Source organism: Microcoleus sp. A006_D1 (assembly GCF_036702805.1).
In the GTDB taxonomy this organism is placed as follows: Bacteria; Cyanobacteriota; Cyanobacteriia; order Cyanobacteriales; family Microcoleaceae; genus Microcoleus.
This window is the reverse complement of sequence record NZ_JAUBVZ010000006.1, coordinates 114,322-229,664: the sequence shown is the minus strand read 5'-3', so window position 1 is coordinate 229,664 and position 115,343 is coordinate 114,322. Positions and strand designations below refer to the sequence as shown.

Sequence of the window (115,343 nt, the reverse complement as noted above, 5' to 3'; positions counted from 1 at the left end):
AGGCTGTGATTGCTCAATTTTATCCTCATTCTCCCCCGCCGAGCCGCCGTTAAATCCCGAAGTAAGATTTTCCTTGACTGCCGCTTCTACGGTCAAATTAACCTCTGCCACTCCCGGTACTGCTTCGGAAATTTCGCGATCGAATATTTCAGCTTTAAGAGCAGATAACTGTCTGGTCAATTCCCGCAGCCAGTTGTTGTAAACTTGCAGCACTACTGGCAAAACAGTCCGCGTTTCTATCTTTTTTTGTTTGAGCGCCGGTACTAATCCCCCGGTGACAATTGAACTTTTCCCAACTCCAGACTGACCGTAAATTACTGTCAGTTTGTCTGGGGTATTATTCATCCTATATATTAAGCGATTGAGGTCTGCTTCTCTCCCGGAAGCTGTAATTTCGTCAGCAATAGTAGCAGCAGTGACAACAGTTTCGGCGGCGGGATTAATCGCTTCTCTGTGCGGCTGCAATTTTCCGGCTCCAATAAAAGCTCGGAACCGATACGTATGTTCTACCGCTCGATAATCTTGCTTGATTTGAAATGCTTTGAGATATTCTCCCCGCTGAAAATAGACTCCTCGCAGCATTTCTAAAACCCGCAAATACAGTTGTGGGTTGTAGCAAGGTTCGGTTTCTGAGCGAGCTAGCTCTAAATGTGCGATCGCCTCCTCTATCTCGCCCAACTCGCTCTGGGCCTCTGCTAAAATTAACAGATACAAGCCTTGATGCTGCGACTTTACAGGCGTTCCCTGTCCCGTCGCTTCAAAATTTGAGTTGAGAACGTCTAGAGCGACTAAAGCCCATTCTTTCGCCCCTTGCCAATTTTTTTGCTCTAAGGCTACTCTAGCCAAAAAGCCGTAATCTTGAGCCAAATTAACTGCTGAATTTTTCATATTTTCATGTAACCTCCGAGCTTTGATAGCTAAATTCCAGAGTGCATCCCAATCTTCTAAATGCTGCAATACTTCGCCGAGTTGATTGATAAAGATACCGACGGCATTCGACTGTCCCGCGCCTTCTAAAACCTCAATACATTGCTGAAAATAATTCTTAGCTTCCGTCCAATAAGGACGGTTGCCGCTGCGGTGCTGTTCTGCTTGGAAGCGGTAGCAAAGACCGATGTGAAATAGGAGAATCCCCTCTAATAGCGGTGCAGGGTGAACGGTAAATAACAAATCGCTAAATTCTGTTTTTTGGCCGAAAAAGGCTACTTGATATTTCCAAAAATTGAGGCTCTTCTGATACAATTCAAGAGCGGCAGAGATGCGGTGACAAGCATATTCGTTTCGGGCGCGAATAAAGTGCAAACTGGCTTCAATAGCTGGTTCTAACCTGATGTTGCAAGTTTGCAAGTCTTGCCTCGCCGACTCTAATTCAGTCAAAGAATTGGCTCCGAGAATGGCAGAATTACTTAAACGCCAATTGCCGCTTTCTAAAATCTTGGTAAAAATGCGATCGGTACTTTTGCCCAAAAAATTTACCAACTCGTCGGGGCCGAGTACAAATTCAACAGTTGTCGTCCAAGTCTCGATATCTGTGACTAACCGAATCAGTTTTTTTAAGATTTTGTCTGTCACCCACAGCACCACGGGGAAGGGAAAATTATTGCGAAATTCTTCCCTGACGTAGTTGGTAGATGTCAGCACGCGATCGATCGCACTTACCGATTCCAATCCAAACACCATTAAAGCTTGGGGCTGGCTGCCATCAAGTTCGGTTTCTATCGTCGTGTAAAGAGTTTTAACAGATGCGGGGAGGACAATTTCTCTAATCTCGATCCCAGACTCCTCGCGCAATTGCCGTACAGTTTCCTCTCGCATCGCACTGTAATTGCACCTGAGCAAAATCAGCGAGAATTGCCCCTGAGACATTCTCAAAGTCCGGGAAAGTGTGTGCAGCGAACTTTTGTTTTGCTCTGCTGCGGTGTCTTGTTTGCAGTGCGAATCAATCATAATATTTAAAATTTGTGATGGAATAGATGCTGTAGAAAGAAGTTCGGCAACGGATTTTGAAACGGATGTAACGGATAGTTATTGTAGGTGCGATTCGGGCTGAATGTGGCGACCACCTGCTCGATAAGTTTCCCCCGCTCCCCACTTTACGGGCGTGTTTGTGACCTCAGAAACCCGGTTTCTTCCTATATTTATCGTTGCTAAATCTAAAACTCGTAGAAACCTGGTTTCAACACTACGATATGTAAGCCCTGAAACTGTCCGATTATTTGAGCCGATCGCGCTTAAAGCATACCCGAAAAAATACATACTCTGTTATTATCATAATCTCAGGAAAACCCACCGGATTTTACAGATTTTTTTTTACCCTCGGCCCCTCAAATTCTACCGAGAAAAAAAGTCGCTCGCCAAACATCCCGGACATCCGATACAGTTATTCGCAGATTGCTGAAATCTTGCATTCCCTGCTTTGCTGGCCCCTCGCCGCACTGAGATAAACTACTGGCGGCGGTTCCTCAATTACAGCTTGAAAATTTGCGGTCATATATTTATCAATCTCCATATCTAAATTAGTAGCTGAAAAATCAGGTCGATCCCAATCCTCGCTTTCTTCAATGGTGATTGTGGTAGTTGGTGTCGCCATATCAAAATCAAGCCCGTCGCCCAAATCCGAAACTTTCTGATTTGGCTCTATTTTCGGAGCGGTATCGGCGGCCAAAGCTTGAGTTGTATTTGCCATTAGTACGATCGGCAATGCTACCATTGCACTTATCGTTTGTCGCGCCGTGATTTTCCGCATGATCTCCTCCTGGTATCAACTAAATTGTGATGCTGCTATAACTTCAAACATCCGCCGCTACTTGGCTGCGGTGCTATTAATTAATCCTCGCTTGTTTTCCGACAAAATATCAGCCGAGCTGTGACACTTCGGGGCAAATTTGCCTGACTGAGGGTATCGGGTTAACTCTTCCCGTTGATCTTTACTACGTGAAAACTCTGAAACCGTCAGGTTTTCCAGTTAGGTAATTCCCGAGCTCGATCCCGAATGTCAATCGCAGACTCAAAGTGGCGAAAAGTTCGATCGCAGCCCCGCGCTACCAGCAAGCCGACGATCTGAGTTACCCGATCCACCAGATATCTGTCAATACTTAGAGCTTAACAGTTCTAATTTTTTGCAGAATGCTCGTTACCAGGCTCGGACTGGTAACGCAGAGCGGCGAGCCAGAGCCGCCAGCAAAGTCTAGACGGTTTCTACTTAGTCAAGCCGTGTTCGAGCGCGTAGCGAACCAACTCAGTACGGCTGTTAGTACCCGTCTTGCTAAACAAACGGCTGACGTACTTTTCCACATTGCGCACGCTAGTTTCCAAGCGGCGGGCAATTTCCTTATTCATCAAACCTTGAGCAACCAAATCCAAAACACTTTGCTCTCGCGGAGTCAAATCAATTTTAATCGACGAAGCACTTTGGACGATCGAACTTCGGCCGCTCAGCAAAGACTCAATTCTCGCCATTTGGCTAGCCAAAGCAGCAATATCAGGACTTTCAGTATTGCCGCTCGTCTCCTTAGCAGCCGCGCGGCGGGCCAGCAAATTCGTGACAATTGCGACTAATTCGTCGGGATCGAAGGGCTTAGAAAGATAAGCATCGCAGCCTGCTTGATAGCCTTGAATGCGATCGCCCGTCATCCCCTTAGCCGTCAAAAACACCACCGGCAAAGCCTTATAGCGAGGATCTTCGCGCACTTGCTTCAGAAACTGATAACCGTCCACCTGCGGCATCATAATATCTGAAATCACCAAATCTGGATTGATCTGCTGCAAGATTTCCCAGCCATCCCGAGCATTACTGGCAACCTCAACCGAAAAATCGCTATCTTCCAAATAAGCTTGTACCGCTTCCCGCAAGCCCGGTTCATCATCTACCAATAATAATCGTGCTAACATATCCGTTACCCTTACGTTTTATCACTATTATCTTTGAATTTAGCCGAATTCAACTATTTTTTTCCTCCATCTATAGAAGCAACTCAAAAAAATGTAGTTAAACTCCTATACGGTTCAGTTAAACCTGATCCCCCCTAGCCCCCCTTAAAAAGGGGGGGACAAGAAATTGCTCAAAGTCCCCCTTTTTAAGGGGGATTTAGGGGATCTCCGGGGAATAAACATCATTAACTAAACCGTATTGTGGTTAAACTCAAGAGGTTTAAGTTTTGTTTTGATCCAATGATTAAAAACTGATTAATTCAAAACTCAAAACCGCGCAGCGTTGTTCGCGCGAGCGCGGCAATCGCACAATTATTCTTGAACCATTTCCACTTAAACTTTTGAACGATCGGTCAAAATTTCATAACCTGTTTCCGTCACCAATACAGTATGCTCGAACTGAGCCGACATAGCATTGTCAACCGTTACAGCAGTCCACTTGTCAGCCAGGGTGCGAGTGTACTTAGAACCCGCATTCAGAATCGGTTCGATCGCCAATGTCATACCCGATCGCAATTTCACATTCGGCATTTCCCGAGTGCGGAAATTAAAAACCGACGGTTCCTCGTGCAAATTGCGCCCGACACCGTGGCCTGTAAACTCCTCAACGATGCTAAAACCGTTGCTTTTGACATGATCCTCGATCGCACCAGCGAGATCGAGCAAATAAGCTCCGGCCTTCACTTGTTCGATACCTTTATAGAGAGCTTCTTCGGCAACTCTAATTAATTTTGCCGATTCCGGTGTCACTTCCACAACTGCGATCGTGATGCAAGAATCGCCATGAAAACCTTGGTAATATGCTCCCGTATCTACTTTAAGAACATCTCCGGCACGAATTACTTTTTTGCGGCTGGGGATGCCGTGAACAACTTCGTTATTAATGCTAGAGCAAATCGATCCCGTGAAACCGTGATAGCCTTTAAAACTGGGAGTTGCACCCATTTCTCGGATACGTTTTTCGGCATAAACATCCAAATCAGCAGTAGTCATTCCCGGTTTGACAAGTTGGGAAATTTCTTTCAGTACCGTGGCGACAATTTTTGCGGCTTGTCGCATAATTTCGATTTCACGTTCCGACTTAATTTCAATGCCTCGACGCTGTTTTGTGACTTGGGGTGGTTTAGTTGGGCTAGAAAGCAGACTGCTAAAAATATTCATGTATTGATTGTCAGGTAATTTTGTAGTTTGACGGCAGGTAGAAGTAAAAAACGGCAGATATCCGGCTTTTTGGGAAAAAATGGGTGTCTTGTTCCGAACTGTCGATCGCTTGTCCTTTTAGCTAGCTTAATATTTTTCTCACTAATCGGCACGGGATTGGGGGGTCAAAAAAGCGGTTTCAACCGCCGAGTCTGTCGGTTCAGGATTTCCGAGCTTTCCTGTGAGGTTAGCAATTCCGGCAATTAACTTAGTTATGTCAACTGGTTTAGATAAGTGCATCTGGAAACCAGCTTCCAGCGCTTGCTTGCGCTCTTCCTCTCTCGCGTAGGCTGTCAGGGCGATCGCAGGCATCTTTCCACCCCTGAGCACTTCCATTTCTCTCACCCGCGCGATCAACTGATAGCCGTCTGCTTCCGGCATTCCAATGTCGCTCAGCAGCACATCCGGCCAAGAACTCTCCAGTGCAGCTAAAGCCCCGGCCACCGATGCCGCCGATCGCACCACAGCACCTTCCTGTTCCAGTAAAGCAATCATAAACTTCCGCGTGTCATCGTCATCATCCACCACCAGCAATTGCAAATTAGCAAGAGTTGGGAGAGCCTCTGTCGCGTCATTGAGTTCAGAGCCATCATCAAGAGCACCTTGCCCGTTCTCCTCAGCAACTGGCAGAGAAACCGTAAATTTCGCACCCTCGCCCGTATTATTCTCTGCGCACACCTTACCACCGTGCTGTTCCACCAAGTGACGGACGATCGCCAATCCCAGTCCCAAACCCCCGTAAGACCTAGTTGTGCTGCTATCAGCTTGGCGGAAGCGATCGAAAACATAAGGCAAAAAATCAGGAGCGATACCAATGCCGTTATCAATTATCTGAATTTGAGCTTCATCGCCAACTGACTCCAACCGCACCTCTACTTTACCCTCTTGCGGAGTAAACTTAATCGCATTTGACAGCAAATTCCACACAATTTGCTGCAAGCGATCGGAATCGCCGATAACTTCACCTACATTTGGACTGCTGGTTAATTCTAGGACTATTGATTTTTCCTCAGCCAGCGGTTGCAAAGAATCAATTGCCAGGTTGATCACAGATTCCAACCGAATCGGATGCTGATTTAAATTTAGTTTCCCCCGCAGAATCCGCGAAACATCTAAAATATCTTCTATAAGTTGAGATTGAGATTTAGCATTACGCTCAATTGTTTCTAGAGCTTTATCAATAGTGTCTTCGTCAAATTTTTTCACCCGAAGCAGCCTGGACCAGCCGAGAATTGCATTTAAAGGAGTGCGGAGCTCGTGAGAAAGAATGGCGATAAATTCATCCTTCATCTGGTTAGCTCTCTCAGCTTCCTGCCGCGCCACTTGTTCGCGGATTAGTCGGCCGCGTTCTTCCTCTGCTTGCTTGCGGTCTGTGACATCTCTAACCGTGCCCACGTGACCGATCAGTTTTCCAAAATCCGAAAACATTGGCGATGACTGCACGTGAATCCAACGCACAGTTTCGTTAGAAGCTAATCGAAACTCGCTAGAATATTCCTGACCTTCTTTAATCCAAACTAACAAATCTGCTACTAGGCGATCGCGATCTTCTGGATGAACTTCCCGCTGCCAAACCTCTGCCAAACTTTCCTCCAATGTTAACCCGCAAATCGCTTGACAACGGGGATTAATGTATGTACAGCGGCCTTCAACGTCAGCTAAGTAAATTCCTAGCGGCGAACAAGCACACAAAGTGCGAAACCGCTCTTCACTTTTACTTAGTTCACTATTAACAGCAGCTAACTGTGTTGCTTGCTGTTTCACCTCGACTGTTTTTTGGAACAATTCCACAAATACCCCCACCTTCGATGTCAATATTTCCGGTTCCAAGGGTTTGAACAGGTAATCCACCGCACCCAGAGAATAACCTTTAAACACGTGGGTGTCATTACTGCTGAATGCTGTGATAAAAATAATCGGAGTCGATCGCGATCGATCTCTAGAGCGAATCAATGTTGCCGTCTCAAATCCATCCATTCCCGGCATCTGCACATCAAGCAAAATTACCGCAAAATCTTCATTAAGCAGACATCTCAGAGCCTCAGCGCCCGAATTAGCTTGTACTAGATGATAATAGGGGCTGTTGAGGATAGCTTCTAGAGCTACCAAATTTTCTGGGCGATCGTCAACTAAAAGGACATTTACTCGATCGGCGCGCTGCACATCCATAAATTTTTTAATTTTTAATTGTTAGCAAGTTGACTAAACAGGGAGCGATTTGAGAGAGGGGTAAAATCCAGTCTACTTCAACATTTGCGATCGCGGACGCCGGCATTGTCCGGCATAGAGCACTAGCCGGTTCCTCCACAAATGTCAATCCTCCCTCAGCTTTAATTTTTGCCAGCCCTTCACTGCCATCAGAACTAGCTCCCGTTAAAATTATGCCGATAACTTTCTCCCCAAAGGCATCAGCAGCAGACTCAAACAGCACATCGATAGAGGGCCGCGCGTAGCACACAGGAGCCTCAGTTGATAGTGCAAATTTAGGAGTTCCGCGATTGGGGATTAGGGATTTTGAATTATGGATTGACTCCACTGCCACGCTCCCCCATTCTGTAAAGTCGTTTTCATACAGGCTAAACTCCTCGTCAGAGGGCGATTCTATTAGCAAGTGATAGTCAGCAGGAGCCAAGTAAACCCGTCCCGGTGCGATCTCTTCTTTGTCTTGGGCCTCTGTGATTTGGAGAGAGCTTTGCTGTTGTAAAACATCAGTAAGCCTATCCTGAGAACTCTTATGGCGGTGTTGGACAATAACTACAGGCAAAGGAAAGCTTTGTGGCAAATCTGCCAGCATGACTGTTAAAGCCTGTAGCCCTCCCAAAGACGTGCCAACAACCACTATTTCAAAATTGTTTTTATTTAACTCGGCGGTAGAGTTTATCGCTACTTTCAATTGGTTCATAGTATTTTTCATAAGGTGTAAAAATCAGAGACTCCTGATGTCCCAGCCCTAAAACTCCAAACATTCCCAGGCTCTCATAAAAAAGCTTGTGTACCCGCTCTTGGAGGTGTGAATTGAAATAAATCATCACATTCCGGCACAAGATTACATTAAATTCATTAAAAGAAGTATCCGTTGCTAAGTTGTGGTGAGCAAAGACAATATTATCTTTAAGTGAAGAGCGAAAAATAGCATTTTCATAGGCAGCAGTGTAATACTCAGAAAACGCTTTCTTGCCCCCCGCTTGGTGGTATAGTTGCGTATATTCTTGCATTTGTTTCAGCGGGAATATACCCAGTTTGGCTGTTTTCAAAACTAATTCATTCATGTCCGTAGCGTAAATCCGACAACGGTCATACAGTCCTTCTTCTTGCAGCAAGATTGCCATAGAATAGACTTCTTCTCCCGTTGAACATCCAGCGTGCCAAATCCGAATAAAAGGATAAGTACGCAGCAGCGGCACCACTTTATTTCTGAAACTAATGTAAAAGCTGGGATCGCGAAACATCGCCGTTACATTGACAGAAATGTCCAGCAGTAAACGATCTAGGTAAGCAGGATTGTGAAGTACCTTTTCCTGAAGTGCAGAGACAGTGGTGAGCTGTTCCGAGCGAATAGTGTTCCAAATACGGCGCTTGAGAGAGGCAAGAGCATAATTACGAAAATCAAATCCGTAATAGCGAAACATTCCCTCTAGTAAGAGTTGAATTTCGATTGTTTCCAGTTCATGGCTTTCGGGCATTTTAAATTACTAATTGGTTATTGTTAGCTGTTGTTATTTGTGAGTCAATACGCTTTGGTTAAGACTGCTTATGCCCCGGAGATCCCCCTAAATCCCCCTTAAGAAGGGGGACTTTGAGTATTCTCTTGTTCCCCCCTTTTTAAGGGGGGCTAGGGGGGATCGGGCTTAACTGAACCTTACTGAGTTATAAGTAGTTTGTTGTTTCATAATTACTCCTTCTTCCGACTTCCATCGGACTTCCATCCTTTACATCCGTTACATCCGTTACATCCGTTACATCCGTTACATCCGCTACAAAATCCGCTGCCGAACTTCCTTCTTTCCATTATCGATAAAGCCAAACGCGCAGCAGCGAGAGCAACTGTTCCGTATCAACAGGTTTGGTAATGTAGTCAGAAGCCCCAGCTTCGATACATTTTTCCCGATCGCCCTTCATCGCTTTAGCAGTAAGAGCAATCATTGGCAGCGAAGCGAATTGAGGCATATTACGAATTGCTTGCATTGTTTCGTAACCGTCCATCTCTGGCATCATCACGTCCATCAACACAATATTTATGCCAGGCGTATCTTGCAATGTAGTAATGCCCTGTCTGCCGTTTTCAGCAAACACAATTTGCATTTTATGGCGCTCCAGCAGACTCGTCAGCGCGAAAATATTCCGCATATCGTCGTCAACAATCAAGACTTTTTTGCCCGCGAGCGTCGCATCTGTTTGATACAATTGCTCTAGCATTTGGCGCTTCGGTTCCGGCAAATCTGCTTGGACTCGGTGCAGGAACAAAGCTGTTTCATCTAACAAACGTTCAGGCGATCGCACATCTTTAACAATGATGGTTTCCGCCATCCGCTTCAGTTGAGTTTCTTCGGCTCTCGTCAACTCTTTGCCCGTATAAACAATAATCGGCAGACTTTTTAAAGCTGCATCTTGCTTGATCTGCTCGATCAGTTCAAAGCCAGTCATATCTGGCAGTCCCAAATCGAGTACAACGCAGTCAAAACGCCCTGACCTCAAAGTTGCTAGCGCCTCTGCACCACTCCCCACAGCCGTGGTAGAAACATCGTGATTACCGATTAAATCCACAATGCTGAGACGTTGTGTTTCGTCGTCTTCTACAACCAGCAAATTCTTCACTTGCCGCTCCACAAACCCCTTAATATCAGTCAAAGCTTTGCTCAAAGCTTCGCTGCTAACAGGTTTTTGCAAATAGGCGATCGCCCCTAACTGCAAACTGCGCTGCCGCCCTTCTTCAACTGATACAATGTGAACCGGAATGTGGCGCGTACTTGGGTCGTGCTTCAAGCGATCCAGCACTGTCCAGCCATCCATCACAGGCAAATTTAGATCCAGCATAATCGCAGTTGGCTTGAACTCTCGCGCCATCGCCAAACCAATATCGCTCCGCAAAGCCACCAAACCTTTAAAACCCTGATCCCGCGCCATATCCAACAGAATCCGAGCAAAATTGACATCATCCTCAACAATCAACAGGATGCGATCGCCGGGATCGACAGTTTCCCGGTCATCAGCGACAATAGGTGATGGATAAGGGGCGATCGGCAAGTGAAAATTCGGCGAAGGAACTGAGGAAGAAATAGCAGCCGGCAATTGAGCCGTTTGCTTGCCCATTCCCGGTTCATTATCATCCATTATTCGCGATTCTTGGTAAGTTTGCGGCAGATAAAGCGTGAACTTACTACCCTCTCCCGGGCGGCTTGTCAATTTAATTTCTCCGCCTAACATATTAGCGATTTCTCTACTAATAGACAAACCTAAACCCGTGCCCCCGTATTTGCGGCTAGTGCTACCATCAGCTTGTTGGAAAGCCTCAAAAATAACCCTGTGTTTTTCAGCAGAAATCCCAATCCCCGTATCGCTAACTGAGAGAGCCAAAACAGTAGGGGAACTCGTTAAACTTTCTATCTCTAAACTCCACCCTTCCCGCGCTACTTCGACACACAATTTCACCTCACCTCGCTCTGTAAACTTAAACGCATTCGAGAGGAGATTCTTCAAAACTTGTTGCAGCCGTTTAGCATCAGTATAGAGACCTTTTGGCAACCCACCCTCAAGCTCTATTTGAAAACTCAACTTCTTATCCTGGGCGATTTGGCGGAAAGTTCGATCCAAATGATCTCGCAATTCCGCAAACAACACTTGCTCAATTTCCACTGACATCGTGCCAGATTCAATCTTAGCAAGATCCAAGATATCATTAATCAGCCCTAACAAATCATTTCCCGCCGAGTAAATAGTGCGCGTGTATTCAACTTGCTTAGAAGTCAAATTGCCTTCAGGATTGTCAGAAAGCAATCGAGCCAGAATCAACAGCGAATTTAGCGGAGTTCGCAACTCGTGAGACATATTTGCCAGAAACTCCGACTTATACTTAGAAGTGAGAGCCAACTGTTCGGCTCTTTCTTCCAACAACCCCCTCGCCTGTTCGATATCTCGGTTTTTCCGCTCAACTTCCTTATTTTGCAGCGCTAGCAATTCAGCTTGTTCTTCTAGTTCTTCATTCGTTTGTTGCAACTCTTCCTGCTGCTTCTTCAGCAGTTCCTCATTCGTCTGCTGCACCTGCGCTTGCTGTTCGAGACGCTTGTTAGTATCCGTTAGTTCCTTTTGCTGAGTTTGCAACTCTTCTGCCAAAGATTGCGCCTGTTTCAGCAACTCTTCCGTCCGCATACTCGCCGCAATTGTATTTAAAACAATGGCGATACTTTCTGTAAGTTGGTCGAGAAATGTCAAGTGTATTTCGCTGAAGCGGCGGAACGAAGCTAGCTCAATTACCGCTGTCACCTGCCCTTCAAACAGTACAGGTAAAACCACGACATTCAGCGGCGTAGATTCTCCCAGACCAGAGCTAATTTTAACGTAATTGTCCGGTACTTCTGTCAACAGTATTCGTTCCTTTTCCAGGGCGCACTGTCCTACCAAACCTTCGCCTAAATGGAATCTATTTCCTAAGCTTTTACGTTCCCGGTAGGCGTAGGTACTTAACAGTTTGAGGAAGGGGTCGTGTTCGACAGTTTCCATCATAAAGAAGACGCCATGCTGAGCAGAAACCAGTGGCGTTAATTCTGATAAAATTAATTTAGAAACAGTTTCTAAATCCCGCTGACCTTGTAGCATTCGAGTGAACTTAGCAAGATTTGTTTTCAGCCAATCTTGCTCAGTATTCTTCTGCGTCGTCTCCCGGAGATTGGCGATCATCTGGTTAATGTTGTCCTTAACAATGGCAACTTCTCCTTCAGTGGCGACGGAAATTGACCTCGTTAAATCGCCTCTGGTAACAGCAATTGCCACTTCGGCGATCGCCCGCAGTTGAGTAGTCAAATTCGCCGCCAATTCATTCACATTATCCGTCAAATCTCGCCACGTCCCCGCCGCCCCGGGAACCTTCGCCTGACCGCCTAACTTCCCTTCAATTCCCACCTCCCGCGCCACCGTACTAACTTGATCGGCAAACGTCGCCAGCGTATCAATCATCTCGTTAATCGTATCGGCCAGAGTCGCAATTTCTCCCTTAGCTTCCAGCATTAATTTCCGCTTCAAATCGCCATTCGCCACCGCCGTCACAACTTTAGCAATACCCCGCACTTGCGCTGTCAAATTCCCCGCCATCGAGTTTACATTGTCGGTTAAATCCTTCCAAGTTCCCGCAACTCCTTTCACCTCAGCTTGACCGCCCAATTTACCCTCAGTTCCCACCTCCCGCGCCACCCGCGTTACCTCAGAAGCGAAGGAATTAAGCTGATCTACCATCACGTTAATAGTATCTTTCAACTCCAGAATTTCGCCTTTAACATCAACGGTGATTTTCTTAGACAAATCGCCATTTGCTACCGCTTTCGTCACTTCCGCAATATTCCGCACCTGCGCCGTCAAATTCCCCGCCATCAAGTTAACATTATCGGTTAAATCTTTCCAAGTTCCCCCTACACCCCGCACGTAAGCTTGCACGCCTAATTTACCTTCCGTTCCCACTTCCCTCGCCACTCTAGTTACTTCAGATGCGAAGGAACTCAACTGATCCACCATGATATTAATCGTGTTTTTCAGTTCGAGAATTTCCCCTTTCACATCTACAGTAATTTTCTTAGATAAATCCCCATTTGCCACCGCCGTCGTCACTTCCGCAATGTTCCGCACTTGGGCCGTAAGATTACCCGCCATCGAGTTAACTGAATCCGTTAAATCTTTCCAGGTTCCGGCAACTCCTTTAACTTCAGCTTGCACGCCTAATTTCCCTTCGGTTCCCACTTCCCGCGCCACCCTGGTTACTTCAGATGCGAAGGAATTTAACTGATCCACCATCGTGTTAACAGTGTTCTTCAGTTCGAGAATTTCACCTTTAACATCTACTGTAATTTTCTTAGATAAATCCCCGTTAGCCACAGCCGTCGTCACCGCCGCAATATTTCGCACTTGTTCCGTCAAACTACCCGCCATGAAGTTAACGCTATCCGTTAAATCCTTCCAAGTGCCTGCTACGCCTCGAACATCCGCTTGCCCGCCGAGTTTACCTTCGGAACCCACTTCCCTCGCCACCCGCGTGACTTCAGAAGCGAAGGAATTAAGCTGATCCACCATCACGTTAATGGTGTTTTTCAGTTCCAGAATTTCGCCTTTCACCTGTACCGTAATTTTTTTAGATAAGTCACCGTTAGCAACAGCAGTCGTCACCTCAGCAATGTTCCGCACTTGTGCTGTTAAATTCCCGGCCATTGAGTTAACTGAATCCGTTAAATCTTTCCAGGTTCCTGCTACTTCCTGCACTTCAGCTTGTACGCCTAATTTCCCTTCCGTTCCCACTTCCCTAGCAACCCTGGTTACTTCAGATGCGAAGGAATTTAACTGGTCAACCATCGTGTTGACGGTGTTTTTCAACTCCAGAATTTCGCCTTTCACATCGACAGTAATTTTCTTAGATAAATCGCCCTTTGCCACAGCGGTTGTCACTTCAGCAATGTTCCGCACTTGTGCTGTCAAACTGCCTGCCATGAAGTTAACGCTATCAGTTAAATCCTTCCAAGTTCCTGCAACTCCCTTAACTTCTGCTTGACCGCCGAGTTTGCCTTCGGAACCTACTTCTCTCGCCACCCGTGTTACTTCAGATGCGAAGGAGTTTAACTGATCCACCATGATGTTAATAGTGTTTTTCAGTTCCAGAATTTCGCCTTTAACATCGACAGTAATTTTTTTAGATAAGTCACCATTTGCCACAGCAGTCGTCACCTCGGCAATGTTCCGTACTTGTGCGGTAAGATTACCGGCCATCGAGTTAACTGAATCCGTTAAATCTTTCCAGGTTCCTGCCACTCCTCTGACTTCAGCTTGTACGCCTAATTTGCCTTCCGTTCCTACTTCCCTAGCAACTCTGGTTACTTCCGACGCGAAGGAACTCAACTGATCCACCATGATGTTAATAGTGTTTTTCAGTTCGAGAATTTCGCCTTTAACATCGACAGTAATTTTCTTAGATAAGTCACCATTTGCCACAGCGGTTGTCACGTCGGCAATGTTCCGCACTTGTGCTGTTAAATTCCCGGCCATCGAGTTAACTGAATCCGTTAAATCTTTCCAGGTTCCTGCAACTCCCCGCACTTCAGCTTGCACGCCTAATTTCCCTTCGGTTCCCACTTCCCTAGCCACTCGCGTTACTTCCGACGCAAAGGAGCTCAACTGGTCTACCATTGTGTTGACAATTTGGGCTGTTTGGAGGAATTCTCCTTTGAGGGGTCTGTCTTCTATTTCTAAGGCGATGGTTTGCGATAAATCTCCTTTTGCTACGGCCCTAATTACTCTGGCGGTTTCAGAGGTTGGTTGTACTAAATCTGTAATTAGGGTATTGACAGAATTTACGCTAGCTGACCATGCTCCCTCGGCGCTGCCGATGGTGGCCCGCTGGGCGATTTTGCCTTCTTTACCGACAACTGTGCCGATGCGATCGAGTTCGGCGGCCATTCTCTGATTGAGCTCGATAATGTCGTTAAGTTCGTCTGCAATTTTCCCCGCTAGACCGGTCTGGTCTATGGGCATCCGAACTGAAAAGTCCCCTTTTTTGACAGCTACTAAGGTTCTGAGTAACTGTTTGGCATAAAGATTATTGGGATTGGCTGTGAGCTGTGCAGTTGACATGACCGTTATCTGTGGGAGAGTAGGAAGGGGGAGGGGGAATAGTTTTGAGTTTTGAGATTATTTCTATTATCTGACTAAAGTAGTCGCTGATTGCTTCTGTCTAAAGATAGATGACAAATTGCTCGTTATATCAATTCCGGCTGCACCGGAATGATATAGAGGACACTGCACGTGCCGTGTCCCTACAATTGATCGTGGTAGGGAAACGGCACGTGCAGTGTCCTCCGTTTATATCATTCCCATGCTAGATGACAAATTACTCGTTATATCAATTCCGGCTGCACCGGAATGATATAGAGGACACGGCAGTGCCGTGTCCCTACAATTGATCGTGGTAGGGAAACGGCACGTGCAGTGTCCTCCGTTTATATCATTCCCATGCTAACGGAATTGATATTATTTGTTATAGGTTAGTGGTGATTGGTTATTTGTTACCGGCAGTTTATAGGTAAGGTGGAACCTAAGCACCCAGCCCTGTCTGGTGTGTTAAATCTGAACCTAAGCACCTACAGATTACCAACCAATAACAAATAACCAATAACAAATAACCAATAACCACTAAGATTATTTCCAATTTTGCCAAGAACTATTGAAAATAGAAGTACCCGGAAATGCGATCGGATTCTTATTTTGCTGCAACCGCAACTGCAACACTTCCAAGTTTGGCTCGCGGGACGGCAATTCGTCCACCAATTCATAGGGTAAAATCCCATTTTCTAGGGAAAAAGCAGCCGTAACTCCCGCCGCAGCACCGGCTGACCATTCAAAAGAATGTACTCGATAAGCAGCCGCCGCCGTATGACTAACAGCAATACTTTTACCCGCCACCAACATATTGTCAATCCTCTGAGGAATCATCGCCCGCAGCGGAATTTGGAACGGATAAGCTGATCCTTGACCTTTGCGAGTACCTTCGCGTTCGGTGTTTCCCGGCGCTTCCGGCGGGCTGTTGGTCATGCAGGGGTGAAAGTCGATCGCATAATGACCGATACCAACACTGTCAGGATATATCGTAGCGCGCGATCGCGATTTTGTATCCTCAACAGACTGACTTCCCACAGCCAAAGCCGGCGCATTCAAACCACCCACAGCCAGCCACAAATTCCGATACTCTTGTTCCGACAAATTCTGGCGGTAAAAATCCGTCTTAAAATCATTGCGAGACATATCAACTTCCCACACGGTAAAACCTTCAGGTTGAGCCAAAGTCGGACGCCCAATAATCCGCCGCCCCTCCCGCATATAAGGATACTTAGAAAGTCCGTGCACCGTCCCCATCGGCGAATCTAACCCGCTCAAAAAGCGATTATTTGGATAAGGCTTCTTCACTCCATTACCCAGTTGCGAGTCAGTCGTTCCTGCTACCAACCAGTAAAAATATCCTTTGGCATTTTCTTCACCTCGACGCAAAGTTTCCGTTCGCAAACCGCCCATCCAGCCGCCCGGTTGCAGTTGACCTGCTGCTTCCAATTGCGATCGAGAATAAATTAAATTATCCTGAGCAGAACCCGGACGGTAGTCATTCCCCCAAGTCCAGTTTTGCATGGAAATATCCCCAGGATAAATCGGGAATTGCTTCGGATCGGCAGGGCGCGGCTCATCCGGTTTCATGCTCCTAATTTGGCGGTAGCTGAAAACTAGCGGAAAGCTCGCCAATCTCGCCAATTCGTAACTGTAGTAAGGAGCGTATTGTTGATAGAAAGACGGTACTTGATGCTGTTGCGGTTCCTTCGTTGCCTCCATCGCAAAGGTGTAGGTAAAACCTTGAGTGCAGTAAGCATCGCCGGTTGGGCTGGCGGAGGAAGGTTCGAGAGGTGAACGCGGGTCAATTCCGAGGCGGTAGGGAACATCGGCAAGTCCGATTAATTCGCCTGTTTCAGTCGCATCTACCACGAACCAATCTGCACCTCTTTGTTTTGATTTTGACTGGTTGGGTGGTTTGGAAGTAAACCGAATAATAGTTTTGTTAAATCGCGCCGAGTTTTCGTAGCGATAGGCATCTTCGATGGTTTGAGACAGGGTTTCGGTGTTGATTGGCGCGGTGTTGGCGGCTGGTTTGTGCTGAATGGCGATCGCACTTTTAATTTGTTGACCCCCCACCGCATTCCCCGCCACCGCCGGAGTAACTGCTAACTCTTTAATCACCGTATTCGGAAACCATTTCAGCTTCCCTTTGCCTGTTTGAGCCGCATCTTGCAAAATGTCAGATAGAATTTTGTGGCCATTGTAGGGCATGAAACACGAATAGCTAACCCAACAGCCGCCCGGATTTAGCCTCCCGTAATGTTCCTTGATGCGCCGCCGCAATTCTAGGTAGCCGCGGGGGTAAAATAAGAGCGATCGCTGAGTGTCTCTTTCGTCTAGTGCGGAAGTTCCCTGAGAGGAAATTTGACCGCCTACCCAGTCAGTAATTTCGGTGATGCAAACTGTGCGCCCCGCCAGCAAACCTTCGTAGGCGGTAGCAGCACCTGCGAGCCCGCCGCCTGCTACTAGAATGTCGCAAGTTTCCTCTGTGTCTGGATTGCGCGCAGGTGCGGCAAAGGCTGGGGTAATAGCCGAGAGGGAGGCAATTAGGCTGAGGGTGAAGGTGACGAGCGATCGACCTTTGAGCGAAAATAGATACCGTCGCAGTTTCATCGGAGACTGTGGAATTAATTTAGACATCAGCAAAAAACACTCATCGCATTTAAATGTTTATTTTGCACTATACTGGTATTTCGCGGTGCAGTCAGGGCAAACTTTTTTATATAAGAGGCATTAATAGCAGTAACAACTATTGAATAGCCGAATCAACTTTATGCTAAAAATCGTCAAATTTTTTAGGTCATTGATTCCTTTTGAGAGTTTAACAATTACGACAAGTTTAACTTTTTCGGAAGTTTTGCGCAGGTTGGACGAAGTTGTCACTCCTCCCAAACTTTTTAGAATAACTCTACCCTTCGGCCCGCCACCTGCCAAACCTTATGAAGGAACAATTTCTGGCAATAGCTTCAAAATCAGTCGCATCATCACCGGCCGCAATTCATTTTTGCCAATTATCGAAGGATATATCCATTCTCAACCGTTTGGGTGTTCCATCAAAATTAGGATGAGTTTACATAAAATAGTCCTAGCATTTATGATGCTTTGGCTGTGGACAACGGGCAGTATTGGAATGTTTGCTTTATTTGCTTGGTTCGTAGAACCCTCCGTGGGGCCAATATTTTTACCTATCCTAGGAATGTTTCTTTTTGCCTGGTTTTTGTGCTTGATTCCCTTTAAAATAGAAGCTAAATCAGCTATAAAATTTTTATCTATCCTGTTAACCTAAAAATCGGACGTACGGTTGAAACCGCGTCTATAAAAACAAAACCTGCCTCCGCAGGTTGAAGAGTATAAAATTAAAAATAATCCGCGTTAATCCGCGTTCATCTGCGGTTAAAAACTCCAAATTTATGCGTCAAAACCAACTAAAACAAAAAATTAAACAAGGCGAAACAGTCCTCGGTTTATTTATGAACTGCGCCTATCCCGCATTTATCGAAATCTGCGGTCACGCTGGCTTTGATTTCGCCGTTATCGACATGGAACACGGGCCTTTGCACCCGCTTGCTGCTGAAGATTTGTGTCGCGCGGCCGACTGCACCGGCATTGCACCCATCGTCCGCGTCCGCAAAAACGACGGGCCCCAAATTCAACGAGCTCTCGACATCGGTAGCGCAGGCGTTCAAGTACCTCAAATCGAAAGCAAAATCGATGCCGAAATCGCTGTCAAAAGCTCTAAATACAGTCCTCTGGGCACGCGGGGCCTTTCCTTCGCTACGCGGGCTGGACGTTACACTGCTGCGGGCGTTGATATCACGGACAAACTCAATGAAGAATCCTTGGTTGTGATTCACATCGAAGGTAAAGGCGGCATCGATAACTTAGCAGAAATTGTGACTGTGCCTCATATTGATGTGATTTTTCTGGGGCCTTACGATCTGTCACAGTCGATCGGCATTCCCGGCCAAGTCCGCGATCCCCGAGTCATCGACATGATGCAGGAGGCAGTGCAAACCATCCGCAAAGCAGGCAAAGCCGCAGGTACTTTTGCCGAAAACCCCGAAATCGCCCAGCAGTGGATTGATGCTGGTGTTCAGTACGTCGCACTTGGGGCGGATGTTGCCGTCTTCCTGCGCGCCTGTCAGTCCCTGGTGAAAGCGGTGCGCAGTTAAGTTGGTAAGTAAATCCACCTAATTAAACGTCAAATACCGATCGCTAAAAAACTGGCTGGCTATGTCTTGTCTTCTTCCCTCTTCCCTCTTCCTTCTTCCTTCTTCCTTCTTTACGATATCTTTGCAAATTTTGTAGTATTTTTTACGACACCTACAAAAAACCTGAGCTAGACTAGAAGCATACACCTCCTTAAGGCAAAAATTAAGAGGGGAGCAAGGCTTCATGGGGAACAATCTATGAAAACGGTATTAGAATCCATTCACTTGGACTATGCTTTCATGTTTACTTTCAAAAAAGTAAACTCGATCAAGCTCGAAGGTTTCAAGCCATTTTTTAACGATATGCCTGTCGATCCTTATATTAAAGGCAAATATCGTTCCCGAAGATTGTCGCGGTTTGTAGTGAACGGAAATGAGTTAGTTAAGTTACCTCACGGCTACTTGTTTCAAAGTAAAGCATACAATCCGGTGGTGGGGGACATCCGACGGGAATATGACGAATTGGACGATCGGCTAATTGCCCTCGATAACTTCAAACAACTGATTTTTGCCTTCTTCGATTCCTGCAAAATTCACCCAGAAGCAGAAATCGGAGTGCATCAAATTAGGACGAGTTGTTCGCCGCACAATTTTGGCAACCCCGCACCGGAAGGAATTCACCAAGACGGTACTGATTTTATCGCGATTTTCTCGGTTGACCGCACTAATATTGTCGGCGGGGAAACGCATTTGTATTTGGCGAAAAAAGAGAAGCCTGTTTTTAATAAAATTCTGCATCCGGGAGAATTGCTGTTAGTCAACGATCACGAGTTTTTCCACTTTACTACGCCGATAAAACCGGAATCGGAAGGAGTGGGAACCAGGGATGTCTTTGTGATCACTTCTCCGAGTTTGCTTACCGATTGAGAAGACGCTCGCGGTTGAAACCGCGTCTACACGAACAAAACCCGGATGGTGCGCAGGTTGAAGACCGGGCGGTTTCAACCGTACCTCCTATCTATCGAAACTTCCGTTCAGACTCTTGAATTGGAACATCATTAATGCTGGCTTCACGTCTTCGCATTAACCCATTTTCTGCAAATTCCCACTGTTCGTTACCGTAGGCGCGATACCAGTAGCCAGAATCATCGTGCCACTCATACTCGAAGCGAACAGAAATCCGATTTTCTGTAAAACTCCAGAGTTCTTTTTTTAAACGGTAATTTAATTCTTTTGCCCATTTTCGTGTTAAGAAAGCTTTGATTTGTTCGCGTCCGCTGAAGAATTCCGCGCGGTTTCGCCACTGAGAATCTTCTGTATAAGCTAAGGCTACTCGTTCGGGATCGCGGGTATTCCAGGCATCTTCGGCAGCTTGAACTTTGGCTTTAGCTGTTTCTAACGTAAAGGGCGGTAGAGGTGGTTTAGTTTCCATAAGACTTTGTTATTTGTGACTCATCTACTATACAGGTCTGAAACTTTTTTGTAGGGCGGGAACTCTTGCTACCGCCCTACAAAAATCGCAGTCTGGCTATTAAACTCAGATTTTGATATCAATCGTCAGCATCGGGATCGATGCCCATTGCTCGCAGGCGATCGGCTAACTGGGCAACTTTCCGCTCTGCTTGTTCCGCCCTTCGGCGTTCTTGCTCGGTTCTTTGCCGTTCTTGCTCGTTTATTTGCCGTTATTGTTCGACCATAGCCCGCTCAATTTCAACTTGTTCGGAGCCAATTAACAGCAAATTACCTTGCGAATCCCACCACCGCAGCCAAAGCATTTCTTGATTTTGATAACTTCCCTGCCAAAGTCCCAATTCTACGTGCTATTAGCTAAACCAAGCCAACCACAGCGGAAGCATCAACAGCAAACCGACGGAAGTGATCGCAATGCCGCTAGCTAACAAATCGCGATCGAGCTCATAAATTTCTGCTAAAATCAGCACCGAAAGAGCTGTGGGCGTTCCCGACATTAACACCAAAACCAACCTCGGATCGCCGCTCAATCCGAAAAAACTAGCACCCAATCCGATCAGCATCGGCACAATTACCACTTTTAATAGCGACGGGATTAACGCTAATTCAAAACTTTGCCATGTTTTAATAGACCTCAGCCGGATACCAACCAGCAGCAAAGCACTAGCAATTACCCCCAAGATTGCAGTCTGCAATCCAGATTCTACCGTCTCAGGAAGGGAGATACTTCTAGAAAAAAAACCAATTAAAAATGCCCACAAAGCGGGAACTGTCAGCACGTCCTTGAGCTGAATCCACCAGTGATTTTTTTGATCAGAACGCCCGAAATAGCTAGCAATAAATACACCGAATCCGTAGGTTCCAATCACGTTGTTGGTGACACTGTACAAGACAGCCCAGTTGTTGTTATCGGTGCTGATCAGAGCCGGGGTCATTGCTAATCCGACAAAGCCGGTATTGCCTAACATCGCAGCTAGGATAAAACTGCCTTGGCTCGATCGCTTCAGGGAATTTACATTTAATAAAAATAAATTAACTAGAGAATTTTTGCCCTGAAAATATTGCTTTTTGACGTGCAGCGCACTCAACCACCGCAATAATAGCCAAGTCAACCAAGCTAAACTCGTACTCACAAATAACACGAATATGGCGATCGCCGGTGTGAATCCCACAGCACCAGAAAAATCGCTTTGACGGGCTAAAACTAGAATTTGCAGCGGTATCCCAATCCAGTAAAGAAAGCGGCTCAGCAGCTTAGGAAAATCAACTGGGATGTACCGAAATAGTAGAAGTCCCAAGCCTGTCCAGATAACGAGAGGCGTATAAGCGTGAAATAATGTCTCAATCATAAAAACTTAACTTGACAATCTGAAATGCCTCTATTGATTAATATTAAGGCTAAAACCCGTTTGAGAAATGCGAATTTGTCGTTAACAGAGTCCGCCGTCGTAAGGGCGGGATCTGCTAACGACTTATCTTGCATTTTCCGAACAAATGTGCTGTGTTTTCCTAGACTCGAAACACGACGATACTAAATCTGCTGATTAACTTGCGCTGATCAATTCAATTTCAAAGCATTAACAGGCACATCATCCCAAGAAGCAACAGTCCGCAACGTAGCAACCCAGCCCTGCTGTTTTTGCTCTGCCGTCAAATTCTGCTCAAAAGATTGGTGGCATTCCTGCGCTTGAGTCTCATTGCAACAAGCAATGCAGGAATAAAGAATGCCCGACGGATCGATTTGCTCGTTTACCCAAATAATCACGATCTACTCTCTCAATCAAAATCTACTGTCACTTAAATTTTCCTATATTTTTGCCAATTATTTACTTGATTTCTTAGTCCGCGGAGGCGGACTTCGTTTGTGTAGTCGCGATTTCAATCGCCGAGTCTTATTTCGAGGCCAAACTCGCCAAAGACTCGCCCGCAACCCTGCAAATCCGCCAGTCGGGCATCACATCAGCACCGATACCCTGATAAAATCCGATCGCCAATTCATTCCAGTCAAGCACACTCCACTCCAAACGCCCGCAGCCCCTTTCGACTGTCAACCGCGCCAAATAAACAATCAAAGACTTGCCAATACCCTGCCCTCGAAACTCAGGAAGCACAAATAAATCCTCCAAATAAATCCCCGGCTGAGTCAAAAAAGTAGAATAATTGTAAAAAAATAGCGCCCAGCCTACGATCCGATCTTCGCATTCTGCTAGAATTGCTTCAGCAAAAGGTCTCGCGCCAAACAAATGATTCTCCAAATCAACCGCATTACCAGTAACGGCGTGAGATAACTTTTCGTACTCAGCTAAAGCCTTAATCAAATCAAACAGCACCGGCACATCGGCGCGGGTAGCTGGACGCAAAATCACCTCATCAGACATAAATTAATAAGTAGTAAGCGACAATCAACAATTAAAAATATCACATAAGTCATTAGTCATTAGTCAGTAGTCATTAGTCATATTCTTTTACTCGTTACCAGGCAGGAGCCTGGTAACGTAGATTCAGAGGCTCTGCCTCGTTTGGGACAATGGAGGCAGAGCCTCTAGATATCGATTCCCAGGCATGAGCCTGGGAACCAGTTATTTAATCTGCACGTTATGGGTGGGGAGCCGCCCACCCATAATAACTTTAAGACTTTTTAAAATGCAAATTCAGTGTTATTTCGCTCATTTCAACCAACCCTTCAATCGTTCCGTCACTTGAGGGCGGCGCAGCTTCCGCATTGCCTTATTTTGAATTTGACGGACTCGTTCGCGGGACAAATTGAACAAACTGCTAACCTCTTCTAAAGTGTAAGGTTCGCCAGTTATCAAACCGTAACGCATAGCAACAATCTCTTTTTCCCGCTCAGTCAAAATATTATCTAACACCTCCAAAATATCTTGGCGCATCATCATCTCATTCATCTGAGCTTCTGGAGATTGCGTTGCGCTATCTTCAATCACATCCAAAAGTTCGGAACTTTCTTCCGAGCCGATGCGGTGGTTGAGAGATAAAGATTGCCGGCGTACTTGCTGAAGGTAGCGAAGCTGTTCGGCAGTAACTTCCATTTCTTTAGCAAGTTCAGTTTCAGTGGGATTGCGTTGAAGAGAACGCCTCAAATCCCGATAAACTCTTTTGAGTTTATTTAACTGTTCGACAATGTGAACCGGCAAGCGAATCGTCCGCCCTTGATTGGCAATTGTGCGGGTAATTCCTTGGCGAATCCACCAATACGCATAAGTAGAAAACTTGTAACCCTTCTCCGGATCAAACTTTTCGGCGGCTCGATTCAAACCTAAAGCTCCTTCCTGAATTAAATCAAGAAAAGGCACGCCCCGATTGAGATAGCGTTTGGCAATTGAAACCACCAAGCGCAAATTCGAGCTGATCATTTTCCGTTTCGCCGACTGACACTGGTGGCGAAGCTGTTGCAGTTGAGCTTCGCTCACCCCCAAAGCCGCCGCCAGTTCAGCTTTTGTTGGCATTCTGTCCAATTCCTGCTGCAAACGCTGTTCTAGTTCCAGAAGCGCTACCAATTCTTGAACGCGGCGCGCCAACTCCACCTCTTCGGTGGCACTCAGTAGAGGATAGCGAGCCATTTCTTTGAACAAAGCTCCCACGGGATCGTCGGCAGACCAGTTGTTGTATGCTGACGATCTAGTTACCGTCGGACGATCGATCTCGGTGTCCTCATCCTCTGCGATTGCGAGTGAGGCTTCGGGGGCCACCGCAAAACTGCCTAGGTCAGATTTTGCCATATAGTGCTGGGTGTCCGTGGGATGATTTGAAAAGTATCCCTTCACTTTAACCAATTTAATCAGAAATTTCCGAAATCCATCTAGAAGCCCGTAGCTGATATCAGATTGCCCCAATTTTATACGTTTTTATTGAGTTCGAGCAAGTTTTGGAGCTGCCTGCAATAATTGCTGAGTATAAGGGTGCTGCGGATTAGTAAAAATATCCCTAGTCTTGCCGATTTCAACAATTTTTCCAGCATTCATTACCGCAATGCGATCGCAAAAAAATCTCGCCACCCACAAATCGTGCGTAATAAACAGATAAGTTAAATTAAATTCCTGCTTCAACTCCAACATCAGTTCTAATACTTGAGTCTGCACGCTAGCATCCAGCATACTCACCGGTTCGTCGCAAATAATCAGTTGCGGCCGAGTAATCAAAGCCCGGGCGATGGAAACCCGCTGCTGTTGTCCCCCCGACAATTCTCCCGGATAGCGGCCAAAGAAATCCTCCCCGGGGGTCAAACCCACCCGCTCTAACATTTGGATTACTTGTTTTTTAGCTTCATCTCCCTTAGCTAATTTGTGAATCAACAAAGGGTCAGCAATACTTTGCCCGACAGTCATCATTGGATTCAGGCAAGCGTGGGGGTCTTGAAATACCATTTGCATTTGGCGACGGTATTTCCTGACAGCATCGGGACTGAGGGCCGTGATATCTACTCCTTGAAATTCCACTTTGCCACCAGTCGGGGGAATTAGCTGCAAAATCGATCGCGATAACGTACTTTTGCCGCAGCCGGACTCCCCTACCAGCCCGAGGATTTCTCCCCGTTCTAGCTCTAAGCTAACCCCATCTACGGCTTTAATTACCTGGCGATTCCTCGAAAATAATTGGTCTAATAAATTGCTTTCTAAACTGTAGTGTTGCTGCAAATTCGTCACAGTCAAAAGAGGCGAATTTGACTCGGACTTAAGCCGATAATTTGCCTTCTCCCCTCTATCCGTTACATCCGTTACATCCGTTACAGAATCCGCTGCCGAACTTCCTTCTTCCTTCTGAATGTGCAAAGCTGCTTTGAGGAGCGATCGAGTATATTCATGCTGCGGCCGTTCAAACACGTCTTGCACCGGCCCAGTTTCCACGACTTTGCCACCGTACATCACCGCAATGCGATCGCAATACTCAGCCACCATCGCCAAATCATGAGAAATCAACAAAATAGCCGTTCCCCTTGAAGCGCAAAGTCTCGTCAATTCCTGCATGATCTGGGCGGCCACAGTTACATCCAAACTCGTCGTCGGTTCATCCGCCACAATTAATTTCGGATCGAGCAAAAGAGCCAAAGCAATCGCCACTCTTTGGCGCATTCCGCCGCTAAATTCGTGGGGAAATTGCGACCAGCGAGACGCCGGAATTTTCACAGCATCCAAAATGTCGATCGCCCGTTGCTTAGCTTGCTTGCGATTTAAATCCCGTCTGTGAGCTTGCAAAGTCTCAATACAGTGTTCCCCAACAGTCATCAAAGGATCGAGACGAGTCATCGGATCTTGAAAAATCAACGCCACAGCTTCGCCCCGAAACCGTCTCAGCCGCGAAGCATTCATCTCAAACACCGACTCACCCGCAAAACCAACCCGCCCCTCAATCAGCGTCGAATCCGGCAGCAACCGCATCGCCGCCCTTCCCAAAGTTGACTTACCGCAGCCAGACTCCCCAACCAATCCCAGCTTTTCCCCCGGTTCCAGCGTCAGGGAAACCCCGTCAACGGCCCAACCAGATTGGCCCCGCCGCTGAGGATAAGCTACTCGCAGATTTTCAACGGAAAACAAAGAACAGTCATTAGTCATTAATCATTAGTCCTTAGTTATTAGTTGTTGGTTATTAGTTATTAGTTGTTGGTTATTGGTTATTAGTTATTAGTTATTAGTTATTAGTTGTATCATGTCAGTCATATAATCTTCAATCGTTAATCGTTTGTAGTGAGAACACAGAGTCATCTATCGGGGTGTTTTTATTTGTCAGTTGTTATTTGTTAGATGTTATTTGTTACTTATTAGTCAGTATCCAATGACTGCTGACAACTGACAACTGTCAACTGTCAACTGTCAACTGTCAACTGTCAACTGACTAAATTTCCCTTCGCTTCAACTCAGCTCTCCGCAGTATGTAAGTAGCCGCACAATCTGCGTGGGGATGGTCAGCTAAAACTTCCGCAAGTTCCAACACATATCCGGCTATATCCGGGCCCAGCTTCTCAGTCAGCACTTGACGCTCACGAGAGGCGAGCTCTTTGACGCGGGCCTTTGCTTGCCAATTGGGAGAAAACATCTTGTCAATCTCGGTATGGAATCCCAGACTTTCGAGAATGTCCCACTCGCCGTTATCGCACCAAATTCCCCCGCACAGCATACAGCGCTCTATGTAAAAGGGCACTCTGCTGAAGGGAACTTTCGCCCGCGACAAATAGTGACCGTCTTCGGGACACAGCGCTGCTTTGCTGTCGTAGGGAGACGGTGTGAATTCTATACCGAGAGTCCCTGTCGCCTGTGGCTTCTCGGATTTGTTGTACCATTGGCTCTGCTCTTTCTGCCAAGCTTCGTATTCTCTGCCTGGAATCCAGATACCGTAACAGTTGGGACACCACTGCACCGACATACTGCCGGCTAAGGTGCCTCCTTCTAAGTTTGGATGTTTACATTTTGGACATTCCACCGCTTTATTTCTCCTTGCCGTATCAATTCGCTGTTAATTCAGTTGTTAATCCTGCATCTGGGCTGGCCCGCTCAGAAGCAGAATTTTTGTGCAGCAGCGCACCGCAGTAGCCAATTAGCGTGTTAAGTCGTTCCGCAGTCGCAGTTTGCCTCGCGGATGCTGTCGCTGGCTGCTTCGCGGCTTGCAAAAACGTGACATCTGTCCCCAATAACCGCAGTTGCTTGTGAATTTCCGTCAAATACGACTGCTCTGGGGGTGTTTCTGAGGCGTCTAACTCGCCGCTGGGGGCTCTCATAATTTGGTTTCCGAAAAATTGTTGCACTTTTTTGTATTCGATCGCCAGCGCTGCCCGATCGAGATTATCCTGTGCAACAGTTCTTTGTAGAAGTTCGAGTGCTTGCTGTAATTCTTCGTAGCACTGGCGGCGGTCTTCGGACAATATCATGTTTCGTGAATAAATTTGTCTTTATAATCAAAGTAGATTCTTGCTTAAGCTTTGCTCATATTAAGCCAAGACCTGGGTTTTTGCAGCAATTCCCTGTTGATTGAGAAAATTCGACGGCTGGCAGGCTTGACTCGACTCTTCTGGCTGCTGCTTTGAGTTTAGCGTTGCCTGTGAATGCCGATCGCCCGCTACCTCCACTGCTACCGCCAAAATATCCTTATTTTACCCGATCGAGCCACCGCAGCGACAGCCGTGGAGTCACTATATTTTCCTACCTGCGAGGGGGGGCGGCTCGCAATTAGATAGGTATAGTTAACAAAAAAATCGACTATTTTTTGGAATTGCAAATTGTGGCATTCAATTAGTTTAGTATAACTAAACACATAATTTCGGCAATTCAACCAAAACCCAGCTTTTAACCATTTGTATTTCTAAGTTTTAAAGGTGTACCCCATGAACGCTAACATTCTGACTCCCTCTCCCTCGATCGATCCTTGCATAGTTCCCGACTGGCTGCAAGAATGCCTGAATTCTCGATCGCAGCCCGATGCGAGCCCTAATCCCAATTCCTCAACAGACAACAGCTTAATTTGTCGGGCATTTGAATTTGCCCGCGACTTGCACGAAGGACAGTACCGCAAATCCGGAGAACCTTACATTTGCCATCCGGTAGCTGTCGCTGGAATACTCCGGTATATGGGCGGCAACAGCGTCATGATTGCCGCCGGTTTCCTCCACGACATTGTAGAAGATACAGATATTACTCTCGAAGAAATAGAACAGCGATTCGGCGCGGAAGTACGACAGTTAGTCGAAGGTGTTACCAAACTTTCTAAGTTTAATTTTTCCAGCAAAACAGAGCGCCTTGCTGAAAATTTTCGCCGAATGTTCCTAGCAATGGCTAAAGATATTCGCGTCATTGTTGTCAAACTCGCAGACAGGCTGCACAACATGAGAACTTTGGAGCACTTGTCCGAAGAAAAGCAGCGCAGTATTGCCCTAGAAACCCGAGAGATTTTTGCTCCCCTGGCGAACCGTTTGGGTATCGGGCGCTTTAAGTGGGAATTGGAAGATTTAGCGTTTAAATACCTGGAACCGGAAGCTTACCGCGAAATTCAAGACTTGGTGGCAGTCAAGCGGGGCGATCGAGAAACTCAACTTGCAGAAGTCACAGATAGTTTGCGAGAAAGACTTGACAATTTAGGCATTAAATGCTATGAAGTCAGCGGCCGTCCCAAACATTTGTACGGGATTTATGGGAAGATGCACCGCCGACAAAAAGGGTTCAACCAAGTGTACGACATGGCTGCGGTGCGGATCATCGTAGAAACTAATGATGACTGTTATCGGGCTTTGGCGATCGTCCACGATTCATTCCGTCCAATTCCCGGCCGCTTCAAAGATTATATCGGTTTACCAAAAGCCAACCGCTATCAATCTTTGCACACCGGAGTAATCGGCACCAGCGGCCGCCCCATCGAAGTACAAATTCGCACCGTAGCAATGCACCACATTGCGGAATACGGCATTGCCGCGCACTGGAAATACAAAGAAACTGGCGGTTCTAACACAAAAGTCACCGGCGATGACGAAAAATTTACTTGGCTGCGACAACTGCTAGAATGGCAAACCGATCTCAAAGACGATCGCGAATATTTACAAAGCATTAAAGACAACTTATTCGACGAAGATATCTATGTTTTCACTCCTAACGGAGACGTGATTGCACTCAACAGCGGATCAACACCCGTAGATTTTGCTTACCGCATTCACACAGAAATTGGCAATCGCTGCACCGGCGCCAGAGTCAACGGGCGAATGGTGACACTAGACAAGGTTTTAAAGAATGGCGACATTGTAGAAATCTTGAACCAAAAAAACGGCCATCCGAGCTCCGACTGGCTGAATTTTGTCAAGACAAACGGAGCAAAAAACCGAATTCGGCAGTGGTTGAAGCGATCGCACCGAGATGAAAACCTCGCTCGCGGGCGGGAATTGCTCGAAAAAGAATTAGGCAAAAATGGCCTAGAATCCTTGCTAAAATCAGGGCCCATGCAATCGGTAGCTCAGCGGTGCAACTACCACAGCGTCGAAGATTTAATCGCAGGTTTGGGCTACGGCGAAGTCACGCTAAACCTCGTAGTAAATCGACTGCGAGATTTAGTAAAAGTGCAGCAAAAAATAGAAGCTGCACCGGGCCAAAGCCAGGAATTACCCATCCAAATACCTGCATCGACGGCACCAAAACCCGTACCGAGTTCGTCTCCGAGCAAATCGCCGATCGCAGGTGTAGAAGGATTGCTCTACCATATAGCAGGCTGTTGCTGTCCAATTCCCGGAGAAGCAATTATTGGAGTTGTGACTCGCCTGCGCGGAATTTCGATTCACCGCCAAGGCTGTTCAAATGTTGAGAATGTGCCTGGAGATAAGTTAGTTCCCGTGAGTTGGAATTCCAGCAACCGCAATGAATCTCGCCCCAATACTTATCCGGTTAACATTCAAGTTGAAGCCCTCGATAGAGTGGGAGTTCTCAATGATGTATTATCGCATTTGAAGGACAACAAAGTGAACGTCCGCAGCGCTCAAGTCAAAACATATCCTGGATTGCCGGCATTAATTGACTTGTGCATGGATATCCAGGATAAAGAACAGTTCGAGCGGACTTGTATGCAGATTAAAAAGATGAGCGATATTTTGAATTTGCGGCGGCTGAGCGAAGGAACCTAAGAGGAAAGTCTAACTATAGGGTTTGTAGTGAGGACTTTAGTCCGCATCCAAATCAGAGGACTAAAGCTGTAGGGTGCGTCGCCATTGAAAATCCCTCAATAAAAATCGACAATCTCATAGCGACGCACCTGACAAACAGGGTTGAGGGAATGACTAATTGTAGGGTGCGGAGTGCGCACAGAGAGGCCTATGTTCCCAATCTAAAATCTAAAATCTAAAATGGTATAATCCGCCATGAAATTTGAACTGTTTTCACAGGTAGCATTGCGCGAAGACATCCCCAAGTACAATCTAAAAAAAGGTGCTATAGCAACTATTGTTGAGCATTACCCGATGCCGGAAGGTGAAGAAGATGGTTATAGCTTAGAGGGTTTCAATGTCGAAGCAATTACAGTTGAAGTTGCCGAGTCGCTGATAGAAGATAAGACGGCGGTTGAAACCGCGCCTACAAAAACGAAGTCCGCCTCCGCGGACTGAAGAAAATAAGGTAATTTTAACCGTTCGTTCTTCAACCCCTCTCAGCTCGGGTTTTGCTTGTATAGACGCGGTTTCAACCGCCCGGTATTCCTTTATTTCGCCGGAGTTACCGGCTTAGACTCGCCCAACTTTTGCAGCAAAAACTCCCGCGCTACTTGAGCGGTGTCCTGCTGTTTCCCGTCAACTTGATAGTTGAGGTTCCGCATATCTTCCTCCGAGATTTTGCCGCCCAACTCTGCGAGCACTGGACGCAATTCTGGGTATTTATCCAAAATTTGCGATCGCACAACCGGAACAGCTTCGTAGGGCGGGAAATAGTTCTTATCATCTTTCAGGACTACTAAACCCAAACTTTGAATCAAACCATCCGTCGTATTACCAGCAATCACATCTACTTGTTTTTGTTGCAGCGCTTGATAAAGCAATCCTAACAGCAACTCCTTCGGTTCTTCCGCAAATTTAATCCCGTAAGTTTTAGCTAATCCGGGAAAGCCATCTTCTCTGTCTTTAAATTCCGGGCCGAAACCAGCGCGCAATTTTGGTGCAGCCTTGCTTAGTTGGGAGAGAGTTTGCAAGTTAAGTTTTTTGGCATCGTCTCCCCGCACAATAATCGCAAAACCGTTGTTAAATCCCAGCGCTTGGGTCCATTCTGCTTTAAACTGTTTGGGATATTCTTGTTTGAGGTAAGCGAGGACTTTCTTGGGGTCAGAAATCGGCTTTTGTTTGAGAAGATTGGTAAAAGCTGTACCCGTATATTCGACGTACAAGTCGATTTTACCTGTTGCTAGGGATTGATGGCAAAGCGAGCCTCCGAGGTTGAGTTCGCGTTCTACTTTAATATCTGTTTTGGCTTCGATGTGCTGTGCTAAAATTTCTGCTAGGATGACTTGCTCGCTAAAGTCTTTAGAGCAAATAACAACTTGTTTTTGAGAACTAGAATTGCAGCTTGTGACTGCAAACAAGCAAAGGAATGATATGCAGGAAAATAAAAAATGGCTTTTTGATATTTTCATTTTTTTATTGTAACATTTATGTAGATAGATAGAGGACAAAATATGGTATTCAGTGTTAGCGATATTATCCGCCAGCAGCGACAATTTTTTGCTACTGGGAAAACTAAAGATGTGGATTTCCGCATCGAACAACTCAAGCATCTCAAAAGTGCGATCGTCTCCAATCAATCACGGATTGTCGATGCTGTCAAGGCTGATTTGAACAGGCCGGAGTATGAGGCTTATTTTGAAATTGCTGCGATCGCAGAAGTTAATTATGCCATCAAAAACGTTAAATCGTGGGCAAAGCCGAAAAAAGTGCCGACATCGATCGATCAATTCCCCGCATCAGCCCGCATTTACCCCGAACCTTTGGGCGTCGTTTTAATCATCGGGCCTTGGAATTACCCGTTTCAGCTCATGATATCACCTTTGGTCGGGGCGATCGCCGCCGGCAACTGCGCCATCCTCAAACCCTCGGAAATTGCCTCGCACACCTCGGAAGTTGTCACCGACATGATTGCGAAAACCTTCGATCCCGCCTACATCTGCGCCATCGAAGGAGGAGTCGAAACCAGCCAACAATTATTAGCCGAAAAATTCGACCACATCTTCTTTACCGGAGGCACAAAAATCGGTAAAATAGTCATGGAAGCCGCCGCCAAACACCTCACACCTGTAACATTAGAATTGGGAGGCAAAAGTCCTTGCATTGTAGACTCAGATATTCAAGTTGAATACACTGCTAGACGCATTGCATGGGGGAAGTTTATTAATGCTGGTCAAACTTGTATCGCCCCCGACTACCTGTTAGTTGATAAAAAAGTTAAACCAGCTTTGATGCAAGCAATGAAAGCATCAATTCACGAATTTTATGGCGACGATCCACAGAAAAGTCCCGACTATTCCCGAATTATCAATCAGCATCATTTAGGACGTTTGGCCGAGTTTATCAAAGATGGTGAAATTGTCGTGGGTGGCCAAACTAACGCCGAAGACAAATATATTGCGCCGACGGTAATCGACAACGTTTCCTGGGATTCGCCGGTGATGCAGGATGAGATTTTTGGCCCGATTTTGCCAGTTTTGGAATATGAAGAGCTCGGAGATGCGATCGCCCAAATCAACGCCCGCCCCAAACCCCTAGCTTTGTATTTGTTCTCGAAAGATCAGGAGAAACAAGAGCGAGTTTTGCGTGAAACTTCTTCCGGCGGAGTTTGCATAAACGACACGGTTATGCAAGTCGGAGTCACAACTTTACCTTTTGGAGGAGTTGGCGACAGCGGTATTGGCAGCTATCACGGTAAAGCCAGTTTTGATACTTTTTCTCATCAAAAAAGCGTGCTGCAAAAGTCATTCTTATTTGACTTAAAATGGCGCTATGCTCCATATTTAGGTAAGTTGGATTTGATTAAGAAAATTATCGGTTGAGCGATCGCACTTGTAGGGCGGCTTTACTAACGTTTACAATATAAGCGAGAGCGGCTTTTGTGCATTTAAATTGTATAGGGGCGGGCTAGAACCCCACCCCACAATAGTTGATTTTTTTTAGATGCAATTAAAAGCTGATTAGCTTAGCCAAATAAACCCGCCCGTTTCCCAATATTATCGGTTGAGTTATTGCCCTATGAACGAGAATTTGCCGGAGGTTTTAGCAGAAATACGCCACTACTTTAATGATTTGTATGGGGACAGACTTGTGCAGTTAATTCTCTACGGTTCCCAAGCTAGAGGAGACGCGAAACCAGATTCTGATATTGATATTTTGGTTGTTTTGAACGAGCCTGTTAGTGCTGGCAAAGAAATCGCTCGCACCAGTGAATTTGTTGCCGCTTTGTGCTTAGATCGTACTGTAGTAATTTCCCGGGCTTTCGCCTCCGCAGCAGGTTTTCAGCAAGAAAAAAGTCCTTTCTTTCTAAATGTTCGCAGAGAAGGAGTACCGATTTGATACCAGAACAAATTGCTCTTTTAACAAAAGCAAAAGGTTTGTAGTGAAGACTAAAGTCCGCACTACAAACCTTTTGAAATTAACGAAATCAGATGCTTGGAAATCAGCCACCTGCTTAAGGTTGATTGAGTTAAAATAATGTTAGTTATTACCCCAACTTCTTATGTTTCCTAAATATCCCGTGCCTCAAACAGAACCGCCCCGATCGCCCAAAGAAACACTCCCCACGATGTATGATCTACCTAGCGAAAATGCGGAGGAACCTGGTTTGCCCGACGAATTCCACGGCTTGCAGCCGCAGTTGCTCAGCTATACCTTCCGCCCTTCCAGATATTCGGCTTCCCAAATATTTACCGGGAGCGACATGAATCTTTACTACGACTCGCGTCACCCGCTTTGGTACAAGCGCCCGGATTGGTTTGGAGTTGTTGGAGTTTCCCGATTGTACGATGAAGTCGATATGCGGCTGAGTTATGTTGTTTGGCAAGAGGGTGTTAATCCTTTTGTGATTGTAGAATTGCTCTCGCCGGGAACAGAAAAGGAAGATTTGGGAGCAAATGATGGAGAAAATCTACCGTCTGCGCCTGAACTAATCGCAGGTAACGGTAACATCAACCGCGAACATAACTTGGAAAAACCGCTCAGAAAATGGGAGGTTTACGAGCAAGTTTTGCGGATTCCTTATTATGTTGTTTTCAGCCGTTACACTAATCGATTGAGAGCTTTTAAATTGGATGGAGCTCGCTATGAAGAATTAGAACTGTCTGACTCGCGTCTGTGGATGCCTGAGATTGATTTAGGCTTGGGTTTGTGGCAAGGAGATTATCTGGGAGTCGATCGACTGTGGTTACGCTGGTACGATAGTGAGGGCAATTGGATTCCTACTCCCGAAGAGCGAGCCGAGCAAGCGCAAGAGCTTGCACAACAAGAGGGAGAGCGCGCGGATCAGGAACAACAGCGTGCAGAGACTGCCGAAGCTCGCTTAGCATCTTTGATGCAAAGACTGCGGGAATCTGGCATCGATCCCGATCGATTCCTGAACGGTTAATGCTGAATTGGGCGGGAAAAGAGATAAAGTACGTGCGATCGCTCTTTAATTAACTATAAGTAAAAACGGGCGATCGCTAATTTCACTTGACAACAAAAATATCGCCGTAGTAAAATGATTTATCAAAATCGCATTTGAGTATCTCAAGTGAAAAAACTTTTATCACTTCTTGCCGTTCCAGCGATCGTCTCTGCGATGAATGCAAGTTACGTTCCACCCAGCTACGTGCTGCGAGTAGAAACTGTAAAAATGGGAACTTTGCGCCTCACAAATACTTCAAATCAGCCCATTTATGTCAAAAGCTTTCTCCTGCGGAACCACAAAGTCAACGAACTTGGCAAGCGAACTGGAGAAATTCAAAAAATCTCAGTGGGCGTAAATGCAGCGATCGCTCCAGGGCAAAGTGTACTAGAATCAATTGACGATAGTCCATATCGGACAACCGCCAATACTGAGCTGGTGCAGTGGAATGAGAGACGCAAAGTTCACCGACAGGGATTGCTGATCTGTTTTATTAACGACTTCAATCACAATGTCTTCGTAACTCCTAACGGACAGATGCCCTGTCCAAAATAAGTCACATCACAAGTGTCATACTATCTTTTAGCATCTTCTCGCCAAATAGCAATTTATGGAACCTTTAACAAAAGAACGTTGTGCCGCCTGCCTCCCAAACTCTCCCCGCGTCACAGCTTACGAAATTGTCCAACTTAAGCCTCAAATTCCCGACTGGAATTTGATTGAAAAAAATGGCATTCCTCAGTTAGAACGCACCTACAAATTCCCGGATTTCCAAAGTGCGATCGCCTTTACTAACAGCGTCGGCGAAGCAGCAGAAACTGAAGGGCATCACCCCGCACTGTTAACCGAGTGGGGAAAAGTTACCGTTACTTGGTGGACTCACGCGATTTCTGGACTGCACCGCAATGATTTTATTATGGCGGCGAAAACAGATGCGATCGCGCATCAATTCCCAACCTAAAATCAGACTTATCGGCTGATAACAGTCTAAGAAAGCACAGCTCCAGGCACCTGTGAATGCGGTTGATTGGCATTATTCAACAATTCGAGGTTTAGCCGGTAGCCGACATTCCGCACAGTTTGAATCAGGCTCGGCTGTCGCGGGTCAATTTCGATTTTTTTACGCAGAGAGAGTACGTGAGTGTCGATCGTGCGCGGGTTGTCAATTGCATCGGGCCAGGCGCGACGCAGCAAATCCGATCGCGACAGCGGCACTCCTCCAGCTTGAGCCAGCACGTACAGCAGGCTGAATTCCTGAGGAGTCAGCTCGATGTGTGCCTCGTACAATCTGACTCGGCGCTGCACCAAATCAATTTTCAGCAGCCCGCACTCCAGCGTCGCCGGCGGTATCATCGTGCGGTTGCGGCGCATCAGAGCCTCCACCCTGGCCATAAATTCTTGCATCCCAAAGGGTTTAGTCAGGTAATCGTCGGCGCCCGACTTCAAACCTTCGACAATATCCGCTTCCGAATTCCGCGCCGACAGCATCAAAATCAGCGATTGCTGCTGCTGCCCGAGCCAGCGGCAAAATTCTAAACCGTCCCCATCCGGCAATTGGGCATCCAGAATGACTAGGGTTGGCTGGCGGCTGAAAAATATTTCCCTAGCGTGACTGATATCCGCTGACTGGTGCACCCAGTGACCGACTTGCTGTAAATGCCAGCCCAAAAGCGATCGCAGGTGCGGATTCCCTTCAACAATTGAAATACTTGCAGATCCCACAACGGCGAGCTTCCCTTATCACTAATGGCTACCAGGTTAACAGAGCTTTTGTCAAGGTTTTGTAACCATCGCTACTCAAGCATGAGCTCTATTTAAAGCCGCCAACAAACTGAGGGTACTAATTTTAAAGATTTGGTCAAATTGCGATCGTTAGTCCGCAGAAAGGTTAAATCATTCTGGCGGTGATATTACAATGAAAATAAGACTGTGTAAAGCCGATCGACCCTATGACCCAACCGCCCGCCAAAACAGAACCCCCCGACCCAGCCCCCAGTCCCAGGAGGTTGACAAATTGCACAACTGAAACTAGAATTCCTCCAACCGTTCGCTCGGTAGCCGGAAGACTCACTCAGTTCGATCGTAAAATTCAGCAACATCCCGACTCAATTAAACGCACGGCGAATTATCTAGGTGCGCGCGAAAGAGTCGAGCCACTGCATTGCAGGGAGTGAAATTTTTTCTGGAGGGTAGCCTGTTGAGCAGGGTAAAAACTTTTATTTAGCAATCGCCTCTCTTCTGAGTTTGCTCAGCATCAATCTAGGCCATTCCTAAATCCCGCCGTCATTATACACACCACAAAGGATTTCAAACTCACACCATGCTACAAGACACCCAAACAATCCGGCATTACCAAAAACTCACCGACGCCCTCGTCGAAATGTGGCATCGAGGTTATCGCTTCGATGACCTGCGGCTTTACTTAGACGGCTACCTAGCAGCCCTGCGACATTGTAATGGCCTGGAGCCTTATCTGATTCACAGATTAGAGGAAGAAGCAGCGCGTTACATTCACGACCCATCGAATTTTGAAATGCCACAGACACAGACACAAACTGAAGCAGACTACTATTAATGCCAAATTAGGTTTGATCGACCCGCTGATTATTGGGTAATTGGTAATTGGTAATTGGTAATTGGTAATTGGTAATTGCCTTTTCTGATACCAACACTTATTACCAGAATGATTGAAGGGGTCAGACAATCCGGTTTTGATAGCAGAGTCAGGAACTTGCAAGCTGTAGCTGCAAAATAGACATTGAGTAGGGCGGGGCTGTGTCCGCCCTACTGTTGTTAAAATTAGAAGTTTGGAAACGTTTTGAGTTCCGAACTAAGAATTATTTAAGTCTTTAACTCACAATTTCAAACTCAGAACTCAAAACTTTCTTTCTCCTTTCCCTTGACTTTTATTTAGGAAGCCAAAGCGACTTCTACAACTTCTTGCAATTCGCCCTTTTGATACATCTCGATCAGAATATCCGAGCCGCCAAGAAACTCGCCATTGACATAAACTTGGGGAATTGTCGGCCAATTGGAATACTCTTTAACGCCTTGACGAATTTCCTGGTCTGCCAAAACATCAACAGTTTGGTAAGGGACTCCCAAAGTATTCAGAATTTGCACCACAGTATTAGAAAAACCGCACTGGGGCATTAACTTATTGCCCTTCATAAACACCATGATTTTGTTTTGCTTAACCAATTCGTCGATTCTTTCATGTGCTGTAGTCATGGTAGCTCCTAATAATGTTTGAAAAATTTTAAACGTTGACTGACGCAGAAACCGGGTTTTTCGCGAATATCTCTCGTTACAGTCATAGATTCCGGCGAAAAACCCAGTTTCTTTGCTTTCCCCTTGTTTCTCAAGCAACTATTGACACAAGCACAAACTTGTGATTCTGGCATTGCCAGCGAACAATTAAGCAACTGGACTTTTCGCTGCCCATTCTGCTGGAGTTAAGGTTTCCAAGGCCAAAGCGTGGATAGCTTCACTAGCCATTGCCTGTTTGAGAGCGCCGTAAACCAGTTGGTGCTGCTGTACTCGGCTTTTGCCTTCAAAGGCAGCAGAGACTACTCTCACTTGATAGTGGTCGCCGCCACCGTTCAAATCGTCAATTTTTAGCTTAGCGTCTGGCAATCCAGTCTGAATCATTTCTGCAACTTGAGACGGTGTGACCATTAGTTTCTGTGATAGACGGCTGTAATTTAAATTTTAGTGGAACTACTTGTTAGACGATCGCGGTTGAGTTGCAGCAGGCCGGGGATAGGGCGCATCCACAAAACCCAATTCCAGTAACTGCTGGTAAGCTTTTTTACCCAAGTCGCGAGTTGGCTGCTGCGATCGAATAATCTGAATCAGTAGGGGGACAGCCAGTTCCGGCTTATTTTGAGCCCGGTGTACCAACGCCAGCCGGTAGGTAGCTTCATCGCGCATTTGAGCTGTTTCCACAGCTTTGGTGCGGTTGCTGTCGGCCAAGCGGATGTCAATTCCGGCAAAACTGCTGCCCAGTTGCTGGTAGAAATTGGAGAGTTGATTAAAAATTTGGCGGGATTCTTGGAGCTTTTGAGCGGCAAGTGTGTAATTTTGATTGGAAATAGCACCGCTGGCTTCTGTCATCAAACGCTGGCCTCCGACAATGCTCAGCACGCTGCTGTCTTGCGTCACAGGGCGGAGATTGTTGGGGTCTGTGGGGTCGTCGGCGGGATCGACTTGCGGTTGGCTATCTGGTCGAGAAGGTTGTTGTGCTTGGGCTTGGAGCGGTTGCAACAGAGTCAAAACTGCGATCGCCCCGATCGTCATCCGGGCAGTGAAGCGAAGCCAGCAAACAGTTCCAGAGTATACCATGAAATTACTTTGCGCCTCGGCGCTTTAAAAAAATATTTAGCTTGAGCCGATCTTACCATTGGCGATCGCAACCGGCTAAGTGTAAACCAATTTTGTGCAAATGTCAAAGGGCGCGATCGGGCAAAAGCCTGTTTTGGAAAAATTAGAGTATAGACTTGACAGGCAGTTCTCGGTATGAGAACATAGAAGTGTCGTTTAAAAAACGGTAACGGTACTCGAATGAGACTAATTTCCAAGAAAAATCTGGAGAGTGCGATCGAATCCTACCCCGACGATGCCAAGGCTGCGATCGCAGTCTGGCGCAAGGCTATCAAAGACAACAATTGGGAATCACTAGAAGAGATTCGACAGGGGTATTCCAAATCGGTCGATCAAGTCTGTGGATATACCATATTTAATATTAAAGGCAATCAGTATAGATTAATCGTAAAAATCAATTATACAACCAAAATTATCTATTTCAAAAAATTTCTAACCCATGCCGAATATGAGAAAATCAAGTGGAATGATGAAGATGAAGTAAAACAAAAAATAGGTTAATATCCCACTCAATACATCAGGAAATTATTACAGATTTCCTGATGTATTCAATAAATCCAAAACATTTACTCCAAACGTCAAAATCATGATACCGAGAAACAAACACCCACCTTCTACTTGAGAACCATGTCTAAGTAAGCAAGCAAAGGAATGAGCAATGAACATCACAATTGAAAAAATAGCTTACGGTCAACTGCTGGCGAAATCTCAGCCTAAGCCAATCCTGAACGAAGAAGATTACGATCTTGCCCTCGCAGAAGTAGATTTTCTGATGTCTAAGGAAGAATTAACAGTAGAAGAAGAAACTTTACTGAGTCTCTGGGGGCTGTTGATCGAAGAATACGAATCAAAATATTACCCAGATCCAGAAGTAACTCCCCGGGATGTTCTATTGCATTTCATCGAAGTTCGCGAACTCAAACAAGCCGATTTAGTAGGCGTGATTGGTTCCAAAGGAGTAGTATCTGAGGTGGTTAATGGGAAACGGGCGATTAGCAAAGCCCAAGCTAAGGCGCTGGGAGAATTCTTTAACATTAATCCTAGCGTGTTTATTTGAGAGAAGAGATAAGACAGAGATAAGATAAGACGGCGGTTGAAACCGCGTCTACACGCACAAAACCCGCCTCCGCGGGTTGAAGAGATCGGGCGGTTGAAACCGCCCGTTATTCTGCATCAAAATGAAACAGGAATATTTCTGATGGTACAATCAAGCAAACCCACCTCCGACACTCTCCAAACTTATCAAGGTATCGGAGTTCCTGAAGCAAGTCTGGCAGTGATTTTGCAGCGCGGCGGCGATGAATTGCTGCTGTCAAAAGTTCCTAACCGCTTTACAGTCCGCCCCTCAACGACAGCATCAGCCTCAAACAATTGGGCTGCAACAAATCAGGCAAAACTTAACCGTCGCGTCGGACAAAGTAATCTCGAAGAATATTTGGTTGCGCCCGAAAACTTAGATGCGGCAATGCAAGCAGCCCGCGCCAGCGATGCTGTAGCTTTTGCTAGCCATGTTTATTGTCCCGCGAACAATCCGAGTACATTCTTTTATTTAACCGACCAAATTACTATTCAATTTGGGGAACAAGTAGACGAACAATCGCGAAAGTCGATCGCCAATGCAGCAAATTTAACCATAGTCCGGCCAGTCGAAGGAATTCCCAACACCTTTATCTGCTTCGTCAGCAAACAAGCAGCAGAAAACCCGATTAAAATTGCCAACCGCCTGACAAGATATCCAGAAGTTCTGATCGCGGAACCCAACATTATACTAGAAACTCAGCAGCATTATACACCCCGCGATCCGCTTTATCCCAAACAGTGGTATCTCAATAACAAAGGTGGCAACGAACTTGTCGGTGGTGCTCAGATTTATGCAGAACCAGCTTGGGATATTACTCGCGGCGTGCGATCGATCGTAATTGCGATCGCCGACGATTCAGTTGACTTGACACACCCCGATTTTCAAGGCCAAGGCAAAATCGTCTCACCCGTCGATTTCAAAGACGGCGACACTTCGCCGATGCCAGTTGCTGAATCGGACAACCACGGGACAAGTTGCGCCGGTGTCGCCGCGGCTGAAGAAAACGGCAAAGGCATTGTCGGAGTTGCCCCCGGATGCGCCCTGATGCCCATCCGTACTAGCGGTTTTCTTGATGACGAGTCTGTCGAAAAAATATTTAATTGGGCAGTGGAAAAAGGGGCCGCCGTCATTTCTTGCAGTTGGGGGCCTGGGGCAGTTTACTATCCGCTTTCCCTGCGACAAAGTGCCGTCATCACCAAAGCAGCAACCCAAGGGCGGGGCGGCAGAGGCTGCGTGATTCTGTTCGCTGCGGGCAATGCCAACCGCCCAGTTAACGGCGCTGTTGACGAGAAAGGCTGGCCCAACAACCTTTTGGCCGATCGAACTAATTGGCTGGCAGGATTTGCGGTTCACCCGGATGTAATTGCCGTTGCCGCTTCCACTTCTCTAAACAAAAAAGCAGCTTACAGCAATTGGGGCACTAGCATCTCGGTGTGCGCCCCCAGCAACAACGCACCGCCGGGAACTTGGTTGCCAGAAACCGGATTTATTGCGACTGGGCCGGAGGTGGCGCAGTATTTGCCCGGTTTGGGGGTGTTTACTGCCGATCGCGTCGGGGCTCCCGGCTACGACTCGGGGGACTACACAAATACCTTTGGCGGCACTTCTAGCGCCACTCCAGTAGTCGCTGGAGTGGCAGCTTTGGTGCTGTCGGCTAACCCGCGTTTGACGGCGCGGGAAGTGCGGGGAATTCTCGAACAAACTGCCGACAAAATTGTCGATTCCGAGCCCGATCCGCAGTTAGAGAATCGCCTGGGAAATTACGATCCAAACAGCCGCCGCAGCGATTGGTTTGGTTACGGAAAAGTGAATGCTTTGAAAGCTGTGCAAGCTGCGGTGAGAAAGGGCGGCGGCAATCCGAATATCGGCGGTGCGGTGTTCAGCGATATTTCTGGACATTGGGCAGAAAAGTTTATTGAAGCTTTGGCTGCGGCGAATATAATTAGCGGTTTTCCTGACGGTTCTTTCGCGCCTGACAACAGTTTAAATCGCGCTCAATATGCGGCGCTGTTGGTGAGTGCATTTAGTCCGATTCCGAAGGCGCCGGCGACCAATTTTATTGATGTTTCTGCGAGTTTTTGGGCGAGAAGTGCGATCGAACGGGCGAATCGGGCGGGGTTTTTGTCGGGGTTTCCGGGCTTGAAGTTTGGCCCGAATCAGAATTTGACTAAGACTGAGGCGATCGTATCTTTGGTTAACGGTTTGGAACTTAAGGGCGGCAATCCTGATGTTTTAAAAGTTTACAGCGATCGATCGCAAATTCCTAATTTTGCTTTGAGTGCCGTAGCAACAGCAACTGCTTTGAAGATTGTGGTAAACTATCCGGCGCGCGATCGGCTTTCACCGCAGCGGGACATTACCCGCGCTGAGATTTCGGCTTTGATTTACCAGACGTTGGTGGCAATTAATCGCGCAAAGGCGATCGATTCTACTTACATTGTCTAGCCAATAGACAAGATTCCCAAAATAATTCGGACGGGCTAGAAGCCCATCCCACATTTTTTTCTTGTGGGATGGGCTTCTAGCCCGTCCGAAAATTTGATTAAAAGAACTTTTGCAATTCAAGTCTAATAAATTAACCAAAATTATTGTAGGAGCGGGTTTACTAACCATCTATAATATCAGCGATAGAATCCGTAAACCCGCGCCGCTAACCTCGAAAATCCCCCAAAGCCCTCAATGCAAACTGTGGCAAAGCCAACATTCTACGCCAGCGCCAAGGTTCTTGATAAAGCCGATACAACCATTCTAAATGATTGTCACAAAACCAAGCCGGCGCGCGGTCTTTTGTTCCCGCCCAAATATCGAAACTGCCGCCTACTCCCACCCAAATAGACTGAGGGCAAAGGTGTCGGTTCTTGGCAATCCAAAACTCTTGGCGAGGCACTCCCAAGCCCACAAAAATTAGTTTTGGCTGCATTTTTTTGAGGCTGTCACGGAAGTCTTTTTCTTCCTCGGCAGAAAGATAGCCGTGTTGAGCAGAAATCGACAATCCGTTAACTTTTTGCTGCCAAGTTTCAGCAGCCGCCGCCGTCACTCCGGGGGAACCTCCAAAGAAAAATATCGGTTCCGAATCCGGCAATTTTCCAGCCTGTTGCAGCAGCGATTCTGCTAATTCAATCCCCGGATACCGCTGCGCCGGTTTGCCGCGCATCCGCAAGTACAGCACTACTCCCGAACCGTCGGGTATCACGAGCTCCGCACAGCGAATTACATCGGCTAAAGCCTGATTTTTCTCGGCTTGCATTGCCATTTCAGCATTCAGCGTCACAACGTGACTTCCTAACCCTTGATGCAGGCGCTCTATCAGCCAACCTGCATAATCGTCTAATATGTGAACTGGTAGTCCCAGCACTGAAAATTGCGGGCGCGATCGATCCATATTTCTTTTTTTGAGATTCCTACACACCTAGTTGTTTAAATTAGCTTAGTTTGGCGATCGATGCTAGGCCAGTCCCGGACGCCAAAAACCCGGTTTCTGCCACCAATAGTCTGTTAAGTCATCATTCTGTGGCCCAGAAACCGGATTTTTGGTACGCAACGCGCTAGTCTATCAGAGTGTTGGTCTAAAGTACGCGCGAGCGAAGCTATCCCGAGCGTGAATCGCCCATTAGCGTTCAATTTTCTTGACAGAGCCGTCAGCGTACCATTCCATCGGTACTAGCTCGATTTTACCATTAATCTTCACTGTAGAGTAGACAATTTTTACGAAAGGAACGCTGTTGTTATTGTTGTTGCGGCTAGACATGGCAATTACCTTGTTTTGTTTGCAGAACTTGAGAAACGATCTAATATCTGATATATTTAAAAGTCTATTCACCGCAATTCTGCTCGCATCAGGAAAACTAAGGAAAACGAAATGGCGATCGCAACAACCCAGCGGCAAACCAAGTTAGATTATTACTACCAGCAAATCAAAAACGTCATCCTCAAGCGCCAGAACCCAATTACCGGTTTGCTGCCGGCGAGTACGGCTGTTACTGCTCACGGCGACTACACCGATGCCTGGGTGCGCGATAACGTGTACAGCATTCTCGCAGTTTGGGGTTTGGGTTTAGCTTACCGCAAAATTGACGGCGATCGCGGCAGAACATTTGAACTCGAACACAGCACAGTTAAACTGATGCGCGGCTTGATGTTTGCGATGATGCAGCAATCAAGCAAAGTAGAAAGCTTTAAAAATACTCAGTTGCCGCTAGATGCCTTGCACGCTAAATACAATACTCAAACTGGCAGTATTGTTGTCGGCGATGACGAGTGGGGACACTTGCAGTTAGATGCTACATCTATATTCTTGTTAATTCTTGCTCAAATGACGGCTTCTGGACTGCACATAATTTTTACAATTGATGAAGTCAACTTCGTACAAAATTTAGTTTACTACATCGGTAGAGCCTACCGGACGCCAGATTACGGAATTTGGGAAAGAGGTCATAAAATTAATCGCGGCAATGCCGAATTGAATGCCAGTTCCGTTGGCATGGCAAAAGCAGCGCTGGAAGCAATGAATGGATTGGATTTGTTCGGAGTTAACGGTTCTCAAGCATCGGTAATTCACGTTTTGCCGGATGAAATTGCCAGAAGCCGCGTAACTTTGGAATCGCTTTTGCCTCGCGAATCTAGTTCCAAAGAAGTAGATGCGGCTTTATTGAGCATCATTAGTTTTCCCGCTTTTGCTGTTGAAGACCGAGAATTAATAGAACGGACTCGAAATAAGATTATTGACAAATTGCAGGGACAGTACGGCTGCAAGCGGTTTTTGCGGGATGGACACCAAACAGTTTTGGAAGATGCCGATCGCCTACACTACGAACCCACAGAATTAAAGCAGTTCGAGCATATAGAATGCGAGTGGCCGCTATTTTTCACTTATCTACTCTTGGACGGCATATTTGAGGGAAATCAAGCCCAAGTCGAAGAGTACCAGCAGCGTTTGGCATCTCTAGCAGTCGATCGCTCTGGTTTGCCATTACTACCCGAATTGTACTACGTCCCCGCCGAAAATATAGAAGCAGAAAAGTTAAATCCCCGCAGCCAGCAGCGCTTACCCAATGAAAATATTCCCCTAGTTTGGGCGCAAAGTTTGTATTTTCTCGGTCAATTGCTGAACGAAGGATTAATCGCAGTTGGCGATATTGACCCGCTGGGAAGGCATTTGTCAGTCGGCGGGCACAGAGCACCCTTAGTGCAAATTGCCCTGTTAGCAGAAGACGAAGATTTGCAAGCAGAATTGGCTGCTAACGGCATTGCTGCCCAAACTGCCAAGCAAGTAGCACCAATTCAAGTCCGTCAGCCTAAGGAATTATCCGCTATTTACGCGGAGATTGGACGCAACGATCCACTAGGCTTAACTGGCCGCCCCGTGCGCCGGCTGCGGAGTCTGACAACTTCCCGGGTGTTCAAAATTCGCGGAGAGGCGATCGTATTTCTGCCATCTTTTTTGGACAGACAAGAGTTTTACCTAACTCTAGACTACCATTTCCTAGTAGCTAAAATCCAGAGCGAAATAGCTCACATTCACCGCCACTGGTATCAGTTGGGACGCCCCACGGTAACGCTGATGTTAACTCATGCGATGCTGGAGACTGGCCGCGAAGCGCTGCTGGAATTAATGAAGGAACTCCGCGACGGACACTCGGAAAATACGCCTGTTAAACTCGGGAATCTCAACCAGTTAATGCTGACCGCTGGCACCGAGAGAATTGATTTCATGCACCATTTTGAATTCACCGAATCTCCGGTGACAGGTGCAGTAGAAACCCGCAGCTATCTGAATTACAATCCTGAAAAAACTGGGGCTTTGGGTCACACGCAAGAATTCAAATTAGAGTGCGAAACTAATACTCAATTACTGCTCGCCAGCCTGCGGGAATCCGAGAACTTGTACGAACAAATAGAGTTGCTGCACACGCTAGTTCGCCTCAAAGGGTTGAATTTTGATACAGGGTTTGGAGGTGCAGAAGCAACAGTTAAAGTTGTGGATTTGCTCAACGAAGTTTATACAAAAACCGGAGAAAGTTCGCAATCAAAAATCCAATGGGCAGTCATCCGCCATGCCGCAGGTTTGCTGGACAAGGTTGATATCAGCTTGTCGGATTCGGTAACAGACATTTTGGTGCGGCAAAAACAGATTGCTGTGGGGAAAGCTTACAGCGAAGATTCGGTGATTTCGCGACCGGGTTCATACATGGAAGTGATGGACAAAATTCGCCAATTCTGCGGAGAAGACGTTCGCGATCGAGTTCTCACTCAAGAAATTCTCATCTACCTAGGCTTGCTAATTAAAGCAGAACCGCAGTTATTTAAAGGTCTGCTGACGCTGAGAGTTAGCTATTTTATTCTGCTGTTAACTAGCGAATTAGCCCGCGAATTGGGAGTTACGCAAAATGAAGCTTACGAACAGTTAATGCAGCTAAGTCCCTTTGAAATCAAAAATCGCCTGCGCCAAGTGTTGACAGAATACGAGGAAATGAATCAAATCCTCAAAGAGCAAGAATCCCTGCGCGTCAAACAGCAGGAAAAAGATATTGAATGGGTAGTCGCGCCAGTGTTTGAGGAACCAAAAATGCCCGCGGGGGGATGGCGTCGCAAGCGGCAAATGGAAGGTGCAGTCAACCGCGTACCGAAGGATTTTTATCCGAATGTCTGGGGACTTTTGGGACACTGCAAAGGCTTGATTATTGGGGACAAATTAGAGCGACGCAATCGGTTGGACAGCGATGTTATTTTATCGGAAATGACCCCGGGTGAAAAGAATTTCGCGCTGCAAATCGAGCATTTGCTGAATAAAATTGTCGCGCCCGAGTACCGACAAGTCAATATTGAGGCGCTGATGGAGTTGGCCGCAATTGCCCAGCGCAACCCAGAATTGAAAGTAGAAGAATACATTGTTTTAGATGTATTGGTCGGTCACGCGGTGCGGCTGAATTGGCAGGGAAAACACCCGGAAAGAGCGGATAAATACGATGAAGATAAGGCGGCGGCTTGGCAAGGTTTTTACAATACTTCGCCTTACGTTTGTGCGAGTCACGTGCTCCAGGCTTTCCGATTCTTGACGAAGTTTGGATAGACGGTAAGGTGTTGTGCCTTTGAATTGTATATTCGGGGTGATGCTCAAAGCCCACCCCACAATAATTTGATTAATTATTGACATAAAATTTAAACGCACAACAGCTTATATTCTCTCTCTTTTCTTCCTCTGCGCCCTCTGCGCCCTCTGCGGTTCATTAAAAAAAATTATCATTCACAAATCAGTCAACTGAATATTTTCAGTAAAATAATGTCAGCTATTAGTTCAATTACACGGGCAATTATCAAAGCATACTTGGAAGTTTTTATCGAAAATCTTGTCAATGAATACAGAGGAAGGCTAATACCAAAACTTGATATTCCAGCAGCATATTTATCATGCAAGTCCTCCAAAGGTCAATTGAAACCGTTTCAGGCTGCTATTATGCCGTCAGAGTTGCTGCGAATTAACGAATTTGAAAGAGGTTTTAGCAGCGGCTTGGGTACCACCTATGAAGAATGTGCAAAACTCATTGCCTTGGAACATCACCGAGAAGCACACAGAAGCTATGAAATTACTGGCGAAGTTAGCATCGAAGCTATTAATGAAATTGAGCGTCAGATAGCGCTATTTGAGCAATCAGCAGACAAGAATGCCAATAAACCTAGTTTTGACGAAATGATCGAAGCTGTTCTTGATGCTCAAAAAAACAATCATTTAGTTAGGCGATCGGTCAAAGCAGATTTGTACGTGCTTGCCCGTGACGGGAGCAAGTTTTTCTTTGAAATTAAAGGATCGAAACCGAATAAAGGACAATGCTTGGAGGTGATTCAACGGCTTTTGAGATTTCATTTACTATGCGGAGAGTCTCGCCCCGATTCTCAATCTTATTATGCTATGGCTTACAATCCTTATGGCCCAAATCGTTCTGATTATAAATGGTCAGTGGCAAGGAAGTACACGCCTTTTGATCAAGCTATAATTATGGGACAGGAGTTTTGGAAGATCATAGGAGGAGAGACTGCCTATGAAGAACTTTTGGATATATATCAAGAAGTTGGACGGGAGAAGAGTAAGTATATGCTTGATGCTCTTGCTTTTGGATTTTAGTAGAGTACAATTTTCAGGCCAGCAATACCTAGTTTTGAGGCTAAAAGCAGATTACGAATGCGGTTCCTGTATTATTTGGAAGGGCGATCGGTGAATATTTTTACCAGATCATTAAAGGCGATCGAGTACAAGGACGAAAAATAATTGAGCAACTTTCCCTCTTCCCATAACCAAAATTTTAATTTAACTTTAGGATAAATAAAAGTGTCAGATCAACTTCATGAATTATTAACATTTGCCTTAGAAAACGAAGTAGAAGTGCCTGCCATAAAGTCTCAATCTTTCGCCGGTCACTTTGCGGATTTAGAATAATTCCTGAGTTTGACAGCAGAAACACTTAGAAACGGTATCAGCAGTATTTCTGGCAAAATAGCTCTTAAATTCACTCCCGATGAGATTGAACGCATTTTAGCATTTACATCTTCAGGTAAGCTTTCGTTGCAACTTACTATAGCTGAAAATTTTCTAGCTAGTATCTGTCGGGACTTTACAAGGCGACAGCTAGCTATGGTTGACAATCTGACTTTAGAAAAAATTCATCCCAACCCATTTTTAATTAGGGCGTTAAATCTCGACACTCCAGCAGAAGTTGTCAGACTTAATGTTTATATGGCTGCCACTAGGTCTATTGTTACTTCAATGGGGTTTTTTATTGAAAAACTATTGATATCTTGTTCTGAAAGTGCAGAAAGTCCACCCGGTAAGTCAGGATGGGACGCTATCAAAACTACCAGTGATGGCGATCGCTGTTGGATACAGGTCAAAAGCGGCCCGAATGATATGGATAAAGACCAGATAGTATATTGGGCTGACAAAATTCAGGAAAAAATTAATGCTGGCGATCGCGCTTATATTGGTATAGCTTACGGCAAGAGAACTAATAAGACTGTAACTTTTGGTCTGCTGAAGCAACTTCTGCCCAATTCGGAAATGAGCACTTTAATCGGTCGAGAACTGTGGGATTTTGTCAGTGAAGATACTGATTTCACTGTCAATTTGTTTGAGGTTTTGCGTCAATCTGCTAGTCAAGTTTTAGCACAAAGTTCTATTGCTGATGCGATCGAAAGATGTAGCGATCGACTAATTGATGAATTTATCGGCAAGTATGGCGAGGGAAGTCAAGGTGTTTTTAACTATATAGCAGATATATTTTAGATCCAGCGGTTTTGATTTGCATCAGAGGATAATTCGTAGTAGCGCCTCAGTGGTAAGCTGTTCTGCCAATAAACATTGCATATTAGGGGCGGGCTAGAAGCCCACCCCACAAGAGTTTGATTGTTTTTTGGGACGCAGTTACTACCCCTAAACTACAAAACCCCTTTAGAACTCGGAATCCGACTGGCGCGCCGAGGATCGATCGCCACCGCCATCCGCAGAGCCCGCGCAAATGCCTTAAACGCAGCTTCCACAATGTGATGAGAATTCCCGCCCTGCAACTGTCTAACGTGCAGTGTCATCTGAGTGTGGTTCACTACCGCCGAAAAAAACTCTCTCACTAACTCGGTGTCGTAAGTGCCGATTCGTTGGGTGGGAATTTCCAAGTTGTAACTTAAGTGAGGCCGTCCCGAAAAATCTAGCACTACTTCAATTAATGCTTCATCCAGTGGGGCGATGAAGTGTCCGAAGCGAGAAATGCCCGATCGATCTCCGACAGCTTTTGCTAGGGTTTGGCCTAACGTAATGCCCACATCCTCGTTCGTGTGGTGGTCATCAATCGCCAAATCGCCGATCGCCTGCACGTCCAAATCGATCAATCCGTGAGAAGCAATTTGATGCAACATATGGTCTAAAAACGGAATCCCCGTAGACGCTTTGCAAGTTCCCACACCGTCGAGATTCAGGCTGACAGTGACATCCGTTTCCAGTGTCGTGCGTTTCACCAAAGCCGCCCTAGCGACTGTGTTAACCGAACTTGCAGGAGGTACTGGAGGGCGATCGATTATTTCCATAATTCGCAATTGGTCATTCATTAGTTATTGATAATTAGTAATTTGGGATTAACACTTTTGTAGCGGACAACGGACAGTTATTGACAGTTGACTGTTTGCAAATCTTGCTGTCAACTGTCAACTGTCAACTGTCAACTGTCAACTGCTACATTCCCATGATTTCGTAACCGGCATCGACATACAAAACTTGACCCGTAATCCCGCTAGAGAGATTGCTGCACAGAAAAGCCGCAGCATTTCCCACTTCCTGCTGAGTCACCGTCCGCCGCAGCGGGGCCACTTCCTCAACGTGGTGGATCATGTCCAGAATGCCGCCAACTGCTGACGAAGCCAGAGTCCGAATCGGACCCGAAGAAATCGCATTTACCCGAATATTTAACGGGCCGAGTTCCGCCGCCAGATAGCGAACATTCATTTCCAAAGCTGCCTTAGCAATGCCCATCACATTGTAATTAGGAATTACCCGCACGCCGCCCAAATAAGTCAGCGTGATAATACTACCGCCCTCAGCCATCAGCGGTTTAGCCGCAGCACAAAGCCGGATCAGCGAGTAAGCGCTAATATCCAAAGCGTTGGAGAAACCTTGGCGCGAGGTGTTGGTGAAATCTCCCGAAAGTTCGTCCTTGCCGGCAAAGGCCAGACAGTGAACTAGGACATCTAACTTGCCCCATTTGTCGGCGATGGTTTTAAAAGTAGACTCGATTTCGCTCTCGTCTTGGACATTGCAGGGCAAATACAGACTGGGATTGAGCGGTTCCACGAGTTCAGCGACTTTGCGCTCGTGCTTGCCTTTCTCGTCCTTCAAATAAGTTATGCCGAGATTAGCCCCAGCTTTGTGGAGCTGCTGAGCGATGCCCCAGGCGATCGAGCGATTGTTGGCAATGCCCGTAACAAGAGCATTTTTTCCGGTCAAATCTATCATCTGTATTTCTTTCTAGAAGCAACTTGCACCGTTCTCGTTGGCTGTATGCGACAACCCCGCCAGTTTAGACACAACTGATTCAGATTTAACTGATTCAGACACAATTGAGACACAATTGAGACACAATTGATATTAATTTTGCTGTGGAGCTAGATGGGGCACAATTGCAAAAGTTAAGAGAAGGGCTAGATTTAATCATACAGCGTGTGTTTACCTTAACATTAGATGGAAGTAACAGAATCCCTGGACATTGGAGGTTGGGCAGTATATTTACTCAATAAGCTTAATCGAGAAGTTACAAACTATTGGTTAGTACAAAGGATCTCGTCGTGACACATGATAGACCGCTAGCAGCCGTGTTCCGCCAAATCAGCGGCGGGGCGTTTCCACCCATTGTGGAAAACTTTGAACGGGGCAAGACAATTTTTTTCCCTGGAGACCCGGCTGAGCGCGTCTACGTTCTCATTAAAGGTGCTGTGAAGCTCTCCAGGGTGTACGAAGCAGGGGAAGAAATTACAGTCGCCCTGCTGCGCGAAAACAGCGTATTTGGGGTGCTGTCTCTGATTACGGGACACCGATCGGACAGGTTTTACCACGCGGTAGCCTTTACGCCGGTGGAATTGATCTCGCTGCCGATCGAACAAGTCGAGAAAGCGCTCAAGGAAGACCCGGAACTGTCGATGGTGATGCTGCGGGGACTGTCGTCTCGGATTTTGCAAACCGAGATGATGATCGAAACGCTCGCGCACCGAGATATGGGTTCGAGACTCGTCAGCTTTTTGCTGATTCTGTGCCGGGATTTTGGCGTGCCAGGTACGGAAGGGATTACGATTGATTTGAAGCTGTCCCATCAGGCGATCGCCGAGGCGATCGGCTCGACGCGGGTAACGGTGACTCGTTTGCTGGGGGATCTGAGACAAGAAACCATGATCTCGATTCACAAGAAAAAGATCACAGTCCACAACCCGGTGGCCTTAAGCCAGCAATTCACTTGATGCCGAGAAAGTATGGGATTTTGGATTTTGGATTCTAGATTCAATCCAAAATCCACAACCCAAAATCTAAAATCGGAATGACTGCTGGATACATCCTGGTATTTGTAATTTTAGTGTTGGGGGGTGTGATCGCCACTGTCAGCGATCGCCTTGGGACGAAAGTCGGCAAGGCAAGGTTGAGTTTGTTCAAACTTCGCCCCCGCGATACTGCTGTTGTTGTGACAGTGATGGCCGGCAGCATCCTGTCAGCACTGACTCTGGGCATTTTGTTTGCTACTAGCAAGCCGCTGCGAACCGGAGTTTTTAGAATAGACGAAATTCAAAAAAGGCTCAACAACGCCCGCAGAGAAATCAACCAAGCCACTCAAGAAAAAAATCAAGTTGAAACTGAATTAGGTCAAGCCAGAGCCGCTCAAGCACAAGCTAGAGCCAATTTAGAGCAAATTAATCAATCCCTCCAAGCAGCTAATGCCGAGCAAGCCCGGACGCAAACAAAATTAAATTTGCTGCGGGCCCAGCTCAATAGCGTGCAAGCAGCTAAGTCTAAAACTGAACAGCAGTTAAGTCAGGTAGAAGCGGCGAAATCCCAGACAGAAGAACAGCTTGCGACTGTGGAAGCGGCTAAATCTCGCACCGAATCACAATTGAAATTGGTGGAAACGGCCCGATCGACTACAAGAGCTCAGCTCGATCGCACTGAAAGCCAATTGAAAACAGTTTCAGCTCAAAAAACAAGTTTGGGATCGGAAATCGCCCAACTGCAAGCGGAACGCCAACAGTTGATCGAGCAGCGAGAGCAGGTAAAAACTCAAATAGCCCAGCGCGATCGAGAAATTGCCAAGCGAAATGCAGAAATTGCCCAGCGAGAGGGAGAAATTGCCCAGCGCGATGCAGCAATTGTCGATCGCAACGAACTAATTGCCGAGCGGGACAAGGAAATTGCCCAGCGTGCGGAAAATCTCGCCTCGCGCGATCGCACAATTGTCGATCGGGACAAAGTAATTGCCGAGAGGGAAGCACTCTTAGAAACCCTCGCACAGCAACAAGCCCAACTCGAACAGCAGCAAACTGTCTTGCAGCAGCAAGTGCAAATTTTGGAACGCGACTTTCAGGCAATCCGCGAGGGTACAGTTGCCATCAGGCGCGGTCAAATTTTGGCTGCTGGCGTGGTTCGTATTACCGAGTCCGGTACGGCAAGTCGCGCGATCGATCGACTTTTGCAAGAAGCCAATAAAACCACCGTCGAACTGATGCGGCCGGAAAATACTAAGGTTAAAGAGCAGGTTATTCAAATTACTAAGGCAGAAATCGATCAATTAATTAGTCAAATTAAGGACGGTCAAGATTACGTGGTGCGAATTGTCGCCGGCGCTAATTACCTGCGGGAAGAAAAGCTAATTAAGGTATTTGCAGAAGCAGAAATCAATCGAGTTGTGTTCCGCGCTGGAGATGTGATTGCAGGGGTTGCTGTCGATCCAGTAGCTTTGCCCGACGAACAGGTGCGGCAGCAGTTGCAGCAATTGATCGAAGCTTGTCAATTTCGCGCTCGCTTAATCGGCGTTGTCGGCGGTAGAGTCCAAGTTGCGGACAATCGGATTGAAACTTTGGCTGGTTTTATCGATCGACTACAGCAGTACGAGAAACCGCTGGACGTTCGGGCGATCGCGGCAGATGTCACATACATCGCCGGGCCGCTTAAAATAGATTTAGTTGCTCTGTCAAACGGAGTCGTTGTTTTCCGCACCGGACAACAACCACCAAGCGCAGGAGATGTGAAAGTTAAGTAATAAGTGCGATCGATCTATCGAATTTTAGCCAAAATTTTGGGCGATAAAATTACAATTTTGCTTGACATTTTCGCGCCCTTGACATATCATTAAATAATGGGAATCCGTGCCGCCATATATATAGCAATCGTAGGGTGCGTCGCCACCAAAAATCTGGAAGCACCACCAACAATCTTACAGCGACGCACCGCACCCAATTAGTAGGGTGCGTCGCTACCTAAAATCTGCAAACAATAGCGACAATCTCACAGCGACGCACCATACCCAATTAGTAGGGTGCGTCGCTACCTAAAATCTGCAAACAATAGCGACAATCTCGGAGCGACGCACCGCACCGCTAAGAGTGCAAAGATAGAAACTAATACCATGAGAGCAAAATTCGTGCTACACAAGAATTGTTAGGTTTGTTTCCTCCACTTCTGGTGTAAGGTGCGTCGCCATGAGATTTGCGATTGAATGCGAGAGATTGAAAATGGCGACACACCCTACGAATACTGTTGCATACATTTGGAAAAATGGTATAAGAATCGAGCCCTGAGATATTGACATCACAGAACAAAATTTTGCTCAATTAAAATGCAGGAGCGTGCGGTGTAATGTCACAAAATCAAAATGAACCCAGAGAATACGATGCCGTCCGTGGCGGACAAAATTTAATTCCTGTCAATCCTGCGGTACTCGGAGGCATACCCGGCGTTAAAAGCCGATTAGCCTCACCCATTGTCGAAGTGAGAATCGCCGCACTCTCCGAAGCACTCAAATATGGAGAAGCAGGTTTAGATTTGATAATGCAAGCATTGCAGAATGAATCAATGCAGGTGAAATTTGCTGCCTCTTCACTGCTGAAATATCCATATGACTTAAAGATTAAACTGCCGTCACTCCACAATTTTCCGGTCTTTGAATTTGATGTCATCACAGTCGATGCTGAAGGAAAAGAAAACAGTCGCAGAAAGTCTTTTGCTCATTACTTCCCTGAAGACTTAGGTAATGGAGTTACACTCGACATGGTTTACATTCCCGGCGGCATATTTATGATGGGTTCGCCAGCAACAGAATCAGGTAGGTACAATAACGAAAGTCCGCAGCATCAAGTAACAGTATCGGCTTTTTATGCAGGAAAATACCCCATCACCCAAGCACAGTACGAAGCAGTGATGGAAAATAATCCATCGTACTTTAGGGGTGAAAAACTTCCTGTAGATAGAGTAAGCTGGAATCAGGCTGTAGAATTCTGCCGGAAACTTTCTGAAAAAACCGGCAAGATTTATCGCTTACTTTCGGAAGCTGAATGGGAATACGCTTGTCGCGCCGGAACTACAACACCTTTCTATTTGGGCGAGACAATTACCACGGATTTAGTTAATTATAATGGGCAATATCCCTACGCTAGGGCGCCGCGGGGACTTTATCGCGAACAAACAATTGATGCGGGGAGTTTTCCCCCCAATCCCTTTGGACTTTATGATATGCACGGTCAGGTTTGGGAATGGTGCAGCGATGAGGGGCACTATAACTATGACGGCGCACCGACTGACGGAAGTTCTTGGGAAACTGGAACAAGTAATTTCCGAGTGCGGCGTGGAGGTTCGTGGAACCGCGATGCGGTCCATTGCCGTGCTGCCATCCGCTTCTATTTCTATGCGCGCCTCTCGCTCAGCCTCGGGGGTTTTCGTGTAGCGGTAGCTTTGGCTGTCCCTTCCTCCCTGTCTTCTCTGTGAGAACTCTTTTCTACTCTTTAGCCCTTTAGCTTTTTTCCCTGTTTCCTCTTTACCCAACCCAGTTTCTGATTTGTGCGCGGGGGCCAAAGAAACCGGGTTTTTTCGATAAATTAAAACGGGGAAGCAAATATTGTGGCAAAAACCCGGTTTCTGATTTGTGCGCGGGGGTCAAAGAAACCGGGTTTTTTCGATAAATCAAAACTGGGAAGTAAAGATTGTGGCAAAAACCCGGTTTCTGATTTGTGCGCGGGGGTGAAAGAAACCGGGTTTTTTCGATAAATTAAAACGGGGAAGCAAAGATTGTGACAAAAACCCGGTTTCTGATTTTAGACATTATATGGCCGCACGGATTCCCATGATGATATAATATGTCAATCCCACAAAAAAGTCAAGCAAAATAAGTGCGATCGCCCAAAAAGATTTTGAGACATTCAAGAATGCAAGTGTCAGATTAGATATAGGTTGGCGATTGGGTTTCCTCGACTACAACAGCGCAACTACAAACTTATTAACTCAGAACTAATAAATATGATTTTAGGTTTCGATCCGGGTAAAGACAAATGCGGCATCGCCGTGATGGGTAGAGACAGAAGCGTCTGCTACCATCAAGTTGTACAGTCAGAATCAGCCATATCTACGATTCAATCTCTGTGCGAACAGTTTGCGATCGAGTTATTGGTGCTCGGAGATCAAACCACTTCCAAAAGCTGGAAACAAAAACTGACGCAGAGTTTGTCGCCGGAGATCGAAATTATTCGGGTTGACGAGAGATTCAGCAGTTTAGAAGCGAAGGATCGTTACTGGGAAATGTACCCTCCGACGGGACTTTCTCGCTTTATTCCGCAGGGAATGCGGACTCCGCCGCGGCCTGTAGATGATATAGTGGCGATCGTCCTAATTGAAAGATATTTAAACAAAAGTTAGCAAGTTCGACTGCTAAGTCTGTTGAACCATCCACACCAAGAATCCTAAAATGGTTTCCACAGGAAGCAGCGGATAATCAGTAAGGTCGATCGCCACTGTGGTTCCTGAAAGCTTGAGAAAACGCCATTGAGTGCCGCTGCTGATACAACCGTAAATAGTTGCGATCGGGTGTTCTGCTGCTTCATTAAAGCGCTGTGCTGCTACCATTTCAGCAAGACATTGACCGATCCCTTCGTTCAAATCGGCTTTTTTTGCTTCCACAACTACGATCGCGGGTGCTTCTACCGTAAGCTGTTCGGGCGATCGGCTAATTAAGAAATCTACGTATCCGTTGAGATCGCAACTGGGATCGACATTGAATTCCCGTCCCGAAAATAAACTGATTTGGCGGTTCATCAAGCGCCGGACTTCTTGCAAAACTGGGTAGACAATGGCTTCCGATCGGGCTTTTTCTGAATTAACTGCGATCGTCCAAGGCAAATCTTCTAATTCGCTAGTCAATCTTGGACTGGGATTAATTGATTCTACCTCTGGAAAAAACCGAGTTCCCTCTACAATAGTTAAATGAAAGTCTTTTTTAGCTCTAGTAATTGTGAATTGACTGTAAGGCATAATCTGATAGCTCTTTTGGTAATACAGACTTTTATTCTTCTAATTATGCCTAAACTTGAAAGAATATGCAATTTGTTTTAGTTCAGCTAATAAAATACACCCGAAATTTATCTGATTTATCATTGAATAACAGTTAGTCTTACTTAATGACAGCTTCGGTCAAAATTACCTTACCATTCTGCCGGACTTGCAGGCGATCGGGGTTAATCGAATAGATGATATTGCCGTTAGTCGCTTCATAAGTTCCGTCGTCACTTGTAGTTACTTGCATCACATTGATTTGGCTGCCATTTCTTTTGCTGAGGCCTCGGTAAAAAATAGCGCCTTCCTGGGTTTTGCAAATGTATACCGAAAAGTTTGCTGTTGCGAAAGATTGCACCATTTCGGCCTTCGGACATCCCTCAACTTGAGCAATTTGCAGCGGTTGAGAATTGCCAATCGGTTGATTTAGTGCAGTTGCTTCTGCTGAAGCGGTCAAAAAGCCGATCGCACTAATGCCAGCCATAACTAGACCTAATCTTTTAATTACTTGAACTCGCTCTTTACCAAACATCTCGTCACTCCTGGTTTTAACTATATAATTACATCTTAAGCGATACTTGCTCCATCTGCGATTTTTAAGAGACTTTTTGTTTTGCTTGATAGGTTTGTAGTGATGACTTTAGTCAGCATCCATCTGAGGACTCGCATTCCCAACAATAGAACCCTTTTTATTCTGGGGCCTTAATAAATCGACCGCAGATTTAAGGCAGATTAACACAGATAATTTTAAGATGGTTTTCTACTCGGGAAATTTGTCATAATATTGATGATTGCGTGCAATAATTTTTGATATTTTAATTGTTCAATAAAAAGGGAAACAGACGAGCCATTTTTCGTCTTATTTCCCTTTTGATTAAGAAGGACTGAAGTCCTTTCTACGAACTTTAATTGACTCCTGCTAACTGTTTGTCTTTGATTTCAACGGGCGCAGTCAAAGCCTCTTCCAAATCGGCGCAACCGAGTTTTTCCTCCAAAATAGCCATCACTTCGCGGCCGAAATCATTAGAATTTCGCTGCCAAGCTTCCAAACAAATTTGTCCGAAAAACGAACCCAAAGGCTCAGGATTCCACAGCAATTTCCGTGCTGTCCAAGGCATCAAACTCATCGGATCGTAACCAGGTTTCAGGATGTCCTTTTTAAAGGCGTATTCTTCTAAAATTGTGTGTGGCTGCAACCCGATAAAGAAAATCGCTGGTTCTACTTTATCGACTCCGAAAATTCGCTCTAATTCTCGGTGATAGGCAATAGTTTGCCGGATGGTTTCAAAGGTTTCGTCAATGACGTTAAATGAGTAATTTACAGAAACCACATCGTTGTAACCGGCGGCTTTTAAATCGCGGCAATTTTCCAAAACTACTCGCAAGTTGTAGCCCATCCGCATTTTGCGAACCAGTTCCTGGGAACCGCTGGTGATGCCGATTTCAAAGTAATTCATCCCAGTTTTTACCATCAAATCGCACAATTCGGGTGTGAGATTGTCCGCACGGATGTAAGCAGCCCAGTGGATGTCTGTCATCCCGGAGGCGATGATTTTTTGCAATAATTCGATCGCATCGTCGATGAATTTGCGCGCCGGGATAAATTGCGCGTCGGTAAACCAGAAGTTGCGGATACCTCGATCGTACAATTGCCGAATCTCCGCCACCACCTCATCCGCTGGATTGATCCGCACTTGTTTGCCTTCAATCACCGTATAAATACAGTAACAGCAATTATGAGGACAGCCGCGCTTGGTTTGGACTCCTACGTAGAAGTCCATATCCTGTAGATAATAGGAAAATTCCGGCCAAATGGTTTCGATGTAGTCATAATTGCAAGCAGTTTTCTCGATGTTGGCTGGCTTTTCGTGAATTAGCCGATCGCGCGGCACAGTTTCTCCTACTACATAACACCTTTCCTGAGCCAAATCTTCGCCCTTAATCAACTTCTCCAGCAAAGCTTCGCCTTCCCCCACCGAAACCACAGTTCCGGCCGGCAAACTGCGACCCAACTGCTCGTAAAACACGCTCACAGCACCGCCACCGACCACTGCACGGGCTTCCGGGCGGTATTTCCGGGCCCGCTTCAATCCGCGCTTAAGTAGTCCCAGATTGCGCGAGAGTTCGGTGTAGTAGGACGTGGCCAAACGCAGTCCTCCGAGCGCTCCCCGGAACTTAGTCAGCAGATTTTTGGCGTAGTAAAACTCGAAGGCATTTTGTAGCGGATTGCCACCTCTGCCGCCCACGGGGGCGTAAATTTGAATGTCCCGCCAAGAGAAAACCAGCAGCGTCGGCTGAAATTCATCGATGATGGCATCCAAACCCTTAGCGTAATCCAGGGGCGGCACTGCGCCTAAATCGAAAATCCGCTGTTGGACATCGGGAAACAGCTTGTGCACGTGATCGGAAAGGTACACAACTCCGATCGGGAAAATGGGATTGCAAGGGAGGCGAACGTACAGGACTCGGTTTTCTCGGTTTTCCATGATTGCCATATCCTAATGTGGAACTTTTTTAACTATGTTTATATTCTTTTAATATAACTTTACACTCTCTCTAATTTTCGCAATTTAACATTAAATATTCTTAAATTTTTAGAGCGGGCTAAAAGCTGAGTTTGTTGGTGGGGATCGGCGAAATCAGCATAAAAAAGCTAATTTTTCGGGAAATACAGCGTATTTTGACCGAAAATCGCAGATAGAAGTCAAAAATCGGATATTTATCTGGCTAAGTTTAAATTTAAGTGCGATCGGTCAGGCGGTATATTTTTGATCCCATTTCAAACAAATAATACAACTAGAGGCAAGCTCCAAATCCTTATCCAGTAAGTGATCTAAAATCTAAAATCTAAAATCTAAAATCTAAAATAGTATGGGTTGGTAGTCGGCTTTACAGTAGGCCGGGATCGCAAGATGTTAGCCTGAGAAGATAACTAAAACTTTTAGGCAAGGCTCCCTTAGCAATTATGGCTCAAATTCTTGACCCAGTACCCTCAAACGCCGACAGCAGAATTCTCTGCTGCTACGTCAACGCCACCAGTCAAATTCAGATTGCTCGCATCTGCAACATTCCTAACTGGTATTTTGAACGAGTGGTATTTCCCGGACAGCGTTTAGTGTTTGAAGCGATGCGGGCCGCAGCATTGGAAATTCACACCGGGATGATGGCCAGCGCAATTTTGTCGGATAAAATTCCTTGCGATCGCTTGCAGATTAACGAAAACCCCTATTCTAACGTCAATGCTAGCAGATCCGGAGGGGAAGTTAAGGGCGATCGCACAATAATTGCTGGCCGCCCCAAATCCCGCGAAATCTCAGAACCTTTGACTGTACCGGCGCTCACAGCCGTAGATTGAGGGAAGTTGTGAGTTTTGAGTTATAAATTGTCACTTAATTGATAACTCCGCGCTCAAGATTCCAACTTCTGCAAAGCGGTTAAAACTCAACAGTTAAGAATCAAAGTTTCTGAATTGAATTTTAGATCGAAACTCAAAATCGCAAATACTGTGACGTTTTTCATATTTGCCTGATTTTGGTTCACGGGCCCGAAAGCTGTGCAAAAATATCATTAAACAGCTTCTCGATTTTCAGTTATGTCAGCAGAACCGATCGCACTTTCCCCATCTTCCCCCCCAGTATTTGAGCCGGCAGTATTCCGGCTTTCTCCCCTGATTAGAATCACGCTGTTGAGCTTGTACCTAGCCCTGACAATTCCCTTGCCGTTTTTGTCGGAAGTCACGAAAGCACCGGTTTCCCCGATCGCACTCTGGGCGGCAATTGCGATCGGCGCAGCGGGCCTCTACGGCGTGCTCAGCGAACGGGTAATTCTCAGCGAGGAAGGGATTCAAGTTACCTATCCCAACTGGTTTCCGCGCGTGTTTCGCAGGGGTTGGTCGCTTCCTTGGACTGAGGTGAAGGCTCTCAAACCTCGATCGACCGGTCAAGGAGGCTTGGTTTACTATTTTCTCAGTCATGCGGGTGAAGGTTATCTGTTACCGATGCGGGTGGCTGGATTTGGTAAATTAGTCGGTTTGGTGGAAGCGAAAACGGGTATTGATACTAGAGATGTTCGCCCTTTGTCGCAGCCTTGGATGTATCTGATTTTGCTCTTCTGTACGCTGTTGCTGCTGTTGGTGGATGCGTGGACGATTGTAACTGCGATCGGGCTTCAAGGTAATCTGTAAGGTGCGCCGAAGAATACCCTACGAATTGTATGTCCGATATAACAATTACAATAAATTGGGTTCGTAGTGAGGACTTTAGTCCTTCTTTTCCAGAGGACTTTAGTCCTCACTACGAACCCAATATTATTTATTGTGTTGAAGATAATATTAAGTTTCAAACAAGCACAAAAATGAAAAACCCGGTTTCTGAAAGAAACCGGGTTTTTGCTGGCATATTCTCTTATTTATTGAAGTTACTTAACTTCAGCCGATTTCCGAGTGTTACGCGATTCGTAGTAAACTCCAGAACCTGTATCGGAAACAAAGTGACAATCCCAGTAAGAGCGAATAAAGCTCTTCCAAATTGGATCGGTTGACTTGCGATAATAATCTCCCAACACTGGCTTGATGGCTTCAGTTGCTTCCTTCAAGTTATAGTGCGGGATGCTCAAGAAAATGTGGTGGGCTACGTGAGTACCGATGTCGTGATGGATGGAATTGATGATTCCATAATCGCGATCGATCGTAGACAATGCACCTTTGAGGAAATTCCAATCATCTCCGCGATACCACGGAATATCGGATTCTGTGTGGTGCAGGAATGTTACCAAATCCAGCCACATCACGAATACAACGTAGGGAACTAAGTAGAATTTCAGCAAAAACAGCCAACCGAATTGATAGGTTAGGACACCTAAAAAGGCTACCATTGCGACTAAGGATGCGGAACTCGTTAACACGTCCGCTTTTTCGGAAGGACGGAAAATCGGGCTACCGGGCATGAAGTGAGAACCTTGCCGATCGGGCGATCGCTGAAACAGATAAATTGGGTAGGCAAATAACAGCAGATAAAAACGTCCTAGCTTCTCGTACCAGGTCATTTCATTGTATTTGCTCTCTGACACGGGATACCAGCTTTCATCGTTATCCAAGCTGCCTGTATTCGCGTGGTGGGTTCTGTGGCTGATCCGCCAACCGTGGAAGGGTACGAGAATGGGTGCGTGGGAGAGGTGTCCGATCAGGTTGTTGAGCCATTTGCTCTTAGAAAATGAACCGTGCCCGCAGTCGTGCCCGACTACAAACAATGCCCAAAACATGGTTCCCTGCATCAACCAGAAGATTGGGTAAAATAACCAGGAATCGAGGCTGTAGGCGATCGCATATAAACCTGCGATAATTCCCAGATCCAAAAAGAAATAAGCTAGAGATTTCCAGGCTGAGGGTTCAAAACAGTGGGCTGGAATGGCGGCTTTGACATCTTGAAGAGTAAAAGGTAACTCTTTTGTACGAGAGGATGAGCCTTGATTGCTTGGCTGATTGAGAACAGTATTTGATTGCACGAAGTTTCCGATTTAAGCTGACTTGAGAAACCGCATTCCGCCTTTTAACAGTCACTTTCAGCCCGCAAGGAGCCATATTTTTTACTCTGCAAGGGTTTCTAAAGTTGTTTAGTTCGCATGAATAGCCCGCCCGCGATTCTCAAGCAATTTGGCTTGTAGAATACTTCTGTGGGAAAATTAGCGCGATCGACCCTGTTATCTAAAAAAAATTCATGTGTCCGTTTTTGGTGCGAAATGCGACTTCAATACTGAGATCGCACTTCTGGAGGCACTACCTCCAGTCCGCAGGTGGCATATAGCGCTTAGAGTAGGATTTGTGAACGAGAGTGTCGGCTTGGTCTGTGGAACGAAACCTCACAGCATCGGAGTGTTTGGTTTCGCACAAGTTCTACCCAACCGATCGCTCGCTACAGTTCACAAATTCTGCAATAATTGCTACAGCTAAGTTTAATGTAACATTTCTACACACATTCTGGCAACGAGTTACCAGAAAAATTAGAAAATCCATAAATCGCAGCAAGTAACTGCGATCGCTTTTCACTTTGGAATTTTCTAGGTGGTAGCCTTTTCTAATATGAGCTTCGCCCGTTTTACCATTGTCGGAATCTCGATCGGATAATCGCCGGTGAAACACGCCGAACAAAAACTTTTCGTGTCTTCATTAGTAGCACTCAGCATTCCTTCCCTGCTCAAGAAAGCCAAGGAATCCACCCCAATTTGAGCGCCGATTTCAGCGACGGACTTGGTAGCAGCAATTAACTGATCTTGATTGTCGGTGTCGATGCCGTAGAAACAAGGATGAGTCACTGGCGGCGAGGAAATTCTCATGTGTACTGCGGTGGCACCCGCATCCCGTAAAGCTTTGACAATTTTACGGCTGGTAGTCCCACGCACGATCGAATCGTCGATAATAATTACCCGCTTTCCTTCCAACACATCTCTGAGAGGGTTGAGTTTCATGCGAATTCCTGACTCCCGCATTGTCTGAGTCGGTTGAATAAAAGTGCGTCCGACGTAGCGATTTTTAATCAATCCTTCGGCGTAAGGAATGCCGGAAGCTTGAGAAAAGCCGATCGCCGCTGGGATGCCAGAATCGGGAACCCCGATGACTATATCAGCATCAGTCGGAGATTCTGCTGCCAACAAACGCCCTAGCCGCAGGCGATAGGTATATAAATTTTCACCTTCCATAATGCTATCCGGTCGAGCAAAATAGATCATTTCAAAGATACAAAGTTTGCGCTTCTGCTGCTGACTCCAGTGGAAGGAAGCCATACCTTCCTCTGTAATCCAGACTAATTCCCCCGGTTCTACGTCCCGCAAAAATTCTGCACCGATAATATCCAATCCGCAAGTTTCCGATGCTAAAACGTAGCGTACCGGAGTTGTGGGGAGGGTGCCAATGACCAGCGGGCGGACACCGTAGGGGTCGCGGACTCCCATCACACCTTTCGGGGTGGCGATCGTCAAACTAAAGGCTCCTTGGCACATAGCAAAGGCACTGATCGCTGCTTCCAGCCAGTCTTTACCCTGGTCTACCTCCCAACCGATCGCCACTGCGATCGCCTCTGAATCCGTCGTGCTGACAAACTCGCAGTTGCGAGACAGCAACTCGTCCCGCAATTCTTTAGTATTGACAAGATTTCCGTTATGTGCTAGGGCGAGACTTCCCAAACGGGTTTTGACAACCACAGGTTGAGCGTTGATCACCCGCGACGAGCCGGTAGTAGAGTAGCGAGTGTGCCCTACGGCTAAGTTACCGGGCAAGTGACCTAAACTCGATTCGTTGAAGACTTGGGAAACCAATCCCATATCTTTATGCAGGTGGACTGTTTCACCCTCAAAGGTAGCAATTCCTGCTGATTCCTGACCCCGATGCTGCAAGGCATACAAACCGAAGTAGGTCAACTTGGCGACATCTTCACCCGGCGCGTAGATACCGAAAACGCCGCAAGCTTCCTCTGGCTTGTCAGGTTTGCTAGAATGCTCGTCAGCCGCGAAGGAATGGTTGGGAATCATAGATGAGTTGGCTCGTAATGGGGACGGTATGTTGGCGGGACAAGTTCACCGGTGCGTTCTGTTCGGGAAGATGTCGCATAACTTAACACTTTCTTAATGTTGCCACGGATGTGTCGTTAATTCCAAATTGTGTAGCATTCAGACAGAAGCTATGCGGCGTTCAATGGCATTGTAGTATCGATCGCCCATATCTGCGATATTAACCTCAATTAACGGCTCCTTATCGGTAGTAAAAACCCGCAAAGATGATTCGGTACTACCAACTAAGCCGATTTTCTGCCACTTGGCGGCTAAATTCTCCTGCAAGTAAGATGTCCAAGCAGCCTCGTTGGCTGGACTCACCGACACTAAAATGCAGTTACCCATTTCGCCAAACAATAATTCATCCCAACGCTGAGACTGTGACGAGTTGGGGTACAGATGGATTTCTGCGCCCAGTTTAGCAGAAATACAGCATTCCGCTAGGGCGATCGCGATTCCTCCCTCCGCACAATCGTGGGCAGAGCGTACCCAGCCGCTGCGAATGCCGTCGCGACAAGCTTTTTGCACTTGCCTTTCTAAATCAAAATCGATAATTGGAGGCTTACCCGCGATCGTACCGTGAACTGCGGCCAAATATTCCGAACCGCCCAAAGTCGGGGAAGTTTTCACGTCTGAGTTTTCAGATGATTCGCCAATTCCCAGGAGATAAATTAAATCTCCCTCTTTTTGCCAAGCTTGGCCGCAAATCTTCGTCAAATCAGGAATCAAACCCACCATTCCGATTACCGGAGTCGGATAAATTGGTTGAGGATTCCCCTCAGCATCAACCGTTTCATTGTAAAGAGAAACATTACCACCTGTTACCGGAGTTCCCAACTCCCGACAAGCATCAGCAATTCCCCGACAAGCTGACGCTAACTGCCAATATCCCACAGGCTTTTCAGGACTACCAAAATTGAGATTATCGGTAACAGCCAAAGGTTCAGCACCAACACAGCTCAAATTTCTCGCCGCTTCCGCAACTACCGCTTTTGCACCTTCATAGGGGTCAAGATAAACATAGCGAGAATTGCAGTCAACCGTTGCAGCAACTGCCGGAATAACCTTGTTCTGTGCGCCATTGTTCGGGGAAGCTTCTACCGGCCGCAATCTGACCACAGCAGCATCCGCACCTCCAGGTAAAAGCACAGTATTGTTTTGAACTTGATGGTCGTATTGGCGATAAACCCAGCGTTTAGAAGCGATGGTGGGAGTATCCAAAAGCGTCAGCAAAATCTGATTCCAAGTTTGGAAATTACCCTGAACTTCGATACCAAGTGCGGTGCATTCCGGCAACTTATCCGCCGTCCATTCCCATGCTTTTCTAGCATATTCTGGCGGTTCTGTCAACAATTCTCGGTGATAAATTGGCGTGTTATCTGCCAAAGCAGTGGCGGTAATTTCGGCAGCGATTTCGCCTTTAAAGAGAATTCGGACGATCGGCTCTGCGATCACTGTGCCCGCGACTACCGCGTGCAATCCCCATCTGTGGAAAATATCGATTAATTCCTGTTCCCGTCCTTTCTCTGCCACAAACAACATCCGTTCTTGGGATTCCGAAAGTAGGTATTCGTAGGGAACCATACCGCTTTCTCGAACCGGAACTTTATCTAAATCGAATTCAATGCCGACACCACCTTTGGCTGCCATTTCCGATGTCGAACAAGTAATTCCGGCCGCGCCCATATCTTGGGCGGCGACGACTGCACCAGTTTTGAATGCTTCTAAACAAGCTTCAATTAAGGATTTCTCTAAAAACGGATCTCCTACTTGGACGGCGGGGCGATCATCCATTGATTTATCAGTCAATTCTGCGCTAGCAAAACTTGCTCCTCCCATGCCATCTCTGCCAGTAGTTGAACCGACGTAAAGCACGGGATTCCCGATTCCCGATGCGCCAGATTTAACGATTTCTTGAGTTTCCATTAAACCCAATGCCATGACGTTAACTAGCGGGTTTTCAGAATAAGCCGCATCGAAGTAAACTTCGCCGCCAACGGTGGGTACGCCGATACAGTTTCCGTAGTGACTGATTCCTGATACTACGCCTTTGAATAATCTCTGGGTTTTGCTATCATCTAAGTTGCCGAAACGCAGGGAATTCAAAAGTGCGATCGGGCGAGCACCCATTGTGAAGATATCGCGGAGAATGCCACCGACTCCTGTTGCTGCGCCTTGGAAGGGTTCGACTGCTGACGGGTGGTTGTGGGATTCAATTTTGAAAGCAAGTTGCAAGCCCTCTCCCAAGTCTATGACTCCGGCATTTTCTCCAGGCCCGACAAGAATGCGATCGCCCTCTGTGGGAAACTGTTTTAATAGCGGTCGCGAATTTTTGTAGCAGCAGTGTTCGCTCCACATAACGCCGAACATTCCCAATTCAGCTTTGTTGGGATGGCGGCCAAGACGCTGAACGATTTCTTCATATTCTTCGGGTTTGAGTCTTTCGGCGGCAATTTGTTCGGGAGAAAATGGGAGGTTTGGCATAGTAGTTGCGATCGTTTTGTAGATTTTACATCCCGATTAGGGATTTTTTTAATGCTTCCGTTTGATCGAGGGATGTGCGGGGAATCGAGACTGAACTAGAAGCGAGATTTGTCAAGATTTTAGATTTAAGTTGACACGCTTTGAGGTGGCTGGCTGTCGGTACGCGATCGATTATACAGGGAAATTGAGAAGTTACCAAATATCGGATCATAATTGACATATATCTTGTTTTCTGCTATCAATTTATCTGCGATCGCCATGACTCAACCTCGAAATCTCAATTTTGCCAACCAAAACTTGCGGAACCGTTCATTTAAAGGACTGGACTTATCAGGCGCGAACTTCAGCGGTTGCGACATTCGAGGCTGCAATTTCACCGGGGCGATTTTGAGGGGGGCAAATTTTCAGGGTGTCAGAACCGGACAAAGCCGCCGGCGGGTAAAAAAATTGATTGCTAGGGCTGGGGTGACTGCGGTGACTGTGACGACGGCTGGGGCCTTGATTGGACTGATTGGCGGGGCGGATGCGGGGGCTGTGGCGGTGGCTGGGACTGCTGCGACAGCCATTGCTGCGACTCGGGGTGAGGCGGGAATTGTGGCTGGGGCTGTGGCTGGGGCTGCTGCTGCGATCGGGGCTAACGGTATTGTGACATTTTTGGGCGGGGATACTCTCAGGGGAATTGGTTTATTTTTGGTTTCTGGGGTAATGTTGGGGTTAACTGCGATCGGCTTTTTTATCGCTGTTGAAGAAATCGAAAAGTTGTCGGTAACGTCGTTTAGAAAAGCTGATTTGACTGGTGCTGTATTCGATCCGGGGGCGGTTCTCGATGCAGATTTTTCCGATGCGCGAGGCTTGCCGTGGTAGCAATCAGGACACGGCAGTGCCGTTTCCCTACATTAGAATTTTTGTATCAATATTTGAGCGATATGTCAACCGCAGATGTCGGCAGATGAACGTAGATGAACGCAGATGTAATTCCAGATATTTTGCGATTTTTGCAATCTTGGCCAGTGCGATCGATTTTTTTGGGTAGGGAAACGGCATTGCCGTGTCCTCTTAGAAATGTCATTGCGAGGGACGAAGCAATCGCCAAGACTAAGATTGTAAATAAACTCGCGACCTCAGAAACCCGGTTTCTGCGGAGATTTCTCGTCACTCAAGGCAAAAATCGTAGAAACCGGGTTTCTAGCCACATCTCGGTCAGCCATGAAACTGTCCGAAGTATTGCCTGGTAAAATAGCATTGGATCGCAAAACATTGACTTTATGACTAAGTTTCCCCACGATCAGTTTGCCAAAGAATACCTTCAAGAGTTATTATCGCCTCTCGGACAAGTAGAAACGAGCAAAGATGTCACCGCTGAAGTCAGAGAAATTGATGTCTGGTTTCAACCAACTTCTTTTGAGGGCGAATACGTCCAAAGTTTGGGTTTATTGGGTAAGATGGCTGCTACTGTAGCTGTGATTGAGCCGTTTCGCAATCCGGTTAATACTGAGGGAATCTTCAGTTGTGTGGTAAAACTATTAAATAGTAGGGCTAAACTGGGGCGGCAGACTAATCGAGAAGACCAGCGTTTAGAAGAAAGACAATTGCCGAGGTTGTGGATTTTAACTCCCACTGCTTCGGAACTTTTACTGGACAGTTTTGGTTTTCGGGTTCCCCAAGAGTCAGAGGGCTGGGGGAAAGGAGTTTATTTTTTAACTGAGGTCTGGAGAGTTGGATTAATCGCCATTCACCAGCTACCGAGAGGCCCAGAGACTATGTGGTTGCGGATGTTGGGCCGCGGACGGGTACAGGAACAGGCGATCGCCGAATTGAGTGCATTGTCTGTCGATAATCCACTCCGAACTAACGCGCTACAATTATTGTACGTCTTGCAGGCAAATTTGCAAGCGAATACACCACCTATTCCCGCAGGGGATGATGAAGATCAGGAGTTAGTTATGGCGATCGCACCTCTTTTTCAACAACATTTGGAAGCTGCACAACAAAAAGGCCGGGAACAAGGCCGGGAACAAGGACAGCGGATGATTTTGGAGAGCTTCTTGCAGGTCAGATTTGGAGAATCAGACCCGCTAACTCTGGCATTCATCCCGTTGATATCGGCTTTGCCTGTTGCCGAATTTACAGTGTTGCTAGTGCAGTTATCTACTCTGCCTGCGGGACAGAATGAACACCAAAAAGTGCAAAACTTGCTGGCACAAACGGTTTTGGAAAAATCCTTCAGTCAATCGGGACAATTAGAACAACTCCCGGTGAATCTCATCTCTAATCTGCTGGCTTTATCTCCAGAAAATTTATCAGCGCTGTTGGCAGACTTGCCTCAATTGTCGATGGAAGAACTGACTGCTAGATTGGCACAATCATTGACTTAGAAAAAATCAACTGACGGGCGATCACCTGTCAATATTGGGGCGGTTTCTCACAGACACCGCCCCTAAATTTTGGAGATGTCAATAGCTGCGGTGATGCGCTACTGTAGTCAATAATAGACTGTGCTCGTTAGTCCTGGTTGTTATGAAGTTGCGATCGTTCTTTTCTTTCCTTATTGCTGGCGTCTTAGCACTCCTAGGCTTGAGTGCAGGCGGTTTTTACTGGCTGACAACTCAAACTCCCCTCAATTTGCTGGCCGGCGGGCCGACAACTACTCCGGCTGCGGCGGTGTTTGTCTCGAAACAAGCGCCTTTGTTAGCTTCAATGCTGGTAAATCCCGATCGCCTCGAAGCATTGCGACAAATCTTTGCCTCTCCCGAAGAAAGAAGCCGATCGCACGCTGAATTCGAGCAAATCAAAAAAAGCCTCCTCGCCAATACAAATCTGGATTACAGTCGAGACATCCAACCTTGGATAGGTGACGAAATTACCCTCGCCATCACAACCCCAGATTTCGACGATCGCGAACTCAGCAACGGCCAACAAACCGGGTTTTTGCTGGCGGTTTCCTCCCAAAATGCCGATCGCAGCCAACAATTTCTCGCCTCCTACTGGCAAAAACAATCTCGTCAGGAGAAAACTGTGCAGTCGGAAGTATATAAAGGTGTCAAAATATATTATAAAGAGTCACCAATAACTAACCCCAAAAAAAATTCGTTTTCGCCTTTCAACTCGCTTTCTCTGCCGAATTCAGCTTTGCCCCCCAGCTTCGCAACTGCGGCAATCGACGGCAGTTCAGCTTCAGGAAATAACCAGAGTTTTGTTTTATTTGCCAACAGTCCGAACGTGCTGCGAGATGCAATTAATAACGTTGAATCAGCCAATCTCAATCTCAATAATAGTCCTAACTATCAAAAAGCTGTGCAGCATCTAACTCAAGGCAGAATAGCGTTAGCATTTGTCAATCTCCCGCAGCCAGCAACCGACAAAAATCCCCAAATTTCCCCCAATTCCCTCGCAGTTGCTGTCGGAGTCAACCGACGCGGATTGCTGGCCCAAACTGCTTTAGTGACATCGCGAGAAAAAACAGTTTCTCCAACACTCTCCGCACCGGTGCAAGCCTTGCAGTACATTCCCTCAGTCAGTCCTTTCGCGGTCGCCAGCACCGATTTAAGGAATTTTTGGGCTGGTTTGTCATCGGCGGTGTCAGCTAACGCAGAAGCCTCAAAATTAGTCGATCGCGCGATCGCAGATATTCAGCAAAATTGGGGCGTCAATTTGCAGCAGGATATATTTAACTGGGTACAAGGAGAATACGCTTTAGCAGTGGTTCCGAGTTCGTCAAACACTCCCGACTGGATTTTTGCCGCTGAAACATCTGCTGATTCCGCTCAGGCGATCGACAAACTCGATGAAATTGCCCGCAGCAAAGAATACAGCATCGGCAGCTTTACTCTCAGAAACCAGAAAATTACCGCTTGGACGCAGTTGACAACGAGCCAGAATTATGGTAAAACAAATAATCGAAAAAGTGCGATCGAAACTGAGGCAAAAGGAGTTAGAGCCACTGTTGGTAAATACGAAATTTTCACCACCTCAGTAGAAGCAATGGACGCAGCGCTCAAAGCAGCCGAAACAGGCTCTTTGGTGGCAAATCAAGACTTTCAAACCAGCATCGAAGCGCTACCGCCAGCTAATGATGGCTATTTTTATTTAGACTGGCCCTCCAGCAGAGCAATTTGGGAAAAACAAATCCCGCTGTTGAGGTTAATTGAACTTTCGGCGAGACCACTTTTCGACCACTTGCGATCGCTCACCGTCACCAGTACGGGAGAAATCACAGGAATTAGCAAAGCCACCATATTTATGCGGCTGAATTAGCGAACGTTGCAATTCCGTTTGTTCGCAATTTATAAAGGTTCGTAGTGAGGACTTTAGTCGGTAGAGTCGATAGGGGCATTGCTACCCCTACCTCTCCTTCAGAACCGTGCATGAGACTTTCACCTCACACGGCTCCTTGATAAAACCACCCTTATTATGGGTACGATTCAAAACGGATTGTCGTCATAGTTCTTAGTTAGAGAACCATCAGATGCCGTTTTTGTGTCGTGGCAGTGTCTATGCAGAAGTTGAAGGTTTTTGTATTCATCCTTTCCACCTAATGATTTAGGTGTTATGTGGTCAACTTCTACAATGTCTGCACTCGTAAAGTACAGACCACAGTGAGAACAAATACCCTTTTGTTTCTTGATAAGTGATGACACCCTGGTAGGTGTTTCTGGGTATTTACCTCTTCGCTTACTCCAATAAATCCAGTCACCGTTATAAGGACTAGCTTCTCCCTTTACTTTGACGTGCCTAATGATAGGTGTCGTCGCATGGTTCATTAGTTCTAATCCACCTTCGGTGCTGAAACACCAATTTCGGTTGTCTACTGTTCTCCAGTATTTGTCCTTATTGATGCTACCTTTTCCCCTTCTTTTTGCCCAAGCTCTTAGTTTGTCGTAAGTCAAATAGTCGCATTTTGAGAATGTTTCTTTACTTACTACTGTAGAGTAATAGTTTGACCAACCCCTAATAATTGGATTTAGCTTGCTAATTAAAGCAGCTTGAGGGGCTGTTTTATGGGTATCTATTACCTCAGCTATCTTGGTCATGTGAGCTTTGATTTTTGGCCTTGAAGGGGTGATTATTGTTTTCAAACCTAGCGGTATTCCTTGTGAACTTTTCGCACAGCGATAGTTTCCTGTTTTGTGCTGTTGAATATGGAACCCTAGAAACTCAAACCCAACATTTCCTTTATATTCGTTAAGGCTGTGGGTGAATTTTGTCTTACTTGGTTTTAACTCTAGTCCTATGTCACTTAACCAGTCGGCTATTATCTTTTGACAGACAAGGATTACGTTAATGTCTTCGTGGATTATTACAAAGTCATCGGCGTATCGAATTAAACTTAGGGATTCGCGGTTATCTCGTTTAGTCCCTTTTAACGTTTCCGTAAATTGTTTAACCCGTTTCTCCATACCATGTAGGGCAATATTTGCAAGTAGGGGTGAAATTACCCCGCCCTGTGGTGTACCTTCATTGGTATTGGAGAACGTACTGTTTTCTAACACCCCTGCCTTAAGCCAGCTTCTTAGCTGTCTTCTTAAGGTTGGGTATGTTTTTACCTTATCCAAAAGTGCTTTATGGTCTATACGGTCAAAGCATTTGGCTAGATCAGCGTCTAGCACATATTTGGCTTTTTGTCTGATCTTATCAAATATTGCTCCAATCGCATCGTGACATGAACGCCCTGGTCTAAAACCATAACTGTTTGGCTCAAATTTAGCCTCCCATTCTGGTTCTAGCGTTAGCTTTACTAGCGCTTGCAAAGCACGGTCAGATATTGTGGGTATTCCTAATGGTCGGGTTTCGGTTGTTCCAGGTTTGGGAATATCAACCCTACGAGTGGGTTTTGCCTTGCCCGTTAACCTTAAATTCCCTACCAATTTAATACGTTGCTTTGGGGTTAAACTTTTTTGTCCATCCACACCAGCAGTATTTTTCCCTTGGTTATCTTGTGTTACCCTTCTGACTGCGATACATTTTGCAGACCAAGACCTAATCAAGGTCTTTTGGAGTTTGCGATCTGCTTTAACATCACCACGTTCACTCGCTTGATAGATTCGTTTTTGCAACTTGAACGTCAATCTTTCGGCTTTACGCCAATTGATTTGGTTCCATTCCACCGTCAGATTGTTCTGCGTTTTAGACCTATATATTGCTACTTGGACTCCATCTTTGGAATTACCGTGTATCTGTCAGCATATCCTTCATATTACTGAGGGCATTCGCTTTTGATACAATCCCTCTCTCTTGAATCATTCGTTAGCTACTTACTGGATATCGACCTTCCCAGAGATTTAAGAGAGTTACTTCGTTCCGATTACACACATTTGAATCTTTAGCGTGATGCTGTCCACCGGGTTTCTGGGTAATGCTTATAGGTCAGAGAAAAAACCGCCTATACCCTATCCTTGCCCTTTTGGCTTGGTGTTAACCAGCCTTTACCGTGTTTCTCAACGGGTTTATTCTTGGTTTAGCCGTTACACCATTCTTTCATAACGATGGTTCATGTACATCTTCGCTTTCGCTACGCATGGATTCCTGCTTGACAGTTACCGGGTTCGGCTCCTAGTAGTTCTGCTTTTTTAACCCCGCTTTAGCCTGTTGATTGCTACTCAACGAACTAGGGGTTATGCTTTCACCGCTGCATCTGCGGGGCAGGTTTTGCACCTACTTGTGTAACCAGTTATCACTAACTGCCTGAGCAGCTAGGCTAACCGTCTCATAAGCTTTTCAGCTTGTTTTGGGTTAAACGAATCGCACCTTCCTCTTGAAATTCAGAGGACTAAAGTCCTTACTACAAACCTAACTACAAACCTAGGATTACTGAGGATTGACAGGCTGTTTCACTTTCCCAAAATAAGTTTGAAACACCTCTTTGGCGATCGGGGCCGCAGCAACAGAACCAAAACCGCCATTTTCCACAACCACGGCGATCGCAATTTCCGGCTTGTCAGCAGGGCCGAAAGCCACATACAAAGAGTGATCCTGCTGTCCGATAATCTCCGAAGTCCCTGTTTTGCCCGCCGTCAGCGGAATCGAACCGTCATTGAGTCCCCGCCCCGTACCCTCGGCAACCACCGCGATCAATCCTTCCTTAATCACCTTAATTGTTGAAGGTTTCATCCCCGTATGCACCCGTTGAGTTTCCACTGTGCCCGTCATCGCAGTCAAAAGATGGGGCTTCACCCGATAGCCGCCATTGGCGATCGAACTCACCATCACCGCCGCCTCCAAAGGAGTCACCAACACCAACCCCTGACCGATCGACATCGTTACCGTATCACCAGCATACCAAGGTTCTTTATAGATTTTCTCCTTCTCGGCCGGTGTCGGCATTTGACCGTGATCGCCCCCGCTAAGCCCTAAAAGCTTCAAATCCGTATCCTTGCCAATTCCCAAGAGGTGTCCCCACTTAGCAATTTCCTCGGGCCCGGTACTTATCCCCACTTGATAAAAAAACGTATTGCTGCTGAAAGCCAAAGCCTCACGAAAGCCGATGTCGCCGTAACTGCCGCTGTGTTCGTTAAAATCAATTCCCCCCACAGTAATGTAAGACGAAGTACCAAGAATTGAGTCTGGCGAAAACTTGCCCGATTCCATCCCAGCGACGGAAGTCACAATTTTAAAAGTGCTACCGGGGGGATAGCCTTGCATTGCCCGATTCAAAAATGGATTTTCCAAGTCTTGAAGAGTTGCCCACTCATCCTTAGTAATTTTTCGCGTAAACAGATTGGGGTCAAAAGTGGGATGGCTGGCGAGAACTAATACCGCGCCAGTTTTGACATCCATCGCCACTACTGCTCCCCGGCGATTCCCCAGCGCTTTTTCGGCGGTTTTTTGCATGGACAAGTCTATGGTTAGCTGCACCGCTTCGCCCGGTTTGGGCGGTGTCTGTCCGATCAGCCGCAATTCTTGATTTTGGGCATTTACCTCGATCAGCCGATCGCCCCAAACACCCGCAATCTCCTTATTAGAACTCGCTTCTATGCCCATCTGACCGACAATCATCCCCATCGGATATTCCGGGTGAGCTTTCAAGTCTTCTCCGGTAGCTTCGCCAATATATCCGAGAACGTGAGCCGCCACAGTGCCTTCGGGATAGTAGCGGCTCGCTTCTGGCCGCACTTCCACTCCCGGCATTTGTCCCACCTGTTCTGCTAGCGGCACAAATACCTCTGGGGGCATCCCTTGCTTGAGCCGCACCGGTCTGTAGGATAGAGGATTGACCTGTTTTATTTTTTGTAAAATTTCTTTAGCGGGGATTTTCACCAGCGGACTCAATTTGTCTGCTGTCACTTTCCACTCTTCCGGCGTTTGTTCTTTCGGCCACAAATATACCGATCGAGCTAAATTGTTGGCTGCTAGCAGCTTGCCTTTGCGATCGACAATGTGCCCGCGATTCGCCGGCATTGGCACTAGGCGAACGCGATTGTTTTCGGCTCGTTCTCGATTTTGCTTGCCTTGTACCAGTTGCAATTCCACCAGCCGAGTCGCGTGCAGGCTCAGCAAACCAGTTGCCACCAGCATTAACACGATCGCCCGGTGTATCGGACGCGACTGTTTCTTAGGAGTTTCCCCCAGGGTTTTGTCAGAAGAGCGAAATCCTGAGAGCGCAGAAAGTTCTCGTTGCATCATTCTATAGGTAGATGTCAAATCCTAGATTTTAGATTTCTGATTGTCCATTGTGCAGTATATACCATGAGACCGGGGGCGATCCTCTTCGTTGATGAGCCTCCCGTAGGGGCGGGCTTTCATATAGATCGCGAAAGCTAACGCGCTCCGGGCATTGCCCTTTGGGGGAAGCGGAATGATTGATAATTGGCTTTTTACTAATAACTAATAACTCATGACTGCTGACTGCTGACTAATCCCCCAAGCACCAAGAAATAGCCAGCAAAATCAAGGTCAGGCTCAGCCAAACCGGGAAGTGGAGCCAGCCGGATAGACCCATCGGTAACAATACCAAAACCTGTGTCAATAGGGAAGCGATCGCCAATACACAGGCGAGCAGTATCAAATTAATCATCTTGACACAGTACAATTGCGGATGTGAGCCGATCGCGTGTGGCAGAACTCGGAGTGGCACGAGCCAGGGCGATCGTACAGGTATTGTCCTGATAGAAATAAGGAACAGAAGCCTGAAGGTTTTGAACTAATTTAAAAAAAATTATTCTTCCTCCAAAAATGTGATGCTTGGGGCTGCGATGGGTAAATTCTGAGTTGGGCTTTTAAGTTGTGACGGAGAATTATTGCCATGTTGTTTAATCCGCGATCCCATTTCAAAAACGGTGTACTCTTGGCTGCGATCGGCGCGATCGCCACCCTACCAGTTTTAGCAGAAACCGTAAATTTCGGCACATTAAGTTTAGCGCCCGGTTTTGGCTCTCCAACAGCAGTTATGAGAGGTTCCACAGGCGGATCGTACTCTTTATCTGCCATTGCCAACGCCGATCGCCACAAAAACAAATGTTTGGGTTTTGCTACTCCCACTCCCGACCACATCATAGTCTTGCAGCAAAACTTTTCAAAACTCACCATCCAAGTCAACAGCGGAGGCAAGGACACAACCTTACTCGTACAAGGCCCCGGTAACGCCGTGCGCTGCGGAGACGATACAGGTCAGAATAAAGATGCGGGCATTGTAGATTCAGACTGGCAAGCAGGCTCTTACAAGATTTGGGTCGGCACACTCGAACCCGGAGTCAAGTCTAACTATACAATCTCAGTACGAGAATAGAACGCAGCGGCGCTGTGGGATGGGGACGCTAAAATATCCTCAAATTCTCCCCCAATCTCCCCATCTCCCACTCCCCCAATCTCCAACTCGCCCAATCGGGCGATCGGCAGCTAACTTACCCCGTCCAGTAAAATGTAAGATCGAAAGTGGCGTGTTTAACCAAAATTGGTAACTCCGAAAGTGCTTCATACCCTTAGAGCTGACTTCAGTATAATTTTCGATCGCGACCCTGCCGCTCGCAACTGGCTGGAAGTTTTGTTTTGTTACCCAGGTCTTCAAGCCCTAGTGCTGCACCGCCTCGCACACTGGCTGTACGTGCTGGGACTTCCCTTCATCCCCCGCTTGATTTCCCACATTGCTCGCTTTTTGACCGGAATTGAAATTCACCCGGGGGCGACGATCGGCAAAAGCGTGTTCATCGACCACGGTATGGGGGTTGTAATCGGCGAAACAGCAATTATCGGCGATTTTGCCCTAATTTACCAAGGCGTCACCCTCGGCGGCACAGGCAAAGAAAGTGGCAAACGTCACCCTACCGTCGGCGAAAATGTAGTTGTCGGTGCTGGCGCCAAGGTACTCGGAAATCTGCTAATTGGCAACAACGTTCGCATCGGCGCCGGTTCCGTCGTCCTCCGCGACGTACCATCTGACTGTACGGTGGTAGGGATTCCCGGCCGCATCGTTTATCGATCGGGAGTGCGAGTCAATCCCCTAGAACACGGGAGTTTGCCGGATTCCGAAGCTGCGGTAATTCGCTCTTTAGTCGATCGCATCGAGTCCCTGGAACAGCAACTAAAAACTTTGCAGAGTCAACCTTCTGCCTCCTTAACTTCTGTTCCCAATCTCCATTCAGCATTCCCAACTTTCAATCAAACCAACAATGTAGCTGTAGCTGAAAAACCCCAATTAGCTGTTCCTACCAGTTGTCAGTTAAAAGATAAAGCAATTCAAGAATTTTTCGACGGCACCGGCATCTGAGATTTGAATTGGGCAAACAGGGCTATGGGCTATGGGCATTGGGCATTGGGCAAACAGGGCTATGGGCTATGGGCATTGGAACTGACAACAAATAACCAATAACCAATAACCAATAACTAATAACCAATAACTAATAACCAATGACTACTGACTACTGACTACTGACTAATGACTTCTTTTTCACGGATTGACCGATCGCACAAACCAATTTCCCTCCCCGTCGCGCCCGTAGAGCGATCGGTTCTGCGGTTCCCCCCGCAACTCCAACAAATCCACCGTTTCCGGTTCCAACAGCAGCAAGCAAAAATTCGGCAGCGGCTCGATCGCATCTGGGGAAGCACAATCAAAAGCACTAGCATCCGCTTTATCTGCCCCCGGATCAGGCCAAGCAAACTGCGATCGAGCCCCCTCAGAAAGCTCCTGCCAAGCTGTGCGGCGCGACAAACACAACTCTGCATCTGGATATTCTGCCACTACCAAAACAAGCTTTCCAGCAATCCGAAATTGTTCGCGAGTTTTCGGAAAATACCAGCAAATCTCCCCCCAAGGATAGAGGTTTATTTCCTCAGCCTTTTGACTGCGAATATCTGTAATAAACTTTAACTGATTGGTATTTTCCAAAAAGCCTCGAAACACCACAGTGCGGTTAGCAGGACGCCCGTCAGCACGAACCGTTGCTAATTGCAAGTAGCGGGCATAAGCAAGACTGCGGTTGCGGTGGAGGGCTCGCGCCAAGGGCGATCGCCAAAGTGCTAAAGACATAATTAATATCCTATTATATTGGTAATGGGTAAGTAGTAATAGCGCTCTCTTCAACCCTTGGCAATGCGCGTGAGAGTTTGTGTAGACGCGGTTGAAACCGCCCGGTCTTCTAATGACCAATGACTAATGACTAATGACTCTTCTTTCTACTATTGGTAATTTTATGTCAAATTCATACTCAAAACTCAAAACTATTCAAACTCCCCACAGCGGCTACCACTGGGACAACAGTTCCCGGCGCTTTTTTGAAGGCTGGTACTACCGAATAACATTACCAATTCACGGACAATCCTTTGCCTTCATGTATTCCATCGAAGACCCCAGAGGCTGTCAACCTTACAGCGGCGGTGTAGCTCAAATCCTCGGCCCCAAAGATAGCTATTTGTGCCGCACCTTCCCCGATGTAAATAAGTTTTGGGCGCACCGAGACAGCTTGGGTTTCGGACATTGGGGAAAAACAGATTTACAAATTAAACCCGAATATTTAGCTCCGCAAGTATTCGACAGCCGCGTCGAAGAAGGCTATCAAGCTACTGCTACTTTAAATCAAGGTTATCTGCACGATCCGGGAAGCGGCAATCACTGTTTTTGGGAGTACGAAATTAAGCCTGTTTACGGCTGGGGAAACTCTGATGAACTTCAGAAATCCACCGCAGGAATGCTATCTTTTCTGCCCGTATTTGAGCCTGGATGGCAAATTTTAATGGCTCACGGTTTAGCCACGGGCTGGATTGATTGGAACGGCCAACGCTATGAATTTAAAGATGCTCCCGCTTACAGCGAAAAAAACTGGGGCGGTGCTTTTCCGCACAAGTGGTTTTGGATTAATTGCAATTGTTTTGAAGGCGAAAGCGATTTAGCTTTAACTGCTGGTGGCGGCAAGCGTGGCGTGCTGTGGTGGATGGAATCGGTGGCAATGATTTGTCTGCATTACCGAGGCAAACTCTACGAATTTGTGCCTTGGAATTCGCAAGTTAGTTGGCATATTGAACCTTGGGGAAGCTGGAAAATGCAGGCTAGAAACAGTCAGTTTGAAGTTGAGTTAATTGGCACTGCAAGCTCTCCGGGTACGTATGTGCGAACTCCTACAGAAAAAGGCATGGCTTTTTGCTGCCGGGATACGACGCACGGCGAATTGCGATTGCAATTGCGAGAGTTGTTGGGGGGAAATGTTGAAAAAAATGGCAAGCCGCGTTCTAAAATTATCTTAGATGCTCACAGTTCTTTGTCGGGTTTGGAAGTTGGGGGCGGGCCTTGGGATGATGTTTGGCGATCGAGTTAAGTCAGTAGTCAGTAGTCAGTAGTCAGTAGTCATCAGTCAGTAGTCAGTTAACAGTGAAAATCATATTCCTGGGCGCAGGGGTAGTCAGAAACCGGGTTTTTTTACGAAAATCCTTGGTTGTAGCCGACAAATTAGGTAAAAAACCCGGTTTCTTTAGCATGAGTGCATCCAGGACTACATTACTTAGAACAGCAATGATAAATTTACTCGGTTTGCAATTAGGCAAATTATACCGCAGCCAGCGGTTACAACAAACTCTCAAGGTGATTTTGGGACTAATTCTATGTTTCGGCACAATCTTGATGCCGGCGACAATTGCCAATGCTGGCGATTTGTCTCGCCAACCAATTACCGAAGTTGCTGTTAGTTTGGGTAACGAAGCTGGAGAACTAAAATTTTTTCCAAATCAGCTAGAATTTGAGTCGGGGAAACGCTATAAATTAGTGCTGAAAAATCCCAGTTCGCAGAAACATTATTTTACTGCTAAAAACTTTGCCGATGCGAGTTGGACTCAAAAAGTTGAAGCTGGTAATGTGGAAATTAAAGGAGGCATTCATGAATTGGAACTTAAACCGGGCGCTGTGGCAGAATGGGTGTTCGTGCCGGTGAAATCGGGAACCTACAACCTGCGCTGTACCGTAGCTGGACATACAGAAGCGGGGATGGTTGGCAAAATTGCGTTAGCGAAGCCCTCGAAGATGATCGCCAGTATGAATAGCCGTTAAGTAGACTCTAGCGGAGCCATTGTCAGTCCAGCACGGCTCAATTGCATATGATAAAGTTCTGCTTGCTCTTGCGGCCCAACCCAGACGGTGGCCTGGCCTTCGTTGTGGATTTGGTGGGCGAGTTTCCAAGCTTGATCGCTCGTCATGCCTGGAATGTATTTCGTCAGACATTCCACAACGTGCTGAAACGTGTTGAAATCGTCGTTGAGGACTATTACCCGATAGTTGGGATAAGGTTTGCGGGTAACTTGACTCGATCGAACGGGTGCTATGGTTGGTGAAGAGGTCATCGCGCGAACAGCCACTGATACTACAAAATTCGTAAAATAGTTAGCGCCCCTACTGTAACACAATTTCAGAATTTTTTTAACCGCTACTTGGGAGTGCGATCGGCTTTGCCGTCTCTCAAGAAGGACTAAAGTCCGAACGATCGAACCTGTCTCTCAAGAAGGACTAAAGTCCTCACTACGAACCTATGGAAGTTGGTAGTGAGGACTTCAGTCCTCAGAATTCTATGCTACTAAGCCGCTGCCAAATTGGCTGCTGCGAAATCCCAGTTAGCCAAATTATCCAAGAAATTAGCAATGTAATCGGGACGGCGATTTTGGAAATCCAAATAATAAGCGTGTTCCCACACATCCAAAGTCAGCAACGGAGTTTGGCCGTGTGCTACCGGGGTGTCGGCGTTCGCAGTTTTGGTAACTTTCAAAGTGCCGTTTTCCAAAACCAGCCAAGCCCAGCCGCTGCCGAACTGAGTTGTCGCAGCAGCCTTAAATTCTTCTTTGAATTTGTCAAAGCTGCCGAAGTCCGCATTGATTTTATCAGCTAAAGCTCCTGTTGGAGCGCCGCCGCCACCTTGTTTGAGCGAATTCCAGAAGAAATTGTGGTTCCAAACTTGACCTGCATTGTTGAAAATGCCTGCTTTGGATGGGTCTTTTGCAGATGCCATCACGATTTCTTCCAGAGATTTGCTGGCTAGTTCGGTACCTTCAATCAGTTTGTTGAGATTGGTCACGTAAGCAGCGTGGTGCTTGTCGTGGTGGAAGGAAAACGTGTTTGCCGACATATGACCTGACTCTAGGGCGTCAGCGGCGAAGGGTAACGGTGCAAGTGTAAATGCCATTGTGTTCAATCCTCTCTTGGTGGCTTTTTTGGTTGACTTTCCGGCTTTTCTATGATTTGAGCCTAGAGTCCCTAGCTTAAGTTTATCAAGCTATTGTAAATAATTCTTTACATTTATCATATTTTATCTCAGTTGCAGCATTTTAGGATTTTGCATTCTGGTTTTCACCAATTTTACTAATCTCAGGTTTCACATAGCACAAACCTTTGCAAAAAGTCAACCCGCTTGCGCGATAAATAAAAGTTTATGGAAAATTGCCACCAGACGAAAGTTTGATGATGGTTATAAATAAATTAAACCTATTTTTGTCAAAAATAAACTCAATTTAACTTAAGCTGTAAGCAAATCCAACAGATTGCAGGAGCTGTCTATGCAAAATCATTCAAATAACCAGACCAATAACCCCCCGCAATGGTTGAATCTGAAACTAATAGTCAGCGCTCTGGAAACAGTTCAAGACTTAATTGTAATTTCTTTGTGTATCGGTTTGTTCTGTTTCATGGTCATAGAACTGCGAGAAATGTTTTTTTCGCTGCTGCCTCCTTTGGATTTCCAGCAAGTGACGGCAGACATTCTATTTTTATTGGTTTTGGTGGAATTATTTCGGCTGCTAATTATTTACTTGCAAGAGCAGCGCGTTTCGATTGGTGTGGCTGTGGAAGTTTGTATTGTATCAGTTTTGCGAGAAATTATCGTGCGGGGTGTGCTGGAAACTCCCTGGGTTCAAATATTATCAACAGGCGCATTTTTGCTGGTTTTGGGAGTGTTGTTGGTCATCCGAGTCTGGTTGCCGCCAACTTTTGAGGGGATTGATCCGGAACGCCGCATTGCTAGCAGAAATAGAAAACTTTCAGATGCTGAATCTTCTTCTGAGCCTGTTGCAGTCAATAGCAAGTTTAATGCTCATTGAGTCTGGCTAACAGTCGATTTAAGATTTGAGACTGACTTTACAGATTGTCTCGTTACCAGATGTCATATGCCGTAAAATAACTATTATAAGGTTCGTAGTGAAGACTAAAGTCCTCAGAAAATCCTGAACAAGGACTAAATTCCTCACTACGAACCTATTTGATTGCGGTTATTCGACGATGTGACACAATATTAGCCGTTAGCCTGCAATTCCCCCAAACGAGCCAACACTTCTTTCGAGTGAATCGCCGGATTGACCTTAACAAAAGTTTCCCGCAAAACGCCCTCAGGGTCAATAATAAAACTGTGCCGCGCTGAGATGAAACTCATCCAAGAACCGTAAGCCTTGCTGACTGTGCCGTCGGTATCAGCTAACAGCGGAAATTTCAAACCTTCAGCATCGCAAAATTCCGCGTGGGAGTTGACATCATCGGCGCTGATGCCGATAATTTCAGTGTTTTTTGCCAAGTATTTCGGCAAGTCTTGCTGGAATCGACGCGCTTCGATCGTACAACCCGATGTAAAATCTTTGGGATAGAAGTAGACTACCAGCCACTTACCGCGATAATCGGACAGTGAGACTTGTCCGCCGCCGCTGTTTGTCGGCAAACTAAAATCCGGTGCAGCTTGATTCACCGCCGGCAGCGTGCCGCCAAGCGCCAAGGCTGGAGGGGCAAAATTGAAACTCAGAAAGGCTAGACAAATTGCCAATAAAGTGCTAAAAAACTTGCGGCGGGAAATCATAAATTTAGAACTAGAACTGTACTTAACACAAGTTTACAGTTTTCTGATTAAATGGGTAGGGGCAATTCGCGGATTGCTTCTCAAACCCAAAAATAACTTACTCAAATAGCAATTACTTATGAGCGCTGCACTCCCGTTAACAGGCAAAGTTACAGTAGTCCAGGTAATTAATGGTCAACCGGTGACGATCGAAGTAGACGGCACTAATGCCCCGATTACTGGGGGCAATTTTGTGGATTTAGTTGAACGCGGGACTTACGACGGGGTGATGTTTCACCGAGTTGTGCGCCAGCCCGATCCGTTTGTGGTGCAAGGGGGCGATCCGCGCAGCAAAGATACTAGCATTCCTGCAAGTCAATTGGGAACGGGTAATTTTATTGACCCGGATACTAATCAGGCGCGTTTTATTCCTTTGGAAATTAAGCCGCAAGGGGCGGCGCAACCTGTTTACAACCAAGTTGTCACCCAGACGCCGCAGTTGCCGCACACTCGCGGGGCTGTGGCAATGGCTCGTTCTACTGCTTTGAATTCTGCTTCTTCGCAGTTCTATTTTACTTTGGATGCTTTGCCGTTTTTAGACGGGAATTATGCTGTTTTTGGCAATGTAACTCAAGGTTTTGAAACGGTTAATGCGGTGCAGCAGGGCGATCGCATTTCGAGTGCCAAAGTTGTTGCAGGAATTGTCCCTAGTCGGGTTTCCAGTATTATTCCCAATACTGCTGTGTTGAATAGTTTTGTCAATAATACCAATTTTTTAAATCTGCCTTTGCGATCGCTCAAATTGCCTGATGCCCCGAACAACTATCAAGTCACCGCCCAAGACTCGCAGCAAAACCCCGCTGGCGTGCGCGGAGGTAGCGGAAACGATCGCATTATCGGTTCACCAATTGATGATGCCATTAACGGCAGCCAAGGCAACGATACCCTCAGCGGCGAAGCGGGCGACGATTTTATTAGAGGCGGCAAAGGTAACGATTTAATTAGCGGCGGTGTTGGCAACGATATTCTCAATGGCAATCTCGGCGACGATACTCTCAACGGCGATGCTGGGAACGACTTTTTGAGGGGCGGCAGAGGAAATGATGTTTTAATCGGCGGCGACGGCAATGATATTTTAGTCGGCGATATTGGCAGCGATACTCTGACTGGTGGCGCCGGTGCAGATATTTTTGTTTTAATTGCGGGTGATGCAGAAACAGACACAATTACTGATTTTATATCGGCCCAGGGCGATCGCATTGGCATTGGCGGTAGCAGTTTGTCAAACGTCGCCTTCACTCAATCTGGAAGCAATACTTTAATTCAATTTGGAGGGGCTACTTTGGCCACTGTTCAAAATGCCACGCCCGCCGCAGTTCAAAGCGCTGCTTTTGCAATTAACTTTTCTACTATTTCCCGTCCCAATGACTTGCCAGTCGGCGATGCAGCCTTCAGAATAGGCTAAATTTAACAAGACTGATGCCATAACTATAGGTGTAGGGTGCACAAGCACCTTACCAAATTATCAATTTCCCATGCCCCATTCCCAAATTACACTAATAACATAGCTGTCTAAGTTTAGCAAGCGCATCTTGATAATAATCCATTCTCCCCTGCTGCTTAAACAGCCCTGCGGCTTTCTGAAAATCCTCAAATGCTCCCTGAACTTCTCTCAATTTATATCTTGTCACTCCTCGGTTGAAATAAGCTTTCGCCAAATCGCGATCGAGGCGGATTGCTGCTTCAAAATCAGCTAGTGCTGCCAGGGAATTTTCCATTTGCAGGCGGATAGAGCCGCGGTTAAAGTAAGCTTGGGCTAAATTGGGTTTGAGCAGCAGTGCCGAGTTGTAATCGGCGATCGCCGCAGTATAATCTTTTAAACGAGTCAGCATGAACCCGCGATTGCTGTAATACTTGGCTCGGTAAGGATTGAGTTCGATGGCGGTAGTTAAATCTTCGATCGCAGACTGTTTGTAACCTAATTTGTAGCGAGCCAAACCGCGATCGTTGTAAGCTGGCGCGAATTGCGGATTAAGGTTAATTGTGGCGGTAAAATTTTTAATCGCACCGTATAAATCTTGTTGTTCGAGACTTTTTAAACCCCGAGCGTAAAACTTTTTGGTGTTAACCTTTAAATTTGCCTCTTGTCGGGCTTCAGCTTGCTCGCCAGAAAATACTTTGCCTGCTATATTAGAGAATCCCAAAGATTCGATCGAATTGAAAATAGTTGTGACAACTAATTGACTCGCCAGAAGGGGGATAGTTGACATCGGAGGGCTGGGGTTTAACTGTACAATCTTATTTTTGCCCACATTTCAGGTACTGACAGTGATATCCGTACTCTCACCCAGGTGATAAGTTTGATGAGATTTGGTGATGCACGGGCATTGACTTGTGTGATCTGAGTAGGGCTTAGTTAGTGATACCGATCGCAATTACCGAAAATAGCACCTACAACCCGCTAAATGTCGTAGACTTAGGCGAACTGAGCGCTTGTCAGACGCTGTTTTCTGAAGTTCCTACCGAGATGATTTGGAGGTAAGCGAATGCCGGAGCGATCGCCACAGCCCTCCGCTAGTTGTAGGGATGTTCCATCCGTAAATCCCGATCGAACTTGCGGCCATCTGATACCCAGTATTTCCGAAAAATATTAGTTTTGCAGCGAAATATCTGTGAAGCTACCAGGCTTCCAGCTCAGAGCACGTCTAAAACTGCCTGAATTAAGTTTATCCCTGCGCCAACCCTGATTAACATTTAATTAATATTTTTGAGTAATATTGCTGATGAAAGTTGCTGATTATTTGTTATGATTTGATTACACATCAAAAATCTATTACGCAAATTAGTCTCAATGAAAAGAGTTCTGAGGTTAAAAACTTTAGCGGCGACAGTATTGGCGATCGTGCTGTTCACTCTCTACTTAACTCCTGCTGCGATCGCCGCGAATGCGGAGGATTTGAGTCAGCTATTAAAAGATAATTGGTGCGTCAGCTTTCTGTGGAAGCAGTGCGATTTGAGCGCTGTAGATTTGCATGGAGCTAATCTCCAAGCAGCCAACTTGAGCGGCGCTAATTTGTCCGGCGCCAACTTGTCCGGTGCTAATTTAAAAGATGCTGACCTTTCTGATGCAGATCTCAGTGGCGCCAATTTAGCAAATGCTGATATTTTGGGCACGGATCTCAGTCGAGCAAATTTGACAGAAGCTAATTTCAACCGCACGAGATTGTGGGATGCTAATCTGACTTTGGCAAATCTGAGCCGCGCCAATTTACAAGATGCTAATTTGTTAGATTCTCGACTTTGGGGAAGCAATCTCACCGAAGCTAATTTAACTGATGCGACGCTGCACGGCGCAGATTTGCAATATGCTAATTTGGCCGACACTAATTTAACAGGTGCTGACTTGCACAGCTTCTTTTTTCGAGGTTCCAAACAAGTCACAAATCTGAGCAATGCTAATTTGGAAGGCGCTAATTTAACAGGAGCAAATCTCAGGGGTGCGCTGCTGGTTGGGGCAATAATGCCCGACGGCTCTATCAATGAAGAAATTGGCTTTAATTTAAAGTAAAGTCGGTATGAATAATCTCAATAACAGGCTTTATGGCTGGTTGTACAATCAATTAGTCTTTTGGTGGAATACGCCAGAAAGCCCGTTGCAAAAAGCTGGTTGATGATGGTGTCAAGATATGAGTTTAAACCGGGGTGCGATTCATGATCGGGATAGCTACGGCGCGTCCTTTCAACTCCCAAGCAGTCAATTTCGCAAAAATCTCCAATCTCCAACCGAATCTGCGTGCATCTGTTACAATTTTTAACAGAGCCAGAACAGCACTGATTCTGACCTCGGCTGCATAGGGACACAAGCCCCGATTTAAGTCGTGGAGAGCAAAAAAAATTAGATATTTAGTTGAATCTCCCAGATTGATATGTTGTAGAGTCAATCTAAAATCTAAAATCTCCCAGATTGATATGTTGTAGAGTCAATCTAAAATCTAAAATCTAAAATCTAAAATCTAAAATCTAAAATCGACTGACTGATGGAAACCCTGCAAACCCAACTTTACCAACTCGCACAATTTGCTAATACTTTAGTAAACACTCAACTGACACACCTGAGTTTTGTCAGCGTCGGAGTCATTTTTCTGGCAGGGTTGCTAACAAGCTTGACGCCCTGTATGCTTTCCATGTTGCCGATCACGATCGGCTACATCGGCGGATACGAAGCAAAAAGCCGCCTGCAAGCCGCCGCCCAGTCGGCGTGGTTTTCTCTGGGATTGGCCACAACCCTGGCGGGTTTAGGCATTGCAGCATCATTTGCCGGACAAGTTTACGGTAAAATTGGTCTGGGTTTGCCAATTGTTGTCAGCATCATCGCGATTTTAATGGGGCTGAATTTACTCGAAGCTTTACCGTTGCAAATGCCGTCTTTTGACGCTGTGGGGTGGGTTCCGAAAAATTTGCCTGCGGGCGTGCGATCGTACTTATTGGGCTTAACTTTTGGTTTAGTAGCATCTCCGTGCAGTACGCCTGTTTTAGCGACGCTTTTAGCTTGGGTTTCCAAAACGGGAGATACAGTTTTAGGTGGTGTGTTGCTGCTGTTTTACGCTGCTGGCTATGTCGCTCCGCTGATTATAGCAGGTACTTTTACCGCGAGTATTAAAAAGTTGTTAGAATTACGCAGGTGGTCGAGTTGGATTACGCCTGTTAGTGGCGTTTTGCTAGTAGGATATGGAGTTTTTTCCTTACTTTCTCGCATACTTCCCGCGTAAGGCTCGCAATCAGGTTCGATCGTTCGGACGAAGAGTCCTTATTTAGACATATAGCAATCATTACAGAATTCGTGAACTATCTTTTTTAACGAACCGCGTTGGCGTAGCCTGCGCGAAGCGCTTAGACGCTAAGAACACGAAGGAAGAAAGAAAGAATTTACAATTGATTGAGAATTGCTCGATCAGAAGAATATTTTCTTCCTTCTTCCCCCTCAATCCCCATCCGTGACATCCGTTAAATCCGTTAAATAATCCGTTGCCGAACTTCCTTCATCATGACATCAAAAGAAGTATTTCTATCTAAACTATCAAACTGGGCGACGGCGCCTCAAAAGTTTTTTAAGCGAGAAATCTTGCCTGTGCTAGCAGATTTGCGGCTGGCAATTATCTTGTTGCTGGCGATCGCACTTTTCAGCATTTCCGGCACCGTCGTCGAACAAGGTCAATCAGTAGAGTATTACCAATCCAACTATCCAGAACACCCAGCTTTGTTTGGCTTCCTAACTTGGAAAGTTTTGTTGATTGCAGGACTAGACCACGTATACCGCACTTGGTGGTTTTTGTCAATCCTAATTTTGTTCGGTAGCAGCTTGACAGCTTGCACATTTACCCGACAATTTCCCGCATTAAAATCCGCCCGCCGCTGGAAATTTTATGAAGAACCGAAGCAGTTTGAAAAATTAGCTCTCAGTGCGGAATTAGAAACAGTTGATTTAACTTCGTTAGAACAACTTTTACAGCAAAAAAACTACCGCATCTTCCGAGAAGGCGAAAAAGTTTATGCTCGTAAAGGCATAATTGGCAAAATTGGCCCGATTATTGTTCACGCCAGTATGCTAATTATTTTAGCTGGGTCGATGTGGGGCTCGATGACTGGATTTATGGGTCAAGAAATGGTTCCCAGCGGCGAAACTTTTAAGGTGCAGAATATCACGGATGCGGGGCCTTGGGCGGGGCCGCAAATACCGAAGGATTGGTCGATGCGTGTGAATCGGTTCTGGATCGATTATAGTCCGAGCGGGGCGATCGACCAATTTTACTCCGATCTGTCAGTTTTGGACAAAACAGGCCAAGAGGTCGATCGCAAAACCATTCACGTTAACGAGCCGCTCAAATACCGGGGAGTGACGTTTTATCAAGCAGATTGGGCCCTAGCAGCCGTGCGAGTCCGCCTCAACAAAAGCCCGGTTTTGCAACTACCAATGGCTCAGTTAGATACTCAAGGAAAAGGCAGAATTTGGGGTGCTTGGATTCCGACTAAACCTGATTTGAGTGCCGGAGTTTCTCTGCTAGCAAAGGACTTGCAAGGCACGATGTTAGTCTACGGTACGGATGGCAAATTGTTAACTACTGTTCGCGCCGGTACAGCAGTCGAAGTTAACGGAGTGATGCTGGCTATTGATGAAGTTGTTGGTAGCACTGGCTTGCAAATTAAGGCCGATCCGGGGATTCCGCTCGTTTATACTGGCTTCGGTTTGCTGATGCTCAGCGTGATGATGAGCTATCTGTCTCACTCCCAGATTTGGGCTTTGGAAAAGGAAGGCAAACTCTACGTCGGCGGGCGCACTAATCGCGCTCAGGTGATATTTGAAAGAGAGGTTGTCGAGATTTTGGACAAGTTGGCCGAATCGAAAACAGATGAAGATCAAAGTGCGATTCCTGAAGCTTCTTTAGCGAATCAAAACTAATTGTAGGGTGGGCATTGCCCACCATTGATGTCAACAACCAGGTAAAAAGTAGTATCAGTCTTCTGTCTGAGTCACAATCCCCTCGATCTCTTGCTCAACTTATCCTAGTATTTTATTATGCCAGTTATTGTTCCTTTTGTCATTCAAGCAGTTTTACCTGTACTAAGTGCCATTTTCGCTCTTTTGATTCCTGTACTGGCTGCTGTCATCCAATTCGCCCTGATTCGCATCCCCAGAATTCCCTCATATATTCGCCTCCTCAAAATTTTGTATTCAGATATTGACTCATCTGCCAAAGAGCGAAAAATTATTATCGGTGGACTGCTGGTAATCGGCAGTATTCTGACTTTCATGGCTTATTCTCTTATACCTTTTACGGGTGTACCCCTAATCGGTGCTGTTACCAGTCCAATCGCTGGTGCTGTTGCTCTGGTAGTTGCACTGGCACTTCTAGATATGATTTTTGCCATGAATAAAGGCTATTACTTAGAGCGACTCAAAGGAGAAGGTTTTGCTGGATTAAATGACATAGAAACTGATATTAAAGAGTTAAAAGATATTTTGGGCAAATCATGGGATAAAGTTAAATCCACTATTAATGATGCCAGTCAGAAAATTTATGAAGATGGCTGTAAGCGTGGCATCAACTTTAATGATAAATCTTATCAAAGCTTTATTGACCATGAGTTAGAAGGATTGAATTTATATGTTGGTAAAAATTCAGAGGCCGAGTATCAAGCTTTAAGTGCAGACTTATTAAAGCAAAATAACGGCGAAGATTGGACAAAAGATGCTTTTGCAGTAGGGACGGGTGCAACTGTAGGGGCTTTGGCTGGTGTTGGCGCTTCAGCAGTTGCGACCTCAGTATTTGCGCCGGCTAGTATTTGGACAACTATCCACAGCATTCCTTTGATTGGGGGCTTGGTGGGGAGTTCAACGGGTATTGTTGTCAGTGCAGGGTACTACTCATTACTAACATTTGCTGCTCCTGTTGGACTGGGAGTATTAGCAACTGTCGGGATTTACAGCGGTCTGAAGGGCTGGAAAAATCAAGAAGAAGCTACCAAGATGAGCAAGTTTTTATCAGAGATAATTATGGCGGCTTTACCAATAGCTTGGATTGATGGTGAATTAGATGACAAGGAGAAAGATAGTATAGATAGATTGATGACTACCTCCGGTATTAGGAAGGAAGAGCGAGATTTGGTTCGGAAAGCCATAGAACAACGACAGAATTTTGATGAAATCATGAAAACGAGTATTCTTTTTGATGAAGAACATCGGAAAAAAAGTTGTAGTCAAAGCAATAAAGAGCGACTCAAGCATCGCCTAATATTATGTACAGCTTGGGAGATTGCCGTTGCTGATGGCAAAATTGACTTGTCAGAATTATATCTTCATAACCGCATGGCAGATAAGCTAGGTATTTCTCGTGATGAGGTGAAAGAAATCCGGCGGGCTATAAACCTCAAACATCAGCAAGAGCTTTGGCTAACGGAAGCATTAGAACCAAATGGTTCAAAGACTAAGTTATTGAGCGTCCGCGAACAATACCGCCTCCAACCAGCAGCGGATAATCTTTAGTCTTTTATAACAATTTATCTCGTTAAGTGAGCAACGGCTAAAAAAACAGAATACTCAGATACCCGACTTCTTTAAGAAGTCGGGTATCTAACAGCCCTGATAACGCACATTTAAAGGCTGAGCCTTCTACTTCTCGTGCCGCACCTCAACCACAGTGTGCACGTTCCCCCGCGGCAAAAAATCGCCCTTAATTGTCACTTCCAGCGGCAAGCAAGCTGCGACAAAATCGTCTAAAATTTGATTGATCGATTCTTCGTGAGAAATGTAGCGATCGCGATAACTGTTAACGTACAGCTTCATCGCCTTCAACTCCACCACTCGCTCGTCGGGTACGTAAGTAACGTGAATCGTGGCAAAATCGGGATAGCCAGAAAACGGACACTTGCAAGTAAATTCCGGCAAAGTAATGTTAATCGTGTAACGCCGCCCGACTCGCGGATTCGGGAAAGTAATTAACTCCCCGTCCAAAATCTCGCGTTCGCCATATTTCATTGCCTCGGTACTTGACTTTGGCGACACATCTTGTTCGGTTGGGAGGTTGTTCATAGCGATCGACTGAAAACTTCTAACATTTAACTAAACTCACTATTAATATTTTTAACAAATATATTGACGAATTGTGTTGCGATCGATCTAATTGCAAATACTCTCAGGCTAAACTTAAAAAAGTTCACCCTCGCCATCTACCATTATGCAAAATACTACCTTATCTGACAATACATCCCCTGAGAACTCAAATAGTTACTCTCCATCGGTACCGATTTCGCTCTATCGAGAAGTTACGGCAGAGTTGCAAGCCGCTCAAGCGATGCTCGACTCGCTCAAAACCCACAACCAGCAATTAGTTCAACAAAATCAACAACTGCGGCGAGAAGTAGAAACAGTAGTTCAAGTATCCCAGCAGCTACAGCAAGTAGTCAACTCGGCTCAGAACGTCACCCAGACTGGGATGCCTCAAATGCCCTCGGTCAAATTCAATTTCAGCGTTGAACCGGAGCCCCCAGCACCTGTAACCTCGCGTACTAACTCTACCATACCTCAACCAGCTCAGACAGTGGCTTTCCCTTTCCCCCTACCGGAAGCGGAGCCAATAGCCCCTCCGATGCCTGACACACTTCCACAAAAATCATTTACAGAAGTGCCAGAAACTCCTTACCGTGTGCGCTCTCAACCCAAAAAAGCCTCAGACTTAAACGGATTATGGTTGATGATCGCAATTTTTCTGATAGTCATTTCCGCCTTCGGTGCAGGTTATTTAGTTGTTCGTCCTTTATTAATGAAAAAGTAAATTCCAACAAGAATCCCACGGCTCGAACCGTGGGATTTTCACCTAAACCTAGCATAAAATGTTCAAAGTTACGCTAATTGGCCACTATACTCTGACGGCACTCGTTTCTACTGCACGAGGCGCATACTGCTCTTCACAAGCAGAACCTAGGCTGCCCACCCCGGGCTCGAAACCGCGCGTGAACTCGGTGAGTTTGACCTGTTTAGCTTCCAGAGCTGTCTGTAGCACCTTCATGGCCTTGTGAGGGTCGCCGGCTCCGCAGAAAAATAAGTCTGCGGCAAAATAACCGTGTTCAGGCCAAGTATGGATTGCTATATGAGACTCTGCCAAAGTTGCAGTAGCCGTCACTCCGTGAGGACTAAACTGGTGTACGCACAAATCGATGAGAGTAGCTCCTCCGGCTTCGATCGCATCGAGTATGGCGCGGCGGATACGTTCAGGATCGTTGAGGATGTCTCCAGGAGACTGCCAAGCATCAGCGACCAGATGGGTTCCCAATTGTTTCATTCTGCGGGGTTTTACCTTTAATTGTAGTGTTCCAAACTTTTTAACGATAGCACGGAGTGTAGAAAAATTCAAGTAAATTTCCAAAAAAAATATAAAATAGTGGCGAGTCATCTGAGGTAGTAGCGCGCCACTGCCAAAAAAATAAAGGTTGTGAAGCTTTTTTTAACTTCACAACCATCGCACTATCCTGCGTTTGGCTCATTCCCGACTGACAAGAACGACGACACTATCGAATATAGTATCAATCCCGGCTATGAGTAGCTCCATTCGGCAAAATAGCCCCGCTCAAAGCAGCTTCATTCAAATTAGCAACATTCAAGCTCGCTCCAATCAAATTAGCCTCCGACAGATTAGTTCCTGTCAAATTTGCCCCGGTCAGAGAACTTAGCAGCAAACCCGCACCCGACAAATTGGCGTGACTCAAATTCGCCCCACGCAAATCCGCTTCCAGCAAGCTAGCACCAGACAAATTTGCACCGCTCAAATCAGCTCCCCGCAAAGAAGCTTTATTTAAATTCGCAGCCCTCAAATCAGCATGGTGCAGAATCAAACCATTCAAATTGGCTTTACTTAAATTAGCTCCTTGCAAGTCAGCACCGCTCAAATTAGAGCCATTTAAATTAGCTCCTTTTAAGTCAGCACCACTCAAGTCAGCATTGCTCAAATTAGCAGCGCAAATACAAGCCTCCCGCAGACTTGCTTCGCTCAAAATCGCCCCAACCAAATTAACACCGCTGAGATTTCCGCGATTGAGATAAGCCCGAATTAGAATTGCTCCGCTCAGGTTAGCCCCGTTCAAATCTACCTCGCTGAGAATCGCTCTAGTCAGATTTGCTCTGCTTAAGTCAACCCCGCTCATAATGGCTCGGCTCAGCGTCGCCCCGCTCAAATTAGCCTCAGTTAGTTTCGAGCCGCTGAGCAAACAAGCTCCTACTAAACTCGCTCCCGTCAGAACAGCTTTGCTCAAGTCAGCGCGAGACAATATTGCTCCGCTGAGATTTGCCCCGCTAAAATCGGCTCCGATCGCCACAGTTCCAGTTAAACTACAACTGCCGAGGTTCGCTTCAATTAATTTCGCCTTAGATAAATTAGAACCGCTCAAGTCGGCGCCATTTAAATTAGCTCCAATTAGTTTGCTTCTAATTAAATTTGCCCCTTTCAAATTAGCGCTGCTCAAATTTGTGCGGCTGAGATTAGCTTCACTCAAATGAGCTGCAATGAGGTTGGCTCCTCGAAAATCTCGTTCCCCGTTTCTATGTCTAGTTAAAAGTTCATCGGCACTTAAAATCTCAGTGAAATTCATAAAAAAAGTGAGTGAGTTTCCTTAGTTTCTCGATGTTCTCTGTTGTCTGAAAGTTTGTAATGTCATGTTTGCCAGTCAGTTTCTTCAACCAATAGTGCCACAGTAACAATTTTCTAAACTGGTTGATTCCTGGCGTCACCCAGCGTTTCTAGCGTTATAACTTACGATCGTTAACCCGGTTTTTCGTAAAAAACCTGGGGTTTTTCAGCGCGGCAGTCATGAATAAACCGAGTTTCTCGTCCCCGCGTGTAAGTCCTGTAAGTCTTATTTTGCTAGTAGTTAGTTGGCTGTTGATGTGAGTTGTTAATTGTTAGTTTTATTGAGAGTAACAATTAACAACTAACTATTAACTGCTGACCATTTACCAAAATACTGATACTCAGAAGTTGTCGATCGCTCTAGTCTTGGTCGATCGAATATTTGGGTTATTGCTGGCGGCATCTGCACCGCATTCTGACCCGAAAAATTGCCGCTACGAGCGATCGAACTCATGAGTGCAATGAATAAACAAGATCTCGGAGTTTCCACCCCAAAAGCCTTCTACATAAGTGCCTTCTCTCTGCGATCGCCCGTCAAAGCCTCCGCCCGGTCAGCTCAGTTAGTGTCACCTCCCCCCACTGTGCTCCGTGCCAGTGAAATCCAACAGGAAGGCTGTTTCCGGGCGAGTGCCCAGCGAGTCCCAGGCTTTGCCAGCCATACGCTGCCATTCGCCTGAGATTTCGCGAAAAAATCTGCCGCGAGCCGTTCCCGTACTCCCGCGCTGCTGTGCTTGCTGTTAATGTGTACTCGATCCATGAGCGCTTGCGGTTCTAATTAACAGAACACCCGACACCAGACGCGCTCCCGGACATAAAAGCTGTTTCTGGGCTTCTCAAATGCTTCGCTGAGGCATTCCCAGAAAAACTATATTCATGCTGCAGGTCTTGCCAACGGCAATTTGGCTGCTAAAGCCAACCAATGACCAGCCTAAGTCTTGCGGTTCGGCGACGACAATATTATTCTACTAATAGTTGCCGGCCACCGCAGGCCCTACTCGGCGCGCGGGACGGGCTACTTCACCTGTATAAGTGGCCCAAATTAGCCGCCCCATAATTAAAGATAGTCGTTGTTTGACTAACCAAGCAATATCTGCTGTAATTTATGTCATCAAATTTGATAATACTGGGGGGTTTGCGATCGAGCTGTAGTGAGTGTTACAGACTCAAAAACCGCAGTTATTTTTGTTGGTGTAAAAATTTATAGAGCCGATCGAGCCGCCCACAAAAAGCCCAGCTCGCAATCTCAAAAGTTAACTTTTGACAGATTTTTTTTTAGTTTCCAGAACAAAACAAAAGCCGGCTTTCACAGAAAAAGCCGACTTTTGAGATCATCTTACAGGCCCTAGGCTAAACGCCGGCGCCCTCAACAATCCGAGCGAGCCAGTGCGACTACCTTGCCGGAATTAGAAACAATACCCAAACCAAGTCTCAACAATCAAACCAGAGGGCGGCGGGTAACGCCCTGATTGGGGTCGTAAACACCAGCCGTAGTATCAACGCCGGGAGTGCCCGGAGCGCCATAATCTGCGCGAGCGCTATCCACGCTCGGAGAGTCGTAGGTGTTCCAATGCTGAACGCCTCCGCGGCTCATCACGGTTTCAGCTTTAGCGACTTCTGCTTCGCTACCGTCAATCAGCACCAAGTAATCTCCCCGCGCCACCCGATCGTTGTATGCTCTAGCTTCCTCTTCCGGAATTCCCAAACCGACTAAAGCTCCGATCAAGCTGCCCGCAGCCGCACCCAAAGCCGTACCGGCGAGTGTAGTGGCGATCGTCGTAGCCGCAGCTCCAGCCAGCATAATCGGCCCGATACCCGGAATTGCCAGCGCGCCCAGGCCTACCAACAAGCCAGTCAAACCGCCCAGCGTGCCGCCTGTGAGCGCGCCCTTGGTCGCCCCTTCATCAGCCTTGTTGTCGGCGTTGTCCTTCACGTCAATGCCTGCGATATCCCCTTTAGAATCCGCATCCTTGGCGATGACCGAAACCCGATCCATGTCAAAACCAGCAGTTCGCAGTTCTCCCAGCGCGTGTTCCGCCTCCCCGCGGGTGGAAAACACGCCCACAGCGCGCTTGTGGCGGGCGAGAGCTTTGCGGCCGGTATCTGCCGGCACATCGTAAATGCCCCAATCGTGAATGCCCCGCACGCTCATAATTCCTTCGGCGGTAGCCAACTCGGCATCCGTTCCTTCGACGAATACCAAATATTCTCCGCGCGAGAGGCGATCGCCATAAATTTTAGCTTTGGCTTCGGGAACACCCAAACCCACCAAACCGCCAGCCAAACCGCCCGCAGCAGCTCCAATCGCGCCTCCGACAGCAGCGTCAGCCAGCAGAGTGGCGATCGCGCCCCCCGCCATCACCGGGCCAACTCCCGGAATCGCCAGCGCCCCAATGCTGCCCAGCAACCCGATCAAACCGCCCGTCACCACTCCGGCCGTCGCGCCTGCTTTCGCGCCGCCGCCCACTTTCTCGTCGGTACTCTTAGCAGCACTAGCGCCCGCAATTTCGCTGCTGCCATTGAGATTTTCCCCAACTACCGAAACCTGATTCATCGGAAACCCGGTACTTTGCAGCTCCATCAAAGCTAGTTCCGTATCGCGGTAATTAGAAAAAGAGCCTACAGCTCGTTTATGTTGACCTAAAGCCATTTGTTTTTTCCTACAAAATAAACTACTTTTACACTACAGAATTTATGCTCTGCGCTTGCTGCCATCAATCACATTTAGTCATTTTTTCCCAACATTTTTCATCGCTCGCTGGGAATAACCTCCCTCTCTATCTTCAGGCTGGTTTCCCACTAATTTTCAGCAATTGGAAATTGGAAATTGGGAAGGGGCAATTACAGATAGCACGCGAGTTTTGAGTTGGGAGTTTCGAGTACGTGAATCTTAAATTGTTTAACTTAAAACCCCGCTACCCGCAAGAGTCACGCAAGCGTTGCCATCCGCTTTGCAACCCATTTTAAAAATCCCAACTTTCCTTCTTCCTTCTTCCTTCTTCCTTCTTCCTTCAAATTTATTACTTACTAGGCGAGGCGGGTGCAGCGGGGGCGACAACAGCCGTAACATTCACCGATTTCACACCCTTAATCTGTTTAGCTAGCGGCTCAATTTTAGCTAAATCTGTTTGATTGGGAACTGTGCCGCCTACGATAACAGCCCCGTCTTTTGCCTCAACAGTTAGCTGACCTTTAGTGATGTTCACTTCCAACTTGGAACGAACTTCACTTTTCAGGTCGCCATCGGCTCTGATTGTATCCCCACCCGTCACATTGTTGCGCTGTTCTCGGGCCCTGATATCAGAATTTGCCTGTGCTTTGCGAACATCGCTAGTGGCGTCGCCCTGAGTTTTTTGAACTGTCTCCGCTGGGGGCGGGCTCTTGACATTTTCTGTGGTAGAATTAGGAGCATCAGCGCTAGTTTTAGCCCCGTCGCTGCAAGCAGCAGCTCCAAATAATAGGAGGCCGCTGAGCAGAATTGGTGTTAATTTGTTCATAAGTATGTTAATACCCTCCAGGTAAGCTGTCGATGAGCCAGACTTCGTTGAGCTAGATTAAGGCACACAACATTTTAGTGGGTGCTTCTTTCTGCTATCTAAAAAGCCTTAGATCAAACATATAAAATTGACGAAGCCGCTACATCGCTCCACAGGTGTAAATTTTACCTCTATCTAACGATAGATTACAAAAAACCAAATAAGGTATTATGTCACATTTAAGTTAATGAGTCCTGAACGCACTATTATTCAAAAAAAGCGATTGATTCCCCGATTTTTCATTGTCAAAGCCAAGATTTTCCTACAAACCCAGTTCCCTCTCCTAAGTTTTCTGAATAAATTCGCTCGCCACCAACTAAAATCTCCCTCAACATCCGTTAAATACGTTTCACAATCCGTTGCCGAACTTCCTCAATCAAAACAAACGAAAAGAGTCGATAAATTTTTGAGCATTTTCTGATTCTGGGGTACTGACAACCAGCCCGTAAACGCGGGTGTCCACCAAAAACACCTGGCCTACACCCACAGGTTGGTTGGGAGAAAGCGGCTGAAACTCAAACTCTTTTCCCGGATAGCTGCCGAGGGAAATATCTCTTACTTGCAGCAATTTAGCATTCGCCGCCACCACAAAGAAATCAACGGCATTATTTAAAGTAATTTTGATATTATTGTTGCTGAGCCGAAAATCTAGGTCAAAGTATTGCAGTAAATAAGTATCTTTGTTTTTTAATACCGACCTGTAGGTATGAGCGGTAACTTGAGTAGAATAAGTTTCGGAATTAATTTTAGGAGTTCCCGGCATATCGATCGCAAACTGACCCATCGCCGAGCAAAACGGCTGCCACTCTGGCGTCTCAATTGCAGCCCGCAGCGGGCTTGGTTGAGCTGTTGCGGGACTGGCCAACTTGAGGGCCGAGACAGCTAATGTAGCAGTAACTAGGATGATCCGCAGCAATTTCATGTGGGTAAAAAATATATTTGTCCGATCGATCTGCGCTAGCCTAGAAATATATCCGCAAACGAGGGATTTATGCTGAATACTATGCTGAATACTATATTTACTCAACCGCGAGGCAGTTCGATCGCCCGATCGCCCGATCGAACCACCAAAACCAGTAAAACCAATAAAACCAACCTACTCGCTGCTGTAAATACTTGGCTAGCCCTGTGTCTGCTGGCTGCTGTCACAGCTTGTGCAAACAGCCCCAACAGCAAGGCCCTCGAAGAATCCCTAGCCGCCGATCCGAAATTACCACAAAATCCAGCAGTTTTCTCGAACCCGTCGCCAGCGACAGCAGTTGAGACAAACTCTACCGCCAAACTTCCTCCCGATTTCCCGACAGAGATTCCACTCTATCCTAATGCTCAGTTAGTCGAAGTGGGCGGGCAAACCGATGCGCCGCCAAAAAACGTGCGACTGCGCTGGGAAAGCACAGATCCGGTTAATTCGGTTCAAAACTTTTATCAGTTAGAATTGGGGCGCCGCAACTGGAAAATAATCAGCCTCCCAACCGCCGACGGACAAGGTTCCTTAGTCGCAACCCGAGATAATTTGCGGGTAACAGTGTCGCTTTCTCCTACTCAGAAAGTAGGAGGTTCTACAGAATTTGCGATCGACTACAGCAAAGAGGGCCCAGAAATTGCAGCCAGTCCCCAACCCAACAATTCCGAGTCTAGCCCATCTCCAACCGCTTCACCAACCCCATCAAATTCAGAGGGAACCACTGCAACTCCAACGCCATCGGCTGCGCCAAAATCAGCAAAAGTTAGCCAGTTAGACACCCAAATTCCTCAACAGTTGCAGCAGTACGTGGCCGATTTGGCTCAGTTAGAAGCGCTGAAAGTGCGCTCCTCTCCGAGGGCTTCGCTAACAAAAAAAGGTGCTAATTTAGAAACAGGCAGCACTTTACCCGAACCCAACAAAATTGTCACTCGTCGCGAATACGCCCGCTGGTTAGTAGCAGCTAACAATCAGATTTATGCCAGCCGTCAAGCAAAACAAATTAGATTAGCAGTAACCTCTAGCGAACCCGCCTTTTCTGACGTACCCAAAACAGACCCAGATTTTTCAGCAATTCAAGGTTTAGCAGAAGCAGGTTTAATTCCCAGTTCGCTTTCGGGAGAAACAAAAGATGTGAAATTTCGTCCCGATGCGCCTTTAGCCCGGGAAACAATGATTCTCTGGAAAGTACCATTAGATACTCGTCAAGTTTTACCCACAGCTAACATTGACGGCGTGAAAGAAAAATGGGGTTTTCAAGATGCTTCTAAAATAGATTCCCAGGCGTCGCGGGCAGTTTTAGCTGATTTCAACAATGGAGATTTGGCGAATATTCGCCGGGTTTTTGGTTTTACTACTCTGTTTCAGCCCAAGAAATCAGTGACTCGCGCCGAAGCTGCTGCTAGTTTGTGGTATTTTGGCATTCAAGATCAGGGATTATCGGCTAAAGATGCTCTCGAAGCAAAGTCTCAACCTCCTCAGTAGAGTTGTTTGGGGCGGTTAAAAGTTTCAAACAAAGCATCTACTTAAAAAACGGTTCGATCGTTCGGAATGCAAGTCCTTCTTTTTCCCTCAGACTGAAGTCCTAACCATGGAACCTCATCGATTTTGCTCGCGATAGAAAATTCCCATTTCATTAATTTCTCTGCGCCAGTCATCGTCACAAATTTTGTCAAGAGACAAGATTGCAAAAATAATTCGGACGATGCTCAGAGCAACGTCCCACAAGAAAAAAAATTGTGGGATGGGCTTCTAGCCCGTCCCGAAAATTTGACTAAAAGGACTTTTGCAAGAGGTCTAAGCACTACACATCAGCCTCTCTGTGCTTGTGGCCCACCCTACGGCATAATTTTTTTGCCTCAGTCTTAATTTGTGTATTCTTCCACACAACCGCTGCATTTTCCTGACAAATTTTGTACGTATTTTAACTAAGACTTTTCAAAACTCTCAGTAGGATTCCGGATGCGGTAGCGGGCTTAACGATAAATGAAAAAGAGTGTTTGAGCTCTGGGAGAGCGTTTTTCAATGTACGATATTACCCTATTTACCCCGCAAGACTTGGCGAAATGCAGTTTAGTCCTGCGCCAGTTCGGTAGAAATACTCCTAGTATGGAAGCCAGCAGCCAGAAGATTGTCAAGTATATTTACCAACATTTTTGCGATTCGCAAACGGGAGAAAATACCTGTGTTTTGGTGCGTTTGTTCAAAACTCATCCCTACGGGGAATTAGAAGACTCATTGCAACAATCCGCCCGCCGCTTGATGAACGGCAATTCCCCCGCCGCCGACATGAAATGCTGGACTCTGCTAGCAGCAGCAGGCCCAGAACCGCACTGGAATTCTCGGCACACAGCAGTAGAAAATACAGCTATTCCATTAGTTAGCGCCGAATTAGTAGCTGAAATCCCGGCGATTTCGGAAATGATCCGACAGTTCGGTTTAGAGATTCCTACAGTCATCGGAACTGAGCCAGAAATGTTCCTGCAATTAGAACCTGCTGCATTAAATATTTTTTACGAATCACAGCCAAAAGGCAGCCCATTTATTGCGGAACAAGATTCCTTAATTATTCCCTACGGAGTCAAGTCTGTCTTGGGATTTGGGGGACTTCTAGAGTCTGGAAGTTTGTTTGCTGTAGTGATGTTCCTGAAAGTTAAAATTCCCCAAAACACGGCTGGAATGTTTAGACATTTAGCACTTAGTGTCAAAACCTCCCTGTCGCTCACAGACAAAAAAAATGTCTTTAATTCCTTAGAACAAACCCAAAATATTGTTACTAATAACAATACTTATGAAATGGATTTTTTGGAGTCTCAAGTTGCCAACCTGATTCAATTATTGGACTTTTCAGAACAGGAAATGGTCAGACAAGCAGCTCATTATCAACTGATAATTGACAAGTTGCAGATAAAAATTGCCCTGCGAAAAAACAAGGAACAAGCTGTCCAAGCAAGTCAAGAGCAATTTACAGGCATCTTTAATCTTCCCCAAGATGCTATTGTTCGCGTTGACGAAAATCAAGGAATGCAGCGTTTCAATCAAGGTGAAGAACAGATCTAATCCCAGCTCTGTTAAAATTGGTTCGATCGTTCTGATTTTAGTCATCCTAAAAATCTGAGGACTGAAGTTTGAACGATCGAACCTTATTTAGAGTTGCGGACTCGGGATGCTAAGAGCGAGCCGTACCATTTATCTATTGGTGTTTGCTTTCTCACCCGAAATCCTAGGTTTTCAACAACTTGTCGGGTTTGGGCGTGAGTGTTGCCAGACCACAAGTGATATTCTAAAGACAGGTTTTGCACGAGTTGCCAAGAATCTCGGTCTTCAAATAACAGCCATTCTGCACCTTCGCAGTCTACTTTGGCTAAATCAACGCTGCCGCCAATGCGATCGATCGCCCTACGCAATGATACCATCGGTACGTCGCCGCTTTCGCTGACAGTCGATCGCGTTTTTCCCGAGACTTCCCTAATGTCGAGGACTACTTTACCATCACGGTCTCCTAAAGCTTCCATAAAATACGTAAAATTTGCGATTTTGGATTGATGTTTGAGATAAGTTTCCAAGTTGGGATTAGCTTCGTAGGCGTGAATCACGGCTTGGGGAAACCTGTTTCTAGCAGCAATCGGAAATAAGCCGACATTGGCTCCAATATCAATAATTGTCATCAACGATTGGGATAATTGCTCGACTCCGTAGCAGTCGTCTAAAAGCACTTCTATAAATTCTCCGTCCATGCCTTTCTCAGAAGGTACGTTGACTTGATGGCGCTTTCCTTGCACAATTAATTCCTGGGGCAATTGAAAAGTCGCAACTCTGTTAAATTTTATTCCTAATTTTTGGGCTCTAATTTGGCGCTGCATCAGTTGCACTAATTTGTCGAAAAGCATGGCAGAAATTGATAATTTTTTCAAGTTTATAATAACAACATTAGCGAATAAATCTGCTTTAATATATAGCGGTTCTCAAGCGTGGTGAGGATAGCCTAATGCCCACGGAGGCCTATGCCCACGGAGGCCAATGCCCACGGAGGCCAATGCCCTATGCCCATTACCAGACATACCTCATCTTTCTGAGAAAGGCTATATGTCAAAATATACTTCCAAACACGAGAATGAAAAATGTTAGAGTTCGATCGCCTGTTCCAAACAATCGAAGAATTAGTCATGCTGCACTCCCCCAGCGGTGTGGAGTCGGAAATTAACCAGCGGTTGATGGAAAAGTTCGCCGCCCTGGGAGTGAATGCTTGGATCGATCGCGCGGACAATGCGATCGCCCTAATTAAGGGCCGCAATCCCGAAAGGTCGATCGCCATTACCGCCCACAAAGACGAAATTGGGGCTCTAGTTAAAACAATAGGCGAGATCGGGCGCGTCGAAGTCCGCAAATTGGGCGGCGCGTTTCCTTGGGTTTACGGCGAAGGCGTTGTCGATTTGTTGGGAGACAAACAAACAATTAGCGGCATTCTCAGCTTCGGGAGTCGCCACGTTTCTCATGAAAGTCCTCAAAAAGCTCAACAGGAAGATGTTTCTTTAAAGTGGGAAAATGCCTGGATCGAAACTAAATGTACCGCCGAGGAATTAGCCGAGGCCGGAATTCGCCCGGGCACGCGGATGGTGGTGGGAAAGCACCGCAAGCGCCCGCTGCGGCTGAAGGATTGGATCGCGAGCTACACCCTCGACAACAAGGCTTCTGTGGCGATTCTGCTGGCTCTGGCGGAATGTTTGACAGAGCCTGCGGTAAATGTTTATCTGGTGGCGTCGGCGAAGGAGGAGGTTGGGGCGATCGGAGCTTTGTATTTCACGCAGCGCCAGCCGTTGGATGCGCTGATTGCTTTGGAAATTTGCCCTCTGGCTCCGGAATACCCGATCGCAGACGGCGAAAACCCAGTTTTGCTGGTTCAGGACAGCTACGGAGTTTATGATGAAGGATTGAACGCCCAATTGCGCGCCGCAGCCACAGCAGCCGATGTAGAGGTGCAGTTGGCGGTAATTAGCGGTTTTGGGAGCGATGCTTCGATCGCCATGAAGTTCGGCCATGTAGCCCGCGCTGCTTGTTTGGCTTTCCCCACCCAGAACACCCACGGGTTTGAAATTGCTCATCTCGGGGCGATCGGCAACTGCGCCGCCATCCTGAAAGCCTACTGTGAGCAACTTTCGGACGAATAGCAAAAAAACTTTCGCAAAGTAGTTGACAGATTGGGAAAGATTAGTTAATGTAATAAAGGTGCGGAACACAAGCAAACGCAACGAAACGCGCCCCCATCGTCTAGAGGCCTAGGACACATCCCTTTCACGGATGCGACGGGGATTCGAATTCCCCTGGGGGTATTGAAAATTTAACTCAGATATCGAAATGATATCTAGCAACTGGTGAAGGCAACAAGCCCAACCCGCACGCTAGGTATCATTTTTGCATTTAGCTTCAACCTCCTCCCATGTTGGATAATTGTAGATGCAGACGCGGTTTCAACCGCCCGGTCTTCTTGCTGATTTCATGGGGTAAGCTAAATTTGTGAATAGACGAGATTTACAAAACATCGCACTCACTCGACTTAAAGAAGTAGAAGTGCTGCTCGAAAATCGTCAATACTCTGGTGCTTACTATCTGAGCGGTTATGTCATAGAATGTGCTTTAAAAGCTTGTATTGCCAAGCAAACACGGAAATTCGACTTTCCTGACAAAAAAACAGTTTTCGACAGTTACACCCACGATTTAGAAAAACTTGTTAAAGTTGCTAAACTTGATTCAGAATTAAAAACTCTGCTAAAAGATGTAGACTTTTTAACTGCATGGGTAGTTCTTAAAGACTGGTCAGAAGAAAGCCGTTACCAAAAACATGACCGACAAAAAGCCCTCGATATTTACTCAGCAATTACCGATCCCAATCACGGAATTTTACAATGGGTACAGCAACATTGGTAAGTCAAGAAATAGCAGAAGGTCAAAGACTAATAGACGCTCTTAATGCAGCGGGTGTATCAGTTGATTCTGCTCTCTGGTTCTACGCACCAGAACCGGAAAGCTGGCGATTGATGCTCACATCACCTTCATATGATAAGAAAGGCCCACTTAAAACTTACCACGAAATACTATCAGTCTTTCGCGAGGTAGAACCAGAATTGAAAATTGATTGGACAGCCCTTGTCGCAGTCAGCGTCAAAGATGAATTAATTCAGGGATTGCGTGAGTTACAACAACGTTTCAAATCAAGTTTCTCAGGGAGACGGATCACGAATCAAAGTGTCAATCATAAGTACATTGATGATGCTTACATTTATCAAATTAAGTGAGTTGAATTGCAATAAAGCTGATATCATGCTTGGGAATTAGAGAGAAGAATCTGCAAGCGTTCTCGAACAGAAGACCACATTTGATAAAAAGAACTCCACTCTACAAAATCAATATCATCTCCTAATTCTCCCGCCCTAAATTTTGAGTAAAATTGAGCGGATGACATTTGATACTGGGTTTCGTATTGCTTTAAATCAGTTTCTAGTTCTGCGGTTTGTTGTTGAGCAATCGTAATTTCGTGGGCGATAATTTTTTTGAGCGCTCGTTCTACAACTTCGCTCACTTCGCCTCGGTTATAGAGTTTTTCTAGAATTTTGAGCTGTTCCAGAATTTGATTTTGGGTTGCCATTGCCGAGTAGTGGATAATTTGGCTTGAATTGAGTTTAACTTAATTTTATTTGAATGTGGGAAGGGCGATCGCACTGCACTCGGAAAATTATTATTTCGAGTGCAGTGCGGAAACCATATTCCCAATTACCAATTACCCATTCCCAATTCCCAGCACATTTATTTCTCAGCCATTTTATCGAGTTTTTCCTTAACCAATAAATCGAAGAAAGCACGCAGCATAAATAAGCCGCCGCATCCCGCAATAGCAAAAGCTACGATCGCCCCCGTTTGATATCCGCCCACCAGCAGCACTGCACCCGACAGCACCCCAAAACCAGCCACACAGGCAAAAATCAGAGTCTTAAGGGCTAAATTGATGCGTTTCAGGGCGCGATCGCTCGAACTGTTGCGGACTCGAATTTGCAGATCCCCATCTTCAATCCGCCGCTCCAAACGCTTGAGGAAAACTTGCGATTTGCTGGGCTGTTGCAACTTGTAGGTGATAAAAGTTCGTGCTTGTTTTGCCAATTCTCCGATCGCACTTCCCCGCCCTTTACTCACTGCAATACTCTTGACAAAAGGCTGAGCCGATGCTAGGAAATTGTAGTGAGGATCGAGAGTTCTAGCAATGCCGTCGAGAGTCGTCACCGACTTGACAATAAACATCATTTGTGCTGGCAGGCGAAACGGTTGCTGCTCGAACATGATGTAAAGTTCGTTCTTAATTTCATTAAATGCTTGAAAGTCGATCGGCTTATCAATAAACTTATCCAACAGAAAACTAATCAGCCTCCGCACCGGCATCATATCCGGCATCGGCTCAACTAAGCCGATCGTAATTAAAGTATCCAGTAACTCATCAGTATCCTTTCTCATCACAGCAAAAAAAGTCTTGACCATTTGGTCTTTAGCCAAAGACTTTACCTCTGCCATCATCCCAAAATCGTAAAAAATTAAGCTACCATCTTCTGTCACCGCCAAATTGCCCGGATGCGGGTCAGCTTGAAAAAAGCCGTCTAGCAACAATTGCTTTAAATAACAACAAATTCCGAGTTGATTGAGCTTGGCAATATCTACTCCAATCGCCTCTAAACTAATCCTATCATCTACCTTAATGCCGGGAACATATTCTAAAGTCAGCACTTTTTTAGTCGTGTATTGCCAGTAGACTTTCGGGACAATAATCTGAGGAAATTCTTGAAAATTATGGCTAAAGCGATCGGAATTTTTACCTTCTTGCACGTAGTCGATTTCTTGATATAAAATCTTAAAAAACTCGTGATAAATAGATTCTAGGTCATACTTGCGCGTCCCAGGCAAATGCCGATCGCAAAAACGCATCACTTGCCGCACCGCCTTCACATCCAAATCGAATAAACTTTCCAAACCCGGACGCTGCACCTTGACAATCACATCTTCCCCAGTGTGCAGCCTCGCTTTGTGCACCTGTCCCAGACTCGCTGCTGCGATGGGAAACGGGTCAAAATCGCGGTACAAAGCATAAATATCCTTGCCTAACTCTGATTCTACAAGAGCGATCGCCTCTTCGGAACTAAACTCAGGAACCCGATCCTGCAACTGTTCCAACTCCTTGACATACTCCAGCGGCAACAAATCCGCGCGAGTCGAGAGAGACTGCCCGATTTTAATAAAAGTCGGGCCTAAATCCAGCAAAGTATTGACCAACCAATGAGCGCGAATTCTTCTAGTATGAGCAGAATTATTTTGCAGCAGTCCATCCCACCACAAAAAGAACATAAACTTTCCTGCCGCCGCAAAAACGTCTATTTGTCGTGCCAGCGGCGAATATTTAGAACGTTGCCAACGCAGAGTTTTAGGTGCAGCTTTTGTTAGCATAATATTCACTCTGAGAGTTCCATGCAGCGCGACAATTTTTATGGGAGATTCCTGGGTTCAAAAACCAGCTTCGATGTACAATAAGACGCGTTGCAGGCATTTGAAAGAGTTAAAAAAATAGGTTTATTTGGTCAAGACTGTGAAATCAACTAATTAAGTTATACAACCATAGTTAAGTTCCTAGTAAGGACTTTATTCCTTATTAATTGAGCGAGAGAGGACTTTAGTCCTCACTACAAACATCAGCAATTTAGACGGGCAACCAGACAAACAATTCAAACAGGAGAATTTGGTAGCTTTTGCCACATTTCCCCATCTCCCTATCAAGGCAAGTCTTCCCCTGTTCCCTGCCAATTAAGGGCTGTTTCTCAACCGAACTACTCTTCTAAATTAGAAAGTTCCGCTGGAAATTGCGGCAGAGTCAGAGTAAAAGATGTGCGCCACAACTCGTCAGCTTCAAAACTTTCTGCCGGACAGCTAGACACATCAATAGTACCATTCAAGTGATCTACTAAACACTTTACCAGCGCCAGACCCAAACCCGTACCGGGAATAGCTTGGTCAGTAATGCCAGTACCGCGGCGGAACTTGTCAAAGATGTGGGGTAAATCAGCAGCAGAAATGCCGCGCCCGAAATTAGATACGCTCAAGACAATGCAGCCGCCTGCTTCAGACATATCCAAAACCACCGCAGTTCCCGAAGCCGAGTATTTTCCAGCATTCGTCAGCAGTTCCAGCAGCACCCGCTTAAAACTGTCCGGTTCGGTTTCCCAGGAAGGTGCAAACTGCGGCAAATCCACCTTCAGAGTCAATCCCTTATCCGCCCACTTTTTCTCAAAATCCCCAGCTAAATCTTGAATTAAACGCTTGAGATCGATTTGGACGATCGAAATAGGGACTTGCTGAGGCTCAAACTGCTTGAGGGCTAGCAAATCGTTAACCAGAGCGGTTTCCTTAGAACACTGCTGATCTAGAATGTCGAGATACTTAACCCGACTCGCTGACGGCTGTTCAGCTTGTTTGAGCATCAGAATCGCCAGCTTCATAATTGTTAAAGGGGTGCGCAACTCGTGACTCAGAGTGGTGATAAACTCGTCTTTAATCAGCTTCAAGTTGCGCATTTGCTCTAGTTGATTGGCAGATTGTTCGTACAGTTTCCCCTGTACGTCGAGACTTTGCTGCAATTGAGCAGTTCTGTCTTGGACTAGAGTTTGCACTTCCTTGAGCGTCTGAGTTGCGATAATCGCCCTGCTCGCTTGAGCGCAGACTAATTCTAGAACTTCCAATTCTTCAGGACTCCAAGTGCGCGGCTCGGAGTGCTGCAAAACCAAGAACCCCAAGACTGTTTCCTGTCCGTTGGCGCCCGTGAGGGGAACCAGCATCAGCCCGCGAATGCCTTGGAGTTTCAATATTTCTGTGGCGCCCTCTTGTTCCTTGCTGATTAATTCGCCTGCGTCATCGAGGGCGAGGGGTTTGGGTGTGCTGTGGAATGCTTTCTCGAACAAACTAGATTCCGACAGCCAAAAAACGGGAGAGTTATCAACTTTTGAGTTGGGGATTTTGGATTTTGACTTAGCAGTTTTTTCCTTGTTTTTTGTTTTGCCTGTCGTGTTTTTTTTCCCCGCATCGCTGTGTTCTATTGTCTGTTTGTTTGCATCTTTTTTCAGAGCGTATTCGCTAACTAATTCGAGTTTTGCTTTGGGCGTTTGATGGGGAGAGGGAGTTTTAAATAGAGGGTCTGTATATTTCAACAGCAGGATTTGACCTCTATCTACTTCCAGAGTATCGACGGTATTTTCAATAACTTGCTGCAAAATTTGATCGACTTCTGAACTCGTGTCGATCGCGGCCGCCACTGAGCCGAGGAGATTTTTGTATTTAGCTTGTCGCTGTAACTGTTCGTTTAAAGTGGCAATTGCTTGAGTTTTTTCAAGGTGAGAAATCGCGATGCCGATCGCGTCCGATGCTGTTTCTAGGCGCTGCCGATCGGCAGCCGACCACTGGTGAGGTTGCGACTTACCCACAATCATTATCCCATTTACAGCCCCTCCAAACCGCGTAGACCCTGCCAAAATTGCCCGACCAGGCAGCGGTGGCACAGCGGAATTTGGCGGTGAAGCTGCCTGACTATCAAGATAGTCGGATACCGCCACGATCTCGCCGTCTGCTAGCACCTTTGCCAAGACGGGATGTTCGAGTGATATGCTAGGCGATTGTAATCCTGTGGTTTGCCAGTTTTCCAGTGTTGGGGTTGAATCTGTAGCATTGGCAGCATTTGGGCGATCGCTCTTATTTTGCCAGCAAGCATTGGGATTTACTACTTTCTGCTCCGCTACAGCAGCAATCAAACAGAAATCTGCCTGACAGGCCACCCCCAAAGTATTTGCTATTTGCAGCAGCAGGCTTTCTCGATCGAAGTTGGTCGCGAGAATTTGGCAAATTTGCTGCCCCAGAAGGGCAGGATCGACCTGGTACTGCATAAGACGATCCAGAAATTTTTGGACTGATACTGGTTCTGCAATTTGTGGTAGATGCAAAGTGCAAGACTCTGACGCCGATCGCTCGATCGGAGTAAAGTCTTGATTTCCCTGGCGATCGATCATGGCAACCAAGCCTTTATTTTAAGATGTTTGAGCCGGAGCGCGCTGCAAATATAGAACCTACCCATAACTGTCTGCTTGACTGTTATGAGCCTGCTTTCTGTATTTGCCCAGCCCGTCGGCGGGTCACTAGAGCGGTGAAAAATCTACCCGATTTGACCAAGGTCTATTTTCCGGTTTTTTTCCCTTCGATCTTTACCAGATGAACTTTACCATCCTTTACCGGATGAGGATAAATCCCCTTCTCACTAATTTTGACACTTACTTAGTATGAAGCCGATCTAGAGATCGCTTGGTGACACCCCTCTCCTGGCTCTGTGATGTTTCCTATTTAAGTTTGTGATTCTCGCAAATTTTTATTGTGATATAGATCTGCCGATCGAGTGACGCCGATCGCAAAAATTAAAATTTCCCCATCCTCACTCATCACAGAGTTCAGAGGTTGCGAGTTTTTGCTCAAAAACTTGTTGAACACAGCTCAAACAGACGCTGTGCCATCTCTGTTGTTAAGTTTAGCAGCCTGAGATGCTTACTTATTTTGTGCTTCCACTTGGGCTCGATCGCTATTTTCCCGGTAAAGTGCCGTCCGGTTGACAGCCGTTGTGTAGCGGGGATGATTTGGAGGCACGGCAGCCATCAAATCCGAAGCTTGCTGCCACTTAGTAGCTACTACTAACCAATCCTCGCGAGATTGAGCGGTTTTGCCGTCGGTGGCTGCTTGCTGGGCCACTCGCACTGCTTGTGCAAAAGAGTCAACAGCAGAATTCGCACTCTCCTTAGAAAATTTCACAGCAGGCGTTGCCGGACTGGGAGTGGCAGTGGCAACTGCTTGAGTGCTGGCTTGCGTGCTGTTTGGCACTTGGGAATTGAGTGTTTTGTAGATGGCGGCCGCCGCCGCCAGCAACAGCACTGTCAAGCTGACGCCGCCGACGATACCCCGCTGAAAGTGCCGCGGTTTCTGCATCGATCGAGGTGCAGCGATTCTCGGTAAAGCCCGCTTGCCTCCTTGAGCTTGGCGTTCGTGATGGGCTGCCGCCAAACGCTTGAACAAATTCTGCTTTCTGAGTTTAATTTCTTGAGACCACAGCAGTTGATTCTCAGGATCGCGGCTAATTTCTTCGAGCCACAGCAGTTGATGTTCTCGCACCAGTCGGCTGTTGATGTTGACTCGGCGAATATTGCGGGGTTCGATGCCCTCCAAAATTTCTCGGACTCGATCGACCAAGCTAGACTGTTCGAGCAGTTGCGATGTTGCAGCTTCGCACAGCAGTTGCAGCACCCCTTCTGCAAACACGGCTCTGGCCCTGACACCTACCTGTGCTAGTTCGTCGTTAAGGATTTGAATAATCGATGCCACCGAGCCCTCGCGAGCTTGTCGGGCAATGTCATCTACTAGATTCGCCATAAAAGTATCTTGATGCTGAGCAATCTGTATAACTGTTAATCTCAATGCTTGGAGCTGATTTTTGCCTATACAGATTATCGCCGACATTCCCAGGTTAAAATGGGCAAATGCAAATCTTGCATTACAAATCCGACATAAAAATATCACTGCAGCATCTGAGAAGCCAAGAGGAAATAAACTATGGGTAAAGTAATTAGCGGTCAAATTTTTGTTCTAGACGACAACATCGATACAGATCAAATTATCCCTGCCGAATACCTGACCCTGGTTCCCTCGAAGCCGGACGAGTACGAGAAACTAGGCAGTTATGCGATGATTGGCTTACCCGATCGCTACGGCAAGTTTATCGAGTCCGGCGAACAGAAAACCCGGTATCCGATTATCATTGCCGGCGAAAATTTTGGCTGCGGTTCTTCGCGGGAACACGCTCCGATCGCTCTGGGGGCCGCGGGTGTCAAAGCGGTGGTGGCTTTGTCCTACGCGCGCATCTTCTTTCGCAATTGCTCGGCTACTGGCGAATTGTACCCGATCGAATCGGTCGATCGCCTTTGCGACTTATTTGTTACAGGCCAAGAAGTCACCATCGACTTTGCGAGCGATCGAATTATCAACCACACTCAAAACCTCACTTACTCCCTCAAGCCTTTAGGAGATGTCGGGCCAGTGATTGATGCCGGAGGGCTGTTTGCCTACGCACGACAAACGGGAATGATTGCCGCTCGCTCTTAACTGCTAAAACCTGAAATGTAGGGTGTTCTTCGGCACACCTTACAAATATCATCTATCATCAGCTTAAATGCGTCTGAGAGCCTTAACTCAAGCGTATTGTACAATAACTAACTTCTTATTTACGCTGACGGAAAATTAGTTATCGGTCAATTAATTTTATTTGATTGAATTTAAAAAAATCGCCTTTTTTTTAGGGTCGAACGCTTGACTTTGCTAGTTTTTAGAAGTATAATAAAATAATGGGAATATTGGCGAAATTAAATTTAATGTCACCACTCCCATTATCTAAAATATAACCCAAAAGTCCAGAGAAAGCAATAGGTAATAGTTCCTATTTTAAAGCCGATTTTTGAACAAGATTGGCAGAAACCCAGTTCCTTCAACAATAACTTAATCAGAGCATCTGTGCGCCAGCTTTTCCCTGAGTCCGGCCCGGAGATGTAGAGTCTCAAATCGAGTCAATAAAATTTAATAAAATCCGCTGGTGAGCCATGCCGAAAGGTCGCACATCTCCTGACTTCTCAGAATAGCATTTGCCAGCCCGAATATCCTCCGCTGTCAACAACTGCATATCCCAACCTTCCTGCAAAATTAAATCTTTGACATCCGCACTAAGTTGTGAGTGAAAGACATGGCGAACCACATCTCCTTCAATATCGCAACAGAAAAAAGCAACACTTGTCGGAGCCCAGCTAATTTCCTCTGATAATTCCCGCAACACCGCCGCTTCGGCAGTTTCTCCCGGTTCCAAGTGTCCGCCAAACAAAGCCCAATGTCCAGGATACCTAATATTCGGAACATCGTCTCGCAACTGGCAGAGAAACTTGCCGTCTTGGTATAAAATTGCGATCGCAACGTGAATTTGAGTCATAAGAAAGAAGTTCGGCAACGGATTGTGTAACGGATGTAACGGATTTCAGCATAAATAAACATACCCACAGCGCTCAAGTACAATTACAAACTTTTGATTTTCATGAAATCGACGTACTTAATGATTGAAAAACAAGAGCGTGTACCTATTTTCCTTTATTTGCCGCTGGAGTGCGATTTAATTGTTCCATTTCCTCAACATAAACTTCACCTAAATCCGTGCCTGCTAATTCCTTCACAGTAATACTTTTGTAGCGAACTTCTCCCTTGAGCAAAACTTCATCGCCAAGCTGGGGCAAAGCTTGCTTAGTTAAAATCCACATTTTACCAGTACCGTCTTGAAGTTGATAAGCCGCATTCCCCACAAACGGAGCGCGATTTTCCACCTTTCCCCGGAGATAAACTTCACCATCGACTTGCCGCTTTTGTTGAATGTCGCCAATGCTAGCAACATTAAAACCAAGATTGAGTTGAGACATGGGTAAATTGCCACAACTGAGCAAACCGCTGGTAAGTATTAGCAATAAACAGCCTATGGAAAATCTTTGAACCCAAACTTGCTTATTTGCAGTAGTCATTGGTCAACTGATTTGAGATTGGAGATACGACTTACTTTAACAGAATCCCCAGAATCGATCGCAAGAGCCGAAATTTCTCTAGTGTAGGCCTTGACGGCGGTTAAGTTAAAATCTAAGATCGTCAGCCCCTAACCCAGAGTCTACAATGGATGTCAAAACTGCTCAAATACTAGATGGTAAAGCTTTAGCGATCAAAATTCAAAGCGAGTTGAGCGATCGAGTCCGCGCCCTCCAAAGCCTGATTGGGCGTCCTCCGGGACTTGCGGTGCTGATGGTGGGCGACAACCCAGCCAGCGCGGCTTACGTGCGCAACAAAGAGCGAGCCTGCGCTAAAGTTGGCATAGCTTCCTTTGGCCAGCATTACCCAGCAAACGCCACTCAAGCCGAACTCGAACTTGCAATTGAGGCGCTCAACGAGGACGATCGAGTAGACGGCATTTTAGTGCAATTACCGCTACCAGAACACTTAGATGCAATTTCGCTGCTGTATCAAATCGCCCCCGACAAAGACGCTGACGGACTTCACCCTCTAAATTTAGGCCGCTTGGTGCGCTCAGAGGAAGGTTTACGCAGTTGTACTCCCGCCGGAGTCATGCGCTTATTGCAGGAATACCAGATCGATCTCAAAGGAAAAAATGCCGTAGTTTTGGGACGCAGTATTTTGGTGGGTAAACCGATGGCGTTGATGCTGTTAGAAGCCGACTGCACTGTTACTGTAGCTCATTCGCGATCGCAAAACCTAGAATCAATTACCAGCCAAGCCGATATTTTAATCGCCGCCGTCGGCCGCACAGAAATTATTGCAGCTAATATGGTCAAACCGGGAGCAGTAGTAATCGATGTCGGTATTAACCGCGTCGTCAATCCAGACGGTACCAGCCGTTTGGCCGGAGATGTAGATTTTGATGCTGTGAAAACAGTAGCCGGATTTATCACGCCGGTACCGGGAGGAATCGGGCCGATGACTGTCGCGATGCTGTTGGCAAATACGGTTTCGAGTTATTGCAAGAAGCCAGAGGGTTGAAGACAACAAGCCGCGGACAGGATTTAAAGAATTTAACAGGTAGAAGCCTGAAAGACTCGGGGTAAAAATCAACAAATCAGAGATGTTTTCCCCGAGTTTAATTTGATGTTTTACTTCTTACCTGGATTTAGAGAGATTCAAAGGAAGCGGTGAAGCCATCTAAAGTCAGGCATTCTTCCATAAAATCTTCTACCTCATTGACATCTTCAAGTTGATATTCCATGATGCGTTCACCGTCGCCTTTCATCTTTTTGGAAGAAAGAGGCGTAGCGGGATATTTGTCAGCGATCGCTTTGAAAGCTTTGGAATGGATATCCCAGCTTGCGGCAGAACATTTAATCATTAAAACCCACACGATCGAATTCCTCCTACGGTTTGATTGACTAATAGTCCAGTATGAAGCTTAGCTCGACAGTGCCGATAAATCCAGGGATTCAGTTGTTTGGAAAAAAGCTAAAAGCCGAGCCACTATGCCAGCGACACCACCCTTAACATTCGACTCCACATTCAAAGCCATCACGGGATCGTGCAG

General features: G+C 46.3%; 103 protein-coding genes, 1 tRNA gene and 2 pseudogenes (2 of these 106 only partly in view). 47 read left to right on the top strand and 59 right to left on the bottom strand.

The window, feature by feature from the left end; translation table 11 throughout:
* From QUB68_RS13435 to QUB68_RS13390, 10 genes are all read right to left on the bottom strand, one after another.
* Positions 1-1,947, bottom strand: partial view of an nSTAND1 domain-containing NTPase gene (locus tag QUB68_RS13435; protein ID WP_332993057.1) — the beginning only. Its footprint begins 3,255 nt before the window's first position; 1,947 of the gene's 5,202 nt are visible here — the first part of the coding sequence; it begins with the start codon at positions 1,945-1,947; its stop codon lies off the left edge, out of view.
* Positions 1,948-2,380: 433 nt separating this feature from the next.
* Positions 2,381-2,746: a hypothetical protein gene (locus tag QUB68_RS13430; protein WP_332993055.1), complete on the bottom strand. Its 366-nt coding sequence runs from the start codon at positions 2,744-2,746 to the stop codon at positions 2,381-2,383.
* A gap of 206 nt (positions 2,747-2,952) precedes the next feature.
* The gene (locus QUB68_RS13425; protein WP_332993054.1) at positions 2,953-3,078 is read right to left on the bottom strand and encodes a hypothetical protein; all 126 of its coding nucleotides are present in this window, start codon (positions 3,076-3,078) and stop codon (positions 2,953-2,955) included.
* Positions 3,079-3,198: 120 nt separating this feature from the next.
* Positions 3,199-3,891, bottom strand: a complete 693-nt coding sequence (locus QUB68_RS13420) for a response regulator transcription factor (protein ID WP_332993051.1) — start codon at positions 3,889-3,891, stop codon at positions 3,199-3,201.
* Between the two features lie 372 nt (positions 3,892-4,263).
* Positions 4,264-5,091, bottom strand: a complete 828-nt coding sequence (map, locus tag QUB68_RS13415; protein ID WP_332993050.1) for a type I methionyl aminopeptidase — start codon at positions 5,089-5,091, stop codon at positions 4,264-4,266.
* Between the two features lie 141 nt (positions 5,092-5,232).
* Positions 5,233-7,299, bottom strand: a complete 2,067-nt coding sequence (locus QUB68_RS13410) for a hybrid sensor histidine kinase/response regulator (protein WP_332993047.1) — start codon at positions 7,297-7,299, stop codon at positions 5,233-5,235.
* A gap of 7 nt (positions 7,300-7,306) precedes the next feature.
* Positions 7,307-8,032, bottom strand: coding sequence for a chemotaxis protein CheB (locus QUB68_RS13405; RefSeq protein ID WP_332993044.1), 726 nt, complete (start codon positions 8,030-8,032; stop codon positions 7,307-7,309).
* The gene (locus QUB68_RS13400) at positions 7,986-8,813 is read right to left on the bottom strand and encodes a CheR family methyltransferase (protein ID WP_332993042.1); all 828 of its coding nucleotides are present in this window, start codon (positions 8,811-8,813) and stop codon (positions 7,986-7,988) included. Before QUB68_RS13400 ends, QUB68_RS13405 begins: the two co-directional genes overlap by 47 nt.
* Before the next feature lie 325 nt (positions 8,814-9,138).
* Positions 9,139-14,952, bottom strand: coding sequence for a HAMP domain-containing protein (locus QUB68_RS13395; RefSeq protein WP_332993040.1), 5,814 nt, complete (start codon positions 14,950-14,952; stop codon positions 9,139-9,141).
* 564 nt (positions 14,953-15,516) lie between these two features.
* Complete coding sequence (locus tag QUB68_RS13390; RefSeq protein WP_442923080.1) at positions 15,517-17,616, bottom strand: FAD-dependent oxidoreductase; 2,100 nt, start codon at positions 17,614-17,616, stop codon at positions 15,517-15,519.
* Between the two features lie 133 nt (positions 17,617-17,749).
* Here QUB68_RS13390 and QUB68_RS13385 point away from each other — a divergent pair, with 133 nt between their 5' ends.
* The 3 genes from QUB68_RS13385 (at position 17,750) to QUB68_RS13375 (ending at position 20,054) form a co-directional block, all read left to right on the top strand.
* The gene (locus tag QUB68_RS13385; protein ID WP_332993038.1) at positions 17,750-18,262 is read left to right on the top strand and encodes a hypothetical protein; all 513 of its coding nucleotides are present in this window, start codon (positions 17,750-17,752) and stop codon (positions 18,260-18,262) included.
* A gap of 124 nt (positions 18,263-18,386) precedes the next feature.
* On the top strand, positions 18,387-19,148 hold the full coding sequence (locus tag QUB68_RS13380) for an HpcH/HpaI aldolase family protein (RefSeq protein ID WP_332993036.1): 762 nt from the start codon (positions 18,387-18,389) through the stop codon (positions 19,146-19,148).
* Between the two features lie 237 nt (positions 19,149-19,385).
* Positions 19,386-20,054, top strand: coding sequence for a 2OG-Fe dioxygenase family protein (locus tag QUB68_RS13375; protein WP_332993033.1), 669 nt, complete (start codon positions 19,386-19,388; stop codon positions 20,052-20,054).
* Positions 20,055-20,145: 91 nt separating this feature from the next.
* Here the strand turns inward: QUB68_RS13375 and QUB68_RS13370 are convergent, their stop codons facing one another.
* The 9 genes and pseudogenes from QUB68_RS13370 to patD form a co-directional block, all read right to left on the bottom strand.
* Positions 20,146-20,559 (bottom strand): nuclear transport factor 2 family protein, encoded by a 414-nt coding sequence (locus QUB68_RS13370; protein ID WP_332993031.1) that lies wholly within the window; start codon positions 20,557-20,559, stop codon positions 20,146-20,148.
* A gap of 118 nt (positions 20,560-20,677) precedes the next feature.
* Positions 20,678-20,944 (bottom strand): annotated as a pseudogene (locus QUB68_RS13365) (Uma2 family endonuclease); the annotation flags it as partial.
* A 6-nt stretch (positions 20,945-20,950) separates the two neighbouring features.
* Entirely contained in the window at positions 20,951-21,946 is a 996-nt protein-coding gene (locus QUB68_RS13360; protein WP_332993029.1) for an AEC family transporter, read from the bottom strand.
* A gap of 209 nt (positions 21,947-22,155) precedes the next feature.
* A complete protein-coding gene (locus QUB68_RS13355) occupies positions 22,156-22,362 on the bottom strand; it encodes a glycogen debranching protein (protein WP_332993026.1) in 207 nt (68 codons plus the stop codon).
* 127 nt (positions 22,363-22,489) lie between these two features.
* Positions 22,490-22,975, bottom strand: a complete 486-nt coding sequence (locus QUB68_RS13350) for a GNAT family N-acetyltransferase (protein ID WP_332993025.1) — start codon at positions 22,973-22,975, stop codon at positions 22,490-22,492.
* 288 nt (positions 22,976-23,263) lie between these two features.
* Complete coding sequence (locus QUB68_RS13345; RefSeq protein ID WP_332993023.1) at positions 23,264-24,337, bottom strand: RNA polymerase sigma factor, RpoD/SigA family; 1,074 nt, start codon at positions 24,335-24,337, stop codon at positions 23,264-23,266.
* A 126-nt stretch (positions 24,338-24,463) separates the two neighbouring features.
* Entirely contained in the window at positions 24,464-26,167 is a 1,704-nt protein-coding gene (locus tag QUB68_RS13340; RefSeq protein WP_332993020.1) for an ABC transporter ATP-binding protein, read from the bottom strand.
* Positions 26,168-26,447: 280 nt separating this feature from the next.
* The gene (locus tag QUB68_RS13335; protein ID WP_332993018.1) at positions 26,448-27,032 is read right to left on the bottom strand and encodes a TFIIB-type zinc ribbon-containing protein; all 585 of its coding nucleotides are present in this window, start codon (positions 27,030-27,032) and stop codon (positions 26,448-26,450) included.
* Positions 27,033-27,054: 22 nt separating this feature from the next.
* Positions 27,055-27,477 carry a heterocyst frequency control protein PatD gene (gene patD / locus QUB68_RS13330; RefSeq protein WP_332993017.1) on the bottom strand — a complete coding sequence of 141 codons (423 nt, stop codon included), beginning with the start codon at positions 27,475-27,477 and terminating at the stop codon, positions 27,055-27,057.
* Between the two features lie 152 nt (positions 27,478-27,629).
* Between patD and QUB68_RS13325 the strand changes: the two genes are divergently transcribed.
* The 3 genes from QUB68_RS13325 to QUB68_RS13315 all read left to right on the top strand — a co-directional run bounded on the left by QUB68_RS13325 (position 27,630) and on the right by QUB68_RS13315 (position 30,681).
* Positions 27,630-27,779: a hypothetical protein gene (locus tag QUB68_RS13325; RefSeq protein WP_332993016.1), complete on the top strand. Its 150-nt coding sequence runs from the start codon at positions 27,630-27,632 to the stop codon at positions 27,777-27,779.
* A gap of 151 nt (positions 27,780-27,930) precedes the next feature.
* Positions 27,931-30,204, top strand: a complete 2,274-nt coding sequence (locus QUB68_RS13320; RefSeq protein WP_332993013.1) for a RelA/SpoT family protein — start codon at positions 27,931-27,933, stop codon at positions 30,202-30,204.
* 234 nt (positions 30,205-30,438) lie between these two features.
* A complete protein-coding gene (locus tag QUB68_RS13315; protein ID WP_332993012.1) occupies positions 30,439-30,681 on the top strand; it encodes a DUF4926 domain-containing protein in 243 nt (80 codons plus the stop codon).
* Between the two features lie 92 nt (positions 30,682-30,773).
* Here the strand turns inward: QUB68_RS13315 and QUB68_RS13310 are convergent, their stop codons facing one another.
* The gene (locus tag QUB68_RS13310; RefSeq protein ID WP_332993011.1) at positions 30,774-31,694 is read right to left on the bottom strand and encodes a glycine betaine ABC transporter substrate-binding protein; all 921 of its coding nucleotides are present in this window, start codon (positions 31,692-31,694) and stop codon (positions 30,774-30,776) included.
* Between the two features lie 42 nt (positions 31,695-31,736).
* On the opposite strand from QUB68_RS13310, the gene QUB68_RS13305 reads away from it, so the two are divergent.
* The 5 genes from QUB68_RS13305 to QUB68_RS13285 all read left to right on the top strand — a co-directional run bounded on the left by QUB68_RS13305 (position 31,737) and on the right by QUB68_RS13285 (position 35,651).
* The gene (locus QUB68_RS13305) at positions 31,737-33,104 is read left to right on the top strand and encodes an aldehyde dehydrogenase (RefSeq protein ID WP_332993009.1); all 1,368 of its coding nucleotides are present in this window, start codon (positions 31,737-31,739) and stop codon (positions 33,102-33,104) included.
* A gap of 196 nt (positions 33,105-33,300) precedes the next feature.
* Positions 33,301-33,621, top strand: coding sequence for a nucleotidyltransferase domain-containing protein (locus QUB68_RS13300; protein ID WP_332993007.1), 321 nt, complete (start codon positions 33,301-33,303; stop codon positions 33,619-33,621).
* A gap of 163 nt (positions 33,622-33,784) precedes the next feature.
* Complete coding sequence (locus QUB68_RS13295; protein ID WP_332993005.1) at positions 33,785-34,669, top strand: Uma2 family endonuclease; 885 nt, start codon at positions 33,785-33,787, stop codon at positions 34,667-34,669.
* 147 nt (positions 34,670-34,816) lie between these two features.
* Positions 34,817-35,245, top strand: coding sequence for a hypothetical protein (locus tag QUB68_RS13290; protein ID WP_332993003.1), 429 nt, complete (start codon positions 34,817-34,819; stop codon positions 35,243-35,245).
* Positions 35,246-35,300: 55 nt separating this feature from the next.
* Positions 35,301-35,651 (top strand): 4a-hydroxytetrahydrobiopterin dehydratase, encoded by a 351-nt coding sequence (locus QUB68_RS13285; RefSeq protein ID WP_332993001.1) that lies wholly within the window; start codon positions 35,301-35,303, stop codon positions 35,649-35,651.
* Positions 35,652-35,677: 26 nt separating this feature from the next.
* Here QUB68_RS13285 and QUB68_RS13280 read toward each other — a convergent pair whose 3' ends face one another.
* Positions 35,678-36,412, bottom strand: coding sequence for a response regulator transcription factor (locus QUB68_RS13280; protein ID WP_332992999.1), 735 nt, complete (start codon positions 36,410-36,412; stop codon positions 35,678-35,680).
* 598 nt (positions 36,413-37,010) lie between these two features.
* Here QUB68_RS13280 and QUB68_RS13275 point away from each other — a divergent pair.
* Complete coding sequence (locus QUB68_RS13275) at positions 37,011-37,265, top strand: DUF6761 family protein (RefSeq protein ID WP_265233078.1); 255 nt, start codon at positions 37,011-37,013, stop codon at positions 37,263-37,265.
* A 335-nt stretch (positions 37,266-37,600) separates the two neighbouring features.
* Here QUB68_RS13275 and grxD read toward each other — a convergent pair whose 3' ends face one another.
* The 3 genes from grxD to QUB68_RS13260 all read right to left on the bottom strand — a co-directional run bounded on the left by grxD (position 37,601) and on the right by QUB68_RS13260 (position 39,034).
* Positions 37,601-37,921 carry a Grx4 family monothiol glutaredoxin gene (grxD, locus tag QUB68_RS13270; RefSeq protein WP_332992997.1) on the bottom strand — a complete coding sequence of 107 codons (321 nt, stop codon included), beginning with the start codon at positions 37,919-37,921 and terminating at the stop codon, positions 37,601-37,603.
* Positions 37,922-38,107: 186 nt separating this feature from the next.
* Positions 38,108-38,368, bottom strand: coding sequence for a BolA family protein (locus QUB68_RS13265; RefSeq protein WP_265233080.1), 261 nt, complete (start codon positions 38,366-38,368; stop codon positions 38,108-38,110).
* A 42-nt stretch (positions 38,369-38,410) separates the two neighbouring features.
* Positions 38,411-39,034, bottom strand: a complete 624-nt coding sequence (locus QUB68_RS13260; RefSeq protein WP_332992996.1) for a hypothetical protein — start codon at positions 39,032-39,034, stop codon at positions 38,411-38,413.
* Positions 39,035-39,253: 219 nt separating this feature from the next.
* Between QUB68_RS13260 and QUB68_RS13255 the strand changes: the two genes are divergently transcribed.
* The 3 genes from QUB68_RS13255 to QUB68_RS13245 all read left to right on the top strand — a co-directional run bounded on the left by QUB68_RS13255 (position 39,254) and on the right by QUB68_RS13245 (position 42,599).
* On the top strand, positions 39,254-39,574 hold the full coding sequence (locus QUB68_RS13255) for a type II toxin-antitoxin system HigB family toxin (RefSeq protein WP_332992994.1): 321 nt from the start codon (positions 39,254-39,256) through the stop codon (positions 39,572-39,574).
* 157 nt (positions 39,575-39,731) lie between these two features.
* Complete coding sequence (locus QUB68_RS13250) at positions 39,732-40,130, top strand: helix-turn-helix domain-containing protein (protein ID WP_332992992.1); 399 nt, start codon at positions 39,732-39,734, stop codon at positions 40,128-40,130.
* Between the two features lie 141 nt (positions 40,131-40,271).
* Entirely contained in the window at positions 40,272-42,599 is a 2,328-nt protein-coding gene (locus QUB68_RS13245; RefSeq protein WP_332992989.1) for a S8 family serine peptidase, read from the top strand.
* 205 nt (positions 42,600-42,804) lie between these two features.
* On the opposite strand, the gene QUB68_RS13240 is transcribed toward QUB68_RS13245, so the two are convergent.
* A complete protein-coding gene (locus QUB68_RS13240) occupies positions 42,805-43,536 on the bottom strand; it encodes a WecB/TagA/CpsF family glycosyltransferase (protein WP_332992986.1) in 732 nt (243 codons plus the stop codon).
* A 228-nt stretch (positions 43,537-43,764) separates the two neighbouring features.
* Positions 43,765-43,902 carry a hypothetical protein gene (locus tag QUB68_RS13235; protein WP_332992984.1) on the bottom strand — a complete coding sequence of 46 codons (138 nt, stop codon included), beginning with the start codon at positions 43,900-43,902 and terminating at the stop codon, positions 43,765-43,767.
* Positions 43,903-44,013: 111 nt separating this feature from the next.
* Between QUB68_RS13235 and QUB68_RS13230 the strand changes: the two genes are divergently transcribed.
* The 3 genes from QUB68_RS13230 to QUB68_RS13220 all read left to right on the top strand — a co-directional run bounded on the left by QUB68_RS13230 (position 44,014) and on the right by QUB68_RS13220 (position 49,428).
* Positions 44,014-47,223, top strand: a complete 3,210-nt coding sequence (locus tag QUB68_RS13230; RefSeq protein ID WP_332992982.1) for a glycoside hydrolase family 15 protein — start codon at positions 44,014-44,016, stop codon at positions 47,221-47,223.
* 210 nt (positions 47,224-47,433) lie between these two features.
* Complete coding sequence (locus tag QUB68_RS13225) at positions 47,434-48,273, top strand: TdeIII family type II restriction endonuclease (RefSeq protein ID WP_332992980.1); 840 nt, start codon at positions 47,434-47,436, stop codon at positions 48,271-48,273.
* Positions 48,274-48,594: 321 nt separating this feature from the next.
* Positions 48,595-49,428, top strand: coding sequence for a PmeII family type II restriction endonuclease (locus tag QUB68_RS13220; RefSeq protein ID WP_332992979.1), 834 nt, complete (start codon positions 48,595-48,597; stop codon positions 49,426-49,428).
* 152 nt (positions 49,429-49,580) lie between these two features.
* Here the strand turns inward: QUB68_RS13220 and hisB are convergent, their stop codons facing one another.
* Positions 49,581-50,222, bottom strand: coding sequence for an imidazoleglycerol-phosphate dehydratase HisB (gene hisB / locus QUB68_RS13215; protein ID WP_442923084.1), 642 nt, complete (start codon positions 50,220-50,222; stop codon positions 49,581-49,583).
* Positions 50,223-50,367: 145 nt separating this feature from the next.
* Positions 50,368-51,144, bottom strand: a complete 777-nt coding sequence (gene fabI, locus QUB68_RS13210) for an enoyl-ACP reductase FabI (protein WP_332992975.1) — start codon at positions 51,142-51,144, stop codon at positions 50,368-50,370.
* A 329-nt stretch (positions 51,145-51,473) separates the two neighbouring features.
* On the opposite strand from fabI, the gene ntcA reads away from it, so the two are divergent.
* From ntcA to QUB68_RS13190, 4 genes are all read left to right on the top strand, one after another.
* Positions 51,474-52,139, top strand: a complete 666-nt coding sequence (gene ntcA, locus QUB68_RS13205; RefSeq protein WP_293130533.1) for a global nitrogen regulator NtcA — start codon at positions 51,474-51,476, stop codon at positions 52,137-52,139.
* A 77-nt stretch (positions 52,140-52,216) separates the two neighbouring features.
* Positions 52,217-53,926 (top strand): DUF3084 domain-containing protein, encoded by a 1,710-nt coding sequence (locus tag QUB68_RS13200; RefSeq protein WP_332992972.1) that lies wholly within the window; start codon positions 52,217-52,219, stop codon positions 53,924-53,926.
* Positions 53,927-54,522: 596 nt separating this feature from the next.
* Entirely contained in the window at positions 54,523-55,647 is a 1,125-nt protein-coding gene (locus QUB68_RS13195; RefSeq protein ID WP_332992970.1) for a formylglycine-generating enzyme family protein, read from the top strand.
* Between the two features lie 528 nt (positions 55,648-56,175).
* Positions 56,176-56,571, top strand: coding sequence for a pre-16S rRNA-processing nuclease YqgF (locus tag QUB68_RS13190; protein WP_332992966.1), 396 nt, complete (start codon positions 56,176-56,178; stop codon positions 56,569-56,571).
* Positions 56,572-56,583: 12 nt separating this feature from the next.
* On the opposite strand, the gene QUB68_RS13185 is transcribed toward QUB68_RS13190, so the two are convergent.
* The 3 genes from QUB68_RS13185 to QUB68_RS13175 form a co-directional block, all read right to left on the bottom strand.
* Positions 56,584-57,183, bottom strand: a complete 600-nt coding sequence (locus tag QUB68_RS13185; RefSeq protein ID WP_332992963.1) for a hypothetical protein — start codon at positions 57,181-57,183, stop codon at positions 56,584-56,586.
* A 139-nt stretch (positions 57,184-57,322) separates the two neighbouring features.
* Positions 57,323-57,736, bottom strand: a complete 414-nt coding sequence (locus QUB68_RS13180) for a hypothetical protein (RefSeq protein WP_332992962.1) — start codon at positions 57,734-57,736, stop codon at positions 57,323-57,325.
* Between the two features lie 373 nt (positions 57,737-58,109).
* Positions 58,110-59,690 (bottom strand): photosystem II high light acclimation radical SAM protein, encoded by a 1,581-nt coding sequence (locus tag QUB68_RS13175; protein WP_332992959.1) that lies wholly within the window; start codon positions 59,688-59,690, stop codon positions 58,110-58,112.
* Positions 59,691-60,169: 479 nt separating this feature from the next.
* Here QUB68_RS13175 and QUB68_RS13170 point away from each other — a divergent pair, with 479 nt between their 5' ends.
* Positions 60,170-60,559: a DUF1830 domain-containing protein gene (locus QUB68_RS13170; RefSeq protein ID WP_332992956.1), complete on the top strand. Its 390-nt coding sequence runs from the start codon at positions 60,170-60,172 to the stop codon at positions 60,557-60,559.
* 237 nt (positions 60,560-60,796) lie between these two features.
* The gene (locus QUB68_RS13165; RefSeq protein ID WP_332992954.1) at positions 60,797-61,387 is read left to right on the top strand and encodes a hypothetical protein; all 591 of its coding nucleotides are present in this window, start codon (positions 60,797-60,799) and stop codon (positions 61,385-61,387) included.
* 233 nt (positions 61,388-61,620) lie between these two features.
* Here the strand turns inward: QUB68_RS13165 and QUB68_RS13160 are convergent, their stop codons facing one another.
* From QUB68_RS13160 to QUB68_RS13145, 4 genes are all read right to left on the bottom strand, one after another.
* Positions 61,621-62,706: a DUF3474 domain-containing protein gene (locus QUB68_RS13160; protein WP_332992953.1), complete on the bottom strand. Its 1,086-nt coding sequence runs from the start codon at positions 62,704-62,706 to the stop codon at positions 61,621-61,623.
* A gap of 552 nt (positions 62,707-63,258) precedes the next feature.
* Positions 63,259-64,725 carry an amidophosphoribosyltransferase gene (purF, locus tag QUB68_RS13155; protein ID WP_332992951.1) on the bottom strand — a complete coding sequence of 489 codons (1,467 nt, stop codon included), beginning with the start codon at positions 64,723-64,725 and terminating at the stop codon, positions 63,259-63,261.
* Between the two features lie 138 nt (positions 64,726-64,863).
* Positions 64,864-67,230: a phosphoribosylformylglycinamidine synthase subunit PurL gene (purL, locus tag QUB68_RS13150; protein ID WP_332992949.1), complete on the bottom strand. Its 2,367-nt coding sequence runs from the start codon at positions 67,228-67,230 to the stop codon at positions 64,864-64,866.
* Between the two features lie 25 nt (positions 67,231-67,255).
* Positions 67,256-67,450, bottom strand: coding sequence for a hypothetical protein (locus tag QUB68_RS13145; protein WP_332992947.1), 195 nt, complete (start codon positions 67,448-67,450; stop codon positions 67,256-67,258).
* Positions 67,451-67,488: 38 nt separating this feature from the next.
* Between QUB68_RS13145 and QUB68_RS13140 the strand changes: the two genes are divergently transcribed.
* On the top strand, positions 67,489-68,094 hold the full coding sequence (locus QUB68_RS13140) for a pentapeptide repeat-containing protein (RefSeq protein ID WP_332992944.1): 606 nt from the start codon (positions 67,489-67,491) through the stop codon (positions 68,092-68,094).
* Positions 68,095-68,140: 46 nt separating this feature from the next.
* On the opposite strand, the gene QUB68_RS13135 is transcribed toward QUB68_RS13140, so the two are convergent.
* The gene (locus tag QUB68_RS13135) at positions 68,141-68,299 is read right to left on the bottom strand and encodes a hypothetical protein (RefSeq protein WP_332992942.1); all 159 of its coding nucleotides are present in this window, start codon (positions 68,297-68,299) and stop codon (positions 68,141-68,143) included.
* Between the two features lie 196 nt (positions 68,300-68,495).
* Here QUB68_RS13135 and QUB68_RS13130 point away from each other — a divergent pair, with 196 nt between their 5' ends.
* On the top strand, positions 68,496-69,605 hold the full coding sequence (locus QUB68_RS13130; protein ID WP_332992940.1) for a flagellar assembly protein H: 1,110 nt from the start codon (positions 68,496-68,498) through the stop codon (positions 69,603-69,605).
* Between the two features lie 142 nt (positions 69,606-69,747).
* Positions 69,748-71,484: a DUF3352 domain-containing protein gene (locus QUB68_RS13125; protein ID WP_332992938.1), complete on the top strand. Its 1,737-nt coding sequence runs from the start codon at positions 69,748-69,750 to the stop codon at positions 71,482-71,484.
* A gap of 87 nt (positions 71,485-71,571) precedes the next feature.
* Here the strand turns inward: QUB68_RS13125 and ltrA are convergent.
* Both ltrA and mrdA read right to left on the bottom strand, forming a co-directional pair.
* Positions 71,572-73,367, bottom strand: a pseudogene (ltrA, locus tag QUB68_RS13120) (group II intron reverse transcriptase/maturase).
* A gap of 667 nt (positions 73,368-74,034) precedes the next feature.
* Positions 74,035-75,846 (bottom strand): penicillin-binding protein 2, encoded by a 1,812-nt coding sequence (gene mrdA / locus QUB68_RS13115; RefSeq protein WP_442923083.1) that lies wholly within the window; start codon positions 75,844-75,846, stop codon positions 74,035-74,037.
* A gap of 622 nt (positions 75,847-76,468) precedes the next feature.
* Here mrdA and QUB68_RS13110 point away from each other — a divergent pair.
* Both QUB68_RS13110 and cysE read left to right on the top strand, forming a co-directional pair.
* Positions 76,469-76,951 (top strand): hypothetical protein, encoded by a 483-nt coding sequence (locus QUB68_RS13110; protein ID WP_332992935.1) that lies wholly within the window; start codon positions 76,469-76,471, stop codon positions 76,949-76,951.
* A gap of 180 nt (positions 76,952-77,131) precedes the next feature.
* Positions 77,132-77,929, top strand: coding sequence for a serine O-acetyltransferase (gene cysE, locus QUB68_RS13105; protein WP_332992933.1), 798 nt, complete (start codon positions 77,132-77,134; stop codon positions 77,927-77,929).
* Positions 77,930-78,109: 180 nt separating this feature from the next.
* Here cysE and QUB68_RS13100 read toward each other — a convergent pair whose 3' ends face one another.
* Positions 78,110-78,691, bottom strand: a complete 582-nt coding sequence (locus QUB68_RS13100; RefSeq protein ID WP_332992931.1) for an Npun_F5749 family FMN-dependent PPOX-type flavoprotein — start codon at positions 78,689-78,691, stop codon at positions 78,110-78,112.
* Positions 78,692-78,854: 163 nt separating this feature from the next.
* On the opposite strand from QUB68_RS13100, the gene QUB68_RS13095 reads away from it, so the two are divergent.
* Together QUB68_RS13095 and QUB68_RS13090 are read left to right on the top strand one after the other, a co-directional pair.
* Positions 78,855-79,973 (top strand): tocopherol cyclase family protein, encoded by a 1,119-nt coding sequence (locus QUB68_RS13095; RefSeq protein ID WP_332992928.1) that lies wholly within the window; start codon positions 78,855-78,857, stop codon positions 79,971-79,973.
* Between the two features lie 194 nt (positions 79,974-80,167).
* A complete protein-coding gene (locus tag QUB68_RS13090; RefSeq protein ID WP_332992926.1) occupies positions 80,168-80,698 on the top strand; it encodes a plastocyanin/azurin family copper-binding protein in 531 nt (176 codons plus the stop codon).
* Here the strand turns inward: QUB68_RS13090 and clpS are convergent.
* The gene (gene clpS / locus QUB68_RS13085; protein ID WP_332992924.1) at positions 80,695-80,988 is read right to left on the bottom strand and encodes an ATP-dependent Clp protease adapter ClpS; all 294 of its coding nucleotides are present in this window, start codon (positions 80,986-80,988) and stop codon (positions 80,695-80,697) included. The genes QUB68_RS13090 and clpS overlap by 4 nt on opposite strands.
* Positions 80,989-81,218: 230 nt before the next feature.
* The gene (locus QUB68_RS13080) at positions 81,219-81,821 is read right to left on the bottom strand and encodes a superoxide dismutase (RefSeq protein ID WP_332992922.1); all 603 of its coding nucleotides are present in this window, start codon (positions 81,819-81,821) and stop codon (positions 81,219-81,221) included.
* Positions 81,822-82,191: 370 nt separating this feature from the next.
* Here QUB68_RS13080 and QUB68_RS13075 point away from each other — a divergent pair, with 370 nt between their 5' ends.
* Positions 82,192-82,731, top strand: coding sequence for a phosphate-starvation-inducible PsiE family protein (locus tag QUB68_RS13075; RefSeq protein ID WP_332992920.1), 540 nt, complete (start codon positions 82,192-82,194; stop codon positions 82,729-82,731).
* A gap of 191 nt (positions 82,732-82,922) precedes the next feature.
* Here the strand turns inward: QUB68_RS13075 and QUB68_RS13070 are convergent, their stop codons facing one another.
* Positions 82,923-83,474, bottom strand: coding sequence for a peroxiredoxin (locus QUB68_RS13070; RefSeq protein WP_332992917.1), 552 nt, complete (start codon positions 83,472-83,474; stop codon positions 82,923-82,925).
* A gap of 118 nt (positions 83,475-83,592) precedes the next feature.
* On the opposite strand from QUB68_RS13070, the gene QUB68_RS13065 reads away from it, so the two are divergent.
* Positions 83,593-84,918 (top strand): peptidylprolyl isomerase, encoded by a 1,326-nt coding sequence (locus QUB68_RS13065; RefSeq protein ID WP_332992916.1) that lies wholly within the window; start codon positions 83,593-83,595, stop codon positions 84,916-84,918.
* Positions 84,919-85,009: 91 nt separating this feature from the next.
* On the opposite strand, the gene QUB68_RS13060 is transcribed toward QUB68_RS13065, so the two are convergent.
* A complete protein-coding gene (locus QUB68_RS13060) occupies positions 85,010-85,723 on the bottom strand; it encodes a tetratricopeptide repeat protein (RefSeq protein WP_332992914.1) in 714 nt (237 codons plus the stop codon).
* Positions 85,724-86,304: 581 nt separating this feature from the next.
* Here QUB68_RS13060 and QUB68_RS13055 point away from each other — a divergent pair.
* From QUB68_RS13055 to QUB68_RS13040, 4 genes are all read left to right on the top strand, one after another.
* A complete protein-coding gene (locus tag QUB68_RS13055; RefSeq protein WP_332992911.1) occupies positions 86,305-87,021 on the top strand; it encodes a pentapeptide repeat-containing protein in 717 nt (238 codons plus the stop codon).
* 469 nt (positions 87,022-87,490) lie between these two features.
* A complete protein-coding gene (locus QUB68_RS13050; protein ID WP_442923079.1) occupies positions 87,491-88,222 on the top strand; it encodes a cytochrome c biogenesis protein CcdA in 732 nt (243 codons plus the stop codon).
* Positions 88,223-88,497: 275 nt separating this feature from the next.
* The gene (locus QUB68_RS13045) at positions 88,498-89,910 is read left to right on the top strand and encodes a cytochrome c biogenesis protein (RefSeq protein WP_332992908.1); all 1,413 of its coding nucleotides are present in this window, start codon (positions 88,498-88,500) and stop codon (positions 89,908-89,910) included.
* A 117-nt stretch (positions 89,911-90,027) separates the two neighbouring features.
* Positions 90,028-91,494 carry a TerB family tellurite resistance protein gene (locus QUB68_RS13040; protein WP_332992906.1) on the top strand — a complete coding sequence of 489 codons (1,467 nt, stop codon included), beginning with the start codon at positions 90,028-90,030 and terminating at the stop codon, positions 91,492-91,494.
* A 126-nt stretch (positions 91,495-91,620) separates the two neighbouring features.
* Here the strand turns inward: QUB68_RS13040 and queF are convergent, their stop codons facing one another.
* On the bottom strand, positions 91,621-92,040 hold the full coding sequence (queF, locus tag QUB68_RS13035; RefSeq protein WP_332992904.1) for a preQ(1) synthase: 420 nt from the start codon (positions 92,038-92,040) through the stop codon (positions 91,621-91,623).
* A 145-nt stretch (positions 92,041-92,185) separates the two neighbouring features.
* Here queF and QUB68_RS13030 point away from each other — a divergent pair, with 145 nt between their 5' ends.
* The gene (locus QUB68_RS13030; protein ID WP_332992902.1) at positions 92,186-92,782 is read left to right on the top strand and encodes a hypothetical protein; all 597 of its coding nucleotides are present in this window, start codon (positions 92,186-92,188) and stop codon (positions 92,780-92,782) included.
* 84 nt (positions 92,783-92,866) lie between these two features.
* On the opposite strand, the gene speD is transcribed toward QUB68_RS13030, so the two are convergent.
* The 3 genes from speD to QUB68_RS13015 all read right to left on the bottom strand — a co-directional run bounded on the left by speD (position 92,867) and on the right by QUB68_RS13015 (position 95,084).
* On the bottom strand, positions 92,867-93,289 hold the full coding sequence (speD, locus tag QUB68_RS13025; RefSeq protein ID WP_332992900.1) for an adenosylmethionine decarboxylase: 423 nt from the start codon (positions 93,287-93,289) through the stop codon (positions 92,867-92,869).
* A 241-nt stretch (positions 93,290-93,530) separates the two neighbouring features.
* Positions 93,531-94,592: a pentapeptide repeat-containing protein gene (locus tag QUB68_RS13020; RefSeq protein WP_332992898.1), complete on the bottom strand. Its 1,062-nt coding sequence runs from the start codon at positions 94,590-94,592 to the stop codon at positions 93,531-93,533.
* 339 nt (positions 94,593-94,931) lie between these two features.
* Positions 94,932-95,084, bottom strand: a complete 153-nt coding sequence (locus QUB68_RS13015; RefSeq protein WP_332992896.1) for a hypothetical protein — start codon at positions 95,082-95,084, stop codon at positions 94,932-94,934.
* Between the two features lie 7 nt (positions 95,085-95,091).
* Here QUB68_RS13015 and QUB68_RS13010 point away from each other — a divergent pair, with 7 nt between their 5' ends.
* Positions 95,092-95,307, top strand: coding sequence for a hypothetical protein (locus QUB68_RS13010; protein WP_332992894.1), 216 nt, complete (start codon positions 95,092-95,094; stop codon positions 95,305-95,307).
* A gap of 758 nt (positions 95,308-96,065) precedes the next feature.
* Here the strand turns inward: QUB68_RS13010 and QUB68_RS13005 are convergent.
* The 3 genes from QUB68_RS13005 to QUB68_RS12995 all read right to left on the bottom strand — a co-directional run bounded on the left by QUB68_RS13005 (position 96,066) and on the right by QUB68_RS12995 (position 99,085).
* A complete protein-coding gene (locus QUB68_RS13005) occupies positions 96,066-97,277 on the bottom strand; it encodes a general stress protein (protein WP_332992892.1) in 1,212 nt (403 codons plus the stop codon).
* 370 nt (positions 97,278-97,647) lie between these two features.
* A complete protein-coding gene (locus tag QUB68_RS13000; protein WP_332992890.1) occupies positions 97,648-98,124 on the bottom strand; it encodes a BON domain-containing protein in 477 nt (158 codons plus the stop codon).
* Positions 98,125-98,539: 415 nt separating this feature from the next.
* A complete protein-coding gene (locus QUB68_RS12995) occupies positions 98,540-99,085 on the bottom strand; it encodes a hypothetical protein (RefSeq protein WP_332992888.1) in 546 nt (181 codons plus the stop codon).
* A gap of 69 nt (positions 99,086-99,154) precedes the next feature.
* Between QUB68_RS12995 and QUB68_RS12990 the strand changes: the two genes are divergently transcribed.
* Together QUB68_RS12990 and QUB68_RS12985 are read left to right on the top strand one after the other, a co-directional pair.
* Positions 99,155-100,609, top strand: a complete 1,455-nt coding sequence (locus tag QUB68_RS12990; RefSeq protein WP_442923078.1) for an S-layer homology domain-containing protein — start codon at positions 99,155-99,157, stop codon at positions 100,607-100,609.
* A gap of 540 nt (positions 100,610-101,149) precedes the next feature.
* Positions 101,150-102,184, top strand: a complete 1,035-nt coding sequence (locus tag QUB68_RS12985; RefSeq protein ID WP_332992886.1) for a histidine kinase — start codon at positions 101,150-101,152, stop codon at positions 102,182-102,184.
* 83 nt (positions 102,185-102,267) lie between these two features.
* Here the strand turns inward: QUB68_RS12985 and QUB68_RS12980 are convergent, their stop codons facing one another.
* Positions 102,268-103,014: an FkbM family methyltransferase gene (locus tag QUB68_RS12980; RefSeq protein ID WP_332992884.1), complete on the bottom strand. Its 747-nt coding sequence runs from the start codon at positions 103,012-103,014 to the stop codon at positions 102,268-102,270.
* Positions 103,015-103,245: 231 nt separating this feature from the next.
* Between QUB68_RS12980 and QUB68_RS12975 the strand changes: the two genes are divergently transcribed.
* From QUB68_RS12975 to QUB68_RS12960, 4 genes are all read left to right on the top strand, one after another.
* Positions 103,246-104,292 (top strand): M42 family metallopeptidase, encoded by a 1,047-nt coding sequence (locus QUB68_RS12975; RefSeq protein ID WP_332992882.1) that lies wholly within the window; start codon positions 103,246-103,248, stop codon positions 104,290-104,292.
* 89 nt (positions 104,293-104,381) lie between these two features.
* Positions 104,382-104,454: transfer RNA gene (locus tag QUB68_RS12970), tRNA-Glu, on the top strand.
* A gap of 184 nt (positions 104,455-104,638) precedes the next feature.
* Positions 104,639-105,049 carry a HEPN domain-containing protein gene (locus QUB68_RS12965; protein WP_332992880.1) on the top strand — a complete coding sequence of 137 codons (411 nt, stop codon included), beginning with the start codon at positions 104,639-104,641 and terminating at the stop codon, positions 105,047-105,049.
* Complete coding sequence (locus tag QUB68_RS12960; protein WP_332992878.1) at positions 105,028-105,417, top strand: hypothetical protein; 390 nt, start codon at positions 105,028-105,030, stop codon at positions 105,415-105,417. Before QUB68_RS12965 ends, QUB68_RS12960 begins: the two co-directional genes overlap by 22 nt.
* A 23-nt stretch (positions 105,418-105,440) precedes the next feature.
* On the opposite strand, the gene QUB68_RS12955 is transcribed toward QUB68_RS12960, so the two are convergent.
* The 4 genes from QUB68_RS12955 to QUB68_RS12940 form a co-directional block, all read right to left on the bottom strand.
* Positions 105,441-105,767, bottom strand: coding sequence for a hypothetical protein (locus tag QUB68_RS12955; RefSeq protein WP_332992877.1), 327 nt, complete (start codon positions 105,765-105,767; stop codon positions 105,441-105,443).
* Positions 105,768-105,925: 158 nt separating this feature from the next.
* Complete coding sequence (locus QUB68_RS12950) at positions 105,926-107,605, bottom strand: ABC1 kinase family protein (RefSeq protein ID WP_332992876.1); 1,680 nt, start codon at positions 107,603-107,605, stop codon at positions 105,926-105,928.
* Between the two features lie 377 nt (positions 107,606-107,982).
* Positions 107,983-110,208 carry a sensor histidine kinase gene (locus QUB68_RS12945; protein ID WP_332992875.1) on the bottom strand — a complete coding sequence of 742 codons (2,226 nt, stop codon included), beginning with the start codon at positions 110,206-110,208 and terminating at the stop codon, positions 107,983-107,985.
* Between the two features lie 526 nt (positions 110,209-110,734).
* Complete coding sequence (locus QUB68_RS12940) at positions 110,735-111,610, bottom strand: hypothetical protein (RefSeq protein ID WP_332992873.1); 876 nt, start codon at positions 111,608-111,610, stop codon at positions 110,735-110,737.
* A 180-nt stretch (positions 111,611-111,790) separates the two neighbouring features.
* Between QUB68_RS12940 and QUB68_RS12935 the strand changes: the two genes are divergently transcribed.
* Positions 111,791-112,339: a LeuD/DmdB family oxidoreductase small subunit gene (locus QUB68_RS12935; protein ID WP_332992871.1), complete on the top strand. Its 549-nt coding sequence runs from the start codon at positions 111,791-111,793 to the stop codon at positions 112,337-112,339.
* Between the two features lie 448 nt (positions 112,340-112,787).
* Here the strand turns inward: QUB68_RS12935 and QUB68_RS12930 are convergent, their stop codons facing one another.
* On the bottom strand, positions 112,788-113,210 hold the full coding sequence (locus QUB68_RS12930) for an NUDIX hydrolase (protein ID WP_332992869.1): 423 nt from the start codon (positions 113,208-113,210) through the stop codon (positions 112,788-112,790).
* Between the two features lie 145 nt (positions 113,211-113,355).
* Positions 113,356-113,787: a DNA-binding protein gene (locus tag QUB68_RS12925; protein ID WP_332992867.1), complete on the bottom strand. Its 432-nt coding sequence runs from the start codon at positions 113,785-113,787 to the stop codon at positions 113,356-113,358.
* Between the two features lie 145 nt (positions 113,788-113,932).
* On the opposite strand from QUB68_RS12925, the gene folD reads away from it, so the two are divergent.
* On the top strand, positions 113,933-114,811 hold the full coding sequence (gene folD / locus QUB68_RS12920; protein WP_332992865.1) for a bifunctional methylenetetrahydrofolate dehydrogenase/methenyltetrahydrofolate cyclohydrolase FolD: 879 nt from the start codon (positions 113,933-113,935) through the stop codon (positions 114,809-114,811).
* Between the two features lie 127 nt (positions 114,812-114,938).
* Here the strand turns inward: folD and QUB68_RS12915 are convergent, their stop codons facing one another.
* Positions 114,939-115,166 (bottom strand): hypothetical protein, encoded by a 228-nt coding sequence (locus QUB68_RS12915; RefSeq protein WP_332992864.1) that lies wholly within the window; start codon positions 115,164-115,166, stop codon positions 114,939-114,941.
* A gap of 48 nt (positions 115,167-115,214) precedes the next feature.
* A protein-coding gene (locus QUB68_RS12910) for a phosphomannomutase/phosphoglucomutase (protein ID WP_332992863.1) crosses the window boundary here: on the bottom strand, positions 115,215-115,343 show its end. Its footprint extends 1,398 nt past the window's final position; the window shows 129 of its 1,527 coding nt (coding positions 1,399-1,527); its start codon lies off the right edge, out of view; its stop codon occupies positions 115,215-115,217.

Coding starts and splice junctions, on each gene's coding strand:
- QUB68_RS13395 (WP_332993040.1), bottom strand. CDS start 14,952: ATGTCAACTGCACAGCTCACAGCCAATCCCAATAATCTTTATGCCAAA.
- QUB68_RS13235 (WP_332992984.1), bottom strand. CDS start 43,902: ATGTCTAGCCGCAACAACAATAACAACAGCGTTCCTTTCGTAAAAATT.
- QUB68_RS13020 (WP_332992898.1), bottom strand. CDS start 94,592: ATGAATTTCACTGAGATTTTAAGTGCCGATGAACTTTTAACTAGACAT.
- QUB68_RS13405 (WP_332993044.1), bottom strand. CDS start 8,032: ATGAACCAATTGAAAGTAGCGATAAACTCTACCGCCGAGTTAAATAAA.
- QUB68_RS13170 (WP_332992956.1), top strand. CDS start 60,170: ATGGCTCAAATTCTTGACCCAGTACCCTCAAACGCCGACAGCAGAATT.
- QUB68_RS13375 (WP_332993033.1), top strand. CDS start 19,386: ATGAAAACGGTATTAGAATCCATTCACTTGGACTATGCTTTCATGTTT.
- QUB68_RS13250 (WP_332992992.1), top strand. CDS start 39,732: ATGAACATCACAATTGAAAAAATAGCTTACGGTCAACTGCTGGCGAAA.
- QUB68_RS13110 (WP_332992935.1), top strand. CDS start 76,469: ATGTTGTTTAATCCGCGATCCCATTTCAAAAACGGTGTACTCTTGGCT.
- QUB68_RS12940 (WP_332992873.1), bottom strand. CDS start 111,610: ATGGCGAATCTAGTAGATGACATTGCCCGACAAGCTCGCGAGGGCTCG.
- mrdA (WP_442923083.1), bottom strand. CDS start 75,846: ATGCAACGAGAACTTTCTGCGCTCTCAGGATTTCGCTCTTCTGACAAA.
- QUB68_RS12990 (WP_442923078.1), top strand. CDS start 99,155: ATGCTGAATACTATGCTGAATACTATATTTACTCAACCGCGAGGCAGT.
- QUB68_RS13380 (WP_332993036.1), top strand. CDS start 18,387: ATGCGTCAAAACCAACTAAAACAAAAAATTAAACAAGGCGAAACAGTC.
- QUB68_RS12985 (WP_332992886.1), top strand. CDS start 101,150: ATGTACGATATTACCCTATTTACCCCGCAAGACTTGGCGAAATGCAGT.
- QUB68_RS13360 (WP_332993029.1), bottom strand. CDS start 21,946: ATGATTGAGACATTATTTCACGCTTATACGCCTCTCGTTATCTGGACA.
- QUB68_RS13075 (WP_332992920.1), top strand. CDS start 82,192: ATGCAAAATCATTCAAATAACCAGACCAATAACCCCCCGCAATGGTTG.
- QUB68_RS13185 (WP_332992963.1), bottom strand. CDS start 57,183: ATGCCTTACAGTCAATTCACAATTACTAGAGCTAAAAAAGACTTTCAT.
- QUB68_RS12930 (WP_332992869.1), bottom strand. CDS start 113,210: ATGACTCAAATTCACGTTGCGATCGCAATTTTATACCAAGACGGCAAG.
- QUB68_RS12975 (WP_332992882.1), top strand. CDS start 103,246: ATGTTAGAGTTCGATCGCCTGTTCCAAACAATCGAAGAATTAGTCATG.
- QUB68_RS13390 (WP_442923080.1), bottom strand. CDS start 17,616: ATGTCTAAATTAATTCCACAGTCTCCGATGAAACTGCGACGGTATCTA.
- QUB68_RS13000 (WP_332992890.1), bottom strand. CDS start 98,124: ATGAACAAATTAACACCAATTCTGCTCAGCGGCCTCCTATTATTTGGA.
- QUB68_RS12980 (WP_332992884.1), bottom strand. CDS start 103,014: ATGCTTTTCGACAAATTAGTGCAACTGATGCAGCGCCAAATTAGAGCC.
- QUB68_RS13285 (WP_332993001.1), top strand. CDS start 35,301: ATGGAACCTTTAACAAAAGAACGTTGTGCCGCCTGCCTCCCAAACTCT.
- QUB68_RS13055 (WP_332992911.1), top strand. CDS start 86,305: ATGAAAAGAGTTCTGAGGTTAAAAACTTTAGCGGCGACAGTATTGGCG.
- QUB68_RS13300 (WP_332993007.1), top strand. CDS start 33,301: ATGAACGAGAATTTGCCGGAGGTTTTAGCAGAAATACGCCACTACTTT.
- QUB68_RS13245 (WP_332992989.1), top strand. CDS start 40,272: ATGGTACAATCAAGCAAACCCACCTCCGACACTCTCCAAACTTATCAA.
- QUB68_RS13005 (WP_332992892.1), bottom strand. CDS start 97,277: ATGGCTTTAGGTCAACATAAACGAGCTGTAGGCTCTTTTTCTAATTAC.
- QUB68_RS13230 (WP_332992982.1), top strand. CDS start 44,014: ATGGCGATCGCAACAACCCAGCGGCAAACCAAGTTAGATTATTACTAC.
- QUB68_RS13145 (WP_332992947.1), bottom strand. CDS start 67,450: ATGTCAATTATGATCCGATATTTGGTAACTTCTCAATTTCCCTGTATA.
- QUB68_RS13340 (WP_332993020.1), bottom strand. CDS start 26,167: ATGACTAATGACTGTTCTTTGTTTTCCGTTGAAAATCTGCGAGTAGCT.
- QUB68_RS13295 (WP_332993005.1), top strand. CDS start 33,785: ATGTTTCCTAAATATCCCGTGCCTCAAACAGAACCGCCCCGATCGCCC.
- queF (WP_332992904.1), bottom strand. CDS start 92,040: ATGAACAACCTCCCAACCGAACAAGATGTGTCGCCAAAGTCAAGTACC.
- QUB68_RS13255 (WP_332992994.1), top strand. CDS start 39,254: ATGAGACTAATTTCCAAGAAAAATCTGGAGAGTGCGATCGAATCCTAC.
- QUB68_RS13030 (WP_332992902.1), top strand. CDS start 92,186: ATGCAAAATACTACCTTATCTGACAATACATCCCCTGAGAACTCAAAT.
- QUB68_RS13080 (WP_332992922.1), bottom strand. CDS start 81,821: ATGGCATTTACACTTGCACCGTTACCCTTCGCCGCTGACGCCCTAGAG.
- QUB68_RS13240 (WP_332992986.1), bottom strand. CDS start 43,536: ATGGATCGATCGCGCCCGCAATTTTCAGTGCTGGGACTACCAGTTCAC.
- QUB68_RS13060 (WP_332992914.1), bottom strand. CDS start 85,723: ATGTCAACTATCCCCCTTCTGGCGAGTCAATTAGTTGTCACAACTATT.
- QUB68_RS13420 (WP_332993051.1), bottom strand. CDS start 3,891: ATGTTAGCACGATTATTATTGGTAGATGATGAACCGGGCTTGCGGGAA.
- QUB68_RS12925 (WP_332992867.1), bottom strand. CDS start 113,787: ATGACTACTGCAAATAAGCAAGTTTGGGTTCAAAGATTTTCCATAGGC.
- QUB68_RS13195 (WP_332992970.1), top strand. CDS start 54,523: ATGTCACAAAATCAAAATGAACCCAGAGAATACGATGCCGTCCGTGGC.
- QUB68_RS12955 (WP_332992877.1), bottom strand. CDS start 105,767: ATGGCAACCCAAAATCAAATTCTGGAACAGCTCAAAATTCTAGAAAAA.
- QUB68_RS13190 (WP_332992966.1), top strand. CDS start 56,176: ATGATTTTAGGTTTCGATCCGGGTAAAGACAAATGCGGCATCGCCGTG.
- grxD (WP_332992997.1), bottom strand. CDS start 37,921: ATGACTACAGCACATGAAAGAATCGACGAATTGGTTAAGCAAAACAAA.
- QUB68_RS13345 (WP_332993023.1), bottom strand. CDS start 24,337: ATGGCAAAATCTGACCTAGGCAGTTTTGCGGTGGCCCCCGAAGCCTCA.
- QUB68_RS12960 (WP_332992878.1), top strand. CDS start 105,028: ATGGGTACAGCAACATTGGTAAGTCAAGAAATAGCAGAAGGTCAAAGA.
- QUB68_RS13165 (WP_332992954.1), top strand. CDS start 60,797: ATGTCAGCAGAACCGATCGCACTTTCCCCATCTTCCCCCCCAGTATTT.
- QUB68_RS13385 (WP_332993038.1), top strand. CDS start 17,750: ATGCTAAAAATCGTCAAATTTTTTAGGTCATTGATTCCTTTTGAGAGT.
- QUB68_RS13140 (WP_332992944.1), top strand. CDS start 67,489: ATGACTCAACCTCGAAATCTCAATTTTGCCAACCAAAACTTGCGGAAC.
- QUB68_RS13370 (WP_332993031.1), bottom strand. CDS start 20,559: ATGGAAACTAAACCACCTCTACCGCCCTTTACGTTAGAAACAGCTAAA.
- QUB68_RS13315 (WP_332993012.1), top strand. CDS start 30,439: ATGAAATTTGAACTGTTTTCACAGGTAGCATTGCGCGAAGACATCCCC.
- QUB68_RS13265 (WP_265233080.1), bottom strand. CDS start 38,368: ATGGTCACACCGTCTCAAGTTGCAGAAATGATTCAGACTGGATTGCCA.
- QUB68_RS13430 (WP_332993055.1), bottom strand. CDS start 2,746: ATGCGGAAAATCACGGCGCGACAAACGATAAGTGCAATGGTAGCATTG.
- QUB68_RS13310 (WP_332993011.1), bottom strand. CDS start 31,694: ATGAAAATATCAAAAAGCCATTTTTTATTTTCCTGCATATCATTCCTT.
- QUB68_RS12945 (WP_332992875.1), bottom strand. CDS start 110,208: ATGATCGATCGCCAGGGAAATCAAGACTTTACTCCGATCGAGCGATCG.
- QUB68_RS13010 (WP_332992894.1), top strand. CDS start 95,092: ATGAATAAACAAGATCTCGGAGTTTCCACCCCAAAAGCCTTCTACATA.
- QUB68_RS12935 (WP_332992871.1), top strand. CDS start 111,791: ATGGGTAAAGTAATTAGCGGTCAAATTTTTGTTCTAGACGACAACATC.
- hisB (WP_442923084.1), bottom strand. CDS start 50,222: ATGGAAATAATCGATCGCCCTCCAGTACCTCCTGCAAGTTCGGTTAAC.
- QUB68_RS13305 (WP_332993009.1), top strand. CDS start 31,737: ATGGTATTCAGTGTTAGCGATATTATCCGCCAGCAGCGACAATTTTTT.
- patD (WP_332993017.1), bottom strand. CDS start 27,477: ATGATATTGTCCGAAGACCGCCGCCAGTGCTACGAAGAATTACAGCAA.
- QUB68_RS13350 (WP_332993025.1), bottom strand. CDS start 22,975: ATGTCTGATGAGGTGATTTTGCGTCCAGCTACCCGCGCCGATGTGCCG.
- QUB68_RS13260 (WP_332992996.1), bottom strand. CDS start 39,034: ATGGTATACTCTGGAACTGTTTGCTGGCTTCGCTTCACTGCCCGGATG.
- QUB68_RS13225 (WP_332992980.1), top strand. CDS start 47,434: ATGTCAGCTATTAGTTCAATTACACGGGCAATTATCAAAGCATACTTG.
- QUB68_RS13200 (WP_332992972.1), top strand. CDS start 52,217: ATGACTGCTGGATACATCCTGGTATTTGTAATTTTAGTGTTGGGGGGT.
- QUB68_RS12950 (WP_332992876.1), bottom strand. CDS start 107,605: ATGCTAACAAAAGCTGCACCTAAAACTCTGCGTTGGCAACGTTCTAAA.
- QUB68_RS13125 (WP_332992938.1), top strand. CDS start 69,748: ATGAAGTTGCGATCGTTCTTTTCTTTCCTTATTGCTGGCGTCTTAGCA.
- QUB68_RS13065 (WP_332992916.1), top strand. CDS start 83,593: ATGAGCGCTGCACTCCCGTTAACAGGCAAAGTTACAGTAGTCCAGGTA.
- QUB68_RS13090 (WP_332992926.1), top strand. CDS start 80,168: ATGATAAATTTACTCGGTTTGCAATTAGGCAAATTATACCGCAGCCAG.
- map (WP_332993050.1), bottom strand. CDS start 5,091: ATGAATATTTTTAGCAGTCTGCTTTCTAGCCCAACTAAACCACCCCAA.
- clpS (WP_332992924.1), bottom strand. CDS start 80,988: ATGACCTCTTCACCAACCATAGCACCCGTTCGATCGAGTCAAGTTACC.
- speD (WP_332992900.1), bottom strand. CDS start 93,289: ATGAAACAATTGGGAACCCATCTGGTCGCTGATGCTTGGCAGTCTCCT.
- QUB68_RS12995 (WP_332992888.1), bottom strand. CDS start 99,085: ATGAAATTGCTGCGGATCATCCTAGTTACTGCTACATTAGCTGTCTCG.
- QUB68_RS13410 (WP_332993047.1), bottom strand. CDS start 7,299: ATGGATGTGCAGCGCGCCGATCGAGTAAATGTCCTTTTAGTTGACGAT.
- fabI (WP_332992975.1), bottom strand. CDS start 51,144: ATGATAGATTTGACCGGAAAAAATGCTCTTGTTACGGGCATTGCCAAC.
- QUB68_RS13050 (WP_442923079.1), top strand. CDS start 87,491: ATGGAAACCCTGCAAACCCAACTTTACCAACTCGCACAATTTGCTAAT.
- QUB68_RS13095 (WP_332992928.1), top strand. CDS start 78,855: ATGTCAAATTCATACTCAAAACTCAAAACTATTCAAACTCCCCACAGC.
- QUB68_RS13130 (WP_332992940.1), top strand. CDS start 68,496: ATGACTAAGTTTCCCCACGATCAGTTTGCCAAAGAATACCTTCAAGAG.
- QUB68_RS13040 (WP_332992906.1), top strand. CDS start 90,028: ATGCCAGTTATTGTTCCTTTTGTCATTCAAGCAGTTTTACCTGTACTA.
- QUB68_RS13180 (WP_332992962.1), bottom strand. CDS start 57,736: ATGTTTGGTAAAGAGCGAGTTCAAGTAATTAAAAGATTAGGTCTAGTT.
- QUB68_RS13400 (WP_332993042.1), bottom strand. CDS start 8,813: ATGCCCGAAAGCCATGAACTGGAAACAATCGAAATTCAACTCTTACTA.
- QUB68_RS13320 (WP_332993013.1), top strand. CDS start 27,931: ATGAACGCTAACATTCTGACTCCCTCTCCCTCGATCGATCCTTGCATA.
- folD (WP_332992865.1), top strand. CDS start 113,933: ATGGATGTCAAAACTGCTCAAATACTAGATGGTAAAGCTTTAGCGATC.
- QUB68_RS13175 (WP_332992959.1), bottom strand. CDS start 59,690: ATGGAAAACCGAGAAAACCGAGTCCTGTACGTTCGCCTCCCTTGCAAT.
- QUB68_RS13070 (WP_332992917.1), bottom strand. CDS start 83,474: ATGATTTCCCGCCGCAAGTTTTTTAGCACTTTATTGGCAATTTGTCTA.
- QUB68_RS13135 (WP_332992942.1), bottom strand. CDS start 68,299: ATGACATTTCTAAGAGGACACGGCAATGCCGTTTCCCTACCCAAAAAA.
- QUB68_RS13100 (WP_332992931.1), bottom strand. CDS start 78,691: ATGTCTTTAGCACTTTGGCGATCGCCCTTGGCGCGAGCCCTCCACCGC.
- purL (WP_332992949.1), bottom strand. CDS start 67,230: ATGCCAAACCTCCCATTTTCTCCCGAACAAATTGCCGCCGAAAGACTC.
- QUB68_RS13275 (WP_265233078.1), top strand. CDS start 37,011: ATGCTACAAGACACCCAAACAATCCGGCATTACCAAAAACTCACCGAC.
- QUB68_RS13015 (WP_332992896.1), bottom strand. CDS start 95,084: ATGAGTTCGATCGCTCGTAGCGGCAATTTTTCGGGTCAGAATGCGGTG.
- purF (WP_332992951.1), bottom strand. CDS start 64,725: ATGATTCCCAACCATTCCTTCGCGGCTGACGAGCATTCTAGCAAACCT.
- QUB68_RS13045 (WP_332992908.1), top strand. CDS start 88,498: ATGACATCAAAAGAAGTATTTCTATCTAAACTATCAAACTGGGCGACG.